This is a genomic window from Aliiglaciecola sp. CAU 1673 (assembly GCF_029223185.1).
Classification (GTDB): Bacteria; Pseudomonadota; Gammaproteobacteria; order Enterobacterales; family Alteromonadaceae; genus Bowmanella.
The window spans coordinates 56,963-172,305 of record NZ_JARHUG010000005.1 but is presented as its reverse complement, the minus strand read 5'-3'; the positions used below and the strand labels follow the sequence as shown (position 1 = coordinate 172,305).

The window sequence follows — 115,343 nt, the reverse complement described above, 5'->3', positions numbered from 1 at the left end:
CGAGCATATCCTGGATCCAGCGAAACAGGGTGCTGATATTGCCCATGGCCATCTCTGCTGCTTTGGGGCTGGCACTGGTCTCATACAGCCACTCTTCGTAACCCATAGACTTAATCATTTCGCGGATACTTTGCACTGTGTCGCCGCGCACGGCATTGTCAGACAGCTCAACCAACCAGCGTGAGAAACCCTGCACTGCTTCCAAGGCTTTCCCCGACAATACGTTGTGTAATTGGGCATGGCAGGCTGCGGCAAACAGGGACTCATGCAATTCATTGGCAAAGTTGCCCAGTTTTTCCAGGGTGGCACGGCCAATGCCCCGACTTGGGGTATTGATCACACGCAGTAGCGCGTTGTCATCATCCTGATTCACCAGCAAACGCAGGTAAGCCATGATGTCCTTGACTTCGGTGCGTCCGAAGAAGGACATGCCCCCGCTGATTTTGTAGGGAATACGGTTGCTGGTCAGCACTTTTTCAAACAATCTGGATTGATGGTTACCGCGATACAAAATGGCGTAATCGCGGTGCTGGGTGCCGTTCATAAACTTATGGGCCATTAGCTCGGCCACCACCCGCTCTGCCTCATGCTCTTCATTTTTGGCCATCAGGATCTTTAACGGCTCGCCGTAGCCCAACTCAGAGAAAAGCTTTTTCTCAAATACGTGAGGGTTATTTTGGATGAGGATGTTGGCGCTATGCAGTATACGACCTGACGAGCGGTAATTTTGCTCCAGTTTGACTACCCGAAGCCCCGGGAAGTCTTCTTTGAGTAGCACCAGGTTTTGCGGTCTGGCGCCACGCCAGGAGTAGATGGACTGATCGTCATCTCCAACCACGGTAAAACGTGCACGTTCGCCGACCAAGAGCTTGACCAGCTCATACTGACTGGTGTTGGTATCCTGGTATTCATCGACCAGTAGGTAACGGATTTTGTTTTGCCACTTCTGCCTGACTTCTTCTTTGTGGCGCAACAGCAGGGTGGGTAGCAGAATAAGATCGTCAAAATCCAGGGCGTTATAGGCGCGAAGATGTTCCTGGTATCGTTTGTAGTATTCGGCAAATTCTTTTTCGCCGGCGGATCCCGCCTGACGGGCCAGTTGTTCCGGCAGGATCAGATCATTCTTCCAGTTGGAGATGCAGCTTTGCAGTAAGGCCAACTGGTCCTTGTCGCCATCCAAACTGTGTGCAGTCAAATCTTTGAGCAACGCCATGCTGTCCTTGTCATCGAACAGGGAAAAGCCGGGTTTGAAGCCCAGGGTTTTGACCTCCGACTTGATGATATTCAGCCCCAGCGTGTGGAAAGTGGATACCTTGAGGCCGCGCGCCTCTTGCTTCCCAAGGGTCTGCGCCACTCGTTCTTTCATCTCTCGGGCGGCTTTATTGGTAAAGGTCACGGCAGCAATATAGCGTGCCGGCATATCGCATTCGCGCACCAAATAAGCAATTTTATTGGTGATGACGCGGGTTTTGCCACTTCCGGCACCGGCAAGCACCAGGCAGGGACCAGAGATATAGGTTACGGCTTCATTCTGTGCCTGATTCAGTTTCATGTTTAGGCGTTATCCACCGAAAAACTTAATACATCTTTAATCTGCTCGGCGTCCATGGCCAGCATCATCAGTCGATCAACGCCCACCGCCACGCCAGCACAAGGTGGAAGGCCAGCTTCAAGCGCTGCCAGCAAATAGGGATCAATAGGTCTGGGAGGGCGACCTGCGGCAATTCGCTTTTGGTTATCTCTCTCGAACCTGGCCTTTTGTTCAGTGGGATCATCCAACTCATGAAAACCGTTGGCCAGTTCCAGCTGTTTAAAGTACAGCTCAAAACGCTGTGCTACCCGGGGATCTTCAGGATTCAGCTTCGCCAGGGAAGCCTGACTGGCCGGAAAGTCATAGACGAAGCAGGGGGCCTCTGCACCGATATGTGGCTCCACCCCATCACAGAAAAGTAGCTGTAGCAGGGTGTCGCAGTCATTTTCATTGGCTGCCAGTTCGCCATGGCCAAGCTGGATTGCGGCGTTTCTTAGCATACTGAGATCGGCGATGAGCGGATCTAACCCCAGATGCTGAATAAAGGCCTGCTGATAAGTGATTTGGGTGGCAGGCCCGCAGTGCAGTAACTGTTGCACCAGTTCATCCAGTTCCTGCATCAGGGCAAAGTGGTCAAAGCCAGGACGGTACCATTCCAGCATAGTGAATTCTGGATTATGAAAACGTCCTGCTTCTTCGTTTCGATAGGCTTTGGCCAACTGATAGATAGCACCGCTGCCGGCGGCAAGCAGTCGCTTCATGGCGTATTCCGGAGAGGTTTGCAGATAAAGGATCTTGCCATTGGCCGCGCCTGGTCCGATAAATTCGGTGCTAAAGCAATGCAGATGCTCATCGGTTACCGTGGCTTGGGAGAGTGCCGGCGTTTCCACTTCCATCACATTGCGTTCAGCAAAAAAACGACGAATGTCGGCCAGAAGCTGTGCCCTTCGGCGCAGATTATCGATGGATGCTGTTGGTTGCCAATTGAGAGAGTTCATAAATTACCGGGATAAAAAAAGCCCACCGAGGTGGGCTTTTAGGATTAAAACGCCCTTACTTCTGCACGCGGGAAACGTATTCGCCGCTACGGGTATCGACTTTAATCACTTCACCTTGCTGAACGAACAAGGGTACACGTACTACTGCACCAGTGCTCAGGGTTGCTGGCTTACCACCAGTACCCGCGGTGTCACCTTTAACGCCTGGATCAGTTTCTACGATTTCCAGCTCAACAAAGTTAGGTGGGGTCACGGTGATCGGGGCACCGTTCCACAGTGTGAGAATAACCACATCATTCTCGGCCAGCCATTTGGCGTTGTCACCCACCGCAGCTTTATCAGCAGCAAGCTGTTCGAAGCTGGTATTGTTCATGAAATGCCAAAACTCACCATCGTTATAGAGGTAAGCCATTTCCAGATCCATTACATCGGCGCCTTCAACGGTGTCACCTGATTTGAAGGTTTTCTCCAGCACTTTGCCGGAAATCAGCTTGCGGATCTTAACGCGGTTAAAGGCCTGTCCCTTACCTGGCTTGACGTATTCGTTTTCCAATACGTTGCAGGGCTCGCCGTCCAGCATGATTTTTAGTCCAGCTTTAAATTCGTTTGTGCTGTAAAATGCCATCTTTTCCTCGTTCGAACTATGAGCACAGTATTGGCGCAGATGATACCTAAAATAATCGATCCTGTAGAGACTTCATGGCAAAAAGAATTGGCCGAAGTCTTCACCGATCCTGCGGTTTTTTTACAGTATCTGGGCTTTGACCCCGTTGAATTTGCTGCCGACATTCAGGCCCGGCGTCTGTTTCCTATGAGGGTACCTCGCCCCTTTGCCGCACGCATGGTCAAGGGGGACAGAAATGACCCTCTGTTCCGCCAGGTGTTTACTGCCACAGAGGAATTTCTAGCCGCACCGGGCTTTAGCACGGACCCTCTGGAAGAGCAGGAAAGCGCCGTACCAGGGGTACTGCACAAGTACCAGAGCCGCGTTTTAATGATTGTGCGTGGGGGGTGCGCAGTCAATTGCCGTTATTGCTTCCGCCGTCATTTTCCTTATGGCGACAATACCCCCTCCAGGGCCGGTTGGCAGCAGGCATTGGACTATATTGCCGCTGACGAGAGAATCGATGAAGTGATTTATTCTGGTGGAGATCCTCTGATGGCCAAGGATGAATTCTTGGCCTGGTTAACCCGCTCGATAGAAGCCATTCCTCATGTACGTCGTGTCCGGATTCATACCCGCTTGCCGGTAGTTATCCCAACCCGGATTACCGACGAATTGCTGGATTGGTTTACCACTAGTCGCTTGAAACCGGTGATGGTCGTACATATCAATCACGCCAAGGAGATAGACGAGCAAGTGAAGGCGGCCATGCACAAGCTTAGGCAAGCGGGAGTGACTTTGCTTAATCAGGCTGTGTTGCTAAGGGGTATCAACGATACTGCTGAAGATCAGGTAGCGTTGTCAGAAGCGCTGTTCAATGCCGGTGTTCTGCCCTATTACCTGCATCTTTTAGATAAGGTTCGGGGAGCGGCACATTTTGAAGTATTGGAATCGGAAGCCAGAGAAATCATGGCCGAGGTGATAAGACACTTGCCGGGTTATCTGGTGCCTAAGCTCGTCAGAGAGATTGGCAACCAACCCGGCAAAACACCGATTGACTTGCATCTTCCTTGATCGGAGTGTCTCTGGCTTCGGGTCTATCGAAGGCCGACATCCATCAAGCGTAGGTATCAATATTGGCACCCAGATTTAAACTTGCCGGCGCGGGTGCTGCTCCAGCCGCCGATTCCAACAATTGCATGGCTTGCTGAGCAACCATTTCTTGTTGGTTGTTTGCGAGTTTGGCTGCCAACACTTCTGTGGCAAAACTGGTGCTACTGGCGCTGTTGAGTTCCATAGCATTACCTCGTTGTGACAAGTAGGTTAAAAGGGCAAAATACCCCTCCTCATCAGGGTATCGACCCAAATTGAAAATACTTTAGAGATTTTTTTATTTTTTATGCAGAACAGTATTCTCGAGAAGCTCAAAGAAAACACCCAGGTTATCTATCGTAAAGCATTGGATGCCGATCAGACCTTGGGGCGCTTGCATCAGGCTGGGCAGGGCAAATTTGTGCAAATTTTTCCGCAGGACGCCGGGTTCAGTGTGACCAGTAAACGGTTCCAGCCTTACGTGGAAGAATTGGCCAAGGACATTGCTGAGTTAGAATCTTTGAATGAGCAGGGCCCTTTTGAAACCAAGCTGGCCGTTGTGGTTCAGAAAATGGAGCAGCTCTTTTCCACCCTGTCTCGATTTAAGGAAAGCTTGAGAGAATAAGGGCTTGGCCTGTCACCGCCGGTTTGTGTTTTAGAGACCTTGCACCATAATTATCTTGTTATGTAACGAGGTAAGCGTATGGCAGTGATATCCACCACCCAGGCGCTGAACAATGGGATCAGTCGCCAAATAGCAGGTGGTTCCACCGAGTCCACCAGTAATGCGTTTGGTATCGGGGCGGCGAATCAGGAGCCGGTCCAATTATCGCCCGAAGCGGTGGTATTGCAACGCGCCGAGCAGGGCCGCGTTGAAAACCGTCTGCAAGTGCCTTCGGAAAATCCGACGCGGGCAGAGGAAGAAGAAACTCAGGAGAATGAATCCGTAAGGGTCTCTACCAGTTTGGGTCAATCAGCCCAAAGTGGGGGATTGACGGCTGAAAAGGCAACGGCCTTATACAGAAGTATTGAACGCATGCTATAAAAAACCGCAGTTAAACTGCGGTTTTTTCGTTATGGAGTTACTTTTGCTCAAAGGTTTCCTGGAACCATTCCCTTAGCATGTTCTTTTCATATCGCAGGCTTTCAGAGTCAAACAGTGGATTGTGCTTGTCCTGAAATGACATATCTTTTAAATCCACGGTTTCTTCTTTGATGATGTTGCCACTGTTATCCAATAACTTGTAATCAAAGCGCATCCTCGGAATATCAATGCGCTTGATCAGGCGCACATCAGAAGCACTGTTTAAACCCACAAAGCTGCCAGGCCATACCTGACCTGCCAAATCCAGGTCGGTGACATTCATCAGTAACTTTTGACCTTCAGGCAGGGATCCCATCAGTTTTTCCATATACTTTTTAATGTCTTCAAAAGTACGCTCGCGAAAGCGCTGACGTGACTCATTGGAAGGACGCACGTCAGTAAACTTTTCCGGTTCAATCCAGTTGATTTCCACTCGGGACACCGTTTGCACTGCCCATGAGACAGCCACAAACAGTCCCGTTAATAAGAAGGCAAGCACTCGTTTCATCTGCTCTCTCCACCAAGCAATTGATTTACAACTTAAGTCTATCCGTCAGAGCTGAATTTATCCTGAATTTTATTAAGATACAAAAATGGTCAAAGCCGCCACAATCTGCGCCCATTTGTGAAGAATTGTAATCCTTGGATGAGTGTGTTGAGCGGCTCTGATACGCTATACGTAACTTCGTTATATGCCATAGGGTTATGAGTAAGATTTCGCGAGCCTTGCTGTTATCGCTGCTAGCGCTGTATGGCCAACTGTCATTGGCCTGTGAGCGCGACGGCACTTGCCTGGAGCCGCGCCAATGGCATATCGCCGTGGCTCTCGGTGCCGGTGTGCGCACAAATCCGCTGGTGGATGGTGATCTTATCCCTTTGGTGATCCTGCCGGATTTCGCCTGGTACGGTGATGCCTTCTACCTGGACAATGATGAAGTGGGCTATCAATGGCTCCCCTCTTCGTCTTTGGCGCTGGAAACCTTTGTCAGCCTCAATAAAGAAGCAACATTCTTCGAATTTGGACACCCGAGCAACTTCCTGTTTGGTGATAGCCTCGCCGGTGTCAGCATGATAGGGCCTCAGGAGGAAGGGGAAAGAACTGTTTCCATTGATGAAATCGCCAAACGGCGATGGGCAGTAGATGCAGGCCTGCGATTTCATGTTTACGCGCAAAACAGCGAATGGACTTTGGCGCTAAAGACCGATATCAGTGGTGTACATGAAGGGCATCAAGCGGAGCTTGGATATAGATACACCATGATGTTGGAGGAATGGACGCTGCGTTTGGCGCCATCGTTGGTATGGAAGAGTGAGTCCTTGGTCGATTATTATTACGGTTTGGACGACAGGGATGCAGTCGCTCCCTCACTCCGCTACGAGGCCAGTTCAGGTTGGCAGCCTGGTTTTTCAATCGCTGGCAGCAAACCTTTGTCAGAAGACTGGTTATTCCTGTTTAAAGCCGCTGTTACCAAGTTGCATAGTGGCATGACAAATAGTCCAATGGTTGAGTCTGATTGGGTGCATACTGCTTTTGTTGGTGCCGCCTATACCTTCTAGGGAGTTGTGTTTGAAGCGAAAGGATCTTTTTGCCTTGCTGATCCTGTGGATATCCGCTGGCGGGAGTCCTATTGCCGTTGCTCAGGAGAGGGCATGGGCGCTAAAGCCCACAGTCTGCGTGGTTGAACGTTTAGGTGAAGTCTGTGAGTTGCCTCTGAACATCGAGCTTTTTGGTGTTTTCCCGGCTCAGGCTTGCCTGTTTTTGCAGAGTACCGAATTGGCCTGTTGGTCTCCCATACCCTCCCAAATCAGCGTTGTGGTTGAATATAATGAGCCGGCTGAGATCAGCCTTCGGGATCCCCTGGATTTGCCGATACTGAGCAGCCACCTTGACATCAAAGCCCTCATTCCGGTGCGTCGCCGGGTTCGAGCCCCCTGGAGCCTATTCTGATGACAAAGGTTTTTCTGGTTGAAGATGATGAGCGTCTCAGTCAGTTGACAGCAGACTTTTTGCGTACACAGCAACTGGAAGTGAAAACGTTTGTCGATGGTTCCGGGCTGCTGGAACAAGTAAAACTGCATCAGCCGGATGTTATCCTGCTTGATGTAATGCTACCTGGCAGTGATGGATTCACCTTATGCCGGGCGCTCCGTCAAAGTTATCAGGGCCCAATCCTTTTCTTGACCGCCAGGGACACCAATTTTGATCAGGTACTAGGATTAGAACTTGGCGCCGATGATTATGTGATTAAGCCGGTAGAACCCAGAGTATTGCTGGCCCGCATTCATGCTTTGTTGCGCCGTGCCAAACCGACAAACACCAAGACACAACACAGATTGCATTTCGGCCGGTTGAGCATTGACAGCAACTCACGACAAGTGATGCTGGGGCAGGAACAGATCCCTCTGACCAGCCATGAATTCGACCTGCTATGGATGCTGGCAGAGAACGCTTCGCAGTTAGTCGACAGAGAACGTATCTACAAGGAACTGATTGGTCGCGAATATGATGGGCTGGACAGGTCTGCCGATGTACGGATTTCCAGGCTACGCAAGAAATTACAGGACAATCAGCAAAACCCACAGCGCATAAAAACTATCTGGGGTAAGGGATTTTTCTTTGTAGCTGATGCCTGGGAATAGTGCGTAAGGAGCGGCCCTAACTTGGCGCGATTATTTATCAGCTTCTATCTGTTTATCGTCCTGTCTTTGGTAGGGCTGGCTGCAATCTTGGATGAGCTGTTACTGGAGCCGGAGGCCCGCTCGGATCCCTGGATGCTGGCCAGTGCACATTTAATCCGCCCGCATCTGAATGACCAACAAGCATTAACAGAAAGGTTGAGGCAATCCGGGCTTAAAGCCCAGTGGTTGAAGAAGGGCAGTATTGCCTGGCCGGCATCTTTACAACGAGAGCTTGAGGCAGGTGAACCTGTCGCCTTGTTTGATCAAAGTGAGGGACAGCAACTCTTTCTGCGTGGGCAGGATGGCAGGCTGTTGCAGGTCTCTGTTCGGGATTACAGCCCAGGCATCAATCTGTGGCTATACAGCAGCCTGTTCTTCGCATCACTTGCTGTATTGCTGTCCCTTTGGATTTGGCCGATGTGGCGAGACCTTTCAAAACTCAGAAATGCTGCCAATTCCCTTCGAGATGACGGTACCTTGCCGCAGTTGCAAATAGGCCCTACCTCAACCCTTTATGGGATTGCACAGTCATTTAACCAATTGAGCACACAGATAAAGCAGCTGATTCATAGTCAACGAGAGCTAACCGGTGCAGTCGCCCACGAGTTACGCACGCCTTTATCCCGACTTAAATTTGCTCTGGCTGTACAACCTCAACCCGGCTCTGAACCTTGGCAGGGAATGGGTCGTGATGTGGGAGAGCTTGAGCGCTTGGTGCAGGAAATGCTGGATTACACCAGTATGGAAACTATCGCGCCTGAGATGGATTATTCTCAACTTCCACTGGCTGAGTTGATTGCGGACTTGTCTGAAAAAATGCGGGCCAATTGCCCGGAAGGGATCCATATTGAGCATCAGGTGCCAGAGATGGAGCTGTTGGCTGACGGACATTTTGTGCAGCGAGCCTTACAGAATATTGTGCAAAATGCGCTGCGCTATGCCAAGACCAGGGTTGAGGTCTCGACCCGTATTGAGAGCAGCAATCTGGACATCATGATTGATGATGACGGGCCTGGCGTCGCCGAAGCGGACAGACAAAAGATCTTTGAGCCCTTTTTCCGACCTGATCACAGTCGCGACAGAAAGCGCGGTGGTGCCGGGTTGGGATTAGCCATCGTTCGGCGCATCCAGCAGTGGCACGGCGGAAGCTGTTGGGTGGAAACCTCACCACTTGGTGGTGCGAGATTTGTATTGCGTTACCCGATGCAATAAAAAACGGCTCCCCCGGGAGCCGTTTTGCAAGGTTACTGCTTCTCTCTGGCAATTGCGCGCCAGCCGATATCATTACGATAGAAAAGATCCTCACACTGCACCCGCTTAGCCAGGGCATAAGCTCGCTGTTGTGCTTCGTCTACCGATTTGCCCAATGCGGTTGCACATAGCACGCGGCCACCGTTGGTCAGCACTTTCCCTGCTTCTTCGCGGGTACCTGCATGGAAGATCTTAGCCTCGTCTGTATCCAGGCCGGTTAAGCCTTCGATCTCAACACCTTTGGCATAGCTGCCGGGGTAGCCTTTAGCTGCCAGCACGACGCCCAGGGCGGCACGGGAATCAAAGGCGATATCCGTCTTGTCCAACGCACCATCCAGGGCGGCATTGCACAAGGTCACCAAATCCGATTGCAGACGCAACATAATGGGTTGGGTTTCGGGATCGCCAAAACGGCAATTGTATTCAATTACCTTGGGCGTACCATCTGCCATGATCATCAGGCCTGCATACAAAAAGCCAACATAGGGGTGCCCCTCTTTGGCCATACCTTCGACAGTCGGGTAGATAACCTCGTACATGACCCGCTGATGGATGTGGTCGGTTACTACTGGGGCAGGTGAGTAAGCACCCATACCGCCGGTGTTGGGACCGGTATCTTTGTCGCCTACGCGCTTGTGATCCTGACTGGTAGCAAAAGGCAGCACGTTTTTGCCATCCACCATGACGATAAAGCTGGCTTCTTCGCCATCCAGAAACTCTTCGATGACTACGCGGCTGCCAGCCTCGCCAAAAGCATTACCTGAGAGCATGTCGCGGATGGCTTCTTCGGCTTCGCTTAGTTGCATGGCCACAATCACGCCTTTACCAGCGGCCAGACCATCAGCCTTGATCACTATAGGTGCGCCTTTCTCACGCACATAGGCGAGGGCATCATCCACCTGGCTGAAGGTTTGATACTCGGCTGTGGGGATCTGGTGGCGGGCCAGAAAATCTTTGGTAAAGGCTTTGGAGCCTTCCAGTTGCGCAGCGGCTTGGCTTGGCCCGAAGATGCGCAGGCCAGCGGCCTGAAACTTATCCACTACGCCTAGTACCAGAGGCGCTTCTGGACCGACGATGGTCAGGTCAATTTGCTGGTCCTTGGCAAAGGCTAGCAGTGCGCTCACATCTTCAGCACCGATGGTGACATTTTCAAGCTTGGGCTCAAGCGCTGTGCCTGCATTACCTGGGGCCACATAGACTTTTTCTACTTGTTCAGACTGTGCCGCTTTCCAGGCCAGGGCATGCTCACGACCGCCGCCACCAATAATCAGTATTTTCATCTGCTTACCTTCTAATTCTTTTCACCACTGAGTCACAGAGGACACGGAGATTTTCTAAATAGAAATGCCTTTCTGTGCGCTCTGTGTCTCTGTGGTTCAATCAATTATCAATGACGGAAATGACGCATCCCGGTAAAGACCATGGTCATGCCATGTTCATCGGCGGCGGCGATCACTTCCTCATCGCGCATCGAGCCACCGGGCTGGATCACAGCTTTGATACCGGCCGCTGCAGCTGCATCGATACCGTCACGGAAGGGGAAGAAGGCATCAGATGCCATCACCGAACCCGCTACTTCCAGGTTTTCGTCGGCGGCTTTGATGCCGGCAATTTTTGCAGAGTACACACGGCTCATCTGGCCTGCGCCAACGCCGATGGTCATGCCGTCTTTACAATAGACGATGGCATTGGATTTGACATATTTTGCCACTTTCCAGGCGAATAACAGGTCATTCAGTTCCTGCTCACTGGGCTGACGCTTGGACACTACTTTCAGGTCGTCCATCTCGACCATGCCGAAATCGCGCTCTTGCACCAGCAGACCACCGTTGACGCGTTTCAGGTCAAACTCATCGGTGAGCTGGCCCTGCCAGTCGCCACATTCCAGCAATCTAATGTTTTGCTTGGCGCTAACGGCCTGAATGGCTTCCTCAGAAATACTGGGGGCGATAATCACTTCGACAAACTGGCGCTCCACAATGGCTTTGGCGGTGGCACCGTCCAGTTCACGGTTAAAGGCAATAATGCCACCAAAAGCCGAGGTAGGGTCAGTGGTATAGGCGCGGTTGTAGGCTTCCAGAATATTGTCGCCCAAGGCCACGCCGCAAGGGTTGGCGTGCTTAACAATCACGCAGGCCGGCTGATCGAATTCTTTGACACATTCCAGCGCCGCATCGGTATCGGCAATATTGTTGTAGGACAGGGCCTTGCCTTGCAGCTGACGGGCAGTGGCAACGGATGCCTCGGCAACATCGCTTTCAACATAGAAGGCGGCGGCCTGATGGCTGTTCTCACCGTAGCGCAGATCCTGCTGCTTGATAAATTGCATATTAATGGTGCGGGGGAATTGCGAGGCTTGTGCTTCTTCTTCGCCAGCAACGTCTTGTGTGTTGTAGGCGGGTAACATTTGGCCAAAATAGTTAGCAATCATGCCATCGTATTGAGCGGTATGTTCAAAAGCAGCAATAGCCAAATCGAAACGGGTCTGCTGGCTCAGACTGCCGCCATTGTCCTGCATCTCTTCCAGCACCCTGACATAGTCGTGGGCGTTAACGATAATAGTGACGTCGTTATGATTTTTGGCCGCTGCGCGCACCATGGTGGGACCGCCAATATCGATATTTTCAATGGCGTCTTCCAGAGTGCAGTCTTCTTTTTCAACTGTCTTGGCAAAGGGGTATAGATTCACCACTACCATGTCGATAGGGGCAATACCGTGCTTCTCCATCACATCTTGATCTTGATCCCGTCTGCCTAAAATACCGCCGTGGATCTTGGGATGCAGGGTCTTGACCCTACCATCCATAATTTCAGGGAAACCAGTATGCTCAGAGACTTCTTTTACCGGCAGCCCGGCACCAGCCAGCAACTTGGCCGTACCACCGGTAGAGAGCAGTTCGATGTCCATGGCGACCAAGGCCTGAGCGAATTCGACGATACCTGTCTTATCTGAAACGCTCAAAAGAGCGCGGCGAATAGGTTTTGGGTTTTCCATTTAAGGATCCTCGGAATCAGTTTTAACAGTCTGAGAAAGCGAAAAGAGCACCCATTGGTGCTCTTTTTTGCAGGCGTATCGCCTTAGTTCATGCCGTACTGCTTCAGCTTCTTGCGCAGCGTACCGCGGTTGATGCCCATCATGATGGCGGCGCGGGTCTGGTTGCCACGGGTGAAGGTCATGATTTCCTCCAGCAGTGGCGCTTCCACTTCGGCCAATACCAGATCATACAGATTATCGATGTTCGTGTTGTCCAGCTGCTTCAAGTACTTGTTAACAGCCTGTTTAACGGTGTCGCGCAAAGGCTTTTGCGCCTGAGTCTGAGAAGGAGTGGTCACCGTTGTGGTAAAAGGAGAAGTCACGTTTTGATCGAACATATACTATCTTGCTCTTTGGTTGATGATACTAGGCGACTGCGTCGGCATCGTTTGCCATCGCGGTCAACGTTTCAAAATACTGTTCCAAGGCCTCGATTTGCGCACTGGCGTCTTCGATACCGTTGAAATGTGCACGGAAAAGACGTTCCTGGTCATGTTCCGCCAAATACCAACCCACATGCTTGCGGGCGATACGACTACCCATAAAGTCACCATAAAACTGGTGAACATTGCTGACATGCTCGAGCAAAATTTGCCGAACTTCTGTCAACGCCGGCGCGGGTAGCAATTCGCCGGTTTTTAAAAAGTGCTCCACTTCCCTGAATATCCATGGCCGTCCTTGTGCCCCGCGGCCGATCATAATCGCGTCCGCACCGGTAAACTCCAGTACCTGTTTGGCTTTGTACACATCCGTGATGTCGCCATTGGCCACCACTGGAATGGAAATCGCCTCTTTGATCTGTCTGATGGTGTGGTATTCCGCCTCACCCTTGTACATGCAGGCGCGTGTCCTGCCATGCACTGCTAACGAACAGATCCCATTGGCTTCAGCAATCTTGGCGATATCGACACCGTTACGATTGTCTTGGTTCCATCCTGTCCTGATTTTTAAAGTGACGGGAACCTGCACTGCCTTAACTACCGCCTTAACGATAGCCTCCACCAAATCCGGGTATTGCAGCAGTGCTGAGCCAGCCAGCTTTTTATTTACCTTCTTTGCTGGGCAACCCATGTTGATATCGATGATTTGGGCACCGTTCTCCACATTGTGGATTGCGGCCCTGGCCATCATATCGGGGTCGGCCCCGGCGATTTGTACCGATATCAAACCGGATTCGCCGCTGTGATCCATGCGATGGCGAGATTTTTCCGACTCCCAGACTTCCGGGTTAGCCGACAGCATCTCTGACACCACCAGACCTGCGCCCATGCGTTTGCACAGTTTCCTGAAAGGCCTGTCTGTCACACCAGCCATAGGGGCTAGCATCAGATTGTTTTCAAGCCTGTAGGGACCGATTTGCATACTACCGCGTGCGCCATCTAACACAGTGCTGTTGCACAAAAAGTGTTCAGCCTGCTCAAAAGGGCGCTAAGTTTAAGGGTTTTTTGCTGGGTTGAAAAGGCTAGAAATTAAACAAAATATGTGTTTTTTCGTCGCTTGGCTATTGACAGGCCCAAGATGATGGCAGCCTTGTCAGTAAAGGCCGCCAACCATACGCAAGGTCTCGGTTATTGGCGACGGATACCACTTAACCTGGCCCAGTCACCTTCAATGGCGATAGCATCCATATCGAAGTCTTGTCCGTACAAGGCCTGAAGCTCCTGTGCTTGCTCCGCCAGAATGCCGGATAAGGCCAGGCGACCACCTGGCTTGCAGTAGTCGGTGATGACCTCTCGAAGCTCTCGTAAGGGACCGGCCAGGATATTGGCGACTACTACGTCGGCACGCAATGTCGGCTGCTCAGCCGGCAGATAGAGTTCGATTTGCTCACCTACGCCGTTTCGATCGGCATTGTCCTGACTGGCTTGAATCGCCTGCGGGTCAATATCAATACCTACCACCCGCTTGGCGCCAAGCTTGAGGGCGGCAATGCCAAGAATGCCGGAGCCACAGCCAAAATCCACTACCAGACTGTCGGTCAGATCCAGCCCATCCAACCAACGCAAACAAAGTGCGGTGGTGGGATGCGTGCCGGTACCAAAAGCCAGGCCTGGGTCAAGCATTACATTAACCGCTTTGGGATCGGGCACATCGCGCCAACTGGGACAGATCCAAAGACGCTTGCCAAATTGCATCGGATGGAAGTTATCCATCCACTCCCGCTCCCAGTCCTTGTCTTCGAGCTGATCCAACTTAATCAAACTGCCGGCCGGCAGATGAGGGCGGATATCAGCCATCATCGGCAGCATGTCTTCACTGGCGTCAAACAGGCCAATCACCAGCGTATCCGGCCACAACTGTACTTCGCCGGGTTTGGGCTCATACCAGGGGGTGTCCTTGGCATCCACAAAAGTCACTGCTTGGGCGCCTACATCTGATAACAGGTCACCGAGACGCTCCGCTTCGGCGGCGTTGGTATTAATTTTGAGTTGGATCCAAGCCATGTTTTGCTCCCCCGGTCTGAAAAGTGGCGAGAGTATAAAGCCTGCTGGATTGAAAAACCAAAAAAGGCCGTTTACCGGCCTTTTTTATGTTGATTGCACCTCAGGGGCGTAAAAAATCCCGGATATCCTTCACCAGTGCCTCAAAGGAGGGCTGGTGGATATACATCATATGGCCCGCCTCATAGTACTTCATGGTCACCCGCGACAGGTCGATGCCGTGATGATTCATAGAATGCTCGGTGGCAAAGAAAGGGGTGGCCAGGTCGTAGTAGCCATTGGCAACGAATACGCGCAGATCTTTGTTTTGGCGCATGCCTTTGGCCACAAAGGGGGTAACGTTTAAGAAGCCCTGGCTTCTGGCAGAGCTGCCATATAGCCAATTCCAATTGCTGAATACCTCGCCGCTGAGAATATGGTAAGACGCTTCACGCTTGACCCCCAGCTCGCTGGCGAAGTAGTGGTTGATGGCGGCGGTATAGGCACCGTCAATGGCATAGGAAGAGGGGTCAGCCTCAAAGCGTTCGGTAACGATACTGGCATCTTCGCCTAGGTAACGGCTGTCCAGACGGCCCACCACTTTGCCCTGATCACGCAACAACTCCTTCATAAAGCGGAATTCATTGATGCGCAGGTCAGTTTGCTCCAGGTATTTGGTTTTCAGACCGGTGAATTGATGGAGTTTTTCAATAACAGCCTGACGCTCCGCATCCGTTGCTAAGGCGCCTTTGAGCAGCACGGTGGCATATTCGCCAAGGGCGAAATCCCTGACATCGCGAATAAAGCTGGGTAGATCTGACCATTGGCCTTTGTTCGGCAGCGCATTATGGTACCAGGCCGTTGCGGCGTAGGTGGGCAGGAAGGTCACATAAGGCAGGTCGTTGCCATCGGTGAAATCACCGGTTTGAAAATCAAGAATAGAGGAGATCAGCATAATGCCGTTCAGGTCGATAGAGCCCCAGCCTTCCTGTAATTCCTTTACCAACACGCCGGCACGGGTGGTGCCATAGCTTTCACCGGCCAGATACTTTGGTGAATTCCAGCGGTTGTGGGTGGCGATATAGACACGGATAAACTCTGCAAGAGATTCGCCGTCTTCTTTTACTCCCCAGAATTCTTTGCCTTTATGTTCGCCCAGCGGCTTGGAAAAGCCGGTTCCAACGGGATCGATAAACACCAGGTCGGCCATATCTAAAATACTCAGGCCATTGGTTTCAAGTAAGTAGGGAGCGGCCCCCACCCTTTCGGCGTCACTTGGCAGCACCACGCGCTTGGGACCAAACAACCCCATATGCAGCCACACTGAAGATGAACCAGGGCCACCGTTAAATACAAAAATTAGCGGGCGCTCGCTATTCTTTTCATCCAAGCGGGTATAGGCGGTGCTGAATATGCTGGCAGTGGGATTGCCGTCCTTATCCTTTATATAAGTGTCCGCTGCTTCTACCTGGTAACGAATATTCTGGCCTTGGATACGGACCTTATGCTCGCTGATATGAACCTGAGGCTCGGCAATGGGCGCCGCTTCTTTGTCTTTTTCCGCCGCCTGTGCGGGTAAGGTCAGTAACAGCACTAAAAAGGGTGCTAAGTATTTGAGCTGCATAAAACTTTCCAATTTGCCAAAAGACTTAAGCCTAAAAGTTGATGGCAAAATTTCAAGCATCTGCCGACGAATTCACTGACTTTTTCGCCCTGATAAAGAGGTTGCGAGGGCTGACCTGGCGTTCGCAAAAGGTCATCAGCTCCACTTGGTAGCCTTCCTCCTCCAAATAGAGACAGCGATCTAACACCAGCCATAGCTCCAGGGCTCGACGAAACTGATGCTGTACCCATTCCATTCTTTGTATCTGCTTGGCTCGGACTTGGGCGTGCTCGAACAAAGAGGGCAGCTGCTCCTCCCGGGGAGCGGGCAATTCTTTTTGCTTGGCGGCCCATTGGCAAAATGCCAGCACATCCTCTTTTAATAGTGAGTGGGGGACGGGAGGGACGTTTAAATAGCTATTACTGTTATTTACCTGTCGTTGCCAATTATCGAAAACCAATCGGTATAGGCGCTCTGTTTGACGCCTTTTAGTGTCTCTGCTTGTTGCGGTGACCGTTTCCTGCACGGCCAGTCGAAGGTCGCTGCGAGAAAGGGTAAGTGTCGAAGTCTGGCCGGCTTTGCTGAGAGGGCAATACTGGGTATCTGGAATCAGTTGATAGCAACAAGGCGATAGACAAATCTGGCTGCTGCCATGGCGTGCAGCCTGTCTGAGCATCTCGATATGTAACTGACCGCAGGCATGCAATGCTGTTACTGTGTGTGTATTGGCAAAATGTGGACTGGTGTTTTGAGTCAGCACATTGGTACAGGCAAACTGTTGCTCAATTTTCACCTTATGAGCCAGCTGCTCGCCTTCCTGGCAGAGGGAAGACTGCCACTCCAGCGACAAAACCGGACGCCGATCACGCCAACCCAATACGCGGCCAAGATGCCCCTTTCCCGCACACCATTCCAGAAGTGGCTCCTGACTTTCGGGAACCAGTGAACTGAAACGACTGATTTGCTGCCATTTCCTGCCTTTTACCGCTGTTTTCAGCCAAAATGGTGCTTCTAAGGCTTCTCCGGCCATGGGTAGGGAGAGTAATCCGGGCAGGTCGGCTAAAGCCGCTATAAATGGCTGGCAACGTTGCAGTGCCTGTCCGGGATCTTCTGCCCACTGATACAGTGATTGGTCCGATTGCTGTTCAAGCCAGCTGCATAATGAAGGATGAATCTCTCGCCAGGGATAGTCATGCTGTTCAAAAGGCTGGAACTGCCAATACAGGCGGTGCTGTTGCAGCAAGTGATCAATTTGGACAAAACGCTGGGTGAACATGACACAGGCTGGCAGCTAAAAGCTGATATTCTGAGTGTTTGGCAAGCAAAAGAAAAGGCGCCGAAGCGCCTTTATCAGATAAGCAATTGGCTTACTTGTGAATGCCCAGTTTCTTTTCCAGATAATGGATATTGGTACCACCATTACGGAAGTTTTCATCAGACATAATCAGCTTTTGCAGCGGCACATTGGTTTTGATGCCGTCGATGACCAACTCATTTAGCGCATGACGCATGCGGGCGATAGCCACATCGCGACTTTCACCATAGGTGATCAACTTCCCGATCATGGAATCATAATTGGGTGGTACGGAATAACCCGCATAGATATGAGAGTCCCAACGCACACCCAGACCGCCGGGCGGATGAAACATTTCGATCTTGCCGGGTGACGGTACAAAACGCTCCGGATCCTCGGCGTTAATCCGGCATTCGATAGCATGGCCGCGAATTTGGATCTGCGACTGGTCGATAGCCAAAGGCTGGCCGGCGGCGATACGTAGCTGCTCTTTGATCAGATCCACACCGGTGATCATCTCTGATACAGGGTGCTCAACCTGAATACGGGTATTCATCTCAATAAAGTAGAACTCACCGTTTTCATACAGAAACTCGAAGGTACCGGCGCCGCGATAACCGATTTCGATACAGGCGCGGCGGCAACGATCGCCGATTTTCTCGCGCATTTCGGCGGTAATCCCTGGTGCAGGGGCCTCTTCCACCACTTTCTGGTGGCGACGCTGCATAGAGCAGTCACGCTCACCTAAATGAATGGCATTCCCCTGTCCGTCTGCCAATACCTGGATTTCCACGTGACGAGGGTTCTCCAGGAACTTCTCCATGTACACCATGCTGTTGCCAAAAGCGGCACCGGCTTCGCTGCGGGTCATGGCGATGGATTTCAGCAGTTCGGCTTCGCTGCGTACTACACGCATACCACGACCACCACCGCCGCCAGCGGCTTTGATGATAATGGGGTAGCCAATTCGCTTGGCAATGGCTTTGTTCTTGGTTTCATCGTCGCCCAAGGGGCCATCTGAGCCCGGTACACAAGGTACACCGGCCTTTTTCATGGCGCTGATGGCGGAGACTTTGTCACCCATCAAGCGAATAGTGTCGGCCTTAGGACCGATAAATACGAACCCACTGCGCTCTACTTGTTCGGCGAAGTCGGCGTTTTCTGCCAAAAAGCCGTAACCAGGGTGAATGGCGATGGCGTTGGTCACTTCGGCCGCTGCAATAATAGAGGGGATATTAAGGTAGCTCTGGGTCGCCGGGGGACCACCGATACAAATGGATTCATCCGCCAGCAATACATGCTTAAGGTTACGATCCACTGTCGAGTGCACCGCCACGGTTTTAATGCCCAGCTCTTTGCAGGCGCGCAATACCCGCAGTGCAATTTCACCACGGTTGGCAATCAGTACTTTATCCAACATATTGGTGGCCTATTTATTCAATTACGAACAGCGGCTGGTCAAACTCTACTGGCTCCTGGTTTTCTACCAGGATTTGCTTCACTACGCCGGCCTTGTCTGCTTCGATTTGGTTCATCATCTTCATCGCTTCGACAATACAAAGGGTGTCGCCAACGCTGACTTTGTCGCCCACTTCCACGAAGTTCTTCGAGCCTGGGGCCGATGCACGGTAGAAGGTGCCAACCATGGGGGAGCGCACAATGTGACCGCTTGGCTCTTCACTGGCTTTGGCCGGTGCAGCAGCTTGTGCTGCAGGAGCGGGGGCCGGTGCAGCAGCCGGGGCCGGTGCAGGTGCGGCATATTGCATGGGCATAGGCGCGTATTGTATTGGTGCGCTGCCGCCCCTGTGAATACGAACCGACTCTTCGCCTTCGGTAATTTCCAACTCAGCAATGCCCGACTCTTCCACCAACTCAATCAATTTTTTAATTTTGCGAATATCCATCTTTATTCTCTCTAGTTTCTATTTGTGATGTTCTTGGCAGTACTTCAGCGCTGCCTGTAAAGCGAATTCGTATCCTTGGGCGCCCAATCCACAGATCACGCCTTTGGCGATATCCGACAAATAGGAGTGTTTGCGAAAGGCTTCCCTGGCATGCACATTGGATAAATGCACTTCAATAAAGGGGATCGCCACGCCAGCGAGCGCATCACGAATGGCAATGCTGGTATGGGTAAAAGCACCTGGGTTGATAATAATAAAGTCCACCACTCCCATGGCTTGTTGAATAGCATCAATCAGCTCATGCTCTGCGTTGGATTGCTTGTGGCTTAAGTTAATACCCAAAGCCTGAGCCTGCTTCTCCAGCCCCTCAACAATATCCTGCAGGCTTTGGTACCCATAAATATGGGGTTCACGCCGGCCTAGCAAGTTTAAGTTGGGACCATTTAGTAATAAAAAGTTCACGAAAATGCGCCGAATTGTGGCTAAAAAGCCATGTTCATCTATTTATAGCAGGATTTCGAGTTTTATTTCTGGCCGCTGCTCGTAAATTAACCGCTCACTAGTCAGTTGGCTAGCTATTATAGATAGTGGCGATTAAATCTCAGCAAAATACTGGTCTTATCAGCGACGTTTGAGACAATTTTTCAAAAACGTTCATGCCAGGACGATAGGCTCTGACTTTGCTGATACTTTTTTACTCAGTAGTATGCTTGTTACGCAATGTAAGCATGCTAAACTCGAGGCCTTTGTATAGGCTTGAAAAGATTATGTCTATTGCCGACAAGCCAGGAATACCAAGACTAATCAGAGAAGCTGAGCACCTCAGATATTCATGAAGTACCTTACCGCTATCTATTGGCTACTCCTTACCTGTTGCTACATGTCGGCAGCTGTTGCTATGCCGGAGTTCGACGATCCCAAACTGCGCCGGGTGTCTTCAGAAGAAGGCCTGTCACAAAGCACTGTAAATGCTTTGTTGGAAGATGATCAGGGATTTCTGTGGATAGGCACTGAAGGTGGGCTGAACCGTTTCGATGGTTACAACATCAGGCAAATCAACAACACCGAAATCAATATCGCCGAAAGCATTATCCAAAGCCTGACTAAAGGGCCTTCTGGGACCATTTGGATTGGAACCATGAGCAAGGGGCTGCTCGAGTTCGATCCCAAAAGTGGGCAATTGCAGCAGCATTTGCTGCGTTACTCTCCAGAAGATGAAGAGGTACCTCAGGGCATTGTTGATGTAATAGCTGAATCCTCTCATAAGCTATGGGTGGCGACGGATTATGAGGTGCTACTGTACGACCCAAGGCAGGGTAGTTATGAGATCGTTTTCACTCTACCTCGTGATCTGCGACTAGGACGCAACATCATCCGTGCAATTCAACCTCTGAACGAGTATCTGTTGGTGGGGTCTTCAGAGGGCTTGTTTATTGTTGATACAAAGACCAACAGTTTTACCCAAATGGCCTTTCTGGAAAATCCGGAGCAGTGGGTTGACAGCCGTAATGTAAAAGCCTTTTATCTCGACAAGTCAGGTGGGCTTTGGATTGGCGCTGTTGGTGGTTTGTTTCATTTGACAGCAGAACAGCTTAAGCAGCACTTAGAGCTGGCAAAAGATGCGCCTTTTGCCGGTAAAAAAGTGATTCGCAATATCTGGCAAATCTTACCCGACGACAACAATTTACTGCTGGCAACGGATATTGGTCTTTTTCGTTACGATGTGGCTAAGGAAACCGCCACACACTTGTTGCAACTGAAGGACTCCCATTACCCAGTCTCAGATGACGATATAAAGAAGATGCTGTGGGATAGTCAGGGCAACCTCTGGCTGGCGAGTAAGGCCGATGGTGTCTTTATGTGGTCTCCTATTTCTGCAAATTTTGTCAATTTACATATTAATTCCCGCCCCAATCGGCGGCTCAGCCAAGACACCGTTTGGAAACTTCGATGTGATAAGGACGGCAAGCTGTGGATTGGTACTCAAAATGGCTTAAACCTTTACGATGTTGCGACAGACAACGTCACACAGTATCTGGTAAAGGGGCAGGAAGATGGCAACTATGAAGAGTATGGGGTCAACGGTTTGCTTCATGCTGGCGAGGGTTATCTTTGGTTAGTGGCGGATACAGGCCTTAAGCTTTTTAACAAGGCTACCGGCGAAGTGAGTGAGCCTTTAGCAGCTACCCCCGATGTACAAAATATCCTCAAAGGTTATTTGTATGGTGTCATTAAAGATGATGAAGGCAACCTCTGGTTTGCTCACGCAAGGGGCTTTTTCCGCTATGAAGTAAAAAGCGGCGAACTTGTCTCCATCGACGTTCTGAATAGCGCACTTTCAACTGCTTTATCTAATGGTTTTATTGGTTTTCTTCCTACTGACCCTGACAGCCTGCTGGTAGGTATGGCAGGGGAAATGTGGGCCTATAACACTAAGCAACAACAAGTCAAAAGAATACACCAGGTAGAAGGAGCGCAGGGGCAATACAATATGACTCCTGAGCCACCTTTACTGGATGATCACGGCATACTTTGGGTGGCCTACTCAACCCTGGGTTTATACGGTCTTGATGTGAAAACCCTGGAGACGAGGTTTTTCTTCGATCGCGGCAACCTGTTGCCGTCCAATTACATCTATGGCTTGCAGCTAGATGGTCTGGGCAACATGTGGATGAGTAGCCATGCAGGATTGTTGCGCATGGATTTGGAAACCCATCATTTTCAACGTTTTACCGACAAAGACGGTCTGGCGACCAATGAATTCAACTCCATGTCGTACGCGCGTCTGGCTGATGGTCGATTTGCTTACGGCTCAATGAAAGGTGTGACGATTTTTGATCCGGCTAGCCTGTTGGACAAAGAGCTGAGGAAACCCAAGGCGGTGATCACTGAGGTAGAGGTGTCCACCAAACCCAATGGTATGCCCTTTGGTAATATAGAAAATACCGAGATCCTGCTCGATCACGATGATGTGGGGCTGACCATTAAGTTCTCTACCCTGCAATACGGTATGTTGGCGCAAACTCAGTATCGTTACCAATTCATGGGTAAGAGCAATATCTCCTTTCCGCCCAGCACCCGTAACGAAGTCGCGGTGCCCAAACTTAATCCAGGCTTGTATCACTTTGAGGTGACGGCCACCGATCCTATCTCCGGTTTGCAGAGTGAACCCGCACGACTGGATATCCGGGTCAAGTATGCACCTTGGAACTCTCCGTTGGCTTACACCTTTTATGGTTTCATGGTTCTGTCCCTTGCGTGGTTATGGCGACATAAGAAGCGTCAGCAAGAAGAGGAACTGCTGGAAGCCCATATAGAATTAAAAACCAGTGAAAGAAGACTGCAATTAGCGCTTCGGGGTGGTAATAGCGGTATCTGGGACTGGCAGGCAGATAGCAACAATATGTACCAGCCCAGACTCAAGGACGAATTAGGCTATGGTGATCAGGAAAAGATTAATTTTGACGATTTTATTGCCAGGATTCATCCGTTGGACAGAACGGCGTTTGAGGCGGACTGGTCCAGGTTTATCAGCGGCCAGCAGGAGAGCCTGGATGTCAGCTATCGCTTGAAAGGACAAGACGATGCCTGGAACTGGTATCGCGATCTTGGAAGAGTGGTTGATCGCGATCAAGACGGACAGATTCTGGCCGTAAGCGGTACCTTCACTAACATTACGCAAAATCGGGTCAGCGAAGAAAAAGCCAGATTATTTGGCGAAGCCTTCCGCCACACCCGTGACTGGGTATTGATCTTTAACGCCGATGCTTTGCCGATTGCTGCCAATCAGGCTTGCTGTGAATCCCTGGGCTTAGATCCTGAACAGGAACTGCCTGCGCAGCTGCGCAGACGTTTTACTAAGGATGCCATTGAGGCTTATCAGGAAAAAATGATGGCCTTGAATCCCGGAGAGCATTGGCGCGGTGAAGAGGAGGTGCTGGGTAATGACAGCCGCCTGCACCATCTGATGATCAAGATTAATGCGGTTGCCAACGAGCAGAACGCCATCGATTATTTCATTGCCGTGATGACCGATATCAGCGAACAGAAAGCCGCGCAGCGGGTGCTGAAGCAGATGGCCAATTATGACAGCCTGACCGGCTTACCCAACCGCAACTTGCTGCTAGATCGGATCCAGCATGGTATTGAACATGCCACTCGCCGCCGCACCAAATTGGCTGTGTTCTTTATTGACTTGGATAAGTTTAAGCAGGTCAACGACACCTTGGGTCACGATGCCGGAGATCAATTGTTGCTGGATGTCGCCAGCCGTCTTAAATCCGCTCTGCGGGTAGATGATACGGTCGGGCGTCTCGGCGGGGATGAGTTTCTGGTTGTGATTGAAGATTTTGTGGATGAGCTGGATCTCAGTGCCCTGGCAGCCAAGATCATCAGCGAAGTAGATCAGCCTATCCAGATTGGCAATAACCAAGTGGGAGTGTCTGCCAGCGTGGGTATCGCGGTATATCCCGATGATGCCGATGAAGCCAGCGACTTACTTAAGTTCGCCGATATTGCCATGTATCACGCTAAAGGTGGTGGTCGTAACCGCTATCAATATTTCACCGAGGCCATGAACCAACAAGCACTGGCTAAAGTGGGTATGGAAAATCGCCTGAAACAGGCCCTTAAGCGCAATGAATTTGTAAACTACTACCAGCCGATTATTGATTTGGACAGTGGGCAAACCCTGGGATTCGAGTTGTTGTTGCGCTGGTTCCCGGATGGAAAATTTGTTTCGCCCGGGGAATTTATTCCCTTGGCGGAAGAGTTGGGATTAATAGTGCCGCTGACCTGGCAGGCCATGGAGCGTGCTGCCGAAGATTTGGCTGCCTGGCATACAGCGGGCTGGTCACCTTTCCTGTCGGTGAATATCAGCGCCAGACATTTTGAATTGGGGATCTCCGTAGAGGAGATCACCTCTATACTGCATCGTCACCGATTGCCGCCTTCAGCCTTAAAGCTGGAAATTACGGAAGGCGCGTTGATGCACGATCATGAATCGGCGCGTCAGTGCATGGAGAGCTTGTATGAAAGCGGCCTGCGCTTTGCGTTGGATGATTTCGGGACCGGTTATTCGTCGCTTAAGTACCTTAAGGCCTTTCCTATCGACATCATTAAAATCGATCAAAGCTTTGTGCATGATATCGGCATCGACAAGAACGATGAGGCCATCATTATCACCATGATGCTGATGGCCCGGAGCCTGGGTATGGAATGTGTGGCGGAGGGTATTGAGACAGCTGAGCAGGCCCGCTTCCTATTGGATCAAGGCTGCAGCAAGCAGCAGGGTTATCTTTACTCCCGCCCCGCCCCAGCAGGCGATGTTCGTTCGCTGCTGGAGTGTGATTGGAGAGAGATTATTAACAACCAGTTAGAGCGGCAAAGTGGCTAAGTGCTGGGCGAACTTGTCGGCCTTCATAAATCCAGTTACCCGTGCTGACGCCAGCTCATTGCCTGCGGCATCGAAGAACAGGATAGTGGGCAAGCCGAGTATGGCGAAGGTCTCCTGAAACTCCAGGCTTTGTGGTGTGTTGTCGGTAAGATCAATCTGCATCAGCACAGTATTAGACAGCTCCTGTTTCACAGCCGGATCAGGAAAAGTGTATTTTTCAAACTCCTTGCAGGCCACACACCAGTCCGCATAAAGATCTATCATTACCGATTTGCCCTGAGCATTGGCTTCCCCCAGCTTTTGCTCAAAATCAGCCAAATCCTTGACCCGCATAAATTTTACCTGATGCGCGCTATTACTCGCCTGGACAGGTGTGTCTGACTGGAACTCCGCTACCACTCTTCCGTAACCCCACATGGCAGACATCAGCATGCCCAGGAATATCAGCATGCTTCTTACGCCTTTCCAGAAGCTGGTTTGGCTTTCCTGGTTCATGATCTGGTAGTAGGTGAACAAGGCCAGTAGGGTTGCGGCCCAGGCGAGATTGGTATACAGGTTTTCGACCATACGTTCGACGATGAAAAGGGCCGCCGTGAGCAATAAGAAGCCAAAGGTCACCTTAATGATATTCATCCAAGCACCAGCCTTTGGCAGCAAGGCGCCGCCGGATGTGCCGTAGGCAATCAGCGGTGCACCCATACCCATGGCCAGCACATAGAGCGCCAGGAATCCCAGGGATAAATCACCAGATTGGGCAATAAACAGCAACACCCCGGTAAGAGGTGCAGTAGTGCAGGGCGATGCCACCAATCCCGACAAGGCGCCCATTACGAAGACGCCCCAATAGTTGCCCCGCTTTTGTTGGTTGGAGAGGCGATTAAGTTTCTCCTGCCATTTCGCGGGTAGCTGCAGTTCCCACAGGCCAAACATGACAAGCGCCAACAGCACAAATACCAGGATCACGACCAGCAACACATAGGGATGCTGCAACGCACTTTGCAATTGCATGCCAAACAGCGCCACCAGAACCCCTAACAAGGAGTAGGTCAGTGCCATTCCTTGCACGTATGCAAAGCTCAAATTAAAGCCGCGCAGTGGAGTGAGGTTTTGTCCCTTCCCAACGACTATTGCCGACAATATGGGATACATGGGATACACACAGGGCGTAAAGCCCAGGCCAATACCCAGTACAAAGAGTAACCCCAGTATCAACAGCAAACTGTGCTGGGGATCGCTGAGCATTTGATTGAGACGGAATTGCAGCGATGCTTCTTGTTCTGTATCTGAGTGCGCAATATCGCTGACGGAAGAAGCGTTGGCTTGCGCCGATTCGTTGCCCTTGGCACCCGCCACTTCATTCAGATAAACCACTTTGGTCGTGGCGGGATAACACAGGCCTGCCTCGGCGCAGCCCTGATAACGAACCTTAACGACGCCATCTTTTTCCGACCACTGAATAGGATATTGAATATCCACTGCGTCAAAAAATACATCAGAGACGCCGAAATATTCGTCCTCTATTTGCTTAGCTGGTGGAAATTCAGGTTCGCCTAATTCAACGCCTTGCAGTGCGGTCTTAAATTGTTTTTTGTAAAGGTAATAGCCCTCTGCAATCTTCCAACTGAGTACCAGTTGATTGCCATCTTGTTTAAAGTCAAACACAAAGGCTTGGTCCACTGGCAGGAATTCGGGCTCGTCACCGAACAGTTGATTCAGGTCCTGAGCGAAGCCAGGCAGGGCTGCAAAGAGAGAGACACACAAGGAAAACAATAGGGCTTTTATATATTTCATTTTGTACAACTTGTAATCCAATTCAAATAATCCTGACCACCGCCGGCAATATCCAGTACCAGCCACTCCGGCACATCATAAGGGTGCAGGCTTAACACCAACTTATATAATGCATCTGCCAGATTTTTTTGGGTTTTAAACAACATCTGCACTTCTGCATCTTGTTGCACCTGCCCTTGCCATACGTACCAGGATTCCAGCCCGGGGATCAGATTAATGCAGGCAGCCAACTTCTTCTCCAGTGCTTTGGCGGCAATGATACGGGCAATCTCCTGATTTGGACTAGTGCACAGAATCAGACAATGTTCGGGCATGAGCTAAGACCTCAACAGGCTAGATTTTCTTTCGTTGGCCCCGCACATCGCAGAGCTAAAAGTGGCTACTGGCGTTGCACTTTGTAACACTAATAGCCTTGGGATTGCTATATTGGCCCAAACTAATAGGTATATGAACTTCGCTATTGTGGGAGACCCTGTTAAATGGGGAAAATTTTGTTTTTATTGTTTGTGCTGATACCCATCGCGGAGATTGCCCTGCTGTTGGAAGTGGGAGAGCGCATCGGTGGCTGGGAAACGATCGGCCTTATCTTGTTGACTGCTTTTATCGGTGCTGCATTGGTCCGTCATCAGGGGATGAGCACATTGTTTGAAGCAAGGCGACGGATGGATATGGGCGAAGTGCCGGGTCAGCAAATGGCAGAAGGTATGTTGTTGTTGATAGCTGGGGTATTGCTGGTCACGCCAGGTTTTGTCACAGACGCTTTCGGCTTTTTGCTGGTATTGCCTGTTACCCGTCCTTTGTTGGCCAGAGCACTGTTGTCAAAAATGCAACTTCAGGTAGTGCAATCGGCCTCGGTACGTTATGGCGAGCATGTATATCAGTCTCGCGCCGGCGACAGCCACCGCACCTTTGAGGGGCAGTTTGAAGTAAAAAACGGCCGTGATGACAAGGATGATGAGCCTCCATCGCAGTTGCCCCCGCGCTAGCGATTGGCTTGTTCTTCGCGAATGACTTAGTTAACGTAGAAAAATACGCTCTGCTCGCCAAGGAAATCTATGTCCCGTCTGCTCGTCCTCTTTATCTCGATATGTTGGTCGTTTTCGGTTGTCGCCGGTCAAGCTGCTGTGGCCATGCCAGACAGCTATAGTGCTAAAGCGGCAGCCAAGGTATTGGAAGAGGGCGGAAACGCTGTGGATGCTTCTATTACCGCCGGTTTTGTACTGGCGGTGACTTTACCTGAAGCAGGCAACCTCGGCGGTGGTGGCTTTATGTTGTTTTATCAGAACAACAAAACCGATTTCCTCGATTATCGTGAAAAAGCCCCGCAAAAAGCCCATCGGGATATGTATTTGGATGACAAGGGCGAGGTGCAAACCGAAAAGCCACTCTACGGCATTCTTGCTTCCGGTGTGCCTGGCTCGGTGATGGGATTATGGCAAGCCCATCAAAAGTACGGCAGTTTACCCTGGGAACGCTTGGTGCAACCCGCTATCGAATTGGCGGAGAACGGCTTTATTCCGCACAAAAAATTGCAGGCTTATGTGCAGGAATATCTGGATGAAATTGAAGCGGCCCCCCATGGCCGCAACTTCGCCAAATATTTTGCAGCACTCACAGGCGGACAACGGTTTAAACAACCAGAACTGGCAGCCACATTGACACGCATTGCCAAACAAGGACCCAAGGATTTCTATGAGGGAGAGACAGCCGATAAGCTTGTCAGCTTTATGCAACACCACGGCGGATTGATAAGCAAAGAAGACTTAAAGCAATATCAGGCACAATGGCGTACGCCGCTGCAAAAGTCTTGGCGCAGCTATGAGGTGGTATCGGCACCGCCGCCAAGTTCAGGTGGCTTGGTACTGCTGCAAATGCTGGCGATGCTCAGTGACAAGATCGATTGCCTGGAAGATGTGGCGCATAACTCTACCCGCTATGTGCATTTACTGGCTGAATTGGCTAAACCTGCCTTTGCCGATCGCGCTGAATATATGGGCGATCCGGACTTTTATCCTGTGCCGGTGCAGAAATTACTGGATGATGCCTATCTGGCAGAGCGCGCCAAACTGATCAATCCCATCAAGATTTCTGAGACCGAGGCCATAAAGCCGGGGTTGCAAGAGAGCGAAAACACCACTCACTACTCGGTGGTGGACAAATGGGGCAATGCGGTGGCGACCACCACCACCCTGAACCTGTCTTTTGGCAGCGGCATGGTGGTGGAAGGTGCGGGTTTCCTGCTTAACGACGAAATGGATGACTTCAGTGCCAAACCCGGCGTACCCAACTATTTCGGCGCGGTGGGTAAAGATGCGAATGCCATTGCCCCCGGTAAACGTATGCTTTCCTCTATGACCCCTACCTTGTTGATTAAAAACGGTCAGGTACAGATGGTTACCGGTTCACCGGGAGGTACCACCATCATCAGCTCCGTTTATCAGTCCATCCTTAACCGTGTGTTATTCAATATGGATGCGCAATCGCTGGTGGATGCGCCCAGAGTGCATCATCAGTTGCTGCCCAAAAACACCATTCGCCATCATCCCAAGCTGGATAAAACCGTTCAGGATGGCCTGGTAAAAATGGGTTATACCTTGGACGCCCGTCGCTTCGGTGACTTACAGGTTATCGTGCGTGATGCCGACGGCGCGCTTGCTGCGGCATCGGAAAGCAGTGGTCGCGGCCTCTCTATGGTTGTTGAAACGAAATAACCGGGTAGGAACGCTTCGGTCCTGCCTGTCTGACCTCAACAGCCATCAGCAGATAAAAATTTTTTCGATTTTTTTGCTTGATGACCTTGAGTTCCTGAGCGCCACCCCCATCTAGGCAGTCAGCAAAGAATAGGGCGCTTCGGTAAATGCCGTGGCGCCACAACTTACCCGAGCGATCGGGGCCTATCATTCTATATTTGGCAATTTCAGGAGATCTGAGAATGAAAATCCGTCCTTTACACGACCGTGTGATCGTCAAGCGCAAAGAGCAGGAAAGCAAATCTGCTGGCGGTATTGTCCTGACTGGCTCTGCAGCCGAAAAGTCTACCCGTGGTGAAATCATTGCCGTGGGTAACGGTCGCATCCTGGACAATGGCGACGTAAAAGCGCTGGACGTTAAAGTTGGCGACATCGTGATCTTCAACGATGGCTATGGCGTGAAAACCGAGAAAGTAGACGGCCAAGAAGTGCTCATCATGAGCGAAGGCGACATTCTGGCGGTGGTTGAAGCCTAATCGGCTCTCCCTTTTCACTTAGCGAATTAACTGTATTTAGAGGAAGAAAAACATGGCAGCGAAAGAAGTTCGTTTTTCCGATGATGCCCGCAATAAAATGCTTAAGGGCGTTAATATCCTGGCCAACGCCGTTAAAGTAACCCTGGGTCCTAAGGGCCGTAACGTTGTGCTGGAGAAATCCTTCGGCGCCCCCACCATTACTAAAGACGGTGTCTCTGTAGCCAAAGAAATCGAGCTGGAAGACAAGTTCGAGAACATGGGCGCGCAGATGGTTAAAGAAGTCGCGTCCAAGGCTAACGACGAAGCCGGTGACGGTACCACTACCGCCACAGTGCTGGCTCAAGCCATTGTAACCGAAGGTCTGAAAGCGGTTGCCGCCGGTATGAACCCAATGGATCTGAAGCGCGGTATCGACAAAGCCGTTGTGGTTGCCGTTGAAGAGCTGAAGAAGCTGAGCGTTGATTGCGCCGACAGCAAAGCTATCGCTCAGGTGGGTACTATCTCTGCCAACTCTGACGAAGAAATCGGTAAGATCATTGCCGACGCTATGGACCGCGTAGGTAAAGAAGGTGTAATCACCGTTGAAGAAGGCCAGGCTCTGCAAAACGAGCTGGACGTGGTTGAAGGTATGCAGTTCGACCGCGGTTACCTGTCTCCCTATTTCATAAACAAAGGTGAGACCGGCACCGTTGAGCTGGACAACCCCTTCATCCTGTTGGTAGACAAGAAGATCTCCAACATCCGTGAAATGCTGCCCACTCTGGAAGCCGTTGCCAAGGCCTCCAAGCCGCTGCTGATCATTGCCGAAGATGTGGAAGGCGAAGCCCTGGCCACTTTGGTAGTGAACAACATGCGCGGTATCGTTAAGGTTGCTGCGGTTAAGGCTCCTGGTTTCGGTGACCGTCGTAAAGCCATGCTGCAGGACATCGCTGTTCTGACTGGTGGTACGGTGATTTCTGAAGAAATCGGTCTGGATCTGGAAAAAGCCACGCTGGAAGATTTGGGTACAGCCAAGCGCGTTGTCATCAACAAAGACAACACCACCATCGTTGACGGTGCCGGTGAGCAAGGTGCTATTGAAGCCCGTGTTGGTCAGATCCGTGCACAAATCGAAGAAACCACTTCTGACTACGATAAAGAGAAGCTGCAAGAGCGTCTGGCCAAGCTGGCCGGCGGTGTTGCCGTGATCAAAGTCGGTGCTGCTACCGAAGTGGAAATGAAAGAGAAGAAAGCTCGCGTTGAAGACGCCCTGCACGCTACCCGCGCCGCCGTTGAAGAAGGTGTGGTCCCTGGTGGTGGTGTAGCCCTGGTTCGCGCTGCCTCTAAGGTTGCCGAGCTGAAAGGCGACAACGAAGACCAGACTCACGGTGTGAAACTGGCCCTGCGCGCCATGGAAGCTCCTCTGCGTCAGATCGCGTCTAACGCCGGTGCAGAGTCTTCTGTTGTAGTGAACAAGGTTAAGGCCGGTCAGGGTAACTTCGGTTACAACGCCGGTAACGACACCTACGGTGACATGCTGGAAATGGGTATCCTGGATCCTACCAAGGTAACCCGTTCTGCCCTGCAGTTCGCGGCGTCTATCGCCAGCCTGATGATCACCACCGAGTGCATGGTAGCTGAGATGCCAAAAGATGACGCTCCTGCTATGCCTGATATGGGCGGCATGGGTGGCATGGGCGGTATGATGTAGTGCGACGAGAGTCGCTTAGGTTGCTAGCCTAACAGGACTACCTCAGGGAGGTTACTTTTCGTAACCTCCCATATTCCTGTAAAAATAGTATTGACAGCCATGGTTATATTCTGATTTTATAACTATACGCTTCTACCCTTTAGGTAGAGATCGTTGCTTTAACGAAGCGTCAACCTTAGCAGCCTTTTTGGCCTTTCTTATTACACTCAAATCTCCTTTTTGGAGGTTAAGTGTATGTCAAAAATATAATCTTCGTTTCTAGAAGATTTCAATCTGGTTCTTTGGTTAGTTATTAACGTTATGACTTCCCACATTGCGAACCGCATGACTACATTTAGTCTATCAATCTTGTTTAGCCTTAGATTCTGACTATCTCGGTTTGTGGGTTTTTTTCCACATAATTGGGCGTCAATTTCTACTGCTACTCTTCGCTTTTTGCGCTTTTTGCGCTTTTTAATTCATTGATAGTCGATACTATCTAGCAATTTTGCGGCATAAGCTGTTGTAGTTATTGTCTCACCGTTTTGTTTTGGCATTCCGATAGTGAGACCTGTTATACGGCTAACAGTAGCCTAGGGATAGTGCGATGCTGGTAACGGCATGGTGCGAAGCTTCCTGACAATGTACCTCTGCGCAAGCAGTGCCTTTACCTGTGAGGGTGGGGTATAGCACACGAACAATACGTGAGCTGGGGGCTAGGCTGGGTAATATGGTTAACGCAAGTGAACTGCTGTTAAACACCGTCAACTGCAATGAGCGAAAGATTGTTGTTACGCTCTGACCAAAAGGTACGTGGCCGGTTATTCCTTTTACATCTGGGAATACGCCGTCTTCAGGCCACCGGTGGATAGGCAGAATCTAAGTTGCTCGTGTAACTACAATGGAACTCGGTAAGCCCGATTGTTCGCCTTGCGCTGCAAGGCAGGTGTTCCATAAGGAAAGCTGTTGGACAAGCGGGTAAAGGATGTCTGACCAAGCGAAGGCTACGCTGTAATGGCGTGGATAGGGGTTCAAACTTTGCCCTGACCCGAAAGGGTGCCAAATTCAGACTGGTCTTTAATCGTGTGAAGGCTTGTAAAGCCATCTTAAAACCAACCCAAATGGGGATTAGCTATCCCCATCTGGGGCGGGCTTTTCTCCATTTTAGGTTAAGGAGAAAAGCAAGATGAGTACGACACTGTCAGTACCTGCGTTCTCCCACCCACCAACGGGCTGGCATACCATTCACTGGTATCTAGTGCAGCGGCAGGTGCGAGGGCTACAGGTGCGGATCGCGAAGGCGACTAAGCTACAACAGTGGCGCAAGGTGAAAGCTTTGCAACGCATGTTGGTGCGCTCGTTTGCAGCCAAGGCATTGGCTGTTAAACGGGTAACAGAGAACCGTGGCAAAGCAACGCCCGGTGTCGATGGGGAGTTGTGGAGCACCCCCGAAAGTAAATGGAATGCCATATCGAGGATGAAGCGGAAGGGCTATAGGCCCAAACCGCTTAGGCGGGTTTACATTCCCAAGTCCAACGGCAAACGCCGTCCTTTGGGGATACCGACCATGCTCGACAGAGCCATGCAGGCGTTATACCTGCTGGCGCTAGAGCCGGTGTCGGAAACCACTGCCGACCGCCACAGCTATGGGTTTCGCCCCATGCGTTCATCCGCTGATGCCATAGAGCAACTCTTTGTGAACCTCAGCCGGAAGAACTCTGCCAAATGGATTTTTGAAGGGGATATTTTGGGATGTTTCGACAACATTGGTCACGATTGGCTACTTGCCAACATTCCGTTGGATAAACAGGTACTCAGAAAGTGGCTCAAAGCTGGATTCATGGAATCCGGTGGGTTATACCCAACAGAAGCAGGAACGCCGCAAGGCGGGATCATTTCTCCGGTATTGGCCAATTTGGCGCTTGATAGTTTGGAAGCGGTGCTTGAGTCCCATTTTGGGCAGAAGAATACCAAAGCCAGCTACAAGACCAAGGTCAACTACGTGCGCTATGCGGACGACTTCATCATCACAGGTATCTCGAAAGAGTTACTGGAAGATAAAGTCAAACCCCTCGTTGAAGCCTTTATGGCCGAGCGGGGGTTAACGCTGTCGCAAGAGAAAACAGTGATCACCCATGTTTCGGAGGGATTTGACTTTCTCGGCCAGAATTTACGCAGTTATAACGGCAAGCTTTTAATTAAGCCAAGCCGCAAGAACATGCGCAACGTGCTGAGTAAGTTGAAAGGCATAGTGGCAGGTAACAAAACGGTCACTGCTGGCAATCTGATAATGATGCTTAATCCTGTTCTACAGGGTTGGGCAAATTATCATCGCCATGTGGTGGCTAAGGAAACCTTTAACTATGTGGACTACCGGATGTGGAAGATGCTTTGGAAGTGGTGCAGGCGGCGGCATAAAAACCGTGGCTACCGTTGGATTAAAGGCAAGTACTTTAAGTCGATGGGCAACCGCAACTGGGTGTTTTCCGGTGAGTTGGAAAAAGGCAATTTTGCCCGTCTGACTTACACCATGGATACGCCGATTAAGCGACACACTAAGATAAAGGCGGAGGCAAATCCGTACCTGCCGGTATATGAGGAATATTTTGAGCAGCGCCTTGAGCGAGCTTGGAAAGATTCTATGCACGGTAGGGACAAATTGCTGACGCTTTGGCTCAGACAGCAGAAACGCTGTGTTATGTGCCACCACCTTATCACCAAGGAGACAGGATGGAATATCCATCATGTTGTCGACCGGGTAATGGGTGGTAGCGATAAACTGAGCAATCTCGTGTTGTTGCACCCGAATTGTCATCGGCAGTTGCATGTTGGAGACCGGTAGTGCCTTAAATTTATACAAATGGATTGAAATACTGTTTATTCATCCATATGTAAAATGATGAGCGATTCTGCTCAGTATTAAGAGGCACCTGAAAATGAGTAAGAACCAATGGGTTGTCCAACGTAAGGATAGTTGGGCTGTGCGTGGTGAGGGTAACACTCGTGATACGTCACACCACGCAACTCAGCGGGAAGCAATTGATGCTGCTAGACAAACAGCTCGGAATCAGCAGAGTGAGTTGATTATCAAAGGTAGAGACGGAAAAATCCGAGCTCGAGACTCCTATGGTAATGATCCATTTCCTCCGCGCGACAAGAGCTAGTTTCTAGCTAATCCAAAAGCGACAGGTTGTTGTCGTCGCTTTTCACTTACTCTCCAGTCTATCCGTGGAATGTCTCCATTCGGTGGTTCAATAAACAACTGGTCGACCAGATGATTGGTCATACCAGTTGGTTTATTATACTGTTGTCATTCAACAGAGTACGTGCCGATGGCTTCTGGTAAAACTAACTTCGATAGTCATAAATGGGGATTAAGATGGGTTCATCATCTTCGAGAACTACGTTCAGTAATAGATGAGGTAATGTATCTTATCTGTTCAATACGTAAGTTACTATTAGTGATGGGCTCTATCATTATTATCCCTTGGATTACCGAGCTCTTAACCAGATTTTTTGGTTAGTGTCCAGTTGTAGTTTGTTTACATAGAAGGATGACGTGTTCATGGAACCACTCTTTGCCAGCCAGTTGATGATTTGACTCTGGTTGTTGGCTTTTATATCTTCTTTAAACGCTCCCCATTGGGCCGCCGTGAGAAGTAAGGTTAGCCATATAAGCAAGCAAGTCGCTGGTCAGTACTTAGGTGCTGACTTATAAAGGCTTGAGCCGTATGCGGGGAAACTCGCACGTACGGTTCTTAGGGGAGGGGCAGCCAGTAATGGCTGTTCCTTACCCGACATCAGCCCAGCGGCTTAAACGCCAGATAGAAAAAACCCGGCTTCTGCCGGGTTTTTTATTGGCTTATTAATCGGATTAGAGGTCGTAGTTCAGCCACATTATAACGCTGTTATCGGGGCTGGCATCTGATATGCCCCTCAGGTAACTGAGTTTATAGCTGAAGGGGGCAAACTTGCCGTTCAGGGCTGGACCAATTTGCTGGGTCTTGCGATGAAATTGCCCAAAGTCGCTGGTGTTGCCATGGTCAAAAAAGCCCTCAAGCGCCAGGCTATGTTTGTTGGGGAGTTTGTAAGTCAGGCTGTAACGGCTTCTAATCTGCACTCCCGAACCAGGATTTTCTCCAAACTGCACCGCACTCATCAGTATTGCCCTGGCAGACCAATCAGCAGAGAGTCGCCATTGGTTAGTCCAATTTACACCAAAGTCTTTTGGCTTATCATCCTCGCGCACAATGAGATCAAAGCGTATTGCGCTATCCCAATCGCTGTTGTCTTGAGTGCTATGCTGAAATTGCCACAGTAGTTCTGCCCGCGCCTGGTCAAACTCTAAATCGGCCTGATTATCCCGATATTGTAATGCCACCCGCCAGTGGTAATCGGCATTGATGGCCTGCTGGTAATGCAGTCTGTGGGCAAAGTTATCGTCCCGGCCATTTTCGCCAAAGGCATTGGCGTAGCGATACTGTAAGGACCGGTCCTGGGGATCGATCACAGGCCCAAATACACCCCCGGTATTGCCCGCCCAGGCCATCGAAACGCACAGACAAAGTGTGGTAGCCAAGGTACTTTTGATTGCCAATCGCATAGAGGGAGGGAGCATGGATATTTTCCTTGTAGCGGAGCGCGTCTGCATGCTTACCAGCATGTTTGCTGAAAAGAGAATGTGTTGAGAGTTTACCTGATCAGACTAAAAGACCATTTAACATTCTGGTATAGATAGCAATTTTTAAGCATATATTCGCTTTATAGAGTATTTTCATAAGCTACAAGGAAGAGGCTATCTTCTTAGCCACTGCGGTTTTATCTGGTCGGAGTGGCGGTGCTTTCATACAGCCATTACGCTGCGCGCGTTTCTTATGACTAACCAAAATTTGCTCTGACTTTTAGGAGAACCCCATGTCAGGTCTTGATGTTCTAATGCTGTTTTTCCTGCTGGGCGTTGCCGCAGGTTTGCTACGCTCAGACCTGACCTTGCCAAAAGGGTTATATGACACGCTGACCATTTATCTGCTCTTGGCCATAGGCTTAAAGGGCGGGGTTGAGATGGCACGTCAGCCGCTGGGGATGATGTTGCCGCAAATGGGGTTGGTGATGACCTTGGGTGTCATATTGCCACTGCTCGCATACCCGATATTGCGATTCCTGGGGCGTTTCGCCATTGCCGATGCCGCCTCTATTGCCGCCCATTATGGCTCAGTCAGCGTAGGAACCTTCGCGGTGGCGGTGGCGTTTTTGGAAAGTGCCGGTATTGCCTTTGAAAGCTATATGCCGGTGTTTGTGGTGGTGCTGGAAATGCCCGCCATTGCCGTTGGTATTATGATTGCCCGTAAAGGTATGGGCGGACCCATCCCGGTGGGACGATTGCTGCACGAGGTATTCTTAAGTAAAGGCATGGTGCTGCTTGGTGGCGGATTGCTGATCGGCTTTTTTGCCGGTCCCGATGGTGTGAAAAGTATCCAGCCCTTCTATGGCGATCTCTTTAAAGGCATGTTGGCGCTGTTTTTGGTAGATATGGGACTGGTGGCTTCCCGGCGGGTCAAAGCGCTCAGGCAGTGTGGTGTTTTCCTGATCAGCTTTGCAGTATTAATGCCGCTGGCATCCAGTCTGTTTGGTGTGGCGTTGGGGCAATTTATGGGGCTTTCGGTGGGCGGCATCGCTCTCTTAGCTACTTTAGCCGCAAGTGCCTCCTATATTGCCGTGCCCGCCGCCATGCGCTTGGCCGTGCCAGAGGCTAATCCAACCTACTCCATTACCGCGGCCTTAGGGGTGACCTTCCCCTTTAACGTGATATTTGGCATTCCCCTTTATCTGCAATTTGCCGAGCGTTTTGCCGGAATCTAACCCGCTATAGGTATGGCCAAGGACGGTCTAAAAAGCGCCAAGAGGAATCCCAAGTTCACTGGCCTTGGGTATTTTTAACAATCTGTTATCAGTACCGTATAAAGTTAGTAACATACTGTCTTTATTAAAGAAATTTTTTCAGGGGGACTGTGCAACCATAATCCAAGTGTGTAGAATTCGCGCGCCTGCAGGGTGTTCAAAAACCAAGCAGAGAGAGTTGTTCCACCACAAAGAAATTGCACACAATCTATTTGTCGCTTTTCGCTCTGCGTCAGTGAGCTAGAGACTAGCTTTATGTCGTTACCAGAATCATCATCAATCACCCAAAAGAAACGAGTTATCAGCCAAAGTGCAGACAAGCTTTATGCTCCGTTGCTTATCGCACTGGCCTTTGTTGTTGCAGTCATATTGTACCGGCAACTCAGTGGTCATAGTGCCTATCAAGGTGGCTCTGTAATTGGACAATGGCTGTGGAACGATGGCTTTTCCCTGTCATTGCTTGGCTTTGGTATGTTGTTATTACTGTGGCAGGTGAGTTTTGCCTTGCGCTACAAATCCTTTGTGCTGCCTGCAGGTGCTGAATTACCGACCCTAACGGTGGTGATCCCCGCATATAATGAAGGCGCGCAGATCCTGGATACCGTGCGCAGTGTGATGAAAAGCGATTATCCCAAAGAAAAACTTCAGGTTATCTGTATCGATGACGGCTCCAAGGATGATACTTGGCATTGGATCCAGGCCGCACATCAAGAGTTTAGCGATGCGGTTTCCATCATTAAACAACCAACTAATATGGGTAAGCGCTGTGCTCTGATGGCCGGTTTTGCCAAGGCCACAGGTGAAACCATTGTCACTCTGGATTCCGATTCAGAAGTGCTACCCAACACCTTATCCGAAATCGTTTATCCCTTTATGGCTGATAAGCGCATTGGCTCTGTTGCCGGACATGTGCGGGTATTAAACCTAAATGAAGGCATGATCCCAAAAATGCTGGAAGTGTCTTTCACCAGTGCCTTTGACTTTATTCGTGCCGGCCAGAGCGTCTATGGTGGCGTTTTCTGTACCCCGGGTGCCTTGTCCGCCTATCGCACCACAGCCTTAATGCCCGTTTTGGAAGAGTGGTCAGAACAACAGTTCCTGGGTAAGCCAGCCACCATCGGTGAAGATCGTGCCTTAACCAACCTGATGCTGGCCTCGGGTCATCGCGTGGTCTACCAGCGCAATGCCGTAGTGTTGACCAAAACACCTACCACCTACCATGCCTTGCGCCGTATGCTCACCCGTTGGGCCCGCAGCAATGTGCGTGAAAGTCTGGTCATGTTTAACTTTGTGTTTAAGCCTTTTAGAACGCCTGGCGAGGGCGCCAACTGGATCCGCTTATTCAGTGTCACGCAAATGCTGCGCATGACCCTGTTCGAAGCCCTCAAAATAGCGTTAGTGATGGCAGTGATTTTACATACCCATAGTGCGCTGCTGGGGATTGCATTGGCGTGTGTAAGCGCTGCGGTAATACCTGCCGTGGTTTACTACCTGCGCCACAGAAAAGCCTTTGGATTTACCTGGGCGCTGCCCTACACCTTCTTCTGGATGTTTACCCTGGCCTGGATCCCGTTGTGGGGCATGCTCAGCGCCGGCAAGTCCGGTTGGTTAACCCGCGTACTGCCCACCGAAAATAGTGCCAAGGAGCCTTCATTGGCCGAAACGGCTGAAAGCCTGCCAGTAACGCTGGGGTTAAACCAATTCCAAATCGAAGGCGCAAGAGAAAGCTGATGGTAGGGGCGAAGGCTTCCCCCTTCGTCCATTTCTTTCCCCTCTTGGTGCTTTGCTCACCAATCGCTCTTGGGTAGGATAGAACTTTCTATGCTACCCGGAGGCGAAATGCCTGTATCTCGCATCTTTTTACCCCTGGCAGGGGGCGTGCTATTTACCAGTGGTATGGCAACTGGCCTGATGGCGGCCTCCACCTCTGATTCACCGCAGCGTACAGAGCAGCATCGGGCCGAGCTATCCGGAGCTGAACATATGCAGGTGATTGTTTCCACTGCAGAATATCAGCCTGGTGAAACCATCCGCCGCCATACACATAGTGGCCTTGAGGCCGTCTATGTAGTGCAGGGGGCAAGCATAAGCCTCGCTGACAACACGACCAAAGAGTTGAAAACGGGAGTATCGCTATTAAACCTGCGCGATGTCAGTCATGGCGGATTTAAGGTCACCGGCGATAATCCGCTGCAACTTTTTACCGTACATATAGTGGATAAAGACGCGCCACTGTATCACTTTGAATAGTGCTTGATGACAAGGATGATGATATGCAAACCATAGACTGGAATGACTTTCAGAAAGTTGATATTCGCGTCGGCACTATTATCGAGGTCGAAGATTTCCCCGAAGCCAGACGTCCTTCCTTTAAGCTTAAAGTGGATTTTGGCGCGGAAGTCGGCATCAGAAAATCCAGCGCCCAGATCACCGACCTCTACAGCAAAGAGGATTTGTTAGGTAAGCAAGTGCTGGCAGTGGTGAACTTCCCGCCCAAGCAAATCGGCCCCTTTATGTCCGAATGTCTGGTCACCGGCTTGCATCGCCCTGATGGCTCAGTAGTACTGGCAAGCGTCGATATGTTATTGCCCAACGGCGCGCGCCTGGCCTGATGGGGCCTGCGATATAAGGTGTTTGAGTTGCAGTACCCCAAACACCCCAACCATGACTGCAACGACCAAGGTGGCGGCTATTCCTGCATCTGTGGTAATCCAAAGACCATTAATCAGTAAAGCCAGTGAGCCAATCACCCACAAAAGGTCCCCCAAAGAAAAATACAACACCAGCCACTTGCTTACCACCGCCCGGCTGGCTGCCCACCAGAGGTGCAAGCCATTAAAAAGCAATATGCTACCTACCAGCTGAAAAGCAAGAGCGGGCGCCGGTTCTTCAGCACCAAGGAACATACCAATATCGTTGGGTACAACCAGGAAAGCGAGTCCGAAGAGCAAGCAGCTGAGGCCATTCGCCTGCAATATCCGTTGTAGAGTGACCATCTCATGTACCTTATGTATACTTGGTTGACATAAGGTTAGGGGTGTAAAACCAATATGTCAACAAGGTTTACAAAAGGCGGCGTGCCAATGGTAGAGAGTCAGTCACTCCAGTTGGTGCAGGCAACCGCGCGTGTCAATGATCAGGTCGCCAAGTTGTTGGCCATGAAACTTCAGGAGAAGGGCTATTCGGGCATTACCCCTTCGCTGCTGGGTTTTCTCGGCGCTTTGGAATGTGGTGTCAACTATGGGTCTGAAATTGCCAGAAACTTAGGAGTCTCTCGTCAGATGGTGGCCAAAACCGCCAAGGAACTCTGCCATGCTGGTTATCTTCAGCAGGAAGACGATATCGGCAGGCAGAAGAGAATCCTGTTTACCGCAAAAGGTGAACAATTGATGTCGCAAGCCAGGGCGCTACTGTCAGAGCTCGACAGCTACCTGGCAGAGGGATTGGGTAAGAATAAGCTTAACAAGTTATTGAATAACCTGGCAAAGGTGAACCAAGCGCTGGAAGCGCATCACTAACATCTGCGCCTTTTTATGAAATGTCGACAATCCAGGCATTAGCCTTAAGTCTAATGCTATTTTAAGCCAATATTGTCTACAGTTTGCCCTATGCAGCCTTGTTTATTGCAAGTGCCAAGTTGAGCAACACAGGTGGGCAACGCCATGTCTTATCAAACCGAATATCAAGCATCCATCCAACGTCCTGAAGCTTTTTGGGCTGAGCAGGCCGCCGGTCTTCCCTGGTTCAATCCCCCCACCACTATATTGTCGACGGATGACAATGGTATTGACCGTTGGTTTGCCGATGGTCGCATGAATACCGCCTATATGGCTTTGGATCATCATGTTGAGATAGGGCGTGGCGAGCAGATTGCCCTGATTTATGATTCGCCGGTGACCGGTAGCAAAAGGCAATACAGCTATCGCGAGCTACGTGATGAAGTGGCTTTATTGGCGGGGGTACTCAAAGCCCAAGGGGTGGAAAAAGGCGATCGGGTGATCATCTATATGCCGATGATCCCCGAGGCGGTGATGGCAATGCTGGCGGTGGCAAGGCTGGGTGCCATCCACTCTGTGGTATTTGGTGGCTTTGCTGCCCATGAGCTGGCGGTGCGCATAGACGATGCCAAGCCGAAGATGGTGTTAAGTGCCTCTTGTGGTATCGAAGTGAATAAGATCATTGCTTACAAGCCCATATTGGATGAAGCCATTAATCAAGCAAAGCACAAGCCACAAAGCTGCCTGTTATTGCAGCGTGAACAGGCAAAAGCCGCCTTGGTGGCCGGTCGCGATCAGGACTGGCAGGAAACCGTGGCGCTTGCCAAACCCGCAGCCTGGCTGCCAGTGCTGGCCAGTGACCCTCTTTATATCCTCTACACGTCCGGCACTACGGGCAAACCCAAAGGCGTGGTGCGTGATAACGGTGGTCATGCGGTGGCACTGCATTACTCCATGCAGGCGATTTACGATATGCAGCCAGGCGACGTATTCTGGGCCGCATCCGATGTGGGCTGGGTTGTGGGCCATTCCTATATTGTTTACGGCCCACTACTGGCTGGATGCACCACCTTGTTGTACGAAGGTAAACCGGTGCGTACCCCAGATCCCGGTGCCTTTTGGCGGGTGGTGCAAGAGTATGGCGTAAAAGTGTTGTTTGCTGCGCCTACGGCCTTTCGTGCTATTCGCAAAGAAGACCCAGAAGCGAACTATTTGAAAAAACACGATATCAGCTGCCTGAAAACCATCTATATGGCCGGTGAGCGTCTGGATCCCCCCACCTATGAATGGACCACAGAGCATACCGGCAAACCAGTGGTGGATCATTGGTGGCAAACCGAGACCGGCTGGCCCATCTGCGCCAACCCTATGGGCTTGGAGCCCCATGCGCCTAAACCCGGCTCGGCCACTTTGCCGGTGCCTGGTTTTAATGTGCAGGTGTTGGATGAGCAAGGTCGGCTCGTACCTGCTGGTCAGCAAGGCGCGATTGCCATCAAGCTGCCGCTGCCGCCTGGCTGTTTGCCCACCATCTGGGGTGATGTTCAGCGTTTCAAAGAGGGGTATTTGTCTGATTATCCCGGCTATTACAATTCCGGCGACGGTGGTTGTCTGGATAAAGACGGTTATCTCTTTGTGATGGGCCGTACCGATGATGTGATCAATGTGGCCGGGCATCGACTGTCCACCGGTGAAATGGAAGAAGTGGTGGCTGCGCACCCGGCTGTTGCCGAATGTGCGGTGATTGGCGTGACCTGTCCCATCAAGGGACAAATTCCGGTGGGACTGGTGCTGCTGAAGGACGGTCAGGATATACAAGATGCCCAACTGGAGTCCGAATTGGTGGCCAAAGTACGCGCCGAAATCGGCCCGGTTGCTTGTTTCCAAAAAGCTTTAAAAGTGCAAAAGTTGCCTAAGACCCGTTCCGGTAAGATCCTGCGCAAGCTACTGCGGCAGATGGCCGCGGGACAGGAATACAGCCTGCCATCCACCATCGAAGATCCGGATAGCATCGTTCAAATCGAACGGGTGATGCGTGAGCAGGGACTTATCAACACACCCGATTTAGCCAGGGCCATCTGATAGCCCTAAACTTTACCTACTTCCTGGGGTAGAGTAGCCACTCTTTCCCCGGGATTTTTTATGTCACGCTTTTTACTTCCCCTTTTGAGCTTATTGATAGTGTTCGCTGCCAATGCCCAGTGGGTTCAGGACAGCGCCGCTATTATGGGCACCAATATCGAAGTGCAGCTGTGGGCAGAGCAGGAAGAGCAAGGCCGCAAAGGGATTGAAGCCGTGTTTGCCGAGATGCAGCGCATCAATCAGCTGATGAGCCCCTATATTGCCACCAGCGAGTTGTCCCGGGTTAATGCAAACGCCGCCCAGAGACCGGTTTCTGTCAGTCAGGAGCTTTTTGCGCTTATTGCCCTTTCTGTTGATATCTCGGAAAAAACCGCGGGGGCTTTTGATATCACCTTCGCCAGTATCGGCTTTTTGTACGATTACCGCGCTAAACAAAAACCCAGCGATACGCAGATAGCCGAGCAGTTACCGGCCATTAATTACCACCATTTGTTGCTGGATCCTGAACAGCAAAGCATCCAATTCGCGCACAACAATGTAAAAATCGATCTGGGCGGCATTGCTAAAGGTCATGCGGTGGATAAAGCCATCGAAAGGTTACAGAAAATGGGCTTTAAACACGCCCTGGTGACGGCCGGTGGCGATACCCGCTTGTTGGGGGACAGACGCGGCCGTCCCTGGATGGTGGGCATTCGCGACCCTAGAAACCCGGACAAGCAAGCGGTCGTGATGCCGTTGGAAGACTCCGCGCTTTCTACTTCTGGTGACTATGAACGTTTCTTTGAAGAAGGTGGCGAGCGTTATCACCATATATTGTCGCCGAAAACCGGAAAATCCACCCATGAGGTGCAATCGGTATCGATCATGGGGCCAAGCAGCACACTAAATGATGCCCTTTCCACCTCAGTGTTTGTACTTGGGGTGAAAGACGGTATCGATTTGATTAACCGCACGCCAGGCTATGAGGCCATTATTCTGGATAGCCAACGCAAGTTGCATTATTCCTCTGGATTGGGCATGGAATAGGTTTTAACCGCAGAGAAGAGAGGTGTTGTGCTTTGTGACCGTATTAACTGTAGATATTTTCATCAATATTTCTGATACTGGCTCTGGAATCAAATCTATAACCACAACAAGGATTTATGATGGGACAGATTCAACGCATCGGTTGTGTGTTGCTACTGGGTGGCACGCTGCTGGCCTGCAGTCAGGCACCCCAGGAACAAGCACAGATCACTGCTGAAGCACCAAAGACTGTCGAAAAACCCTTTAAACAATATTCTGCCGCAGAGTTCTTCGAGACCACCACCCTGTTTGGTAGCGCCATTAATCATGATGGCAGTGCGGCGTTGGTAACCAGTGATGCCAGCGGTGTTTTTAATGCTTATCGCTATCCCCTTGATGGCAGTGCGCCGACGCAGCTTACCCATTCAGACACCGATAGTATCAACGGCCTGAGTTGGTTTCCGGCCGATGACCGCATTTTGTATTCCTCCGATCAGGGCGGTAATGAACTCAACCATCTCTACGTGCTAAACGCAGATGGTGCAGCCACCGATATCACCCCGGGAGAAGGTCATCGTGCGCTGTTCTATGGCTGGCACAACAACGATAAACAGTTCTTTGTGGCCACCAACGAGCGTGACAACAAGGCCATGGATCTTTACCTCTACAATATCGAGGATTTTTCTCGCGCCTTAATATTTGAGAATACCGATGCGCTTGGACTGCAAAGCGTCAGCGATGATGGTCGCTGGGTTGTTATCTCTAAGGTCAATACCAATGCCGATGATGATCTCTTTATTGTCGATCTGAACGCAGAGGACAAATCGCCAAAACATATCACCCCGCATGAAGGCAATGTTACTCATGCTGCTTATACCTTCACGCCAGACAACCAGTACTTAATCTTTGGTAGTGACCAGGGCAGCGAATTCAGCCAGGCCTATCGTTACGAACTAAGCAGCGGTACGACCACACAAGAATATGCCGCTGATTGGGACGTGGCTTTTTACTATTTTTCTGAGAATGGTAAGTACCGGGTTGCCGGTATTAATGCCGATGCCCAGACCAAGCTGGATATAGTCGATACCACAACGGGTAAGGCATTGATCTTGCCGGCATTGCCAGAGGGGGATTTAAACGGAGTTAACTTTTCCAAGGATGAAAAGCACCTGGTGTTTTACATCAACTCAGACGTATCTCCGTCAAACCTGTATAGCCTTAGTATTGGTGCAGAGAATGCAAAGCGGCTGACCAACAGCCTGTCGCCAGCGATGGACGAAATCCATCTGGTCAGCAGCGAAGTGATTCGCTATAAGAGCTTTGATGAGCTGGAAATCCCTTCCTTGCTGTTTAAACCCAAGCAAGCCAGTGCAGATAACAAAGTGCCGGGTATTATCTTTATCCATGGCGGACCCGGCGGACAAACCCGCAAAGGTTACAACGCGCTGATGCAGCATCTGGTTAACCATGGTTATGCCGTGCTGGGGGTTAACAACCGTGGCTCCAATGGTTATGGCAAAACCTTTTTCCATTTGGATGACAAGCGTCATGGCGAAGATGACTTACAGGACATTGTTTTCGGCAAAAAGTACCTGCAATCACTGGATTGGATAGATAATGAAAAAATCGTGGTGATGGGCGGTAGCTACGGCGGCTATCTGACCATGGCGGCCATGACCTTTACCGATGAATTCCAACTGGGGATTAATATCTTCGGTGTTACCAACTGGGTCAGAACCTTGGAGAGTATTCCGCCTTGGTGGGAATCATTCAGACAGTATCTGTATGATGAGTTAGGCGACCCGGCTACCGATAAAGAGCGTCTGCATCGTATTTCTCCTTTGTTCCACGCAGACAAGGTGAAAAAGCCGGTGTTGGTGGTGCAAGGGGCCAACGATCCTAGGGTACTTCAAGTAGAAAGCGATGAAATGGTGGCGGCTATCCGGGCCAATAATGTGCCGGTGGAATACGTGTTGTTCGATGACGAAGGCCATGGTTTCCGCAAAAAAGCTAACCGCATCACCGCCCAGGAAGCTTATTTGTCGTTTTTGAAAACACATTTATAACTGATTGGCGGCCACCAGGCCGCCATTTTCAAGGTACCGGAGGTTGCTGTTGATAAGAATTGTTTTCCTGGCTCTGTTTTTGCTGCAAGGCAGCGCTGCCAATGCCAATGCCAATGCCAATGCCAATGACGAGAACTATGTGATTGGCGTTAACAGTGCCTACGCGGGTGAAAAAAGCCGGGAAATCATCGAGTCCCTTTTCAACACCATGTACGCGCCGCTGGGCATACAGCCTAAGTTGCGCTTTTTACCTTCCAAACGCGGCCTGCAATCGGCCAATAACTTGGAAATAGACGCCGAGGCAGGCAGAGCGCATTGGGTTGCCGAAGACTACCCCAACCTGTTCGCCGTCAGCACACCCATGCTCGATCATTATGCCTATTGGTTCTGTCTGGATCCGAACAAATGCAAGAAGGATAAAGCCTTATTTTATTCGGTGACGGGCGGTTTTCAGGCCGCCCGACCGTACTGCGAAAAATATCTGTTAAATTGCCTGTTTGAGCACAACATTTCCTTTATGGGAAAACTCCTGACCAATGGCGTGGTTGATGCGCTGATTGGCAATAAAAAACTGATTTCTACGCAACTTTGTGGCAGTGATTTGGCAAAAATTTATTACCGCAAAGAGCGTAACTTAAAGGTAGTAAGCTACCACCTTGTCAATAAAAAACACCAAGCTAAGCTGCCAGCCCTAGCCGATTCTATTAAGCAAATGCATCAACGCGGCGACTTCAATGCCTTCGATACCTTTATTAATGAGCTAGCCACTGACTGCACTACCGAATTTGTGGAGTTGCCTGAGTCGGCTTGATTTTTTCACCGCAGAGGCGCTGAGAGCACAGAAGAGGAAAGAGAGTCATCAGGGCTTAAAGGTTTGCCATTCCCGCTGTAGTTTGCGGGAATCCATGTCCCAGCTAACCGAGCTTTTAAGATTACTATCTAAACCCACACTTGTTCAGTTTACCAAGTTAAACGTCCGATCATACAGTAGTTAGTGATAGGCATTTGTTGAGCCTTTGCAATAGGGGCAGCCTATGCTCTGCCCCTATTACAATCTCCAACTACTAAACAGCGTTTGCTTGGCTTGTTGATCAGTGGATGAACTTATTAAAGATCGCTAATGGTTGACCTATCTCTACCATCAAAGCTTTTATGTCTTCAGGGGAAGCGGTTTCTGCCGGTATATAGTTACCTTCGTCAGTTCCATTCCATAAATCAGGCCATAGGGCCAGGCTTGTTTTCTCAATAATATTGAGTCTGGGTGCCACACGCAGACCCATCTCATCTGTTGAGTTCCAGGTCGCCCATTCCAGTAGTACATATCTTCCTTTCTCTTCCCTATCCAGAACATACCAGTGCCGGTCAATATGTAACATCCAATTCGGTTCGTATCTGGATAACGTCAGAAGGTTGCCCGTTAATTGCCAGTTCCATTGAAGAGATCTAAGTTCTATACCCGTTTCGTTAAACGGGTCCGTATAACCTGCGGCAACATTCTTTGCGCTGCCATCAGTATTGAACTGATAACCAAATACATTTGGCGTTGTCAGTAGTTCTCCATTCCAGCGAGAGGGTACAACTGAACCACTGTGTGCTAGGTAGAATTCAGGTAATTCGGTGATCATATCCTGAACAAAAGCGTCGTGGACCGCACTATCTACCTTTGTTACAAGACGGCTGAAGGAAGAGAGCAATTGATTGCCCTGGTATCTTTCGATAAGAGTCAGGTATTGATTTCCTCTTTTTTTGTAAGGTGTGTAGCGATAACTAATGCCATTTTCTTGAACATTGGACAGTGTTATTGCCCCATCGTTAGCAGACCAGGTTACGCCATTCAGATTGGTTGCCAGAGTAAATTCTACAGTACCGTCTTCTTTTAAGTTCAGCATGTCTGGCATGTAGTCCTGTGCTACTTTCCCGCCGAGTAAAGGAAACTCCATGGGTATTGGCAGTACCCACTTCCCTGATGCATCTCCATTGTCCATTTCGGACTCAAACTGTTTGCTCCAGGTGGTTGCACTATGAAAAACGCGATACTCGGCCAGCAGACTGGTACCGGCTGGTAACTCGTCTACTAACCACTGATCTAACTTGATCTGATAGGAATAGGTATGCTCGGCCGCCACTACTCCACCCGAGGACGTTTCAGTGAGCAAAGTAAAGTCTGAAGAAAGTCTGGCAATTGAAATGAACAACCAGTCAGGAATTTTGCCTTGCTGTTGCCATTCGCGTAGTTTAGAAACCAGGGCCTGGTCAAATATGCCTGTGGCCCAATCGAACCATTCCTCTGTAAGGCTTGTCGAGGTATCGAGTGGCACAACAACCTCATAATCCACATGCAGCTTTTTGCCCTCAATACGCCAGGTAACTGGTGACTCATTGTTGACCTGATCATCGCTTCTCTCGTCCCCATATGTCCCTGTTTTGTCTTCATTCAACAGCAAAGTATTGGAATACCAGGGAAGGAAATCGGGATGGTGGGCAATCATGAAAACGTTGCTATTGCCGCTCAATTGAGACTCTGTGAAGTCCTGAATAACAGCTTCCTGAGACAGCGTTTCGGTTTGCGCATCTTCAAGTGCTTTCAAATATTGCGCAGAGAGATTGCCCTGTGCATCCTTAATACCCTGGCTGATCAGGTAATTGTCCAGGGCTTGTTCGGGTTTTGCCGCTTGCTCGAACAAACTGAGGGTCGTAACACCTTCGGGAGGTGTAAAAGCAGAGTTATCGGCAAGCACTTTGATAGCCGATGCCAAATTCAGCAAGGAATCTGGCTGAACCTGAATTTTGGCGCTTTCCAGCTGATCATCTGAGCTGGGATATGCATCACCATTTTTTTCTTTCGCAAGCAAGTCCATCGCTGTGGTGACATGCGTGATATTGGTGGCTGCTTCGCTATTCTGTAAAACCCTATCTTCACCGGCCAATTGGACTAGCTTGTCAAAAGAGCCAACTCCAAAACTTAGCTCAATGTGCTCTTGCCCTCCCTGACCTGAAGCTGTCAACTGGAGCACGGTATCCTGAGGCAAGCTACCCTTTTCAAAGCTGATTTCCAGTCCATACACTCCCTGAGCATCAGCTGCAGTGCTGAAGTTTTGCTCGCCCAAACTGAGCGAAACGATTGCATTAGCTACTTCATCGTCTATGACCTGCCCCTCAATTCGCAGTGTTAGTATCTCTGGTGGCGTTGGCGTTGGCGTTATTGTTCCGTTGCTGCCGCCGCAGGACGACAATAAAGAAGTGCAGATTATGGCGGCTGCAAGGCGACTAAGAGCTAAGTTCCTCATTCTTTCATTCCTGAATGTGTCAATGGTCCACGCAGGAATTGGCAAGTAATGGGCCACGGTGTATTTTGTTATATATATCAGTGCTTTATATTTTTAAGGATGGCGGGGGTAAATCTATATGTAAGCTTTTCTACCTCACCTAATCAGGTGAGATTTTTTCAGGCGAGCATCAAATCACAATTGACTATTTCCTAATCAGGCATAAATTGAAAATATTGCCCGAAAGGGTTTTTATGCTGCAAATAAATGGACAAAAACAACAACATGGAACTGTCAGTCGGTGTGGTGTCAGAGCTGATTGGGCAGATTTATCAGGCGGGGCTGGATGGCAAGTGGTCTGGCGTCATTGACCAACTCAGGGATATCACCCAATCAAACAAAGCCCTTTTCTTCTTACAGAAACTCGATGAACCACAGCCGCTGGGTTTCGAATTCCGAACTAATTTTTCCCACTGTCCCCAAGCACTTGCAGAGTATCAGCGCCGGACTCTCGAGGATCCCTACCTTCAGGTATCGCAGCAAATCGTTGAAGGAGAGGCGATAAACATCAATGAGCATTTGGACGTGTCTTCGCTGGTAGATTCTGAGTACTACCAACGCATATTACTGCCGCTGAAATCCCACTATGTGATGGGGGGGTGTTTGGTAAGAGATGGTATCTACGAGTCCATCTATGCCATCAATCGTGGCCCCGATGATCCTGCTTATAGTGCTAGTGACTTTGAACTGATTAAGATAGTGACCCCACACCTAAGCCGCGCCGTGCAGATATACAAAGATTTAACCCTGTATAAGCGCTATTCCAGCATCAGCAAAAGCATTCTCGACCAGTCGGATAAAGGTGTATTGGTGTGTGATGCCCAAGGGCGTATTTTAATTGCCAATGCCTTTGCCAACCAGGAACTGGAAGGGCGCGAAGATATTCAGGTAACAAACGGCTCACTCAGGCTCTGGCCATCGGCCTATAACCTGCGACTGCATCAATGTTTAACCTTATGCGTTAACCAGCCCCATGCCACAGGCGTGCAGGAGCCGATTTTATTGGAGCGACCAGATGGCGAAACCCTGTTGGTATCCATTGCCCCGTTGGACCGAAGTGCCGGCCTGGTGGATATAGATCAGCCCTGCTGCTTGGTAACCCTGACCAAACAAAATGCCGTGCGCTGGCCAACCCTGATGAAAGAATACGGCCTCACCCCCAAAGAGTTGGCGCTGATCCAGGCCATCAACCGCAAGAAAAAGCTGCAACAACTTACCCTGGAAATGGGGGTGACCTACAACACCCTCGCCACCCACCTTAAAGCCATCTACAAAAAAATGGGTATTCATTCCCAGGCTGAGTTGATGGTGACCTTGGGGCTTTTCCGCTCCTAAAAAAATCTGACTCCCCTGAATAGGTGAGTCAGATGTCCTTCCATATGATTCAAATCGGTCTGATTTAAAACGTATAGGCTACTGAATATTAATGATATTTCTTATGTGGCATGAGCTTTGCCAACACAAATTCCGTTGTTTCACAAGGAGAGTTATCATGAAAAACATGAAGAGTTCTGCACTGGTTCTTGCCGCCTTTCTAGTGCCACCTATAGCAAGCGCAACGCATATTGAAGTTGAAACAAAGATATCAGTTAATGATCCAATATATTTAGGCTGGAATAGCGGTTTTACAGGACCGGCTTATGACCTAAAGCAAAATGACACGGGACTGTTAGAAAACTCACTACTTAGTTATTCAAGCCCTGGACTCCAAGTATCTGCTTTTTCCTCTGCAAAGACTGGTACCATTAAAGCCAAAGCGAGTGCGTTCGGTGGGAATTCTGTGGGTGGAAACAGTCAAGTAAGAGCATATTCTCAAGATAGCTTTACCGTTTCTAATGAATTTTATAAAGGTAAAAAAGGAGAAATTACAGTCGCATTTTATCTTGAATATGACATCTTGCAGATCAATCCAGAGATTTTAGGGCCAGGAGAGGGGAGTGGTGGAGTTATAGGCGGCGGGATCTGGTTTGATGCAAATTTGGGTGGTTCACGCGTGAATTATAGTCACTATGTGTATCGAGATTACTATGGGGAGAATCACGATAATAAGGGAATTATCTATGATGGTACTTTTAATGGCTCAGTATTCCTGTTAACTACAGAATTTATTTTTGGCCAATCAATATGGTACTCAAACCATATGGGACTCACTGCTTCAGCATCTGGGTTTTCTTCTAATTCATACGGTATCTCAATTGACGCCTCGAACTCCAGTTACTGGGCTGGTATTCAGTCCGTTATTATTGATGGTGAAGAGATAACTGACTATCAGCTTTCCTCAGAATCAGGCACAGATTACTCACGCTCTTTTGTGCCAACACCAAGTAATCCCAATCCAGTTCCTGAACCAGAATCTTTACTGTTGATGTCATTAGGATTTTTAGGGCTGTTCGTTAAAAGGTTTAGTTTTTTTAAGTCAAAGAAATCTTTTAAATAAAAATAGGGAATTTATGAAAGTCTTTAACTTCAAGATAATGGTAACAATGTTTCTTTTGGGTGTGGCCTTGCCGCTTCATGCTACGTTGATAACAAATACAATGTCTCAGACGGGAAATATTCGTATTTCCTCAGAAGAATATGCTGATGACCTAAAAAGGGTTGAGTCCGCTTCTTCCGCAAATACTTCGAAATCATCATCTGGTTCGTATGCAATAGCAGAATATGGAATGATAAAAATATGGACCTTCGGAAGTACTGCTCTGCAGACTTTTGAACACCACGATGGTGAGCTTGTTAATGGGTTCGCAAGTGCAGCGTACTCTGACTCGATTACTATTAGTGGCGATATGTATGAAAATAAAAAAGGGTACGTAACCTTTGATATTTATCAAGAAATGCTCATTGATACAAATGTAAGTGCGGGTTCGTTAAATGCCAGAGCTAGATACGGTTTGGACTTTAATATTAGTACTCCATATTTGGGGATAGATAGCAGCAGAGTAGTAATCTCCGCACAGTCCTATTCATCTTCGACCAGCAGTTGGATAAACGGCAGTTATTCTGTTTCTGGGCCTCTTGGCTACATATGGAGTGAAAATTTTGGCGTTAGTAAATTTACCGTATTTCAAGAGTTTGTAGTCGGAACACCGTTATATTTCAGTTTGAGTATGTGGGCGGACGGCCATATTCCTGGAGCACTATACCCTGAGCCTAACTCTGTTACGGCAAGATATTTGGTGGATGCTGGAAATTCGTCATACTGGGGAGGTATCCAATCGGTGACGATCGATGGAGTAGAAATAACTGACTATCAGCTTTCCTCAGAATCAGGCACAGATTACTCCCGCTCTTTTGTGCCAACAGCGAACAATCCCAATCCAGTTCCTGAACCTGAATCTTTGGCGCTGTTTTCTTTGGGTATCATTGGGCTGTTCTGGCAGAGACGCAGATTAAGAACATTTGGGTAAGGCGTTTAGTTTACAGGCTGGAAAATACTTCCAGCCTAATTTTAAAGATTATTAAAGATCACAGCCAATTTAAAATTCCTGCCGACAACACATTCTCTACAGATCTCAAATTCATATAATAATAGGGTGCTCAGACCAGATTGGTTTGATGAGGAATTTTGTTTTTTCTGAAAAATCACCTGGGTAGGTGAGTCAAAAAAACATACTGTCCGATCTGTTTTTCTTGGATTTTTAACCTAAATATATGTTTTTAATTTAATTTTTATCTTGGCTCTTTTCTTGCAAAGGTGCGAAAGTCAACCGACTTTTTATAGCGAGGAAATAATGAGTTATAACATGCTGCCACATAGGGGTTTTCATAAAGAATTCGTAAGAATTGCTATTTTTCTGTCTTTCTTGTTCTGTGTTTTTTCGTGTGGAGGGAGTAATAATGAAGAAAATAGTGGAGTAATTATTGATAATGACCCTGGAGTTATTGTTGATAGTGGTTCTAATGGGAAGCTCGCAGAGTTTAGAGAAGTTCCTATACCAGTTAATGTGCCGGTTATGATTGAATACGTGACTAATAGTGGGATCTACCTGAAAGGAACGAGTGAAAGCTCGGAAAAGACTTTTATTATAAAAGGTGTTGGTCAATTATCAGGTTCTGACTCTTGGGTCCAGGCGGTCATAGATGATTTTGTTTACGATTTTGCTCCTTCTAATGTCTATGGGGAGCGGGAGAGAGAGATTAATTTCTATTGGGTTTCAAGTGATAAGTGGGGACGATATTCTGCCAATGGTGGTAGCCCAAGCTTTGAAGTTGAAAATGATATGCATATCTCTAGAGTGGCTGCAGGTGGAATAGAAGGCATAGCAACGCCAAGGCCTTGGGTAATCGCCGGCGGTATTGGAAATTACAATCGAGGTATTCAATACGTATATCAAGATGACGGGGAATATACTTCTTCTCAGGTAGCTTCAGACTATTTTAGCAAGGCCGCTGACACCCAGGTTTATAGAAATTCAGACGGTATCCTAATTTCCGATCCAAAGTCTCCAACTTTATATATAGGAACTTGTAATAAAATTGATATTTATGAGCCGGATAGATTTGTTTCTAGTCATTCGATTCAGACAAAAGATGATCTTTCCTGTATCAGACAAATGATTTTTTATGAAGGGAAAGTTTGGTTTTCTCATGGGGGAAAGGTATATCTATATCATAATGTTGGAATAGGAATTTCAGAGGAAGTTGCTCAGGTTGATGTTTTGTTTTCATCTCCAGTGCACAATGCCCTACCTGGCAGATTTTGTATCTATGGTGGTGAAATATTTTTGCCTGATGGAACAGCTAAAAGAATAAGTGATGGAAGAGTTAGAAACTGGATTAGAAGCGGTGAGCTTACACCCATGCAAACAGTAGATGAGGCAATGATAAAGGGCTGGTTAGGGTCGGGTATGTATTGTTCCCCAGATGCATCGGGGCCAATTATTTACACACAACCAAACAATTTATCATCTGTGATTGTAGTGTTTCCGTTGGCCCCTGATCTTTAAAGAACTATCTAAAACCATTCGGGCCTTTCGTGGTTACATAGGTGGCCAATGGGGCTTTAAATCCGCCCTTGCACAATAGGCGCAAAAGCCGTCAGGCTATCCATCAAGGTGGCGTTGCCCAGTCCGTGCGTGGGGAAAAGTTGGCTGAAGCGGCCTTGTTCGCCGTGCAGGGCCAGGTAATTGAGGACTACGGTTTCTACCAGCAGATTGACGTTATTGGCCGCCGGGTTAGCGGCCGTTTCCACCGAGCCGTCGGGGCGCATAAAGCCCAGTTGCTGGTGGCGTGCCTGGGTATCGGCGGTGGCGCCTAAAAGCTGTGGTCTGCTACCGGGGTTATAGACCAGGAAAAACGAGGCGGCGGTGGCCGAGTTATCGCCAGTCCACACCCCTTTGCCCCGGCCATTGGCCGAGTCATCCAGCATACCGTTGCTAAACACCGAGCCGTCACTACAAACGTAGAGCATCAGCGGCACGCCCACGCGCGCGGCATATTCCAGGCAGGCGCCCATACAACGTCCGGCACGCAGGTCACGCAGTTCACCGGTGGCGCGGCTTCCGTCATGGTAGTCATAGCCGCCCATGGTTATGGTGCCGGCGCCGGCAAAGCCGTTGATCACCAGCTTGGCCACCGAGGCGGTCTTACGGAACTCGCCGTCACCGTCAAATTCGGCCCGGGTGAAAATACCGTTGTCGCCTACCAACAGCGGATCCAGTTCCGGATTTAAACTGGAGGGGTCACCAAACCTGTCGGCAATATCGGCGCTTTTTACATAGCCACAGCGCACCAAATCTTTAATCACTTCATCGCGCTGCACACCGGTGCTGGTGCGGCCCAGCTTCATATCGCTGATACGCTGGATAGACTCCATCACCGCCACTGAGTCTTGCTGGCTTAAAAGGCCAATTAAATCGCCGGTATCCACCAAACCGGTAACATCTCCAGGGCGGTCTACCTTGGTGGGGCGAAGCGCCGGGTCAATCATCTGCGCCGGGGCCATGGAGTTACCGCCCGAATCGCTGTTACGTGAACCAATCAGGGTTAACAGCGAGCCGTCGGCCCCGGCCTTGTTAATGCCATACATAGGGTTATGCGGGTTATTGCCGGTGTCGTTTTCCGAGCGCGCGGGAATCACTGCGCCATTGATCAGTGCCCTGTTACCCACGCCCACCTTTTCCAGAATGCCACGCAAAAAGGCGCTGTCACTGTGAAAGGCCAGGCCCAATTCGGTATTAATAAAATCCGATAGTCCGGTTTGGGGATTGGCGATGGAAGGCACCATATCGCCCGGCAGGCCCTGACGGCCGTAACCGGCGGTAGACAGGAAATCCAGCTGGCCACCGCGCCCGCCAATGAGCACATTGGAGCCGGCAATATTGGCGCCACCGGCCAAATCAAAGACGATGAAGGGAATTTTGCCCGCGCCTTGGGTGGCGATGCCGCAACTGGCCTTTAGTGCTTCCAAGTCCGCCGAGAGGGTGGCATGGGCGTTTCTGGGGTTGGCAAACAGGCTTAGTACCGAGCCTGCCATCACTGTAGCCGCGCCGGCGCGAAACCCTTGGGCCAGGAAATCGCGCCTTGTCATGGGGCGGCCATGTTGCTCCAGATAAAGCGGTGTATCCAGCGCTTGTCCGGGTTTAGCTTGTTTACGAATAAATCTGGCCATGATCTGTCCTATTGAATCAACATGGCGGCGCTACCTAAAAGCGCTGCGCAACTGGCTTTCACCACGGTTTGGGTATGCCCGGCCGGGCACTGGCCGCCACAGGCGCTGAGGCGATCCATCAGTGCGTTAAGTTCGGCTTCGGTGTTGCCGCTATCGGGCTGATCGGCAAGGTCATCGCCAAGCATTCTCGCCATCAGCGGGTTGATAATCTGATCGCGGCCCTGGGCATCAAAGGCGATGGCAGGCGAACGACTAAAGTCAAAGCCTGGGAAATAGGCGGATCGTAGCCCCGGGGTTTCCACCAACTGGTCACAATATTTAATCGCCAACTGCGTAACCGCCATCTGCTGGGAAGCCAAAAAGCCTTCAATGGCTACTTCTGCCGGTAATTGTTGCTTTAGCTGGTTAAAGGCGCTGCTGACCGCGGTGTTGGTCACCGGTACCGTGGTCATGGCCGCCATACTGGCATGGATTTCGGCAAAGTGACGCAGGCCCAAAAGCGGCTGCTCAGGTAAATCTTGTGGCGTGGCAGGTGGCGGCAGCGCGGCGGGTACCCGCACATGCTCGGCATCGCCAATGCGTTCAAAGGTCAGGAAAAACTCATCCTGGGCCGGACCTTTATCCAGCGCAACTATCGTGCCTTGGCGGGAAATGGGCTGGCCGGTCTGGGCGTCATAGCTTGTTGCAGATAATTGCGTATCCAGATTGGCGAAGACTTGTCCGGCGCTGGATTCACGACCATTGACGCCAATTCGGATGCCCTTGATGGGCACAGTGGGGATCTGTGCACTGCTATCCAGGCTGATAAAGAAGGGCTCGGCAAACAAATAGCTGTAGCTGTCAAACTGGCTGACCTCAAACACCAGGTAGGCCTGCGGCACATCAATCAGATGGGAGAGGCCGAACAGCAGGTAATATTGCTGGCCAACCCCGGCATCGAAGTTGCCCTGGATTTCTGCCTCGCTTAACGTTTTGTTATGAATGGCGACCATACGGATGGTACCGGCCCAAGGCCTGTCATTGGAGGCTTCATTGCCCAGAACCAGGGCAAAACTGCTATCCCAGTCGTTGAGGGTACCTGGCTCTGTCGGGTCCATATCATCGGTAAAGCGGCCGTTAACGTACAGTCGTCTGCCGTTAACAGGGTCATAATTAAACACCACATGCTGTAAGGCCGCTTGCAGATCTTCATCGGCATCGGCGGTGGACAGCGCCGGTGCACCGTTACCGTCGGTGTTGCTGTGCCTCAGCAGGGCATCGTAGTTATACAGGGTTTGCCCTAAGGTAAAGTTACGACGATCCCGCCCACCCGAGTAGCTGACAATACGCGCCGGCCCCTCCTGAGTGACATTGGCCGGGGCGACCCAGGCTTCAATGGCAAATTCGCCGGTGGCGCGAATTAAATCATGCAGTTTCTTACTGGCGCTGGTGGCGCCCTGGGCTTTGCCGGCGCCGAGTTGGATGCCATAGCCGCCCACCCATTCATACTGCCCGCTTAGGGTAAGATCCAAAGCCGGATCCACACCGCTGGTGTCATAGGCAATATTGCCGCTGCCGGTTTTAAACTCCCACTTGCCGATGACATTGGCATCGAAGCGGCCGCCGCCGCTGGCCAGGGTGCCTTCGAACAGGGTCAGGGCCTTGGAATTAACCAGTTCGGGATCTAGCTGGGTCAGGTCGATGCCATCGGCCATGCGTTGAATAGCATTTTGCAGGGCAGTGGCGTCGCTTGGGCAATTGCTCCAGCAGTTGTGGAACTCGTCCCGTAGCCTGCCCACCAGACGGGAATCGGCCGGATTATCCAGATTAATACGGGGTTTGGCCGCCTCATAGGCTTCGCTCACATTGCTTGAAGCAAAATAGGGCGAGATGGGAATGGCCGCCGAATTGGTATGGCAGGAGGCGCAAAATTGGGTCAGTAAGGGATAAAGATTGTCGGCAAAAAGCTGTGGGTCGGCAGGGAAATTTTTATTGGCGCCGGGCTCTTTCACCGGCGGCGCTAACAGCTGGATCTGGGTGGCTTGGCTATTGATATTGGCGCGTTCGGCCCATTGGCCAATCCAGGTGGTGAGGATATCGGCGCAGGCACTGTCACTGGCCAGCCAGCAGTTATGGCCACCTCCCACCTTGGTCACCAAGCGTGACTCCGATGGGTTGCCTAAATTTACCAAGGACGTGACGGCGGCATAGGCCAAATTAATGTCGTCGTTGCGGGCAAAGGTTGGCTCTTGCTCACCTTGCACATGACAAGCGCCGCAGCGATCTTTTGTGGCGATATTATCCCAAAGGGCAGTCTTAAAGTTCTGGATATCTTCGGTGCTGGCCGCTGGACCATTGTAATTGACCACCGGCTGTTCGGCAGGCGGCGGCAGGGGCGTTTCCACTACTTGGGAATCGCTGCCGCCACAGGCCGTCAGCAGTAAAATCAACAATAAGGGCAAGGGGTGTTTATGCAACCACAACATCTTAGTCTCCCTTGCAATAATCGGCAGCGTCGGCGAACAAATCTTTCACCTTATAGCCATTAGCCTGGAAGGTATTGGTCATCTGGCTGACCTGGGTTCTGTCCGCACTGTCCTGCGGCTTTCTTAAACACACATCTTCAAACACCTTGCTCGCCTGGCACTGGGCAAAGGCCTGGCTGTTCGCCAGTTCCTCGCCCATGGACTTGGCGCCATTGCCGCTGCCCGGCAAGCTGTCTGACCAGCCCAGAACCTGGTTAATGCCTTCACGCCAGTAGTTGTCCCAGCGGTCATCCTCAATCACAAAACCATGCACAAAGGTATTGGCGTTAATGCGGTGCTTTTTGGTCACCCGGCTGCCGGTATCGGGGTCGGTCATGCCCGGGCCGTTGTAAAGCAGCGCGCCGCGCTCACCGTCGGGATCGCCATTGGTGTCGTAGTCAAATTCGTAGTAGGCAAAGGCCTGGGCCAAAGGATCCATGCCCGAATGGCAGCCGGTGCAGGAATTCATAAAAATACGGCTGTCACCGCCTGGGCTTCTGCTTACATCCTGGCGGATGCGATCGGGTGGCAGCTCGGTATCTTTGAGGGCTTCCAGGTCGGTACAAAGGTGGTTAATCAGGGTAAAGCGAAACATGGCGCGATTGGTGCCGTCTTTAAAAAAGGCGCGGGCGCCGGCGCGGGTGGTCATCACGCCGGCGGTGGCGTCAGGGGCCAATCCGGTCACTGCCGATTGGCTGCTGGCGACTAACGCGTCTTTCAGGTTAATTTGCCCGTCTTCCATGGCCTGGTAATGGGCATTGCTGCTATTGCTATAGGCTGGTAAGCCCAGAGAAGATTGGCCCAGATAGAGAATATCGCCGGACAGTAACTGACGAAAATCCACATCATCACGCACCATGCCAATTACCGTGGCGCTGTAGTCATTAAGCGGGGCAAACTTATCGCCCTCTTCATTGGTCCAGGGGGTGACCCAGTGCTTCAGGGTAATGCTGTAAAAAGCCGGGTTATCCATGGCTAGATCCGCTGCCGCGCGGCTGTCGCCGTTTTCCAGCAGTTGGCTCATTTGCGTCAGCACCTGTGCACTTGGCGGAATGCCGGCCAGGCGATCATGCATACGTTTGGCCTGCTCCTTGGACCCGGCCTGCCCGCATGGCGAAGCCAGCAGCAACAGAACTGACAAGCAAGTGATGAGTTTTAGCTGCATGGAGTCCACTCTTCTTTTTTGATGCGCCTATTGGGAACTGTTTTTGCGCAAGATTAAATAGTCCGAATTGTGATTGGGTGTTGAATTTAATAACCAACGGCCTTTGTTGGCTTAAACCATTCTGGGCCTACACCAACCGATCGCCTTCTCATAAATCATGCCATAGTCTTATCTATTTGATTTTTACGATTTATTTATATATTTCTGCAAGCTTATCTGTCGCTAAGGAACGACAGTCCCTGAGATGGCATCATGCCGGGATTAATAGCATAAGCCTAGTTCAGATCAGGGGTGCAGAGAAATAGCAAGACCCAGTGAAGGCCGTCGTCAATCGGCGACAGAGACTGATAAAAACTTTAGATTTATGATTTTTATCCGTTACTTAGTGCGTTGCTGAGTGGCTAATAGGTATTTTCTGGCATGCCTGAATATAAGTCTGTAGTTTGCACTAATGCCTTTGCGGTGAAATGCTAGTACCCAGAGTCAGGGCTTTATGGCTTGTCTGTCTCGGGACCGCGACGCTGTGAACCCGTTGCCGTCCTTGTTAAGCTCGGCAAGTTTTAAAAATACAGAACGCATTCACGTCAGGAAGATTATGCATCCACATTACCATCACCTTAGCAACGCTTTGGCGGCCATCATACTGGCTGCGCTGCTGGCTGCCTGCGGTGGAGATGTGGTGACTTCGGCCTCCGAAGAGCCAGACCCGGTGGTGGTGGATATCCCCATTGCCTTCGTTAAACGGGATTTGCCGCTGGATGATAATGGCCAGGTTGTTGTCAGGGATTTGCGTGACCCCTTTGCCTTTGTGCCGGGGGCAGGCTTATATATGAAGGCCAGGGCCTCGGCCAGCGCCGAAGAAATCAATCTGACTGACCGTCTGTTCCAGGCAGAGAATGTCCCCGAAGGCAGCCCCCGGCCGCAGTACGATATCAAAGATCTGGAAGTCTCCTATGATGGCAGCAAGTTGCTGTTTGCCCTGCGCGCGCCAGCCATTGAAGATGCCGATGACGACGAGCAGCCCACCTGGAATATCTGGGAATACGATCGGCGTGATGACAGCCTGCGCCGCATTATTGTCTCCGACACTCTAGCCGAAGCGGGTGAAGATACCGGCCCGGTATATCTGCCCGATGGCCGGATTTTATTCAGCTCTACCCGTCAGCGCGCCAATCAGGCCATCTTGCTGGACGAAGGAAAGCCGCAATATCAGGCGCTGGAAGAGAGTCTGAATGTGCATGCCTCGGTGCTGCATGTGATGGATGCTGATGGCAATAATATCCGTCAGGTATCCTTTAACCAAAGCCATGACCTCGATCCTCTGGTACTGCCCAATGGCAAAGTGCTATTCAGCCGCTGGGATCAGGCCGCTGGTGATAAGGGCATCCACCTTTATCAGATGAATCCCGATGGCAGTGAACTGGAAATCCTTTATGGCCGTCACAGTCATAGTCAGAACCAGCAAAATTTACATTTTGTGCAGAGCCGCTTTACCCAGGACAACCGGGTACTGGTGGCCCTTCGTGAGTACCGCCAGAATCGGTTAGGCGGCGACTATGCGCTGGTGGATCTCGAGGCTTATATCGATCTGAATACCCCCACAGCCGACAACCCCAGTCTGAGCGGTCCCGCCCAACAGCCAGCCTTGTTTGATACTGTGGATACCCTGTCAACACTCTCGCCAGGTGGGTATTTTGCTTCGCTTTATCCGTTATGGGATGGTAGCAATCGTCAGCTTTTTGCCTGGAGCCAGTGTCGTGCTTATGATCCGGATCAGGTGGTAACCGCAGGGGAAACCCGGCGTATCCTGCCCTGTAGCGCCGAGCTGCTGGAGCGTGATGATGTAGAGCCTGCACCGCTGTTGTACGGACTTTGGATGTACGATCCGGCTTCCAATACCCAACTGGTGTTGGCGGTGCCGCAAGAAGGGCAGGCTTACACCGAAGTGGTGTCCATGGAAGCGCGCCCTTTCCCCGCCGATTATACCGGTCCTGAGCAATTTGACGCCGAGCTTGCCACCCAGGACTTGGGCCTTATCCATATTCGTAGCGTCTATGACTTTGCCGGCACCGATACCAGTCCTGGCGGGTTGACGACTGTATCCAACCCAAGCCTGACCACTCCCAATCAGCGTCCCGCACGCTTCTTACGGGTAGTGAAAAGCGTCTCCATACCCGATGAAGAGATACTGGAGATTGACGGCACTGCCTTTGGTCGCAGCCGTGGCCAGTTAATGCGTGAGATTATTGGCTATGTGCCTGTCGAGCCCGACGGTTCGGTGCGTTTCCTGGCCCCGGCCAAGGTGCCGCTGGCGATTTCGGTGGTGGATGCCAATGGCCGTCGACTTGGCGAGCGTCATCAAAACTGGTTGCAGGTGGCGCCAGGTGAAGCGCGCTCCTGTAATGGCTGTCATAGCAGTCAAAGCACTGCGCCCCATGGTCGCGCGGATGCAGAATTTGCTTCAATCAACCTGGGGGCGCCCAGCACCGGTAGCGGATTCCCGGGTGCGAATCCGGCGCTCTTTGCGGATTTGGGCGAAACCATGGCCGAAACTGCCACCCGCATTAACGGGGTGCCTTATCCCAGTCCGGATATCGTTTTCGAAGATATCTGGACCGATCCCGCCAACCGTCAGCCTGCGCCGGGTTTTGCCTATCGTTTTGCCGATCTGGCTACACCGCTACCAATAAATGCAAGCTGTGCGCAGAATTGGACGGCCCTTTGCCGTATTCAATTGAATTACCCCAGCCATATTCAACCGCTTTTTGAGTTGGACAGACGGGTGTTGGATGAGAACGGCGAGCTGGTGCAAGATCGCACCTGCATCAGCTGCCATACCAATGTGGATGCCCAAAGCGCCGCCCAAGTACCGGCCGCACAGCTGGACTTAAGTGCTACCCCTTCTCTGGAAAATGCCGACTGGACCAAAGGTTATCGGGAGCTGTTGTTCCCGGACAATGAGCAGGAACTGGTGAACGGCGCGCTGGTGGATCGCTTGGTGGTGGTCACCGACAGTAACGGTAACGTCATCTTCCTCACCGATGATGAAGGCAATTTAATTCTCGATGACGAGGGCAATCCGATCCCCTTAACTCGCACGGTACCGGTAGCTAATGCCGTCTCTGTGGGTGGCGCAAGGGCCAGTAATCGCTTTTTTGTGCCCTTTGATACGGGCAGTCATCAGGGCTGGCTGTCAGGGGCCGAGCTAAAAATGCTGGCCGAATGGATGGATATCGGTGCACAGTATTATAACAACCCGTTCGACGCGCCCAGGGATTGATGCCGTGCCATTTAAAGTCTTTGTTTTTTTCTTCTTTTATCTGCTTTTGCAAAGCCCGATTTGGGCCGCAGAACTAAGCGTAAAAGTAGTCGAGCCTTTCGCCGATATGCGCACCGGCCCGGCGTCGGAATACCCGGTGTTTCATGTGGTTGAGCGCGGTGAGCAAATCGAAGTGCTTAAACAGCGCACCAGTTGGTATAAAGTGCGCACCGCCACTGGCCAGGAGGGTTGGATCTCAGTGGATGCGCTGGCGCAGACTATCGGCCCCAATAATGAGCCGGTGGCCATTGCCCGCAGTGACTTTGCCCAGTATCAACAGCGTGATTTTGAGTTTGGTTTATTCTACGGGCAGTTAGAAAAGACCAATGCCTTCTCCGTCACGGCGGCCTGGGTGCTGACCGAAAATATCGTTACCGAACTGAGCTTTACCCAGGCCCTGGGTGATTTTTCCGAAAACCGCCTGTGGCTGGCGCGGGTGCAACATTTTATGTTTCCCGAGTGGAGACTAAGCCCTTACCTGAGTTTGGGTGCAGGGCAGGTGCGCACTAAACCTAACGCCACTTTGGTGCAAAGCGGCAGTGAAACCCGCACCAGTGATGTGATGGAAGTGGGTTTTGGGCTGCGTTACTACCTGCTGGAAAATTTTGTTGCCCGACTGGAATACAAAAATCTGTTAGCCCTGACCGACAGGGATGAACAAGAGGAGCTAAATGAGTGGAAACTCGGATTTTCAGTGTTTTTCTAATCCTGCTGGGGTGCCTGTTACCGGCCTTCGCCCAGCAAGTGCCGCCTTTGGTGGTCGAGCCTGAGGTGGACAGACGCCAGATCAACGATGCCGATATCGACACCGAGGATTTTGAGGTGGGCCTTTTCTATGGGCAAATCAGCATCGAAGATTTTTCCAATAGCAGTGTCACCGGCCTGACCCTGGCCTACCACATCACCGAAAATATCTTTATGGAGGCCAGCTATGGCCAGGCCGATGCCGGGCTGACCAGCTTTGAGCAACTCTCTGGTGGTGCGCCTTTTCTGACCGATGATGAACGAGAGTATCGCTACTACGATCTGGGTATTGGCTACAACTTCAATGGCGAAGTCTTTGTCAAAGAGGGCTGGGCTCTTAACTCGGATTTTTACCTGATGGTCGGCGGCGGCAGTACCGACTTTGGCGGCGATAACCACTTTACGCTCAGCCTTGGCGGCGGCTATCGCTTGTTTCTGACCGATTACCTGGCCCTGCGTTTGGACGTGCGTGATCATATTTTCAGCTCTGAAATCATCGGCGAGAAGAAAGACACCCACAACATCCATTACAGCCTGGGCGCCAGCTGGTTTTTCTAAATGAATCTTTCAGATGGAATCCTATTATGAAGTTTCGACCCCTGCATGATTTTTCTGCCCTGGCCATCGTGGTGGTGGTGCTTACCGGCCTGACGGCTTTTACCGCCAAAGCCGCCGACAGTAAGGCAACAACGGCGCCGGATTTCACATTAAAAAGCCGCGACGGCGGTAATCTGCGCCTGGCAGAGCAGCGTGGCAATATTGTGCTGGTGAACTTCTGGGCGTCCTGGTGTGGGCCTTGTCGTGAAGAGCTGCCCAAATTTGAAGAGATGTATCAGCGCTATCAGGACTTGGGCTTTGTCGTCCTGGGGGTGAATGTGGATGACGATCCGGCTAAGGCCGAGATCCTGCTCTCCGATATCAGCATCAGCTTTCCGGTATTGTTCGACCCTAAAGGCGAAGTAAGCCGCCTCTACGATATCAGCGCCATGCCCACCACCATCCTGATCGACCGTGATGGCAACACCCGCCTGGTACATAAGGGTTATAAGTCCGGCGATGAAGTGAAATATGAAAAAGCGCTGAAGTTGCTGCTGCGGGAATAATCATGAAACAGTCCATGCCAATTGCCGTTGTCACCCTGCTTGCCAGTACCTTTCTTAGTGGTTGTGCCAGCACCTTTAAGGAGTTGACCGAGATCGAGCCCTGGGTCAAACCCTATGAGCGCAGCCACTTGGCCGATCCCATTATGAGTATGAATCGCAACCCGGTGGCCAGCGCCTATACCAAGCACGTATTCGAAGCCCGTGAAGGGGCCCGTGGCGCCGATGGCGGAGCAGGAGGCGGCTGTGGTTGTAATTGATTTTTTGCGGGAAAAAACATCCTGTTTTTTGTCCTCTGTCGCTTCGCGAAAAGCGTGGTTTTCACTTGCTAGCGGCCAGGCCGAGGCCAGGCCGGAGGCACATCCGTGTGCCTCGTGGTGCCATGGCTTAACCTTAGGAGTATCTTTGGGAGCCGCCTGCCTCTTGGCGATGCCTTTTGCAGATGCAGCAGTGCTACCCCAGGATCGCGCCGATGCCATGTACCATTCCTATGAAGGCGATGGGGTGTCCATCGATGGTCCCTCCATTTTGTTGCGTAAGCAGGTGGGCGATAAGGTTTCACTCTCGGCCAATTACTATGTGGACAGCATATCGGGAGCATCCATCGATGTGCGCGCCAGTGCCAGTGAATACAAGGAAGAGCGCACTGAGACCACGGTCGGCATCGACTATCTGCACAACAAAAGCCTGCTTAATCTGAGTTTTACCAACAGCAGTGAAAACGATTTCGAAGCCCGCTCGCTGCATCTGGGTATCAGTCAAGACTTCTTTGGTGATCTCACTACCTTATCACTGGATTATTCCCGCGGCTGGGATGAGGTGGGCCGCACCGGCGATGAGGATTTTGCTGAGGAAGCCAATCGTCAAAAATACGGTTTGGGTGTCACCCAAATTCTCACCAAAAATCTGATTATGGGGCTCAAAGCCGAGAATATTTCCGATAGCGGCTATCTCAACAATCCCTATCGTTTTGTGCGCTTTTTAGACGAGAGCAGTGCCCGGGGGTATCGTTTTACCACTGAAATTTATCCCGAGGCACGCACCAGTAATGCCTTTTCCGTGAATGCCATTTATTATCTGCCTCACCGCGCGTCGGTCTATGGTGAAGCGCGCCTATACAGCGATACCTGGGGTATCGATGCCAGCAATGTGAAGCTGGGTTATATCCACACTTTTGGCGATGACTGGGTGCTGGATGTGTATGTGCGGCATTATCAGCAGGACAAAGCCGATTTCTATCAGGATCTCTTTGCCCGGGAAAACCAGTTTAACTATATGGCGCGGGACAAGGAGCTCAGCACCTTCAGCAATATCTCAGCTGGTGTGGCGGTGAGTTATGAGTGGCAGTTTTCGCAAACCACCACCATCAAAAAAAGCAGCCTGAATCTGGAATTCGATTACATGCGCTTTGACTATGACGATTTTCGTAACCTGCTGGATGACGCCCCGGTAGGTGAAGAAGCCTTATTTTCTTTCTCTGCCACGGTGCTGAGACTCTATGGCTCAATTTGGTATTGATATGATGAATCTGATTAAACGCTGCGGCCTGACTAACCTGTTGATGTGTGTGGCCTTGCTGGGAGCGGTGATATTGACCCTGTTGTCGTTCACTGCCAAGGCGCAAGAAGCGGGTGGGCAGGATGTGCCCCTGGCTGAGAAAATCGAGAGCCTGAAAAAAGATCTGATTGCCCTGAATCGCGATCTCTTTGTGTTGGAAGAAGACTTGCTGTTCCCCTCCAGTACCCAGGTGGCGGTCTATCTGGCGGTGGATGTGGGCCATTATTTTCGCCTGGATGCGGTAGAGCTGAAAATCGACGATAAGACGGTGGCCAACCATCTGTATACCGATCGTCAGGTAGAAGCGCTTAAACGCGGCGGTGTGCAGCGGCTGTATATCGGTAATTTGAATCAGGGTGAACATGAGTTGACCGCTTTTTATATCGGCATGGGCCCGGAGGAACGTCCTTACAAGCGCGCCGTGACCCTGCGTTTTAACAAAGACAGCGACGCCAAGGCGGTGCAACTGGATATCACAGACTCAGGCGCGGCGCAGCAACCGGAATTCCATGGGCAAGAGTTATAAATCCAGGGCCGCATTGATAAGCCTGGGATGGTTGCTAACGACCTCTGTCCTGGCGGCTGACACAAATGACGCTAACAAGCCAAGCCTGGCGTTTGGACAGGTCATCTATGCCCTGTATCAGGAAGATTCACTGGCAACCTTAGATGCCATCGCCCTGGCCGAGTCACAGATCACCAATGAAGAAGAGCGTCAGCAATTGGCGCTGCTAAAAGGTGGTGTGGGCTTGTCTTATGGTCTCAGTCGTCAATCCAAAGCCATCTTCGAACAATTACTGGATAGTCGTCCGTCCCTGCCCATGCGTGCACGGGCCTGGTATTGGCTGGCCAGGATCAGCTTTGTGCAGGGCAAATATCAGGCGGTGATGGATATCTACCAACGCCTGCAAAGCACCGAAAAGGCCAGTAGTCATTTAAGTCAGGCACAGCGGGATATGCTGGCCTACCAGGCCGCCTACATTGCCCAGAAGCAGGGCGATGGTCGCTGGCAGGAGTACGCCAAAGATTTATCGGCCTCTGCTTTGGAGCGCCAGTATCTGACCTACAATCAGGGCAGTGAAATCTATGCCAAAGGCGAGTTTCGTCAGGCCCTGGCGGTCTTCGATGAAGCCCTGTTGGCCCTGCAACAGGACAAGCAGCCAGAGGGTTTTTGGCTGTGGCATTGGCTGGGGTTAAGTGATTTTGAAGCGCCATCGGCAGACGAGCAGATGGAGCAGCAGGCCCTGACCAATCGACTGCTACTGGCCAAAGGCCAAAGTCAGCTGGCCATGGACAGGGTATGGCCGGCCCTGGAAAGTCTTGGGCAAATCCAGGGCGAAAGCCTGGCCGCCGATGAGGCGTTGCTGGCATTTGGCTGGACCCTGGCGAGGCAAAAAAACTGGCCCATGGCCATGGCGGTATGGCAGCAGTTATCCGCTAGTCGCAACAATATTTTTGCCTTGCAGGCCACCCATGCCCTGGCCTATGGCTATGAGCATGAAGGTGGTGAAGTACAAGCTTTTGAGACCCTTAAGGGGTTAACTGCAAGGCTGGAAAGTGCCCTGAATGAACTGGAGCAATTGGCACTGGAGCTTAATCAAGCCGATCTTATGCCACTGCTTGCCCGGCAAAGCCTGTCCAAACCCGGCGAAGACAACACCTCGGCACTAAAAGCTCGCTGGCCGCAGGCGCAGCAGGATCTGCTGGTGGAACTGTTAACCGGTGCCACCCACCTTGAGGGCGGCTTTGCCCAGTTACAAACCCTGTATGAGCTTAAGGCACGCCTGACCCGGCAAATGGAGAATCTGACCCACTACCGAAAGCTTCTCGATGAGCGAGAGCTAGAGCATCAGCGCCGCGCACAGCATCTCAATGCCGAGATCTTGGCGGCCCCGGTAGAGGCAATCGCCAAGCGCTATGAAACGCTTCAGGCCCAGCTTGAAGAAGCGCAAAGCCTGGATAAGCAAGGCCAGGTGGTCAGGCTATTTGCCAATGAAAAACAACTGGCTTCCCTTGAGCGCCTTGCCCGTGCCAAGGGCAGGTTGGCAGAGATGCAATCGGTTAAGCCGCAATCTCCCGAATACGCACAGCGTTTGGCCCGTTTGCAGGGGATCCTGGATTGGCAACTATCGGAAAGCTTTGTGGGCGATAGCTGGCATCAGCAAAAAGCCCTTAAAGAGGTGCAACTGGCGCTGACAGAAGCCCGGACTCAGCAACAGCGATTAACCGAACTGCTGGCACAACAGGATATCAGCGCCGCGCAGCGCCAACGGGTGGATGCCCTGGATAGTCAGGCCCACAAAAAGGCCGGACAATTAGCGACCTTGATAGGTGATCTGGAAAATGAGCTACGGCAGCGGGCTACGGATCTGGTTGGTGAACGTAAGGCCTATTTGTTTGCGCAACGCAATCTGACCCTGGCCGCCATGCTGAAACTTCAGGACCAATACCGGGGGCAAGATGAAACGCCATAGCCTTCGCCTGAGCCTTCGGCAAGGTCTTCACCATAGCCTTGCCGTATCCATCACCCTGGCCCTTGCTGGTTGCAGTCTGCTGCCAGAGACGGCGCCACCCCCGGAGCCGCCAAAGCCACTGCTGTCGAATCTGAAACTGACACCTGTGGTGGTCGAGAAAACCCGTTTGGCGCCCGGTGATTTGGCCACCCTCAGACAAGGCTACCAGGAACTGCTGGAAACCATTGAACCCGGTCAACGCAAGGTCGATTTGGCCCATCGTTTGGCCGATATTGAGATGCTGTTGTCCGAGCGCGATCAGGAGTTAGGGGTCAAACCTGCCAAGCCTGAAGGTTATTATCAGGAAGCCATTGACGACTATCTGGCCCTGCTGCCCAGCTTGCCGGACAACCATGCGCGCAATGAAGCCCTCTATCAGCTTGCCCGCGCCTATGAATTGCAAGGCGAGCCGGATAAAAGCCTGGCTGTGTTGTCCACCTTGCTTAGCACCGATGTGAAATTTGAGCGTGCCGGTGAAGCCTGGTTCCGTCAGGGGGAACTGTACTTTTCCCGGGAAGATTACGCCAATGCCGCGCGCTCTTATCAGACCGTGGTGGAAGAATACGACGACACCGACTTTCTGGTGATCTCTGCCTACATGCTCGGCTGGAGCCGCTTTAAGCTGGAAGATTATGACGGGTCACTGCGTGCCTTTAACTTGATGCTTGATAAAGCGGTCACACCGATTCTGCAAAAAGCCGATGCCTATAACCAAAACGAGATATTAGAGCGCCTCGCGCCCGGACAGCGCCGTCTGGTCAAGGATGGCTTGCGCCTGATGGCCACGCTGTTCTCATATCGCGGCGACGGTCCGGCCATTGCCGCCTTTTATGCGGGAGAAGAGCTGCCGCGGTACGGTTATCTGCTTTACAGCGAACTGGCGCAGCAGCATCTGGATAATGACAGATACCGCGACAGTGCCGAGGCTTATCTTGCCTTTGCCAAGCCCTATAGCGAACATCCCCATGCGGTCAGTTTTTTTGTAAAGCATATCGATGCCTATCTGCTTGGTAACTTCCCCTCCCTTGTATATCAGGCCAAGCAGGGCTTTGTAGAAACCTTCGGCCTTAACGGCAACCAATGGCGCTGGTGGTCAGGCTCGGAGCGTGAACGCGCCATTCCCTATTTACACCAGTATTTGCAGGAGCTGGCACAAACCGAACACAGCCTGGCCCAGCAACTGGATGGGCAAGCCCAGGGCGCACTGAAAACCCAGGCCTTTGCTAACGCTGCCCGTTGGTACCGGGAGTTTTTGGCCACCTTCCCGCGCGATCCGCTGGCGCCGCAAATGGCCTTTGATCTGGGCGAAAGTCTGTTTGAAGCTGGTCAATTCAATGAGGCCATAGAAGCTTATGAAGATTTTGCTTATCGCTACCCCGAGCATGAGAAAGCTGCCGATGGTGCCTACGGGGCGCTGGTGGCTTATGAGCGAATTATTAGCGATGTCTCTGATAAATCCACGCTGCGAGCCCGTCGCGACAGTCGCGCCCGTTTTGTAGAAACCTTTGCCAGCGACAGTCGTGCTCCAGGTGTGGCGCAGATTTTGATGCAGCAAGGGTTTAGCGCTGAGGATTACCTTGAAGCTATCCACTGGAGTAACTGGTTGCTGGCGCGCTCTGTTGAAGCGTCCGAGGGGCTTAACGCCGAGATGCAAGCCTCGGCCAGGCGGGTAAAGGCCCATAGCCAATTCGCCCTTAAGGATTTTGTCAGTGCAGAGCAGGGCTACAGAACGATACTGGCCAATGATCCGCTCAGCGATGCTGAACGCGGGGAGTTTGCCGAGAGTCTGGCGCTTTCTATTTACCGCCAGGCCCAACAGGCGGTAGAGGAGAAAAACCTGATCGCGGCCATCGATTTGTTCAGTAAGGTAATAAGCGATGCCCCGCAGTCCAAAGTGCGCCTTAATGCCCAGTACGATGCCGCCACTTATCTGCTGCAAACCGGCCAATGGCAACAGGCTGAGTCCTTGCTGACGGATTTTCGCAGCCGTTTTGCCGAGCATAAACTCAGCGCCGATTTACCCGATAAGCTGATTTACCTTTACGAGCAGACCCAGGATTGGGCAAAGGCCGCACAGATACTTTTGCAAACCTGGCAAGCACAACCTGCTTCCCATGCTGGCCAGGAGGCGTTATGGCTGGCGGCGGAATATTTTGAAAAGGCCGGTGATCGCAATAATGCGCTTCTTGCCTACCGTGACTATGCCAATAGTTACAGCCAGCCCTTCGCCCAAGTCACCGAAGCGCGTTTTATCCTCAGTGAATACTATCTGCAAAGCGGTGAAGAAGATAAACGCCGTTTTTGGCTGAATAAACTGATGGAAGGCCATAATCGTGCAGGGAGTGATGCAGGCGAGCGCTCACTAACCCTTGCCGCCATGGCTGCCTCGGTCTTTGCCGACGATGCGGCTCAGGCGTTTACGGATATCCGCTTGAAACTGCCCCTTAAGCAAAGCTTGCAGCGCAAACGAGCAGCCCTGGATAAGGCGCTGGTGGCTTACCAGCAGGTAATGGATTATGGCGTGCGCGAATATACCACCGCGGCCAATCACCATCTGGGTGAACTCTATCTGCAACTGGCTAAGGATTTGATGGCCTCCGAGCGCCCCAAAAATCTCTCGGAGTTCGAACTGGAGCAATACGATATTTTGCTCGAAGAGCAGGCCTATCCCTTTGAAGAGCAGGCCATTGCCTTGTATGAAACCAATGCCAAGCGCAGCTGGCAGGGCGTATATGACGATTGGGTCAAGCAAAGCTTCCAACAGCTAAGCACCTTGCTGCCGGGACGTTATGGCAAAGTGGAACAGCAGGAGGAGCTTAGCCGTGCGCAGTATTAAGTTCTCGTTTTTCGCCTTGATTATCGGCCTAAGCGGCTGTGCCACCTTTGAGCAGGCGGTTGAGGTGCCAGCTCCGGAAAGGCCAACCTCAGAGGCACCTAAGTCTGCCGAAGAGCAGGTTGTGTGGCTGATGGCACAGCCAGATCAGTATCTGCTTAGTCGCAAAGTGATGAGCGATAGCCAGGCCAGCACTTTTGACAAGGCGTTAATTGCCTTAAACAGAGGCGATTGGATAGATCTAGAAAATGGGCTTAAGCCCTGGTTGTCATCGCCAGATACGCCTTCGGCATTCTGGGTATTATTGGGCGATGGCCGCCTCGGGCAAGTGGCTGAAACTCAGGAAGAAGCTGAGAAGGCCCGTGTGCTTGGACAGGCACAACAATATTTTGAGCGGGCTTTGGTGGTCAATGGATCGAACTACCATGCCCACAATCGCCTGGGGATTTTGTTGCGCGAGCGCGGCCAGTTTTCTGGCGCCCTGAGTCACTACACTAAGGCCATTAATGCCTGGCCTGGCTTTGCACTGGCCTATCTTAACCGGGCCATTTTACGGGATCTGTACTTAGGCGAGAAAGCCGCAGCACTGGACGATTATCGTCTGTACCAACAACTCAAAGCCACCGAACCTGGCTTTACAGAATCGGCACAAGCCAGACAACTGACTGGCTGGATTGCGGATTTAGAGCGCCAGTTGGCGCAGGAGGGGTAAGATGACTGCCAAACAAAGCGGTTTACTGGCCTTGCTACTGGTGGTGCTACCGGTGATGGCGCAAGAGCCCGTTGATGAAGACGCTCAGGTATTAAAGCTGGAAACCACTATCCGTGGTGATAAAGAACAGCCGCGGGTGATGTCGCTGGTGCCCTGGCAATTGCCAAGACATCGCACCGTGCAGGGGCCGGGGGAGTGGACGCCGGCGCTGAATCCACCCAAGCCTTTGGAACGCAACGCTTTTATGGCGGAGCAGCGGCTATGGCAACGTCTTGGCGCAGAACATTTAGGTATGCAGGACGCCGCCGCACAAGGCATCAACCATACCGAAAAACAACAATAAATCAGGTTAAATAGCAGCATGCAGAAGTGAAAGCCGGATTTGTCCGGTTGCCTTCAGACTAGTAACAGAGGAATTTCCATGGATATCAGCACTGTTGTGGTTCGTTTTTTTCAAGAAGGCGGTCCCTTTATGTTTCCTATCGCCATTGTCCTGGCCCTGGGCCTGGCCATTGCGGTGGAGCGTTATCTTTTTCTGTCCTTTGCCAGACGCACCAACAAAAAGGCTTTTGCTGAGCTTGAGCCGCTGTTACTGAAAAGCCAGTACGAGCAGGTTATTCAGTTCGGCGAGCGCAGCGATGCGCCTATTGGCCGGGTGATTGCTGCCGGTATCAGCCGCCTGGGCATCAGTCCTCGCCGTGAGGATATCGAGTACGCCATGGAAGAAGGGTTGATGGAAACTATTCCCAGACTGGAAAAACGTACCGGCTATCTGGGCACTCTGGCCAATATTTCTACCTTGCTGGGCCTTTTGGGTACCATTATCGGTCTGATTGCCGCCTTCTCGGCGGTGGCCAATGCCGATCCGGCCGAAAAAGCCAGCTTGCTGTCGCAGAGTATTTCGGTGGCCATGAACACCACCGCTTTCGGTTTGATTGCGGCCATTCCGCTGCTGGGTTTGCACAGCATTTTACAGACCCGCACTACCGAGATTATTGACAGCATGGAGATGGCCGGGGTCAAGTGCCTCAACCTGCTGATCGCCAGAAACGGCATTCAACCTAAGACCCGCAGTTCGGATCAGTAAATGCTGGGTAAACGCAAGCGCCTGGCGCGCCCCGACGCCGAGCTCGACATCACGTCCTTTATGAACCTGATGATCGTGCTGGTGCCGGTGCTGTTGATGATGATGGTGTTTTCCCGCATCACCGTGGTGGAGCTGGCGCTGCCCGGTTTGGAAAGTCTGGGCGAAGGCGAGTCCATTGAGAATCAGCAGATCGAAGTGGTAGTCACCAATGCCGGTATGGCGGTGTATTTTCCGCAAGGGTACCTGGTCAAAGACATTCCGCTGACGGTGCCTGCCGATAGCGCAGACGCCACTCAGGACTATGACAGCTTGCAACTCACCTTGCGGCAGATAAAGCAAAGCCTGCTGGCGAAAAACGTCGATAAGAAAGATCTGACCCTGCTGGTGGATGACAGTGTGAATTATCAAAGCCTGATTTCGCTATTAGATACCACCCGCTCCTATCCCGATGTGGTGGTGGCCTCGGTGGTGGAGGCAGAGCTCTTCCCACAGGTGTCTTTTGCCGATATTCCCGGCGATGTGGACGCCATCAAAGCGCGCTTGCAGGAAGCGTCCGCAGTGGAGGCCCAATGAAACAGTCGGTCAGGGCCAAGCGCATGGAGCGCCACCACAAACGCCTATCTAACCAGGCTAAACTGAGCCTGGTGTCATTGATGGATATTTTTACCATCTTAGTGTTTTTCCTGATGCTGAATGCCTCAGATGTGCAGGTGCTGCAAACCCATAAATCGGTGCAGTTACCCACCTCCGGCGCCAATACCCCGGCCAAGGAAACCCTGCTGCTGATGGTCAATAACCAGCAACTGGTGTTGCAGGGGCAAAAACTGGTGGATGTGGATGCTGTTCTTGCCAGTGGCGAAGACCTGATTGCGCCTCTGATGGCAGAGCTAACTCGTCATGCACAAAAAACGCCTGTTGCTGAAGGGGAAGAACAAATCGGCAGACAAATCACCATCATGGGTGATCAGGCCGTGCCCTATGCCCTGTTGAAAAAGATTATGCAGACTTGTGCCGAAGCCGGTTACACGGAAATTGCCCTGGCCGTTGAGCATAAAGAAGCCCCGGGCGGAGTGGCGCCATGAGCAGCACCACATTGCAAGCTCAACTGCCTTGGAGCAGTGGCGCTCAGGAAAATAAGCGCTTTCGCCAGTTTACCCTGATTGCCCTGGCCTTGACCTTATTGCTGGCGGTTTGGGTCAAGCTGGTGGAGCTGCCTCCACAAACCCGTGAAGAGCAGGAAAGGTTACCACCGCAATTGGCCAAGTTAATCAAAGCCAAGGAATTACCACCGCCGGAAGTCAAACCCGAGCCCCAGAAAATCGAACCGCCCAAGGTAGAAGAGCCGCCCAAAGAGGTGCCGCCCCCACCTAAACCGGTGGAAAAGCCCAAGCCGGTAGAGAAACCCAAAACCGAACCCAAGCCGATAGCACAGCCTACCGAGGCAGAAAAATTGCAGCAGGCTAAAGAGAATGCCAAGCAAAGTGGTCTATTAGCTTTTACCGATGATTTGGCCAGTATGCGTCAGAGCCTGAATGTGGAAAACCTGGCCAATACCAAAACTATCGAGGGAGCCGGCAAGGCCGAGCAAACCCAGCGCAAGCATATTGGTAAAACCGTAGAGACTGCCAGTGGCGGACTGACGCAGGCCAATGTCAGCAGTAATATCGGTGCAAAAGGGGAAATGGCCGGACATAAGACCACTGAATATGTGGCGCCGAATGAAGGCTCTGTCTCACTTGCAGCCAAGCGTATCGAGCAGGAAAAAGATATCGTCGGTGATCGCAGCCTGGAGTCAATTCGTAAAGTTTTAGATGCCAATAAAGGCGCTGTGTATGCCTTGTATCGGCGTGCGCTGCGCCAGGATCCTGCACTGCAGGGCAAGATGCTGGTGAAACTGGTGATTGAGCCTGACGGCCGACTCTCTGAAGTTACCTTACTGGACAGCGAATTAAAGATGCCCGATTTGGAACAAAAGCTGCTGGCCCGCATTGGGATGATAGATTTTGGTCAACAGAATGTGACCAGAACCACTTTGGAGTACGCCTTTAACTTCCTGCCCTATTAACGGACTTGGGTTAAGACACTGGAATATCGCCAATTTTCTGCTGGAATGTGTATATCTGAGCAATGCTGTGGCTGACCTGATGGGTTTGGAAATCGACGCTAAGTACAATGCCGCACAAGAGTATGTGCACGCGGTCTTTAAAGGTCTCGCACGTCCTGAAGATATTGTTTCAGCCTATCACTCCTTGCAAGAACTGGCCGACCAGCACCATTGCAATAAGCTGCTGGTGGATGGTACCGGCCTGGAGTTGGACTATGACAGTGCAGCACTGATGGCCGTTATGCATAGTCTAAAGAGACTCTTCAGCAAATTTCGTATCGCAAGGGTGGTCAAACTGTCTCAGTACAAACAAGATTTGATCGAAGGGATCGCCACATCGGCCGGTCATCATCTAAAGAATTTTGCGCATGAGAAAGAGGCCATAGACTGGCTTTTAGAGAGAGAATAATGTCTGCAATACAGAACATTGTTAGTTTCAAAGAACATTTTTTGGGCAGATATCGAGTAGGATGCTGAGATGAAAGAGCATGGTACTTTCAGCCTGACGTTGATAGATAAGACTGTTCATAGCTACCCGATAGACAGCTTTAATCAATACGGTATCGAGCGATATAGGGACGCGGTGTTGGCTATGGCTGCTTGCCTCAATCAGTGGTTGTTATTTGAACATCCACGAAATCTGGCGGCCTTGACACCGGATGGCCTGAAGGCGCTGGGAGATGCGTACAGGGCCTTTGAGAAAGCCGGCTGTGAAGCCATAGCAGTAGAAGTGGCGGTGCTGTTTAAGACAGTGATAGAAAGAGAGTTGGCCGAGGTGGTCAAGATTCCGTTGATGTTGGACGATTCTGAGGCGAGGTTGAGCGACTTTCTATCTGCAATGGCGCCAAAATGAGTGGCAAGGCAAGCGGTCACCTGAAGGGAACGATGCGATGCAAAACGGTTTTCTCGGGGAGTTTGTTAATTGGATCACCCTGATTGGTTATTCAATCGAAGCTTTCGGTGTAATAGTCATCGTGGTTGGCGCTTTGGTATCCACTGTTCACTTCCTGCGCGGTTACAGATTGTTACCACAAGGGCAGGCCTATCAATGCTACCGACAGAATATCGGGCGTTCGATTATCCTCGGATTGGAGTTTCTGATAGCAGGGGACATTATCCGCACTGTGGTGGTCGCCGATTCCCTGGAAAATCTGATGATTCTGGGTTTGATAATTTTGATTCGGGCATTTCTGGGACTAATGCTGCATTTGGAAGTGGAAGGCAGTTGGCCCTGGAAACAGCAACAGAGAAAAGACTAGTCCCAAGGCCTCAAAATTACCTTGCCGTCGCTCTTATGCTCAGCATAGTGCTCAAGGGCAGGTAAGAAGGAATCAAAGCCATATTGACCACGAATATCGGTGTGAAAAATGCCCTCGGCAAAGAGTTGCTGGACCCTTCTATTCATTTGAATCACTCGCCAGATAGGCATGTTCTTTATGGTGCGTGCCAGCCAGAATCCCTCAATGCGAATATCCCGGAAAATCACATCGGCCACGCTAAAATGGCCTCCCAAGGGATCATGGGTTTCTTCCAGGCGTCCATAGAGAATGGCCGTACTGCCCTGAGGCATCTGTTTGAGCACTCTTGGTGTCTCTTTTTCCGCAACTGCATCTAACAGGACTGTGGCGCCCGTGGCCTCAACGGCGGCTTTTAGCTGCATGCTAAAGTCCTGGTCTGTGGTCAGCAAAGCATGGGTCGCCCCCAAGTTACGAACTACATTCAGATTCGTCTCACTACGCACGGTGGCGATGGTTTTGATATTCAGCCGCTGAGCATAGCGGATAAGACCTTTGCCCACCTGACTGGCTGCAGCATTGATAACAACGGCCTTGGCTCCCAGAGCCTTGGCTCTGTCAAGCAAGCAAACCACAGTGCAAGGATTGACAATCAGTGTTGCTGCTTGGGCATCATCAATGTCGTCTCTTACCGGTAAGCAGTAACTGGCTAATGTACAAGCATATTGTGCCCATACGCCATCGATGCCGGGCTGTGCGGCTACCGCTACTCTCTTGCCTTTTAACCATTTTCCGTAGAGCCCGGCATTGGCGTCCACCACCAGGCCACAGCCCTCAAAACCGGCAAAAGTATTGTCCTTTGGCGGCAAGCCGTATTGACCACGTAAATAGACCAGATCGGAGGGATTCACCGGTGAGGCCAGCATCTTAATCAGTACATGCCCGGGTTTAGGGCTGGGCATGGGTTTGGAGAGCCGTTGCAGGCGCTCCGCAAAGCCGGCTTCTGGATCGTCAATCAGCTTGAGGGCAAAACCGCTATTGGTAGTTGTCATCTATTCTGCCAGGCCTTGCTGTTGTGTCAGGGAAGCATTAATGGCCGCGGCAACCACATGGGCGACCATGTTAAGTACCTGCACATCCACATCATCGAAGGCTTTTTCTTTAGGTGAAAACACTTTCAGCACGCCAAAGCATTGTTGCTCGTGCTGCAAGGGCACAACAAGCATGGAGCGAAGGCCCACCCGCGCACAGGCCTGTTTGTCCACACGCGGATCACTGTCTGCGTCTTCACAATAAAGTACTTTGTTTTCTTTTAAGCATAAGCCGGACAAGCTGGTGCTTTTATTCAGGCGCATCCCCAATTGTTCGGTGGCTTTGCCGGTGGCGGCCCGATATACCATCTGATCGCCTTCTTCTAATTCCACTACCGCACCATCGGCGTAAGTTAGGTCCTGCGCCAATTCAGCCATCTTGTTCATCACCTGATCCAGTTTCAGGTTTTGCCCGATAATGCGCGATTGTGCCTGGATAATGGCAAGCAATTGCTGTTTATTCAGCAGCAATACAGTGTCTTCTGAGGCGGCGTTCATAAGGCCCATTGGAAATGGAATGTTAAATTAGCCTAACTTGAGGCTCTGCCTGCTGGCAAGCAGAACCTTCAGTGGACTTACTTGAGCAGATGGGGGTCGAATTCGTGGCCCAATTTCTGGGTTTTGGTGCGCAGGTAGCCTTTGTTTTCCTGAGTGATACCGTGGTCGATGGGGGTGCGCTCGACCACATCAATGCCCAGGTCACGAAGGGCCTGGATTTTTCTGGGGTTATTGGTCATCAGGCGTACCTTTTTGACCTTGAGACAATCCAGCATGTATTTGCAGATGCGGTAATCGCGCAGGTCGGCATCAAAGCCCAGGTGTTCATTGGCTTCCACCGTATCCATGCCGTTGTCTTGCAAATGGTAAGCACGGATCTTGTTGAGTAAGCCAATGCCGCGACCTTCCTGGCGCAAATACAAGAGTACGCCTTTACCTTGCTCAACGATATTCTGCAGCGCCTTTTCCAACTGAAAACCGCAGTCACAGCGGGTACTGAATAACGCGTCGCCGGTTAAACATTCTGAATGGATGCGGATGGGGATGACTTCACCCGGTTGCCATTGGCCATAAGACAAGGCGACATGCTCCTGGTCGGTAGCCAGTTCCACAAAGCCATGGATAGTGAACTGTCCCAAACGGGTGGGTAATTTGGCAGAACTGATATAGTCGTAAAGGGGATCCGCTTGTTTCATCATGTCGCTAATACTGTTACTCGCCTAAGTGTAGTCTCGCGCGCACAATATAGCGGCAAAGGGCTTGAATGAAAATTCAAATTCGCCCGTAAATCCCGGCTTTTGCCTTATTTGCTGCAATTTTTATCAACTACAGCGCCGATCAACCGCTGGTCAGTGGCTGGAATTCACTGAGTGCCGCAGGTTTGGCAACGCCATAGCCTTGGGCATAGTCCACCCCCATCTTGCCTAGCTCGACCATGATCTCTTTGCTTTCCACAAACTCGGCCACGGTTTTCATACCCATGGCTTTGGCCACTTCTTTGATAGAACTGACCATGGCCATGCTCACCGGGTCGTTGAGCAGGTCTTTTACAAACCCACCGTCAATTTTAACGTAATTGACCGGCAGTGATTTGAGATAGCCGTAGGAGGAGAAGCCGCTACCAAAATCATCCAGTGCAAAACGGCAGCCCAGTTGGTGGAAAGTCTTAATAAACTGCAAGGTCTCATCCATTTTGATGATGGCCATACTCTCGGTGATTTCAAAGCAGACTTTTTGGTAAGGGATACCGTATTTTTCAAAGGCATTGAGCACAAACAAGCGCAATTCTTTATCGCCGAGGGAGTGCCCGGACAAGTTAATATTGGCCCGAATCAGTTGTTCCTTGTGCTCAGGATTTTGAGAAAGCCACTGGAAATAGTGCTCAATCACCCAGCGGTCAATTTGTGCCGTGAGGTTGTAGCGCTCTGCGGCTGGCATAAACAAGCCGGGAGAGACCAGTTGCTCCCCTTCATCGCCTTGCATGCGTAACAGAATTTCGTAGTGGTAGCCTTGTGCCAGTTTGGCCAGGGGGTGGTAGTGCTGGTAATACAGCTCGAAGCGGTTTTCCGTCAGCGCCTTGTTGATTAAAGACACCCAATGCAACTCAGTTTCGTAGCGTTGGATCTTGTCGTCTTTTTTGGAGTAAGTGTGGATTTGATTACGCCCTTGCTCCTTGGCCATATAACAAGCTGAATCCGCCATGCTCAGCAGCTGTTCGGGACTATGCACTTGTTTTGTGTAGGGCACCAAACCAATGCTGATCCCCAGGGTGAAAATGCGATTCTCCCAAAAGAAACGAAATTGCTGCACCACATTGAGGATCTTGTTAGCCAGCAGATAGGCGTTTTGGTCGTTGGCTTGATCCGATTCCAGCAATACACCAAATTCGTCACCGCCCAAGCGCGCCAGCAAACCTTTTGTTTCCACCACCTGATTGAGTTGCTGAGAGAGCTGCTTAATCAGCACATCGCCTGCTTTGTGGCCGCAGGTATCGTTGACTACCTTAAATTGATCCAAGTCCATATACAGCAGGGTCAGCTCAGAATCCTGACTCTCGGCGTTGCGCAGTGCTTTGCGCAGGCGGCGTTCGAACTCCCGTCGGTTGTATACACCCGTCAGAGGGTCATGGGTCGCCATATATTCCAGGCTCATATTGGATTCTTTGCGCTCGGTGATATCGGCAATTGCCCCAAACATGAATTCTTCTTTGTTTTCACGGCGCATTTGCACGGAAATCGAGAACCAAAACTCGGAACCGTTGCGCTTTACCCCGCGTATTTCTTTACCCAGCACCACGCCGTTTTTCTTGATTTCTTCCAGCAAGGCTTGCCGATCGGCCTGATTGGCATACAACTGCGATGTGTTGCGGCATTCCGAAAGCATTTGCTGTTCGTTTTCATAACCAAACAAGGAACACATCGCGGGATTGGTAGTGATCAGCTTACCGTTAAGGGTCGAGGTATACAGACCTTCTGCAGAGTTTCGGAACAGGTCGTAAAAACGACGTAAATCACTGATGGTGCTGCGTTGCAACTCATAGTGGGAGAGCGCTTTACCCTGTTCGTGGATTTCAACCGCCAGGGCTATTAACAGCACACCAAACAAGGCCACAAAGGTCAGAATAAGCCCCTGTTTCTCTTCAAGCACCATGCCCAGCAAATACAAACCGCTGCTGAGCAGACAAGCCAGGGCAACGGTAGACCAACCAATGGCATACAAGCGGTTGGGGCGGCCATGGCCTTTGTCTCTGAACTGCCAGGCCAGCAGCAATTGCAAGCACAAGCTGGCACCGGCAAAACCGATGGCAGCGATGATTTGCCAGTATTGGTCCAACACAAAAGGGGTGGCCAGTAGTAACAGCGACAAAATATACGAACAATAGCGCCAGTATGCGGGTACCTTTACCAGCATCAAATGCGCCACTTTAGCCGAGGCCGTTAAGGCGAATGCGACCAACACCAGGGTCAGCTCAGAGATAAAGGCTGAGATCCGCAGCATTTGCGCCAATATGCCTTCCACATTCAGGAACAGCAGCAAAAAGCAAAGGTTTGAGAGGGAAAACCAGAAGCGCACAGGGCTGTGCAGCAGGGTGTAGGACACCAAATAATAAAGGGCCAGCATGATCAAGGCGCCGCCGACAACACCCAGCAGCGCCAGATTAAGTTGTTCCTGGCCGATCAATTCACTGTATCGCCACAATTTAATGGGCAATACCAATGGGCCTTTGTCGTTAATTCTGATGTAAACATCCATTTTATCGCCGGGCAGCAGTTCCAGCGGTACCAGAAAGTCCCGATGGTTTAGTTCCCGGGCAGAAAATGGCCGACTGGCACCCATCAACAGAGAACGGCGTATGCGGCCTTTGTCGTCCAGCAGATAGACATCCACTTCGTCCAAGGTTGGATTAGCCAGCAGCAGTCCATAGCGCATACTGCCGTTACTTTGTTGATGAAGACTGATTCTTGCCCACAGGCTTTGGTTTTGGGGTAAAGGACTGAAATCACCGGAGCGTGTCCAGCCGTCGAGCGTTTGCACTGTGGATAGCTGATTGGTGCTGTCAGTACGCAGAAATTGCAGATTGGGAAGCAGATCCAGCTGTAAGGTTTGTTCGTCCAGATTGACAGACGGGATCTCTTGTTGGGCGACAGCACTGTGCACAACCCAAAATGAGAAAAGTAAAAGTAGACGGCAAAATGCTTTCAAATGAATGGCTAACGGTATCCCTGATAGTCTGACCAGTATAATAACTTTGTGTGGCTATGAAAGCCCAAGCAGCGTGTTTCGCAGATTATTAAGGTCGGCAGCCCCTAGTGGTTCAATCCAAACCGCCTCACACAGCTGCTCGATACAAAGCACCCAGCGGCTGTTAGCGAAACTGAAATGGCACTGCTGACGATCGGCGCCTTGCTCCAGCTCCAATGGTCTTGTTGCCAATGTTTCACAAAGCAGATGAGAAAATGCGTTAAGGCCCATGGACTGAGTCAGTGGGTAGCAGTCCAACATCAATAGATCGCCATTGATCTGCACTTGGCTTTCGTGAAGCACTAACTGCTGCATAATATCTCCAGGGATTTGCTGCGACTTGGCCTGGTCGTGTGTTTGCTATTGGCATTGTTTAACATATCTTTGCTTTTTGGGCCGTCCTGCAAGATGGCGAATAAAAAAGGCCAGTGCCCTTTGCCTGCCATCAAATTGGGGTATTGTAATATCAACTTCCTCAATAAGATGAACATTGTAAGGAGATTTACCGATGAAGCAGTTTCTGGCTTTTTTGACGGTGGCAGCATTTTTGCCGGTGCAGGCGGCGGATATTGCAGCTGGTAAAGCAAAATCAGCCACTTGTGTGGTTTGTCATGGTAGTAACGGAATCTCCGTTATTCCCATGTACCCAAATTTGGCCGGACAGAAGGAACAGTACCTTGTATTGCAGCTGAAAGCTTATCGTGATGGCGAGCGTAAAAACATGGTGATGACGCCCATGGCAAAACCGCTTAGTGATGAAGATATTGCCAATCTGGCCGCCTACTATGCCAGCCTCGATCCCAAAGGCTGATTTACTGTTCAGCCATATGTTCCTGAATGGCGGCCAAAAAGGCCGGTCCATAGCGTTGCAGCTTGGACTGGCCAACGCCACTGACGTTCAGTAACTCTGCATCGTTGGTGGGCAATAGCTGCGCCATTTGTGACAAGGTCATATCGTTAAAGACCACAAAAGGTGGCACTTCTTCTTCCTCGGCAATGGCTTTGCGCAGGCGTTTGAGTTTGGCAAACAAGACTTTGTCATGATTGCGCCCCTCGCTGCTGCTCTTGCGTCCCAAATTCAGGGTAATACGGGGTACCGCCAGACTCACGCTTTGCTCGCCCTTTAATACCCATCTGGCCGCTTCGTTGAGTTTGAGCATCGCATTTTGGGTGATATCCACACGAATAAAGCCTTGGTGGATCAACTGGTTAATCAGGTTGTGCCAATAGGCATCGGATTCGTCACTACCAATGCCATAGGTGCTGAGTTGATCATGGCCATTCTCGATAATGCGCTTGAGTTTCTTGCCGCGCAGAACATCGATCAGGTACTGACTGGCTACTTGCTGCTCAAGACGATAGAGGCAGGAAAGCAGTTTCTGGGCGGCCAGAGTTCCGTCAAAACTTTTTGGGGGATCTAAGCAAATATCGCAGTTGCCGCAAGCCTTGGCCTGATACTCACCAAAATAATTCAGCAGTACCTGGCGTCGGCAGGTCTGGGTTTCGGCAAAGGCCTCCATGGCTGCAAAGCGCTGTAATTCCACCTGTTGACGCTGCAGGTTTTCGTTTAGGCCTATCCATTCCCGGTTTCTGGCCACATCTTTTTCATCAAACAGCAGCAGGGCTTCGGCGGGCATACCGTCCCTGCCGGCGCGACCGGTTTCCTGGTAGTAGGATTCAATGGTGCGCGGCAAGTCATAGTGCACCACAAAACGCACGTTGGGCTTGTTGATGCCCATACCAAAAGCCACGGTGGCAACGATGACATCGATATTGTCTTGGATAAAGGCGCGTTGTGCCCATTCTCGCTCGCTGGTTTCCATACCGGCATGGTATCCGGCACAGGAGATACCGCGCTGGGCCAGTTTGGCGCTGATGTCGTCGACCTTCTTACGGCTGTTACAGTAAACAATGCCGCTGCCTTCCTGACCGTCGATATAGCTGCTTAGTTGCTCCATGGGGCGGTACTTTTGCAGTTGGGTATAGCGGATATTGGGTCTGTCGAAGCTGCCTTGGTAAACGAAGGGGGCATCCAGGCAAAGCTGATGCAAAATATCCTGACGGGTGGCCGCATCGGCAGTGGCGGTGAGCCCCATGACGGGCACATCAGGGAAAAAGGACTTTAATTGCCCGAGTTGACAGTAGTCCTGGCGAAAATCATGCCCCCAATGGGAGACGCAGTGGGCTTCATCCACGGCAAACAGGCTGAGGTTTAAATCCTGTAAGCGTCGAATAAAGTCCGGTTGCATCAGACGCTCTGGCGCCACATACAGCAGCTTGTACTGATAATCCTGAACTCCCTTTAATACTTGCAGTTGCTCGGGACGGGAGAGAGCTGAGGTCAGATAGGCGGCGCTGACACCACTGGTCAGCAGCGCATCCACCTGATCTTTCATCAGCGAGATCAACGGAGACACCACTATCGTCAATCCGTCCATCAGCAACGCGGGAATTTGGTAACACAGCGATTTGCCACCACCGGTGGGCATCAGCACCAGACTGTCTTGTCCGTTAAGGCAGGCCTGGATTACGTCCTCCTGACCAGGCCTGAAACTGTTATAGCCAAACACTTGGCGCAATGTATCCAAGGGTGTGGTCTGTGTTTGGCTGGTGGAAGGAATCTGCAGGGACAAAGTTTTATAAGTACGGCATTTAACTGGGCGCCTAGTGTAAAGGAAGCTGCTGGACGGTGCCAGGCGCTTGCCAGCAGCGAATATACTGGCAAACTCAAGCCCTTGAATTATAAAAGGAGTCTTTGTATGGCTGAAGAAGCATTATTTACCAGCCAACAGCTTTGCGAATATGTAACCGACTTGTTTCGCGACAGGTTGCCCTTTAATCGCCTGCTGGGACTACAAATCAGCCAGTTCGACGGTGAGGGGGTGGAAGTGCGCTTGCCCTGGGACGATAAATTAATGGGCAATCCCATCCAGAAGATTCTGCATGGCGGCGTCACGGCCTCGGTACTGGATACTGTAGGTGGGCTGATGGCCATTTTGCATGTAGTTAGGGACCTTCGCGAAGTCAGTCTGGAAGACTTTCACCGAAAACTCTCCAAGATTGGCACCATCGATATGCGTATTGATTATCTAAGGCCCGGCAAAGGCTCGGAGTTTATCGCCACCGCCAGCGTGATCCGCAAAGGCAGCCGCGTCGCGGTTTGCCGCATGGAACTGCATAACCAGGACGGCGAACATATCGCCTTCGGCACCGGCACATATATGGTGGGGTGAAGAGCGGTTGTCGGAGACAATCGCGAGTGATTTAACATCACTCGCGAAGCGATGAACGACGCGCCGTGGATGGCGCGGCTGGGCGCAGTCCCACGGACGGGTGACAGCTCGGACCCAACACCGACCGGTATGCCTGTGGCATATCGCAGCGCGATTTACGGAACTATTTCGCCAGGAGCGAAATAGAACAGCGCAACTGGCCCGCAGGGCGTAAGCATGGATGCCGTAGCAGGGCTTTCGGTGGAGTAGAAAGCGCCGCCCAGAGGCTTACCTAGGTGAACGTCATCATGGATATGAACATTACCATTTCCTGCACTTCGCCACTGACAACGCCCTAATTCTTGGGAGAAAATTCCATTATCCAATTTGTTTCCCAGGTTTCACCATTATCTTTGGAAAACGCCTGTTCCCAAGTGGGCTTTTTGGGGTCACTCGAGTTCCAAAGAAACCTTATTTTTATTGGCGTGTCATTGTAGATTTCATCTGCATAGAAACGTCCTACTCCATCGGAGAACTTGCCAACCACGGGCGTATCCAGTGCGCTTGGGCATCGACCATCAAGCCACCAAATTGACCACTCACCTGTTTCAGAATTATATGAACGAACAGCTTTTGCTCTTACTGAGGAATCAGGGAAATGAAGTTTGACATCTTCGATATTTCCAAAACCACCAAGGGTATGAACCGTTGAAGATAATCCGCTAAATTCAATCCATTCTTCACCGCCATTTAGAATATCCTTTAAACGGCGATGCTTTACATTCCAATCACCAATTATGAAGTCAAAATCTTGCGGTGCATTCGGCTCTAAATCCAGCAACATATTATTACCTTAAGTATTGTTTTTCTTTCAGAGCACGATAACACAGACACTGTTCATGCATACAGTTAAATTTGATAGCTTGGCACTCTCTCAGGTGGCTAACAATTCAATGTTCTAGCCAATAGGTGCATACCAGAATCACTTAGGAGAGTGATTCTCATGAGGCAAATGACTATTCCTTGCGCATAGCTGTCTGTCAGACTGGGTAGAAGCATCAGGAAAGAAGCAAGGGTTAAGGATAAACCGCATCCTCTCCCCCATTTAGAAAATCCTGTCCCTGGTTATTTTGTAAAAATCAAAAAGCATAACAATGCCGAATGTCGTTAGCGGCTGACCTAAGACACCTAACGCACGGCATAACAGTAGATAAGTTTTGCTAATGGCAAGCCATAGCAGCTTTTGTTTGCACCATTGCCCCTGATGGCGGATATTGACGCCCTGTCCGCTTATGCTTCCAACACTATGACCGACCGTAAAGCCCAAACCGGCGTGCTCCTCGCTATCGCTGCATACAGCATGTGGGGCGTTGCGCCTATGTATTTTAAGATGCTGTTGGAAGTGCCAGCACCCGATATCCTGCTGCACCGTATTGTTTGGTCAGCGCTTATTCTGGTGGTGCTGGTGGTGTTGCTGGGACAGATCAGTAAAGTTCGCCAAGCTGTGGCCAATCCCAAGGTGATGAAAATATTGCTGATATCCGGCTTATTGCTGGCCGGAAACTGGTTGCTGTTTATCTGGGCGGTGAATAACGATCATCTGCTGGATGCCAGCCTGGGATACTATATTAATCCCCTGTTGAATGTGGCCTTGGGCCGACTATTCCTTGGCGAGCGGTTACGCCGTTTGCAAAAATACGCCGTAGGCCTGGCCGTTGCCGGAGTGTTGATTCTGGTGGTGTCTTTTGGCCAGGTACCCTGGATAGCGCTGGCGCTGGCCGGCAGTTTTGGTGTGTACGGGCTATTGCGTAAACAGGTGGCGGTGGACTCCTTGCCGGGGCTGATGCTGGAAACCCTGCTGATGATGCCTTTTGCTATCGTTTACTGGATATGGTTTGCCAGCCCCGCCAGCAATATGCTGGAAAATGACATGGCACTGAATATCACCCTTATCTGCGCCGGTATTGTCACCACTGCACCACTACTGTGCTTTACCGGCGCGGCGCGGCGCATTATGTACTCCACTCTTGGCTTCTTTCAGTATATCGGCCCGAGCATCATGTTTGTGCTGGCGGTATTGCTATACAACGAGCCTTTGCATCAGGAACGGCTGCTCACCTTTGCTTTGGTGTGGAGTGGCCTGGCGCTATTCAGTTTCGACTCTTTGCGCCATTTCCGGCAAAACCGTAAGGCACAGAAGGCCGCGCTGGCTCGCTCCTAACATGCACTCAGACGGGCGTAGGCCAGTACCAACCACTTGCTGCCTACGTCACTGAAATTCACCTGTACCCTGGCGTGTTCACCGCTGCCTTCGTAGTTAAGCACGGTGCCTTCGCCGAATTTAGGGTGCATCACCCGTTGTCCCAGGGTAAAGCCGGTGGATTCAAAAGCCGTATGCGAAGTGGCCGGCTGGAAACGGTTTTGCACCGGCCGGCTGACCTGGGTTTTCCGTAGGCGTATCTCTTCGATACAGTCTGATGGGATCTCACGGATAAAACGCGATGGCGTATGGTATTTGTCCTGCCCGTAAACCCGGCGACTTTCCGCATAGGTGATAATGAGTTTTTGCATAGCGCGGGTCATGCCTACGTAGCAGAGCCGACGTTCTTCTTCGAGACGTCCCGGCTCCTCGTTGGTCATCATGCTTGGGAACATTCCTTCTTCTACACCGGCGAGCACCACCAAGGGGAACTCCAAACCTTTAGCGCTATGCATGGTCATCATCTGCACGGCATCCTGATGGCTGTCGGCCTGGGTTTCACCGGCTTCCAGTGAAGCGTGGGCCAAGAAGGCGGCCAGGGGCGTCATGCCTTCGGCATCTTCCGGGACTTCGTATTCTTTACAGGCACTGACCAGTTCTTCCAGGTTCTCAATTCTGGCCTGCGCCTTCTCGCCTTTTTCGGCCTGGTACATGGCATACAAGCCGGATTGCCTGATCACCTGATCGGCTTGTTTGTCCAGCGTCAAGCCGGGCATCTCTTCCTGTAGCTTAAGGATCAGATCCACAAAGCTTTGCAGGGCATTGGCGGCTCTGCCGGACAGGCGCTTTTCGCGCAGCATCAGCATGGTGGCTTGCCACATGGATTGTTCGGTTGCCTTGGCCGCTTCGCGAACCTGCTCCAGGGTGCGTTCACCTATGCCACGGGCGGGGGTATTGACCACACGTTCGAACGCGGCGTCATCCAACGGCTGATTGATCATACGCAGGTAACCCAAGGCATCTTTGACTTCCTGGCGTTCGAAGAAGCGCAGGCCGCCGTAAATCCGATAGGCTAGGCCCTCATGCAGCATGCCTTCTTCCAGTACCCGCGACTGGGCGTTATTGCGATACAGCACGGCACAATCGCTGAGCGCGCCGCCTTGCTCGTGCCAGGCGCGAATTTGCGAGACCACAAATCGGGCTTCGTCGGTTTCATTAAAGGCTGCGTACAGAGAGATGGGTTCGCCTTCGCTACCCTCGGTCCAGAGCTTCTTGCCCAGGCGCTCATGGTTGTTTTCAATGACGGCATTAGCGGCTTTGAGGATTCGCCCGGTGGAGCGGTAATTTTGCTCAAGACGGATGGTCAGGGGATCTTTGGCATCACGCAAAAAGTGCTGAATGTTGTCTACATTGGCGCCGCGCCAGCCATAGATAGACTGATCGTCATCGCCCACAATCATCATATTGTTGCTGTCGCAGCTAAGCAGGCGCAGCCAGGCGTATTGAATGTTGTTGGTATCCTGGAATTCATCCACCAGAATGGCGCGAAAGCGCTGCTGATAATGCTGCAGGATGCGCGGATGATTGACCCAGAGTTCGTGGGCGCGCAGTAAAAGCTCGGCAAAATCCACTAAGCCAGAGCGATCGCAGGTGTCCTGATAAGCCTGGTAAATCTCGCGCATGCGAGTCTGGATGGCATCGCCATGGGTTTCGATATGCTGGGCGCGCAGGCCTTCGTCTTTGTTGCCGTTGATATACCATTGCACCTGCTTAGGCGACCAGTGCTTCTCATCCAGATTAAGGGCTTTTAACACGCGGCGGATCAAGCGGTGCTGATCGTCTGAGTCCAGAATCTGGAAATTCTCCGGCAACCCGGCTTCCTGGTAATGGGTACGTAGCAGACGGTGGGCAAGGCCATGAAAGGTGCCTATCCACATGCCCTGTAAAGAGGTGCGCATCAGCGCCTCTACCCGGCTGCGCATTTCCCGGGCAGCCTTGTTAGTAAAGGTGACCGCCAGTAAGCCATAAGGAGAGATCCCCTCTACATCCATCAACCAGGCCATGCGATGCACCAGCACCCGGGTTTTACCACTACCGGCACCGGCCAGCACCAGCATATCGGTGGGCGGAGCGGCTACGGCCTGGCGCTGTTTATCGTTGAGGGAATCGAGAAGAGCGGACACATCCATTGGCAAAATCGGTCTGGTGGACAATGGCCGCAGTATACCAGCTGACCTGTGTTTTTATACAGAGAATTGCCCATTGCAAAAAGCGAAGTGCCCGAGGTATTCACAGGAACATACTTAGCTGTGGATGATGTTGGCGAATAAAGTAATCCAGCTGGGATTGGGGCTGGATAAAATTAAAGTCAGCGAAATCAAATCCCGGTGCCACCGAACAGCCCACCAAACTGTACTCACCGGTGCTTCGCGCGGCCTGGTAAAGTCCCCCTTGCACTACCCAACAGTAATCTGGCTGACCCGGACCGAGCTTAATATCATTTACGCTGTGTCCGTCTGTTTCGTGCAATAACAATGGGGCGCCGGCGTAAAAGTTCCAAACTTCATCATGACTAACCCGGTGGAATCGGCTGACGTCACCCGCTTGCAGCAGATAATAAATATGGGTCAGCGCTTGTCGCGGTTTGCCATTTTTGGGTGACAAGACCTTCTCTTGACTGCGATAAACTTCCCGGTAGTAGCCGCCTTCAGGATGAGGCTTTAGTCCAAATGCTTGAATAAGGGATTCCATACCTCTCCCGCATAACACTGTTGATGTTCCAAGGTGTTAGCTTAGTCCAGCATGTTGCCAAGACCTTGGCAAAGAAATGGTGCGTTTTGGTTAATCTGTCGATATAAATTAAACAGAGTTCGGAGCGCCAGGCGCTCCGATTCGGGGATGTCAGTCTTGCTCGGTTTCCAATGCATCCACATCGATGCCCATGGATTCCATAATGGCGCGGGCCTGAGCGGGGATCTTTCTTGGATTGTCTTTTTGCAGATCAGCGTCATTGGGAAGCGGCTGGCCGGTAAAGGCATGCAGGAAGGCTTCGCATAACAGCTCCGAATTGGTGGCATGACGCAAATTGTTTATTTGTCGGCGGGTACGTTCATCGGTAAGCACCTTGAGTACTTTCAAGGGAATGGAGACGGTGATCTTTTTGACCTGCTCACTTTTCTTACCGTGTTCGGCGTACGGGTGAATATATTCGCCGTTCCACTGGGCCATACAATTGCCTTTTCGTTTTATGTTAGAAGGCGAAATTCTAACTGTTGCAAAGATTCAGTCAATCATGGATGCCTAAACATCTTGATGTCTGGACAGAAGATGGGTAGATTTGGACGTCTAAACGTCCATAGGTCTAATTTTAACAGGAGCACCATATGGTTTCCTACGCCCAGGGTATTGATGCGCTGAACCAATCCATGTCTGAACTGCGCAATATCTCTGTTTCCTTTGAGTTTTTTCCACCTAAGACCGAGCAGATGGAGAAAACCCTGTGGCATTCGGTGCAGCGATTGGCACCCTTAAAGCCATCCTACATGTCTGTGACCTATGGTGCTAACAGTGGGGAGCGTCATCGCACTCACGAAGTAGTCAAACGGATTCAGGCACAGACCGGGGTCGCCGCTGCACCGCATCTTACCTGTGTCGATGCCAGTCGTGATGAGCTAATTACCATTGCCAAAGACTATTGGCAGGCGGGTATTCGCCGTATTGTGGCGCTGCGCGGTGATCTTCCTCAGGGTGTGAACAAAACTGATTTTTATGCGGTGGATTTGGTGAAGTTATTAAAGGATGTGGCCGATTTCGATATCTCGGTGGCGGCTTATCCAGAAATTCACCCAGAGGCGCCCAATGGACAATTCGATCTGTTAAATCTTAAACGTAAAGCCGAGGCGGGAGCCAATCAGGCCATTACCCAGTTTTTCTTCGATGCCGAAGTGTTCTTGCGCTTTCGTGACCGCGCCGCAGCGGCCGGCATCGATTTGGAAATCGTGCCTGGTATTTTGCCGGTGACCAACTATCAGACCTTGGTCCGTTTTGCGCAGATGACCAACGTGCATGTGCCCAGCTGGTTACACAAGATGTTTCAGGGCCTCGAAGAAGGCGACCAGACCACCCGTAACCTGCTTGGTGCCAGTATTGCCATGGATATGGTCAAAGTGCTGGCCAAAGAGGGGGTCAGAAATTTTCATTTCTACACCCTAAACCGATGTGAGCTGAGTTACGCCATTTGCCATATGTTGGGATTGCGCGCGGATCCGGAGTAAACTGTATTTTAAACAGCGAGTTAGGAGTGCGGCGTGGCAAAAGTGGATAAGCAGGTTCAGGCGCGAATCAAGAGCCTCGGCAACAATGCCTGGTTGTTGATTCGGCGAACTCTTAAACGGTGTCAGGAAGACCAAATTGCCGTATCCGCCGGCCATCTAGCCTATGTGTCGTTGTTGTCATTAGTGCCCTTTATTATGGTGTTTTTCACCATTTTGTCAGCCTTTCCGGCCTTCGGCTCTGCCAGCAGCAAGCTGGAATCCTTCATCTTTGAAAACTTTGTGCCTCATGCCGGTGGGGTGGTACAGAAATATGTCAGTGAATTTGTCGGCAATGCTTCGCAAATGAGTGCGGTCAGCATACTGGCGCTGGTGGTAGTGGCATTACTGCTCATTTCTAATGTGGACAAGACCCTGAACCGGATCTGGCATACGCCCAGCGAAAGACGCCCGATTTTTACTTTTGCTATTTACTGGATGGTGCTGACACTGGGCCCGCTGCTGATTGGGACTGGCTTGGCTATCAGCTCTTATTTAGTGGGGCTGGCGGCCTTTGCCGAAGAATATACGCCGGGGATCACCACAGTGTTATTAAAGCTGGTGCCGTTTATGACCTCCTTAGGTGCGTTTTTCCTGCTCTATATGATTGTTCCCAATAAAACGATTCGCTCGCGTCATGGTGCCGCAGGGGCGCTACTGGCGACCTTGTTGTTTGAGTTATCAAAAAAAGGCTTTGCCGTGTATGTCAGTAGCTTCCCTTCTTATCAGGTTATCTACGGCGCACTGGCGGCGGTTCCCATTCTGTTTGTCTGGGTGTATTTATCCTGGATGGTGGTGTTGCTGGGTGCAGAGTTTACCGTGCAGGTGGAAGCATTATCCGAGGAGAAGCAGCCTGCCGACTATGACGGGCAAGAGCCCTAGCAAGGCTAGGGCATCATTTATTGTTGCATGCTGGCGATAAAGTCATTGGATTGCGCAATAGACTTATTCATTTCTTTAATTAGCTGCTCAATCTCACGCTTGATGCCGCTGAACTCGCCTTGCAAGGCTCCGATGGCGCTGGCATTGAGGTTGTGCTTTAGATAAAGCACATTGTCATTCAACGCAGTCAGCACCGGCGCCATTTTGCTTTCTGTCTTGCGTAAGGTGCTTAACAGCTTCTGATAGCGATTGCGTGTTTCTTTGAGCTTGCGACTACTGTCACGGCGCAACTTTTCATTGCTGTACTCTTCAAGCTCCTGCTGCCATTCATCGAAAAGGGCTTCTGCTACGGACTCTACCTTGTCGATACGCTCGGAGACTCGCTTTGCCGATTCTTCGCTGGCTTCATACTGGGCCTTCAGGTCGTCATAGACATCCTGTAACTGGCCGCCGTCAAATTGGATCAGCTGGCTGAACTGCTCCAAGGCAGAACTGAATTGTTGCTGGGCTTCTTGCTGAGCGTCTTTGGCTTCTTCAACTCTGTCCACAAGAATATCGCGCTTCTCAATGCCGACCTTCTCCATGGCGGCATAGTAGGCCGATTGACAGCCGCCGAGTGTCAGCGCAAAGATGAGGGCAATCAGGGCCCGCATCAGTCACCGCCTTTGAATTTGGCGGCATCCACAATCGACCACAAATGCAGGATGGCACCAGGGACCCACATGAAAATTAAGATCACTGTGGCCGCTAAGGCATAACAGCCTGAAACCAGAATAAAAAACAGCAATGCCGCCAGTATTCTGCCCTGTACCAGCTGGCCAAGACCTGGAATAAAAAAGCTACAAATCGCCGCCAGTACATTACCGCCTGAACCTTGACCCGACATGAATTTCTCCTTGATGCGTTAATTTTCTTGTATCAGTAATAGCTAAGTTAATTCAATTGGTTAGCATAGACAACATTTGCCATTAGCTGGAGAGCGCATGATCGGATTAATTCAACGTGTCACGGAAGCCAGGGTAACGGTGGCCGGCGAAACGGTAGGGCAAGTCGGAAAGGGTTTATTGTTACTGTTAGGAGTAGAGAAACAAGACAATCAAGCCACAGCCAAACGCCTTTGTGAAAAGGTGCTCAATTACAGGGTGTTTTCAGACGAACAAGGCAAAATGAACCTGAATCTGCAGCAAGTTGGTGGGCAATTGTTGGTTGTATCGCAGTTCACTTTAGTGGCCGATACGGGGAAAGGCACCCGACCGAGCTTTTCCAGCGCCGGTGAGCCTGGACAAAGTCGCTTGCTGTATGAGTATTTTGTGCAACAGGTCAAAGCCCAAGGTGTGGATTGTGCCACGGGGCGCTTTGGTGCAGATATGCAAGTGGCCCTGGTTAATGATGGACCGGTGACTTTTTCCCTCAAGGTCTAGATTCGGGGGTTAGTCTCGGGCAAGAACTAAACAGCTCAAGTCGACCCCAAGGCGTTCGGCGAAATCCAGCAGGTTCTTTCCGGGCTTTAGGCTGGGCAAGGGTTCTCTAGACGAAAATAACACCATATTGCGATAGCCGGGGACTCGGATCACCTTGGGTGGGTGTCCGCTTGCTTGTAAAAGGGCAGACGAGAGCCCAAGCAGACTGACATCCCTGCTGGGGAGCAGGTTGATCATTAACAAGCCATGTTGATTAAGGACATTGAAGCAGCTTTGGTAAAACGCAGTATCGGCTAAAAATACAGGCGGTTGGTTTTGATCAAATAAGTCCAGTAACAGGAGATCCTGAGACTGAAACTCACCGATGGCATCTCTGGCATCTGCGTGTCGATGGATGACCGGCAAGGCTGAAGGATTGAAATATTCTGTAAAGCAGTGAATGATGGTCTGGTCGTATTCGATGCTGTTCCACTTGGCTTGTTGAAAATGCTGCAATAAAAAGCGGCCAAAGGCCCCACCGCCAAGACCGCATTCCAGCACCTGCTGAGTTTGAGGTCGCAGATAAAGGCCCAGGGCTAAGGCATGCAGATGAGGAAGCACCAAACGAGAAGGATGGTGCAGGTCCATCACTGATTGCACGGTTTGCCCAAGACATAACCATCGATAATGCGCATTCTGGCAAACGGAGAGCTTTTTATCCTGATGCCAATAGAGCAACTGCGCTTGATGTAATTCTTGCTCCAGTTGAAACAGAAGAAGGTCCTTGATGTGGCCGTCTGAAACTAGATTTTGCCGCCTGCAAGCAAATTAGTGAAGCAGAGTTCGTCTTGGCGCTGGGAGACATGTATGTATAGGGTTGAAACCCCGGTCACAGAAGAAGATTTCGAGAAATACTTTCAGTTTCGCTGGGTGATGTTGCGCAAGCCCTGGAATTATCCTCCTGGCTCAGAAAAGGACGAATACGAGCAAGTTGGTCACCATCGTATGGTTACCGATGCGAGTGGTCAGGTTGTGGCCATCGGCAGATTACATTTCAACACCCCGGAGGAGGCTCAGCTTCGACATATTGCTGTTCATCCGGACTATCAGGGCAAGGGATTGGGCAAGCTGGTGGTGTCGGCACTGGAGTCTGTGGCCAGAAGCGAAGGGATCGAGCGGATTGTGACCAACAGCCGTGAGCTATCAACGCCTTTTTTCCAAAGTTGTGGCTTTGAGGTGGTTGGTGAGGGTACCACAGAGTTGGGCCATCTTAAGCGCGAACAAATGGTCAAAAAGCTGACCGAAATGAATGCCGTCATGCTGCACCCTAAGTGGTGTAAAGAACTTCAGGAAACCTGGCACCAAGCCATCCCCATCAGTGAACAGATGGGGATAAAGCTTTATCAGTACAGTGGCCGAACCCTTGAAGCCCGCGCATCGCTGAATAAAAACATCAACCTGCATGGCACTATGTTTGCGGGAAGCATTTTCTCGCTGGCTACCCTGACGGGCTGGGGGATGTTGTTTCTGTTGCTGAAGGAAAAAGGTCTCAAAGGTGAAATTGTATTGGGAGATGCCAATATTCATTACCATAAACCTGTGACGATGCAGCCCCGGGCTATCTGCCAGATTGAATCTTTAGATGGCAAGTTTGAACCGCTCAGTAAAGGCAAGAAGTGCCCCTTTCGGTTAATAGTGGAGCTCCACGATCAGCATCACCCGGTGGCCGAATTTAAAGGCGTGTATTGGGTGCTGCCGGTAGAAGATACTTCAGAGCAACCCAAGCACTAGCAACGAATACAAAAAAGGGCGCCGTTGGCGCCCTTTGCAAATTCGCTTTTAGCCTTAAGCCATAGCTGCCTGAAGTTTCTTCATGGCATTCTTCTCTATCTGTCGCACCCTTTCGGCAGACACCTGGTACTGATCTGCCAAGTCCTGCAATGTGGCCTTGTCGTCAGCCAACCAGCGGCATTGAATAATATGCTGGCTGCGTTCATCCAGGGTTTTGATGGCAGAATAAAGGCGCTGAGAAGCATTGTCTTCCCAATTAGCGTCAAGCACTTCAGACTCTACATCTGCGCTCTTGTCTTCAAGATATTGCACAGGAGCGAAGTTGCCTGTTTCGTCATCGTCGGCAGACAAATCAAAAGACTGATCCTGACTGCTCATACGCGCTTCCATCTGAAGCACTTCTTTGGTGCTGACACCTAATTCGTCAGCGACCTGTTGTACTTCTTCATGGGTAAACCAACCAAGGCGTTTCTTGGCCTTACGCAGATTAAAGAACAACTTGCGTTGTGCTTTGGTGGTGGCCACCTTCACAATTCGCCAGTTGCGAAGTACGAATTCATGAATTTCGGCTTTGATCCAATGCACCGCGAAAGACACCAATCTCACCCCGACATTAGGGTCAAATCGTTTCACTGCCTTCATCAGGCCGATGTTACCTTCCTGGATCAGGTCGGCTTGAGGTAGGCCGTAACCAGCGTAGGACTTGGCTACGTGCACAACAAAGCGCAGGTGGGACATAATCAGCCTGCGGGCCGCTTCCAAATCACCTTCATTATACAGGCGTTCAGCCAATTGACGTTCTTCTTCCGCGCTCAGCATATTAATGCTGTTAACGGCCTGGATATAAGTCTCCAGACTACCTGTTTGAGGAACGCTAAGTGCCATCGACTGCATATTTGTGCTCATCTATCACCTCTTAAAATCAACCGGCCCAATATAGCACTGCCTATTTTCCAGCGCCAGCGTATGATCGCCTTTCAGCTACGCAAAACAGACCATGAAAGATCTAAAAGGTTCCTAAGCGCCGATGCAAGATAATCGGGCTTAGGCCGCCCCTCACTGGCCTAATTACTTGACCAGCCTGATATTGGGCTGTGGTTCGGCTTTTTCAATAAGCTTAATGGAACGAGTGCGTCTTGTGCCGTTTTGAAATCTGTCGTAACGAAATTCTTTGGCATCCATCATCTGCGCAAAATCCAGAAAGGCGTCCATGTCTGAACGGTTCAAAGATTCATTGCCCTTGCTCAGTTGGCTGTCTACGTAGACTTCATCACCATTAAAAGTCATGTGTGCAACCGCATCATAGGGCGCACCAAACTCGTCAACTTTAATGGCTCTCACCATTTTCACTTCAAATATCCAGCCACCGACTTGAATGTAGCGCTTGCCGTCGTTGTTCATATATCCCCCGATGTGAGTGTGTTACAGGTACAACGTCGTTCGCCTTTTATGTCAACCATCAAAAAGCAGCAAAGCACCCCTGGTAAAAAAGGGACAACCCACTCTTGAGCTGCACTAAATTTTGCCGGCATCCGGCCGCGGGAGGTTTTTCCTGAACGATGAAACGCCATCTCTAATCCTGAGTGGCGTCAGGCTTAAGCTGCTCTGCCACCGGGCCTGATTCTTACCTAGTGCAGAGCATTCGGCAAGTCCTTTACCGAACAAATGCTTAATTCTATTATCGACAGCATGTGGCTAATGTTTAATCAATTCGAGACGTTGTTTCCAAATAAGCTTTAAGCGTTTTTTGTGCCAACGATGAAAAGCTAATAAATACAATGTATTAGCTGTGTTCTTTGAAAAATTTATTTTAAAACTGTCGCTAATTGGCAACAGTTTATCCAATGCTTTATGGATTCGAAAATATGAAACTAAGAAGAAGAGGAATTTATTCTCATAAAAACAAATACATAAAAATATATCAAAAGCATTTACTCATTGTCGCCAATCGGCGACATCAAACGCAAGACTAATTAATTATGCGCTTCACATAGTACTATGGCGCTCCTAAAGCAGGTTAAAACGCAACAGGATGTGATGAAACCTTTTTCCCCTTTCTCTTTTCGCGCTCTGACACTTTTGGGATTTGGCTTGGTTAGTTTGCCAATACTACTGGCATTATTGATGGCGCTGATTCGCGTAGACAGACTGACGATGCAGGTCACCAATGCCATTGAAGATGTCTCTGTGCAGGTAAACCAAAGTCGCCAAGCCCTGCAACTGTTGCAGAGTATGCAACGAAGTGTCAGTCAGTATTTAGTGTTGGATGACGAGGTTTTTTGGCACGGCTATCTAAATTTGCGGCAAGATTTTTTAGCTTTGATGGATGCAATGTTGGTCAATGCCGCTGAGCCAATCGCGCCGGCTGTGGAAAATCTGATGTCTTCTGAGGGTGAGATCCATGGCATGTTGAAAGCCAACGCCTTGCAGTCGGTAAGTGATATTCAACAGCATTACACTGGGTTGTTTAAGCAGACCGAAGGCTTATTGAGTCTGAGCAATCAACTTGTAGATGAACGTATCGCTCAGGTGGAGAATAGTGCCAGTTTACTCAAAGGCACAATGATGCAGTCGTTACTTGTTATCCCTATCAGCTTGTTCATTGCACTACTCTTTATCCGTTTGATAAACAGGCCACTCAATGAACTCAAACCTCAGATAAGGCGATTGGAGTCGGGGGATTGGCAGCGGCCTGTTGAGGTCACCGGGGCAAGCGATATCAGGGAAATCGCTTCAATACTTGACGCCATGCGCCAACAGCTGAATGTGCTCGAAAGCCAAAAGATCTCGGTGATCAGAAGTATTTCACATGAGCTTAAAACGCCCCTTGCGGCTATCAGGGAGGGGGCCGAACTTCTTTTTGACGGCACAACCGGGTCGTTAACAAACACGCAGCAAGAAGTAGTTGATATTGTGCGAACAAGTGCCGATCGTCTGCAGCGTTTAATCGATGATCTTTTGAATTTCAACAGGTTACTATTGGATAGTCGCCCCGATATGCTGCGGCCTTGCGCCCTGTTGGCGGTTTTACAAAGTTTACATGAAGAGAGAAAACTGGAATTTCAATCCAAACAAATCCAATTCCAGCTTCCATTAATGGATTATATTGTGCGCATTAAGCAGGACCATCTGCGTCTTATACTTGATAACTTATTGTCTAATGCCCTGAAATTTTCGCCTATTGGAGGCGTTATTAAAGTGGATTTGCAAAAAGGAACAGATAACTGGCGGCTATCAGTGGTCGATCAAGGACCAGGTGTCGCCCCTGCCCATCAGGAGCAAATTTTTGACCCCTTTTTTCGAGGCGCAGTGCAAGCCGAGGCGAAGATCAAAGGCAGTGGTCTGGGATTGACCTTGGCCAAAGAAATGGCCAACAAATACCAAGGCGATATCGCCGTTGGCAATACCCAGCAAGGCTGTTGCATGGTGGTGACGTTGCCGATTGGCTTATTGGAGAAGTGCTCTGATGCTTAATCCAATTAAGCCGTTTTTGCTCTTAAGTACATTGCTTTTGTTGTGTGGCTGCCAATCCATTGGCGTTGAAGGTCAGGATACAGCGCAGGGGACAGAAGAAAAAGTAAGTGCCTACTATTTATCTGCCCATTTATTTAATGATGTCGAGCTACGGGAAGAGGTAGCGTTACAGCAACGACTGCTGGTGCTCTCCGACGACGCCAGGTGGCGACTAGCCATTTTGCATAGCCGGCCAAACTCTCCGGTTTACGATGTTAAAACAGCGCTCAATCATCTTACTGTGGCTCTGGAGCGACCAGCGTTAGCAAAAGCAGGATTACTATGGTCGCTGCATGACCAGTTGACGTCGTTGGCTGACATGCAACAGCAGCTTGCCAACACCAAACAGCAGTTAAGCCGTGAACAAAAGAAGGCGCAGTCCGCCATATCCGCATATGGGAATCTTCTTAACGAGAAAAATGCGTTGGAACAGCAATTGCAACAGATCAAGGCAATTGAACAATCTATTTTGAACAGGACGATGACTGGCAATGAGCAGTGATAGCAGAGCAGGACGCATTCTGGTGGTGGACGATGATCCTGCCCTACTCAAGCTTATCTGTATGCGTTTAGAGGGCGCCGGCTATCAGGTGCAACCTGCGCAAAACGGCCGGCAGGCCATGGGAATGCTAGAGAGTTTTAAGCCCCATTTGCTGATCAGTGACTTATGTATGGAGGGTATGGATGGGATGGCGCTCTTTGAAGCGAGTCGCAAAAGAATCGCCAACTTACCGGTGATGATTATGACGGCCCACGGAACCATTCCTGATGCTATCGAAGCCACCAAAAAAGGGGTGGTGTCCTACCTCACCAAACCGTTCGACAGTCAACACTTGTTGTCACAAGTGGCTGAGGCTATTCAATTCAATCCCGTCGCCTTTAGTGACAAGGGGCAGCACGGGAATATATGGCGGGAAGGGATTATCAGTCGCAGCAGTATTATGGAGGAACTATTGGCACAGGCCTGGCAAGTGGCTGGTACGGATGTCAGCGTATTGATCAGCAGCCAAAGCGGTACGGGTAAGGAACTGCTTGCCAAAGCCATCCATCTCGCCAGTCATCGTAAGGACAAGCCTTTTGTGGCAGTTAACTGTGCCGCTATTCCCGAGTCCTTGCTGGAATCAGAGCTGTTCGGTCACATGAAGGGTGCCTTTACCGGAGCCGCTAAAGATCACAAAGGACTGATCCAATCTGCTGATGGCGGCACCTTGTTCCTCGATGAGATTGGCGATATGCCGCTTACCTTCCAGGTGAAATTGCTGCGGGTTTTGCAGGAGCGGGAGGTGCGTCCGGTGGGCAGCACAAAGTCATCTCCTGTGGATGTGCGACTGATCAGTGCCACCCACAGAGATTTAGAGCAAGCCATCAGTAGTGGCGAGTTCAGAGAAGATCTTTACTACCGCATCAATGTTGTGGAATTGCGCTTACCGAGGTTGGCACAACGACGTGAGGATATCCCCTTACTGGCCAGCCATTTTCTGGCACAGGCTACCAACCGCGGACGACAGACGGTGAAAGGTTTCAGTAATGAGGCGATGGAGCTTCTGATTTCGGCGCCCTGGCCAGGGAATGTGCGGCAGTTGCAAAATGTGGTGGAGCAAACGGTGGCATTGTGCACTCAAGCACAGATCCCTGTTGAGTTAGTGCAACGGGCTCTGCGCGAGAGAGATAGCGTCATGCCGACATTGGCGGAAGCAAAAGATGAGTTTGAGCGTCGCTACCTGGCAGATCTGCTGCGCACCACTGACGGTAATGTTACGCAGGCTGCACGTATCGCCGGGCGTAATCGCACAGAGTTCTATAAGCTACTGGAAAAGCATCATTTATCAGCGGCTTCGTTCCGCAATTAACTGGACAAAGCGACCATCGCGAAACACAATGTTTTGACTGCCAGCAAGACCGAAATTCAGTTTCTGGAGGTCAGCATTGATAGATTCCAGTTATGCCTTTGTCGCCCGTCAGGCTATTTTTGACGACAAGCTGCGTGTGCATGGCTATGAACTGTTGTTTCGGGATGGTGAGAAAAACTGCTTCCCCGATATTCCTCCTGACGAAGCCACCTCTAAAATATTGGCCAACAGCCATCTCAACCACGGCTTGGATGAATTAACCGGTGGTCGCAAGGCCTATATTAATTTCTACGAAGACACTCTCTTATACCGCTTCCCCACTTTTCTCGATCCTACCAAGGTCGTTATCGAAGTGTTGGAAACGGTGCCTATTAGTGATGAGCTATTACGGGCTTGCCGGCATATTCGGGGTTTGGGTTACCAAATGGCCCTGGATGATCATGACTTCGATCCAAAGTGGGATGTGTTTTTACCCCATGTGGACGTGATAAAGGTCGATGTGCTTGAAAACGACTATGAGACCACCGCTGCCAATATGGAAAAGCTGCTTAAGGCCAAGGTGAAACTAATAGCCGAAAAGATTGAGACCAGAGAAGAGTTTGAACGCTACCGCGACCTCGGCTTTCATTATTTTCAGGGATACTTCTTTGCGCGGCCGGAAGTGATCCGCAAACGGGCCTTGCCGGTGTCCAAAATGAATTTGGTCGAGCTTATTAGTGCCAGTTCCTCAGCCAATTTTGACTTTAATCGTATCAACAACATCATCGAACGTGATGTAACGCTCTCCTACAAGCTTTTGCGTTTTATCAACAACCCCATATTCAACAAGCGTCAGCAGATTTCGTCGCTTCGTCATGCCCTGAATTATATGGGCGAGGTGGAGCTGAAGAAGTTCATCGCTTTGATGACACTGGCCAACTTAAATGATGAAAAGCCTACTGAATTGCTGCAATTGTCATTAGTCAGGGCCAAGTTCTGTGAGTTGCTGGCCAGGGCGAAAGGCGAGGATGAAAACCCACCCAAAGGCTTCTTGCTGGGGATGTTTTCACTACTGGATGCGCTTTTGGATCAGAGCATGAGCGATGTGATGGCCAACTTGCCTATCCTGGAAGAGATAAAAACAGCGCTATGCTCCAATGAAGCTAAATTGTCTAACTACCTGCAACTGGTTAAAAGCATTGAGCAGGCTAACTGGCAAGAGACGGAGCGTCTGGTGAAAGCCCTGGCCTTGAGTGATGCCGAAGTCGCTGCGTTTTATCAGGAAGCCTTGGAATGGGCACAGTCTTTCCAAGGCATGCTCTGACAGGGCAATTGAACTGAGGCCTATTTGGGCTCAATGGCTCTGATATGTTTGTGTACTGACAGTAATGAACCGGCCAGGCCCAGAAAAATAGACAGTGCCAACATCAACAGCAATGCCTGCCCGTGCAAGCCCTGCACCTGGAATTCCACCTGATACAGCGATGCCACCCTGGTGATGCTATCGCTCAGCCACCACAGTAACAGCGCTACTGTGATCCAGGCCAATAAGCCACCGAGAAAGCCATACCAAAATCCGGTATAGAGGAAAGGGCGCTGGATAAAAGCGTCAGTGGCGCCCACCAGTTTCATCACCAGGATCTCATCTCGCCGACTGAGAATATTCAGCCTGATGGTATTGCCAATAATCAGGGCTACCGCAAGGAACAGTAGCAACGCCACTACTGACACCATCTCTTTGGCAATAGACACTATGCCGTGCAGCCGTTCTAGCCATTGGATGTCGATTTGGCCGACCTCCACTTCGCGTTCCTTACGCAGTTTGTCCAGCAGCATACCGGCGGCAGTCGGGGAGGTATGACGCTTATTGGGCTTTACCAGAATGACATGGGGCAGAGGATTGCTGTCCAGGTAGTTAAGGGCATCACCGAAGCCGGAAAGCTGTTTAAATTCCTGCAACGCCTGGGCCTTGTCGATATGGACCAGTTCATCCACTTCAGGCCACAGCTTTAAACGCGTCATCAACTGCTGAATGTCGCCCTCTGATGTGGACTGATGCAAAAACAGGGTGATTTCAGACGCTTGTTCCCAACCTGCGCTCACTCTTTCGGTGTTTTTAAGCAGGATGTAAAGGGCGCTGGGCAAGGTGATACTCAGCCCCAGCACGGCAATGGTCATCAGCGAGGAGCCAGGCGAGCGCCATAGCTCTCCAAGGCTGGCAAGGGCCTGGCGTACATGGCTGATAAAAAACATCAGCAATCGCTGCACTGGTGAAATCTGCGAGCGCACCGCACCTTGACTACGGCCTTTAAATAACAGGCTCATTTAATCTCTCCCACAATGTCAGACAGTTGGCGCATCATCACTCGGCCAATCCTCAGTCAGACCATCGGTAATCATCTGGCCTTTCTTTAAGGTCAGTGTGCGATAGCGCATTCTGGCAATCAGTCCCAGATCATGGGTCGCTATAAGTACGGCAACACCGGCCTGATTAAAGCTCTCAAACAGGCGCATAATTTCCATGGAAAGCTTCGGATCCAGGTTACCGGTAGGTTCATCAGCCAGTAGCAATGGCGGCTTGTTGACAATGGCACGGGCAATACCCACGCGTTGCTGCTCGCCACCCGATAAGGCCAACGGAGAGCTTTTGATTTTATCGGCCAGACCGACCATCTCCAGCGCCGCTTGTACCCGCTTACCTATTTCTTTGTGGGAATAGCCTTCAATCACCAGGGGCAGGGCCACATTGTCAAATACCGACCTGTCCATCAACAACTGGTGGCTTTGAAAAATCATGCCGATATCGCGGCGGATATAAGGGATTTGTCGACGCTGGATAAGATTCAGGTCATGACCGTTTATCAGCACCTTACCCACAGTGGGGCGTTCCATAATGCTGATTAACTTGAGCAGAGTACTTTTACCTGCACCCGAATGGCCGGTCAGAAAAGCCATCTCTCCGGGGGAGATATGGAAGCTGACCTGACGCAGCGCCTGTTGTCCACCCGGGTAGGTTTTGCTGACTTGCTCAAAGCGGATCATGCAGACGTTTTCTCGGTAAATAAGGCATCCACAAATTGGCTGCTGTCAAAAGGCCGCAGATCTTCGATACCTTCTCCCACCCCAATGTAACGGATGGGCAAGCCAAATTGGTCAGCCAGGGAGAAAATCACGCCGCCCTTGGCGGTGCCATCAAGCTTGGTCAGGCATAGCCCGGTCAAGCCCACGGCCTGATTGAAAATGCGAGCCTGGCTAATGGCATTTTGCCCGGTGCCGGCATCCAGCGTTAGCATGATTTCGTGGGGCGCATCGGCATCCAGTTTTTTCATTACCCTGACGATTTTTTTCAGCTCTTCCATCAAGTGTTCTTTATTCTGTAAACGCCCGGCGGTGTCGGCAATCAGCACATCCACTCCGCGGGCTTTGGCAGATTGTAAGGCATCGAAGATCACTGATGCACTATCGGCTCCGGTATGTTGCGCGACCACGGGAATATTGTTGCGTTCCCCCCAGGTCTGTAACTGTTCAACTGCTGCGGCCCGGAAGGTATCACCCGCTGCCAACATCACGTTTTTGCCCATTTGCTGAAACTGACGGGCAAGCTTGCCGATAGTGGTGGTTTTACCAACACCGTTAACACCTACCATCAGGATCACAAAGGGACCGTTTGCGCCTTCCAGCGCCAACGGCTTATTTACCGGCTCAAGCAGTGATGACATCTGTTGCTTCAGCAGTTCATAGAGTGCTTCGCCATCTTTAAGTTGCTGCCGGTCGGCGTGCTCGGTGAGTGACTCTATGATCTTGGCCGTGGTGCTGATGCCCACATCCGCGACCAGTAGCTGAGTCTCCAGTTCCTCAAACAACTCATCATCAATTTTCTTGCCTTTAAACAGGCTGACGATACCACTGCCAAGGTTGGCACTGGTGCGGGACAGACTTTGGCGCAATTTACTGAAGAAACTGGCCTTACTTTCTTCGGGGTCAGCAACGGAGGGTGCTGATTTTTCCTGAGGTTGGCTCGGCTCATCAGCCGTTAGCTCGGCCTTGTTAACTTCAGCATCATCGTTGACGACTTCTGCTTGGGGGGCTTGTGAATCAGATGATTCTTGTTCCTGAGGTGGTTTTTCTTTGTTAAACCAGCCGAAAAACTTAGACATGGGCGTTGGGAATCCTTGGAAAATCGTTGGGTTATCAGCGAGGGCCGATTAGACTGTGGCCATCATAGCATTTCTTGAATTGACAAATGAAGCAAGCAGTAACAAGGAAAGGCTCCGTTGGGGCTATTCGTATTATTGCCGGCCAATGGCGTGGCCGAAAACTACCGGTATTGGAGAAGGAAGGATTACGTCCTACCACTGATCGTACCAAAGAAACCCTTTTCAATTGGTTGGCCCCTTACATAGACAATCGAGTATGCCTGGATGCCTTTGCCGGTAGCGGCAGCCTGGGATTTGAAGCGTTATCCCGTCGCGCCGCTAAGGTGACTTTTGTGGAGCAGGATCGTCAGGTTGCCAATCAACTGCAAAAGAACCTTGCTACCTTGGGTCTTTCGGCTGATCAAGCCAGGGTCATTCAGGATAATCTTTTAAGCTTCTTACATGGTGCTAAAGAGACTTACGGTCTGGTTTTTCTTGATCCTCCTTTTGGTAAAGGATTATTGCAAAAGAGTATCGATGTGCTGGAACAACAAGGATTACTTTCAGAAGGGGCGCTGATTTACCTGGAGTGCGAAGTCTCACTACCCTTATCTGTCCCTGCAAATTGGCAACTGTTAAAACAAAAGCAAACCAAGCAGGTGAGCTATAGTCTGTATCTCAAAGAGACACTCTGATGGAAAAACCCAACGGCTCAGGGCTTACCCGAATAATGCGTGCCACATTGTGCTCAAGAGACGGCATAGTCTATGCCTATCGAAATGAGGCGGCATTCAGGCAGGAGTTACTTTTATGTTTGCTCCTGATCCCCTTGGCCTTGTGGCTCACCACTGAGCCAGTGGAATTGATATTGTTGATTTGTCCGCTGATTCTGCTGCTCGTTGTGGAATGTATCAATAGTGCCATTGAAGCGGCCATCGACAGAATCAGTTATGAGCGTCATCCACTCTCCAAACAGGCCAAAGACCTGGGTTCGGCCGCGGTTTTTTTTACCATGCTGATTATTCTGGTGTGCTGGCTGGCCATCGCTTTGCCGAAGGTTCTGTAGTGAGTTTCGAGTCGGGCTTTTGCTGTCACTAAGAGGATATCAGTCATGACTGCCAAGCTTTCGAGTATTCGTCAAATCACCCTGACCGTCAGCAACGTGGATGCTGCTCTGGGGTTTTATCGGGATCTCCTGGGGTTGGACTTTTTATTCAGCGCGGGAGCCAACCTGGCCTTTTTGGATGCAGACGGCATTCGCATTATGCTCAGCACCCCGCAAGGGGCAGGTGAAGTAGGCAAAAACTCGATTCTGTACTTTAGGGTGCAGGATATTGAGGGCACTTATAAGGATTTTGTTGCCCGTGGGTCAAAAGGGGAGCGGCCCCCCGCTTTGGCCGCCAAAATGGCCGACCATGACCTATGGACCGGCTTTTTAAGGGATCCCGACGGCAACCTGCTGGGACTGATGGAAGAGAAGTCCCCGGTCTGATTGTGGCTGTTTGATTTTCTACTGAATTTCCAAGCCAATATTGCTGATCCCTTCTTCCAGCGCCATTTGTTTCAGAGCCGCGGTGAGCTCAGGACCGCGCTTGGCCTCAGTCACTCTGTCCAATAATTCATTTTGAAAGGCCACTTCCCACTGCATCAGTGGATGGTCTTTGATGGCTTTGGCGTCAAGTTCTTCCTCGCTACTGGCATCAATGTAGGCTTCAACCGAACCTTGAGACAGTTTGCTTACTACCACGGCCCCTTGTGGATCGTCGCCCATCATCAACTGCAGTAATGCAGCCATGGACATGCACAGATCAACGGCAGGGTAGACGCCGTAATTGTCAAAATCGGCGGTGTCCGGGGTTGCCACTTCTATTTTTTCCAGATGCACGGACAGATTTAGCTTTTGCTTGGGGTCAGCAAGCCAGGCCCACACGGCATCCAGGGTTTTGCGATACTGTGCCGGGTCGCCAAACTCACATAGCTCACAAAAAAGCAGGTAATTGGGCAGGCTGCGTTCAATCAATGTGGCCGCAAATGCAACAGCCCGCCAGTCTTGTAATTCCCTTACTCGGGCAAAAGTGTTTAATTTCATGCGGTGTGCTCCAGATAGCTGGCGATGCCGTCCAGGAACATCTGGATGGAGATCATTACCAAAATCATCCCCATCAATCGTTCAACTGCTATAAGACCTCTTTCGCCCAATAACCGGTGGAACAATCCTGAGAACATCAAAATAGTGGCTGATGCCAGCCATGCGGCACAGGTAGCAATGGTCCAGTCTGTCATGCGGCTGGGATCCTGGCTGGCGATCAGAATAAGCGCCGCCAGCAGCGACGGACCGGCTACCAGAGGAATAGCCAACGGTACCAAGAAAGGTTCGCCGTCAGAGGCTTGTACCGAACTGCTGCCATGGGCTGGGAATATCATACGGATAGCGATAAGAAAGAGAATAATACCGCCTGCAATACTGACCGTTTCTTGTCGGACATTCAGAAAATCCAACACGGTCTGACCGCTGTACAGGAAAAGCAGCATAATACCCAAGGAAAACAGCAGTTCTCTGGCCAATATGATATTGCGTCGTTTGGGCTCAATGTGTTTTAACACGGACATAAAAATGGGCAGATTGCCGAGCGGATCCATGATAAAAAACAACATGATGGCGGCTGACCAGGTATCCATAATCTCTTTACGCTGGGATAGTTGAGTCTGGCCCTATTCTAGCCCAAAAACGGGTGCAAAAAGGACTAAATTTCATAGGCTTATTGGGGCATTGTTTTACACTTTCAGATTGAAATGATGTTTTTTGCCCTGCCTCAGGCTTGCAAGGTTGGCTCTGGCTGGTCCATGATAAGCCTGATAACAAGGATTACCTGTAGTGTTGACCTTGGTATAACCCCTGTGGCGATAATCATCCACAGCTAAAACCGAGAACAAGAGGAAGGTCTCATGAGTTTGATGTCGGTAGCGGAAGTAGCGCAGTTCCTGGGCGTCCAGGAAATCAGAGTTGAGCGTCTGGAGCGGGAAAGCCTGCTAGTCGCCAAAGACAAGGACGCCAACGGAAAACCCCTTTTTGATATGAATGATGTCAAAAGGTACAAAGAGTTCGCCGAGCGTATAGGCGGAATCTAAAAGAAAGGGAAGCCAGCGCTTCCCTTTCTTATTTTCAGGCTTGCAGCAGCGCCTTGGCGATGGTGCGGATGCCTTGGGCAGTTGCACCCGCAGGCATCAGCGGTGTTGCGGTGTTATTAAACGCCGCTGCCAAATCCATATGCACCCATCCCTGACCTTGATTAGGCACAAAACGGGACAAGAAGCCTGCCGCATTGGAGGCCCCGCCAGCGCCGCCACCTTTTACCGGTCGGCTATTGGCGGTATCTGCGTAAGGAGAAGGGCATTGTTCCTGGTGCCAGACTTCCAGCGGTAAGGGCCAGGCAGGCTCACGCTCTTCGCTTGCATAAGACAAAAACTGTTGTTGCAAGGCTTTATCCAAGCCAAACAGGGCGTTGTATTCACTGCCAACGGCCATGACTGCCGCACCGGTTAGTGTCGCGGCATCAATGATCAACGGTGCGCCGGTTTCCCCTGCCGCCATTAAACCATCGGCCAAAACCAGTCGCCCTTCAGCATCGGTGTTAACGATTTCTACTTTCAATCCGTTTTTATAAGTCAGGATGTCTCCTAACTTATAGGCATGGCCACTGATCAGGTTTTCCGCACAACACAGGAACAGCTTCACCCTTTTGTTCAGCCCTTGTGAAATGGCCAGTCCCAGGCCTCCGGTGACGGTTGCTGCACCGCCCATGTCACATTTCATGGTCAGCATACCTTCGCTGGTTTTGATGCTGTAGCCACCACTGTCAAAGGTGATCCCTTTGCCTACCAGTGCGGCGGCCACAGGGGCGTTAGCATCGCCGCTGGGGTTGTAATCCAGTTCCAGCATCACAGGCGGCCTGTCACTGCCGCGGCCAACCTGGTAAATACCCACCCAACCTTTTTCCTGCAGCTGCTCCCCGATGATTTGTGTGGCAGTAACAGCTTTACCGCCCAACGTCTGCAGCCATTGCTGGGCTTCATCTGCCAGCTTTTGCGGCGATAACTCTTCAGGCGTGCGGTTTATTAAAGCTCGGGTAAACAGCATGGCCTGGTACATTTTCTCAAGCTTGGCCTGGTTTTCATCCTCACACCAGGTGATGGCGTTGATGCGTTTGGGCGTGGTATAGCTGCTGGCAAAGGCCCACTGTTGCTCTAACTGCCATTGTCCTTGCAGTTGTACGCGCTCTACGGCCATGCCGTCGAGCAATCTGGCTGCTTTGCGAATTGCCCTGAGCTGCTCTTGTTCCTGACCGGCCACATGAATGACGGCGCCGTTGCCATCGAAGGAGAGGGGGGCTTTTGCGCTCCACTGGGAATTGGGTTTTTCTATGCTAAGACGCACCGAAAGGTGAGACATGCGTTGCTCCTGTTATGGGGATAATATGAGAGGTTCACCCCCACAGTCTAATTCAGCACTAGGAGCAGTCTCAAGCCATGCAGTTTTCCCCGCCATTACAATCCGGCACGCTAATTAAACGCTACAAGCGATTTCTGGCCGATATCCAACTCGACACCGGCGAGGTCATTACTGCCCATTGCGCCAATACCGGCGCCATGACCGGCTGTGCAGAGCCGGGCTTTCGGGCCTTTGTCTCTTATCACCCCGATCCTGGCCGTAAGCTGGCGTACAGCTGGCAACTGGCAAAGGACAACCAAGGCCATTGGATAGGTATCAACACGCATTTGGCCAATAAATTGGTGGAAGAAGCCTTAGCAACAAACAAAATCACAGCACTGAGCGGCTACGAAAGAGTGCGGCGCGAGGTGAAGCCCAAAGACAGCAATCACAGATTAGATTTTATGCTGTCAGGTCAGCAACAGGATTGCTATGTGGAGGTGAAGTCGGTCACCTTATTGCACGACGGACAGGGGTACTTCCCGGATACGGTCACCCTGCGCGGACAACAGCATTTACAGGAGTTGATGCGCTTAAAAAGGCTGGGGTATCGAGTAGTGCTGTTATTTTGTGTGCAACACAGCGGTATTCACTCGGTCAAAGCCGCGAGCCATTTAGATCCCCACTATGCGGCAACATTGAGCGAAGCCTTGGCTGTTGGTGTGGAAGTGATGGCTTGGGGATGCAGCATCAACCCGGAAAAAATCGAACTAAATCAACAATTGGCATTTAAAATATGAACAAATGGGTTGATTTTTCCGAATGAGTAATCATATTGAGCAGTCTGCTTTTTCGGGCATGGATTGCATTACCCAGCGTTGCCTGCACTGGGGCTTTCTGATATAGATAGCCGCTTGCACATCATTGCCCATGTGTAGCTGTTTAGGAGATTTGGCTGATGCCAACAGAAAATTCACATAAGTCACTCGGTTTACTGGCTCTGGCCGGTCTTACTCCGTACCAGGAAAAAGACGGCGAAGAGTATATGAATGACGGGCAACTGGAACATTTTCGCCGCTTACTGAAAGCCTGGCGGGATCAGTTGCGCGAGGAAGTGGATCGCACCGTGCACCACATGCAGGATGAAGCCGCTAACTTCCCCGATCCGGTAGACAGAGCCGCCCAGGAAGAAGAGTTCAGCCTCGAATTGCGCACCCGTGATCGTGAGCGCAAGCTTATTAAGAAAATTGAGAAAACCTTAAAGCGCATCGATGATGACGATTTCGGTTTTTGTGATTCTTGCGGTATCGAGATTGGTGTTCGTCGCTTAGAAGCCAGGCCCACAGCCGATCTTTGTATCGACTGCAAGACCATGGCTGAGATCAAAGAAAAACAAATGCAGGGGTAAATCCCGGTCGCCTTCGGCGACTCGGAGTGACTTAACGTCACTCCGAGAGGGATTTACGAGAGGCCGTGGACGGCCGACCTGGGCGATGTCCCATGGATGGGTGACAGCTCGGAAACCTTACGCATTGAAGTCATCTTTCGGCCCAGTGCAAGGTGACATGATTTGCACCGTTCTCCATTATGCCAAACCCCTACAAAACCCGTTTCGCCCCCTCACCCTCAGGCCCTTTGCACTTAGGCTCACTCGTTGCTGCCTTGGGTAGCTACCTGCAAGCGAAGAAACAAGGTGGCCAATGGCTGGTCAGAATCGAAGATATCGATCCCCCCAGAGAAATGCCGGGCGCCAGCGATATGATCCTGCAAAGCCTGGAAGACCATCACTTGTATTGGGATGGGATGGTTACATATCAGAGCCAGCATAGCGACTACTATGAGCAGGCCCTGGCCGGTCTCAGTGCTAAGGAGCTTTGCTATGCCTGTCGTTGTACCCGCGCACAGATTAAGGCTGCGGGTGGTTTCTACCCTGGCACTTGCCGGGATTTGGGTTTGTCCTTGTCAGATACCTCCTTACGCTTTCGCAACGTCAATCCGGTTCGTAGTTTTATTGATGAGCGCCTGGGCCTTATTGAAGTGAATCCGAAACAGGCAGATGAAGACTTTATTATTAAGCGCAAAGACGGACTCTATGCGTACCATCTGGCAGTGGTGGTGGATGATATCCGCCAAGGTATTACACAAGTGGTGCGCGGTGCTGACCTGCTGGAAGCCAGCGTAAGTCAAATCGCTTTGTATGAAGCCCTGGAAGCAACTCCCCCCTCCTGGCTGCATCTGCCTATTGCCATGGCGGCTCCTGGGCTGAAGCTAAGCAAACAAAACCGGGCACCAGCGCTGGAAGCGACGTTGGCGCTGAATAATCTTAAGAAAGCGGGTGAGATCCTGGGCTTACCCAATGATTTACAGGATGTAGATAACATAGAGCAGTTCCTTGCTTTAGCTATCCGGCGCTGGCGCCATGATTTAGTGTCCGAACGCCGCGAATATCAAATGAATCAGGTCTGACGGTGCGGATTCTCTTTTAACCTTGGCTGGTATATTATTAGCGCCCATTTTTTAGGCATATCCCTCTGGTATAGGAGAGCGCGTTATTATTTCCCGGGTTATTAACAGGGTAAAACAGGCCTTTTCAGGCACTGTTGAGGCCAAAAAGGGCCTGACTCCCACCATTATCCCCCGCGCAGATCACAGTATTTCCCGCAGTGATATCAGTGAGAATGCATTGAAGGTGCTTTACCGGCTGCACAATGCCGGCTTTCAGGCATTTCTGGTGGGTGGCTGTGTGCGCGATATGCTCATGGGGTTGCATCCCAAAGACTATGATGTGGCTACCGATGCTACACCTGAACAGGTCAAAGAGCTGTTCCGCAATTGCCGTCTGATCGGACGTCGTTTCCGCCTGGCCCACGTGGTTTTTGGTCGTGATGTGATCGAAGTGGCTACCTTCCGGGGCCATCATCAGGAAGAAGATGACGAGCAAACTGCCAAACTCAGTAAACGCAGTGACGAAGGCTTGTTATTACGCGATAACGTTTTTGGCAGCCTGGAAGAAGATGCCGAACGCCGCGATTTCACCATCAATGCCATGTATTACAACATCGCCGATTTTAGTGTGGCTGACTTTGCCGGTGGCATGCAGGCCATTAAAGCACGTGAAATTCGGCTGATCGGTGATCCGGAAACCCGTTACCGGGAAGATCCCGTACGTATGCTGCGAGCGGTGCGCTTTGCCGCCAAACTGGATATGAAAATCAGCGCGTCCTGCGGCGATCTTATTCCTAAGCTAGCCCCTTTACTGGCCAATATTCCGCCGGCCCGTTTGTTTGAAGAGGTGCTCAAGCTCTTTATGTCCGGCCATGGCCTCAGAACCTACGAGTTGCTTCAGCAATATGGTTTGTTCAACCAACTCTTCCCGCAGTTGCAACCCCTGTTGAAAAAGGCGGACAGTAAAGAAAGCCAGTTGATCCGGCAAGTCCTGATCAATACTGACGAACGGGTCAACCAGGATATGAAGGTGACCCCGGCTTTCCTGTATGCGGCATTCCTCTGGTACCCGGTCGATGCACGCTGTCAGGAACTGCAGGCAGAAGGCGGAATCAGTCCACTGGACGCCTTTAATATGGCGGTCAATGATGTGCTGCATCGCCAGTTACAACGGATCATGATCCCCAAGCGGTTCTCTTTGCCCATGCGCGATATCTGGGCACTACAACACCGCTTGTCACGTCGTTTTGGACGCCGCGCCTACCAGTTGCTGGAGCATCCTAAGTTCCGGGCGGCCTATGACTTTCTGTTGCTCCGTGCTGAGCAGGAAGGCGGTGAGTTGGAAGAGCTTGGCAAATGGTGGACAGATTTTCAGGACGCCGATGCCGAGGGACGCAAGGCCCTCTTAGACAGTTTGCGGGAAGGCGGTGTCAAAACCTCGCGGTCGCGCTCCAAACGCCGTCGTCCCAGGACCAAGAAACCGGTTCAATGATCAGCTGCTATATCGGCATGGGGGCCAATCTGGATGACCCCCAAAAGCAGTTACAGGAAGCACTAAGAGCCCTGCGCCGATTGCCAGACAGTCACCTGGCCGATTGCTCCTCTTTCTATGCCAGCAAGCCCATGGGACCCCAGGATCAGCCCGACTATGTCAATGCCGTTGCCCGGCTGGATACCCGCCTGGCTCCTCTGGCCTTGCTCGATGCGTTACAAGCCATAGAACAAGAACAGGGTCGGGTACGTAAGAGTGAACGTTGGGGGGCGAGAACCCTGGATTTGGATTTGCTGTTATACGGGGATTTGGTAGTGAATTCCGAAAGGCTGACCCTGCCGCACTATGGCATGAGGGAGCGGGAATTTGTATTGCATCCGTTGCTGGAAATCGCACCGGAATTGGTGTTGCCCGACGGCCAGTTACTAAACAATCTTGCCAGGCAGTGCCCCAAAAACGGATTAATGGTGATACGACAGAGGTCGGACATCTGGAATTCTTTGCCAGGATCCGTATAGTTGGCGGTCCAATAAGGCTAGGTACGCTTCCAGGCCAAACCCATCCGGGTCATGCCCATATGGGCAAAATCCATTATGGCAGTCTAAGGTACTGCCGCAGTTAGGACGGTAACTGATGAAAAAAGTAACCACTGCAACCTTGATGGCCATGAAGCAAAACGGTGAGAAGATCACTATGCTGACGGCTTATGACGCCAGTTTTGCCAAGCTCTTTGATGAGCAGGGCGTTGACACCATTCTGATCGGTGATTCGCTGGGTATGGTGCTGCAAGGCCACGACGATACGCTGCCAGTGACCGTTGAACATATCGCTTATCATACCGCGTCCGTCAGACGTGGCACTCAGCGAGCCATGGTGATTGCCGATATGCCCTTTATGTCTTATGCCACCCCGGAACAGGCCTATGCCAGCGCAGCCAAGCTGATGGCCTCGGGCGCCAGCATGGTTAAGCTGGAAGGTGGTCGCTGGTTGTTTGACACCATTGAAGGGTTAGTGGAAAGAGGGGTACCGGTCTGTGCACATCTTGGCTTGACGCCTCAGTCTGTGCACAAGTTGGGTGGTTTCAAGGTGCAAGGCCGTGACGCCGAGCAGGCGCGGGTACTGATGGAAGACGCCAAACTCCTCGATGAGGCTGGTGCACAGATGCTGGTGCTGGAATGTGTTCCCAGTGCCTTGGCCGAGAAAGTCAGCAAAGCCGTCAGTATGCCGGTGATTGGTATCGGTGCCGGTGCCGCGACCGATGGGCAAGTACTGGTTATGCATGACATGTTTGGCATAAGCGCCAACTACATGCCAAAGTTTTCCAAGAATTATCTGGCCGTGACCGGTGATATCCGCAAGGCGGTCAGCTTGTTTATTGAGGAAGTGCAAAATGGCAGCTTCCCCTCAGAACAACACAGCTTTAACTAACCTAAGTCTAAATAATG

General features: G+C 50.9%; 111 protein-coding genes (2 of these 111 running past the window's edge). 67 read left to right on the top strand and 44 right to left on the bottom strand.

Annotation, left to right across the window (positions count from 1 at the left end):
• The 3 genes in view from rep to efp are tightly spaced (at most 55 nt apart) and all read right to left on the bottom strand, a layout consistent with a single transcriptional unit that may run on beyond the window.
• Positions 1-1,552: the 5' portion of a DNA helicase Rep gene (gene rep, locus P2G88_RS06590; protein ID WP_275795003.1), read on the bottom strand. 461 nt of this gene lie to the left of the window's left edge; only the first 1,552 of its 2,013 coding nucleotides appear in the window; it begins with the start codon at positions 1,550-1,552; its stop codon lies beyond the left edge, outside the window.
• A 2-nt stretch (positions 1,553-1,554) separates the two neighbouring features.
• The gene (epmA, locus tag P2G88_RS06585) at positions 1,555-2,529 is read right to left on the bottom strand and encodes an elongation factor P--(R)-beta-lysine ligase (RefSeq protein ID WP_275795002.1); all 975 of its coding nucleotides are present in this window, start codon (positions 2,527-2,529) and stop codon (positions 1,555-1,557) included.
• A gap of 55 nt (positions 2,530-2,584) precedes the next feature.
• Positions 2,585-3,154, bottom strand: coding sequence for an elongation factor P (efp, locus tag P2G88_RS06580; RefSeq protein ID WP_275795001.1), 570 nt, complete (start codon positions 3,152-3,154; stop codon positions 2,585-2,587).
• A 30-nt stretch (positions 3,155-3,184) separates the two neighbouring features.
• Between efp and epmB the strand changes: the two genes are divergently transcribed.
• Positions 3,185-4,207 carry an EF-P beta-lysylation protein EpmB gene (epmB, locus tag P2G88_RS06575; protein WP_275795078.1) on the top strand — a complete coding sequence of 341 codons (1,023 nt, stop codon included), beginning with the start codon at positions 3,185-3,187 and terminating at the stop codon, positions 4,205-4,207.
• A 43-nt stretch (positions 4,208-4,250) separates the two neighbouring features.
• On the opposite strand, the gene P2G88_RS06570 is transcribed toward epmB, so the two are convergent.
• Complete coding sequence (locus P2G88_RS06570) at positions 4,251-4,430, bottom strand: hypothetical protein (RefSeq protein WP_275795000.1); 180 nt, start codon at positions 4,428-4,430, stop codon at positions 4,251-4,253.
• A 102-nt stretch (positions 4,431-4,532) separates the two neighbouring features.
• Here P2G88_RS06570 and P2G88_RS06565 point away from each other — a divergent pair, with 102 nt between their 5' ends.
• The gene (locus tag P2G88_RS06565) at positions 4,533-4,850 is read left to right on the top strand and encodes a hypothetical protein (protein ID WP_275794998.1); all 318 of its coding nucleotides are present in this window, start codon (positions 4,533-4,535) and stop codon (positions 4,848-4,850) included.
• Between the two features lie 78 nt (positions 4,851-4,928).
• A complete protein-coding gene (locus P2G88_RS06560; RefSeq protein WP_275794997.1) occupies positions 4,929-5,270 on the top strand; it encodes a hypothetical protein in 342 nt (113 codons plus the stop codon).
• Between the two features lie 37 nt (positions 5,271-5,307).
• Here the strand turns inward: P2G88_RS06560 and P2G88_RS06555 are convergent, their stop codons facing one another.
• A complete protein-coding gene (locus tag P2G88_RS06555) occupies positions 5,308-5,817 on the bottom strand; it encodes a DUF3016 domain-containing protein (protein ID WP_275794996.1) in 510 nt (169 codons plus the stop codon).
• A 197-nt stretch (positions 5,818-6,014) separates the two neighbouring features.
• Here P2G88_RS06555 and P2G88_RS06550 point away from each other — a divergent pair, with 197 nt between their 5' ends.
• From P2G88_RS06550 to P2G88_RS06535, 4 genes are read left to right on the top strand one after another with little or no spacing between them, the layout of a single operon-like run.
• Positions 6,015-6,866 (top strand): MipA/OmpV family protein, encoded by an 852-nt coding sequence (locus P2G88_RS06550; protein ID WP_275794995.1) that lies wholly within the window; start codon positions 6,015-6,017, stop codon positions 6,864-6,866.
• A 10-nt stretch (positions 6,867-6,876) separates the two neighbouring features.
• Entirely contained in the window at positions 6,877-7,257 is a 381-nt protein-coding gene (locus P2G88_RS06545) for a DUF3019 domain-containing protein (RefSeq protein WP_275794994.1), read from the top strand.
• Positions 7,257-7,949, top strand: a complete 693-nt coding sequence (locus P2G88_RS06540; RefSeq protein WP_275794993.1) for a response regulator — start codon at positions 7,257-7,259, stop codon at positions 7,947-7,949. Before P2G88_RS06545 ends, P2G88_RS06540 begins: the two co-directional genes overlap by 1 nt.
• A 21-nt stretch (positions 7,950-7,970) precedes the next feature.
• On the top strand, positions 7,971-9,200 hold the full coding sequence (locus tag P2G88_RS06535) for an ATP-binding protein (RefSeq protein ID WP_275794992.1): 1,230 nt from the start codon (positions 7,971-7,973) through the stop codon (positions 9,198-9,200).
• Positions 9,201-9,232: 32 nt separating this feature from the next.
• Here P2G88_RS06535 and purD read toward each other — a convergent pair whose 3' ends face one another.
• The 10 genes from purD to aroQ form a co-directional block, all read right to left on the bottom strand.
• Complete coding sequence (gene purD / locus P2G88_RS06530) at positions 9,233-10,519, bottom strand: phosphoribosylamine--glycine ligase (RefSeq protein WP_275794991.1); 1,287 nt, start codon at positions 10,517-10,519, stop codon at positions 9,233-9,235.
• A gap of 107 nt (positions 10,520-10,626) precedes the next feature.
• Positions 10,627-12,234: a bifunctional phosphoribosylaminoimidazolecarboxamide formyltransferase/IMP cyclohydrolase gene (purH, locus tag P2G88_RS06525; protein WP_275794990.1), complete on the bottom strand. Its 1,608-nt coding sequence runs from the start codon at positions 12,232-12,234 to the stop codon at positions 10,627-10,629.
• Positions 12,235-12,317: 83 nt separating this feature from the next.
• Positions 12,318-12,611 carry a DNA-binding transcriptional regulator Fis gene (fis, locus tag P2G88_RS06520; protein WP_275794989.1) on the bottom strand — a complete coding sequence of 98 codons (294 nt, stop codon included), beginning with the start codon at positions 12,609-12,611 and terminating at the stop codon, positions 12,318-12,320.
• A gap of 28 nt (positions 12,612-12,639) precedes the next feature.
• Positions 12,640-13,635: a tRNA dihydrouridine synthase DusB gene (dusB, locus tag P2G88_RS06515; RefSeq protein WP_275794987.1), complete on the bottom strand. Its 996-nt coding sequence runs from the start codon at positions 13,633-13,635 to the stop codon at positions 12,640-12,642.
• Positions 13,636-13,841: 206 nt separating this feature from the next.
• Positions 13,842-14,717, bottom strand: coding sequence for a 50S ribosomal protein L11 methyltransferase (gene prmA, locus P2G88_RS06510; protein ID WP_275794986.1), 876 nt, complete (start codon positions 14,715-14,717; stop codon positions 13,842-13,844).
• Positions 14,718-14,817: 100 nt separating this feature from the next.
• Positions 14,818-16,317 (bottom strand): peptidase S10, encoded by a 1,500-nt coding sequence (locus P2G88_RS06505; protein WP_275794985.1) that lies wholly within the window; start codon positions 16,315-16,317, stop codon positions 14,818-14,820.
• A 52-nt stretch (positions 16,318-16,369) separates the two neighbouring features.
• Positions 16,370-17,572: a methyltransferase gene (locus P2G88_RS06500; protein WP_275794984.1), complete on the bottom strand. Its 1,203-nt coding sequence runs from the start codon at positions 17,570-17,572 to the stop codon at positions 16,370-16,372.
• A gap of 91 nt (positions 17,573-17,663) precedes the next feature.
• Positions 17,664-19,010, bottom strand: coding sequence for an acetyl-CoA carboxylase biotin carboxylase subunit (gene accC / locus P2G88_RS06495; protein WP_275794982.1), 1,347 nt, complete (start codon positions 19,008-19,010; stop codon positions 17,664-17,666).
• 13 nt (positions 19,011-19,023) lie between these two features.
• Complete coding sequence (gene accB, locus P2G88_RS06490; RefSeq protein WP_275794980.1) at positions 19,024-19,494, bottom strand: acetyl-CoA carboxylase biotin carboxyl carrier protein; 471 nt, start codon at positions 19,492-19,494, stop codon at positions 19,024-19,026.
• Positions 19,495-19,512: 18 nt separating this feature from the next.
• A complete protein-coding gene (gene aroQ / locus P2G88_RS06485) occupies positions 19,513-19,956 on the bottom strand; it encodes a type II 3-dehydroquinate dehydratase (protein WP_275794979.1) in 444 nt (147 codons plus the stop codon).
• Between the two features lie 370 nt (positions 19,957-20,326).
• Between aroQ and P2G88_RS06480 the strand changes: the two genes are divergently transcribed.
• The gene (locus tag P2G88_RS06480) at positions 20,327-24,889 is read left to right on the top strand and encodes an EAL domain-containing protein (RefSeq protein WP_275794978.1); all 4,563 of its coding nucleotides are present in this window, start codon (positions 20,327-20,329) and stop codon (positions 24,887-24,889) included.
• Here P2G88_RS06480 and P2G88_RS06475 read toward each other — a convergent pair.
• Positions 24,869-26,680 carry a protein-disulfide reductase DsbD gene (locus P2G88_RS06475; RefSeq protein WP_275794977.1) on the bottom strand — a complete coding sequence of 604 codons (1,812 nt, stop codon included), beginning with the start codon at positions 26,678-26,680 and terminating at the stop codon, positions 24,869-24,871. The two genes, P2G88_RS06480 and P2G88_RS06475, sit on opposite strands and share 21 nt — an antisense overlap.
• Positions 26,677-26,994, bottom strand: a complete 318-nt coding sequence (cutA, locus tag P2G88_RS06470; protein ID WP_275794976.1) for a divalent-cation tolerance protein CutA — start codon at positions 26,992-26,994, stop codon at positions 26,677-26,679. Before cutA ends, P2G88_RS06475 begins: the two co-directional genes overlap by 4 nt.
• Before the next feature lie 165 nt (positions 26,995-27,159).
• On the opposite strand from cutA, the gene P2G88_RS06465 reads away from it, so the two are divergent.
• The 6 genes from P2G88_RS06465 (at position 27,160) to P2G88_RS06440 (ending at position 34,739) form a co-directional block, all read left to right on the top strand.
• Positions 27,160-27,666 (top strand): FxsA family protein, encoded by a 507-nt coding sequence (locus P2G88_RS06465; protein WP_275794975.1) that lies wholly within the window; start codon positions 27,160-27,162, stop codon positions 27,664-27,666.
• Between the two features lie 69 nt (positions 27,667-27,735).
• Positions 27,736-29,391 (top strand): gamma-glutamyltransferase, encoded by a 1,656-nt coding sequence (gene ggt / locus P2G88_RS06460; RefSeq protein WP_275794974.1) that lies wholly within the window; start codon positions 27,736-27,738, stop codon positions 29,389-29,391.
• A 221-nt stretch (positions 29,392-29,612) separates the two neighbouring features.
• On the top strand, positions 29,613-29,906 hold the full coding sequence (locus P2G88_RS06455) for a co-chaperone GroES (protein WP_275794973.1): 294 nt from the start codon (positions 29,613-29,615) through the stop codon (positions 29,904-29,906).
• Positions 29,907-29,958: 52 nt separating this feature from the next.
• The gene (groL, locus tag P2G88_RS06450) at positions 29,959-31,596 is read left to right on the top strand and encodes a chaperonin GroEL (protein WP_275794972.1); all 1,638 of its coding nucleotides are present in this window, start codon (positions 29,959-29,961) and stop codon (positions 31,594-31,596) included.
• 1,165 nt (positions 31,597-32,761) lie between these two features.
• Positions 32,762-34,417, top strand: a complete 1,656-nt coding sequence (ltrA, locus tag P2G88_RS06445; protein WP_275794971.1) for a group II intron reverse transcriptase/maturase — start codon at positions 32,762-32,764, stop codon at positions 34,415-34,417.
• 94 nt (positions 34,418-34,511) lie between these two features.
• The gene (locus P2G88_RS06440; protein ID WP_275794970.1) at positions 34,512-34,739 is read left to right on the top strand and encodes a DUF2188 domain-containing protein; all 228 of its coding nucleotides are present in this window, start codon (positions 34,512-34,514) and stop codon (positions 34,737-34,739) included.
• A 710-nt stretch (positions 34,740-35,449) separates the two neighbouring features.
• On the opposite strand, the gene P2G88_RS06435 is transcribed toward P2G88_RS06440, so the two are convergent.
• A complete protein-coding gene (locus tag P2G88_RS06435) occupies positions 35,450-36,193 on the bottom strand; it encodes a hypothetical protein (protein WP_275794969.1) in 744 nt (247 codons plus the stop codon).
• Positions 36,194-36,489: 296 nt separating this feature from the next.
• Here P2G88_RS06435 and P2G88_RS06430 point away from each other — a divergent pair, with 296 nt between their 5' ends.
• The 4 genes from P2G88_RS06430 (at position 36,490) to P2G88_RS06415 (ending at position 40,085) form a co-directional block, all read left to right on the top strand.
• Positions 36,490-37,434, top strand: coding sequence for a sodium-dependent bicarbonate transport family permease (locus P2G88_RS06430; RefSeq protein ID WP_275794968.1), 945 nt, complete (start codon positions 36,490-36,492; stop codon positions 37,432-37,434).
• A gap of 294 nt (positions 37,435-37,728) precedes the next feature.
• Positions 37,729-39,204: a glycosyltransferase family 2 protein gene (locus P2G88_RS06425; protein ID WP_275794967.1), complete on the top strand. Its 1,476-nt coding sequence runs from the start codon at positions 37,729-37,731 to the stop codon at positions 39,202-39,204.
• A gap of 108 nt (positions 39,205-39,312) precedes the next feature.
• The gene (locus tag P2G88_RS06420; protein ID WP_275794966.1) at positions 39,313-39,723 is read left to right on the top strand and encodes a cupin domain-containing protein; all 411 of its coding nucleotides are present in this window, start codon (positions 39,313-39,315) and stop codon (positions 39,721-39,723) included.
• A gap of 23 nt (positions 39,724-39,746) precedes the next feature.
• A complete protein-coding gene (locus P2G88_RS06415) occupies positions 39,747-40,085 on the top strand; it encodes a tRNA-binding protein (protein WP_275794965.1) in 339 nt (112 codons plus the stop codon).
• Here the strand turns inward: P2G88_RS06415 and P2G88_RS06410 are convergent.
• On the bottom strand, positions 40,056-40,469 hold the full coding sequence (locus P2G88_RS06410) for a hypothetical protein (RefSeq protein WP_275794964.1): 414 nt from the start codon (positions 40,467-40,469) through the stop codon (positions 40,056-40,058). The two genes, P2G88_RS06415 and P2G88_RS06410, sit on opposite strands and share 30 nt — an antisense overlap.
• Positions 40,470-40,523: 54 nt before the next feature.
• On the opposite strand from P2G88_RS06410, the gene P2G88_RS06405 reads away from it, so the two are divergent.
• The 5 genes from P2G88_RS06405 to P2G88_RS06385 all read left to right on the top strand — a co-directional run bounded on the left by P2G88_RS06405 (position 40,524) and on the right by P2G88_RS06385 (position 46,931).
• On the top strand, positions 40,524-40,991 hold the full coding sequence (locus P2G88_RS06405) for a MarR family winged helix-turn-helix transcriptional regulator (protein WP_275794963.1): 468 nt from the start codon (positions 40,524-40,526) through the stop codon (positions 40,989-40,991).
• Between the two features lie 144 nt (positions 40,992-41,135).
• Positions 41,136-43,049, top strand: a complete 1,914-nt coding sequence (locus P2G88_RS06400) for a propionyl-CoA synthetase (RefSeq protein WP_275794949.1) — start codon at positions 41,136-41,138, stop codon at positions 43,047-43,049.
• A 60-nt stretch (positions 43,050-43,109) separates the two neighbouring features.
• The gene (locus P2G88_RS06395) at positions 43,110-44,075 is read left to right on the top strand and encodes an FAD:protein FMN transferase (RefSeq protein ID WP_275794947.1); all 966 of its coding nucleotides are present in this window, start codon (positions 43,110-43,112) and stop codon (positions 44,073-44,075) included.
• 119 nt (positions 44,076-44,194) lie between these two features.
• Positions 44,195-46,120 (top strand): S9 family peptidase, encoded by a 1,926-nt coding sequence (locus P2G88_RS06390; protein ID WP_275794946.1) that lies wholly within the window; start codon positions 44,195-44,197, stop codon positions 46,118-46,120.
• A gap of 49 nt (positions 46,121-46,169) precedes the next feature.
• Positions 46,170-46,931: a hypothetical protein gene (locus P2G88_RS06385; RefSeq protein ID WP_275794945.1), complete on the top strand. Its 762-nt coding sequence runs from the start codon at positions 46,170-46,172 to the stop codon at positions 46,929-46,931.
• A 280-nt stretch (positions 46,932-47,211) separates the two neighbouring features.
• Here P2G88_RS06385 and P2G88_RS06380 read toward each other — a convergent pair whose 3' ends face one another.
• Positions 47,212-49,407 carry a hypothetical protein gene (locus P2G88_RS06380; RefSeq protein ID WP_275794944.1) on the bottom strand — a complete coding sequence of 732 codons (2,196 nt, stop codon included), beginning with the start codon at positions 49,405-49,407 and terminating at the stop codon, positions 47,212-47,214.
• A gap of 264 nt (positions 49,408-49,671) precedes the next feature.
• Here P2G88_RS06380 and P2G88_RS06375 point away from each other — a divergent pair, with 264 nt between their 5' ends.
• The 4 genes from P2G88_RS06375 to P2G88_RS06360 all read left to right on the top strand — a co-directional run bounded on the left by P2G88_RS06375 (position 49,672) and on the right by P2G88_RS06360 (position 54,392).
• On the top strand, positions 49,672-50,781 hold the full coding sequence (locus P2G88_RS06375; RefSeq protein WP_275794943.1) for a LuxR C-terminal-related transcriptional regulator: 1,110 nt from the start codon (positions 49,672-49,674) through the stop codon (positions 50,779-50,781).
• A 157-nt stretch (positions 50,782-50,938) separates the two neighbouring features.
• The gene (locus tag P2G88_RS06370) at positions 50,939-51,883 is read left to right on the top strand and encodes a PEP-CTERM sorting domain-containing protein (RefSeq protein WP_275794941.1); all 945 of its coding nucleotides are present in this window, start codon (positions 50,939-50,941) and stop codon (positions 51,881-51,883) included.
• A gap of 13 nt (positions 51,884-51,896) precedes the next feature.
• Entirely contained in the window at positions 51,897-52,853 is a 957-nt protein-coding gene (locus tag P2G88_RS06365) for a PEP-CTERM sorting domain-containing protein (protein WP_275794940.1), read from the top strand.
• Positions 52,854-53,177: 324 nt separating this feature from the next.
• Complete coding sequence (locus P2G88_RS06360) at positions 53,178-54,392, top strand: hypothetical protein (RefSeq protein ID WP_275794938.1); 1,215 nt, start codon at positions 53,178-53,180, stop codon at positions 54,390-54,392.
• 56 nt (positions 54,393-54,448) lie between these two features.
• Here P2G88_RS06360 and P2G88_RS06355 read toward each other — a convergent pair whose 3' ends face one another.
• From P2G88_RS06355 to P2G88_RS06345, 3 genes are read right to left on the bottom strand one after another with little or no spacing between them, the layout of a single operon-like run.
• Positions 54,449-56,056, bottom strand: coding sequence for a general secretion pathway protein GspF (locus tag P2G88_RS06355; RefSeq protein ID WP_275794937.1), 1,608 nt, complete (start codon positions 56,054-56,056; stop codon positions 54,449-54,451).
• 8 nt (positions 56,057-56,064) lie between these two features.
• A complete protein-coding gene (locus tag P2G88_RS06350) occupies positions 56,065-58,521 on the bottom strand; it encodes a LamG domain-containing protein (protein WP_275794936.1) in 2,457 nt (818 codons plus the stop codon).
• Position 58,522: 1 nt separating this feature from the next.
• Positions 58,523-59,725, bottom strand: coding sequence for a hypothetical protein (locus P2G88_RS06345; protein ID WP_275794935.1), 1,203 nt, complete (start codon positions 59,723-59,725; stop codon positions 58,523-58,525).
• Between the two features lie 595 nt (positions 59,726-60,320).
• On the opposite strand from P2G88_RS06345, the gene P2G88_RS06340 reads away from it, so the two are divergent.
• The 18 genes from P2G88_RS06340 to P2G88_RS06255 all read left to right on the top strand — a co-directional run bounded on the left by P2G88_RS06340 (position 60,321) and on the right by P2G88_RS06255 (position 76,953).
• The gene (locus P2G88_RS06340) at positions 60,321-63,005 is read left to right on the top strand and encodes a hypothetical protein (protein WP_275794934.1); all 2,685 of its coding nucleotides are present in this window, start codon (positions 60,321-60,323) and stop codon (positions 63,003-63,005) included.
• A gap of 4 nt (positions 63,006-63,009) precedes the next feature.
• Positions 63,010-63,750 carry an SH3 domain-containing protein gene (locus P2G88_RS06335; protein WP_275794932.1) on the top strand — a complete coding sequence of 247 codons (741 nt, stop codon included), beginning with the start codon at positions 63,010-63,012 and terminating at the stop codon, positions 63,748-63,750.
• Positions 63,720-64,346 (top strand): outer membrane beta-barrel domain-containing protein, encoded by a 627-nt coding sequence (locus P2G88_RS06330; RefSeq protein ID WP_275794931.1) that lies wholly within the window; start codon positions 63,720-63,722, stop codon positions 64,344-64,346. Before P2G88_RS06335 ends, P2G88_RS06330 begins: the two co-directional genes overlap by 31 nt.
• 26 nt (positions 64,347-64,372) lie before the next feature.
• On the top strand, positions 64,373-64,891 hold the full coding sequence (locus P2G88_RS06325; RefSeq protein ID WP_275794930.1) for a TlpA disulfide reductase family protein: 519 nt from the start codon (positions 64,373-64,375) through the stop codon (positions 64,889-64,891).
• 2 nt (positions 64,892-64,893) lie between these two features.
• Complete coding sequence (locus tag P2G88_RS06320) at positions 64,894-65,148, top strand: DUF4266 domain-containing protein (protein ID WP_275794929.1); 255 nt, start codon at positions 64,894-64,896, stop codon at positions 65,146-65,148.
• A gap of 145 nt (positions 65,149-65,293) precedes the next feature.
• Positions 65,294-66,406: a DUF3570 domain-containing protein gene (locus P2G88_RS06315; RefSeq protein WP_275794928.1), complete on the top strand. Its 1,113-nt coding sequence runs from the start codon at positions 65,294-65,296 to the stop codon at positions 66,404-66,406.
• Positions 66,387-66,971: a hypothetical protein gene (locus P2G88_RS06310; RefSeq protein ID WP_275794927.1), complete on the top strand. Its 585-nt coding sequence runs from the start codon at positions 66,387-66,389 to the stop codon at positions 66,969-66,971. Before P2G88_RS06315 ends, P2G88_RS06310 begins: the two co-directional genes overlap by 20 nt.
• Entirely contained in the window at positions 66,955-68,919 is a 1,965-nt protein-coding gene (locus P2G88_RS06305) for a hypothetical protein (RefSeq protein WP_275794926.1), read from the top strand. Before P2G88_RS06310 ends, P2G88_RS06305 begins: the two co-directional genes overlap by 17 nt.
• Positions 68,906-71,794: a tetratricopeptide repeat protein gene (locus tag P2G88_RS06300; protein ID WP_275794924.1), complete on the top strand. Its 2,889-nt coding sequence runs from the start codon at positions 68,906-68,908 to the stop codon at positions 71,792-71,794. Before P2G88_RS06305 ends, P2G88_RS06300 begins: the two co-directional genes overlap by 14 nt.
• The gene (locus tag P2G88_RS06295; protein ID WP_275794923.1) at positions 71,781-72,503 is read left to right on the top strand and encodes a hypothetical protein; all 723 of its coding nucleotides are present in this window, start codon (positions 71,781-71,783) and stop codon (positions 72,501-72,503) included. The genes P2G88_RS06300 and P2G88_RS06295 overlap by 14 nt, the downstream gene beginning before the upstream one ends.
• Before the next feature lies 1 nt (position 72,504).
• Positions 72,505-72,846 (top strand): hypothetical protein, encoded by a 342-nt coding sequence (locus P2G88_RS06290; RefSeq protein WP_275794922.1) that lies wholly within the window; start codon positions 72,505-72,507, stop codon positions 72,844-72,846.
• A gap of 78 nt (positions 72,847-72,924) precedes the next feature.
• The gene (locus P2G88_RS06285) at positions 72,925-73,590 is read left to right on the top strand and encodes a MotA/TolQ/ExbB proton channel family protein (protein ID WP_275794921.1); all 666 of its coding nucleotides are present in this window, start codon (positions 72,925-72,927) and stop codon (positions 73,588-73,590) included.
• The gene (locus P2G88_RS06280; RefSeq protein WP_275794920.1) at positions 73,591-74,163 is read left to right on the top strand and encodes a biopolymer transporter ExbD; all 573 of its coding nucleotides are present in this window, start codon (positions 73,591-73,593) and stop codon (positions 74,161-74,163) included. It abuts the gene before it with no gap.
• Positions 74,160-74,672: a biopolymer transporter ExbD gene (locus P2G88_RS06275; RefSeq protein ID WP_275794917.1), complete on the top strand. Its 513-nt coding sequence runs from the start codon at positions 74,160-74,162 to the stop codon at positions 74,670-74,672. Before P2G88_RS06280 ends, P2G88_RS06275 begins: the two co-directional genes overlap by 4 nt.
• Positions 74,669-75,655, top strand: coding sequence for an AgmX/PglI C-terminal domain-containing protein (locus tag P2G88_RS06270; RefSeq protein WP_275794916.1), 987 nt, complete (start codon positions 74,669-74,671; stop codon positions 75,653-75,655). Before P2G88_RS06275 ends, P2G88_RS06270 begins: the two co-directional genes overlap by 4 nt.
• A 67-nt stretch (positions 75,656-75,722) precedes the next feature.
• The gene (locus P2G88_RS06265) at positions 75,723-76,103 is read left to right on the top strand and encodes a hypothetical protein (protein WP_275794915.1); all 381 of its coding nucleotides are present in this window, start codon (positions 75,723-75,725) and stop codon (positions 76,101-76,103) included.
• Positions 76,104-76,172: 69 nt separating this feature from the next.
• Complete coding sequence (locus tag P2G88_RS06260; RefSeq protein ID WP_275794914.1) at positions 76,173-76,547, top strand: hypothetical protein; 375 nt, start codon at positions 76,173-76,175, stop codon at positions 76,545-76,547.
• Between the two features lie 37 nt (positions 76,548-76,584).
• The gene (locus tag P2G88_RS06255) at positions 76,585-76,953 is read left to right on the top strand and encodes a DUF1622 domain-containing protein (protein WP_275794913.1); all 369 of its coding nucleotides are present in this window, start codon (positions 76,585-76,587) and stop codon (positions 76,951-76,953) included.
• Here P2G88_RS06255 and P2G88_RS06250 read toward each other — a convergent pair.
• From P2G88_RS06250 to P2G88_RS06230, 5 genes are all read right to left on the bottom strand, one after another.
• On the bottom strand, positions 76,950-77,981 hold the full coding sequence (locus P2G88_RS06250; RefSeq protein ID WP_275794911.1) for a zinc-binding dehydrogenase: 1,032 nt from the start codon (positions 77,979-77,981) through the stop codon (positions 76,950-76,952). The genes P2G88_RS06255 and P2G88_RS06250 overlap by 4 nt on opposite strands.
• Positions 77,982-78,518, bottom strand: coding sequence for a GAF domain-containing protein (locus tag P2G88_RS06245; RefSeq protein WP_275794910.1), 537 nt, complete (start codon positions 78,516-78,518; stop codon positions 77,982-77,984). It lies immediately after the preceding gene.
• Between the two features lie 77 nt (positions 78,519-78,595).
• The gene (gene ribA, locus P2G88_RS06240; protein ID WP_275795077.1) at positions 78,596-79,213 is read right to left on the bottom strand and encodes a GTP cyclohydrolase II; all 618 of its coding nucleotides are present in this window, start codon (positions 79,211-79,213) and stop codon (positions 78,596-78,598) included.
• Positions 79,214-79,355: 142 nt separating this feature from the next.
• Positions 79,356-82,175, bottom strand: coding sequence for an EAL domain-containing protein (locus tag P2G88_RS06235; protein WP_275794909.1), 2,820 nt, complete (start codon positions 82,173-82,175; stop codon positions 79,356-79,358).
• Between the two features lie 99 nt (positions 82,176-82,274).
• The gene (locus P2G88_RS06230) at positions 82,275-82,574 is read right to left on the bottom strand and encodes a DUF3630 family protein (RefSeq protein ID WP_275794908.1); all 300 of its coding nucleotides are present in this window, start codon (positions 82,572-82,574) and stop codon (positions 82,275-82,277) included.
• A 193-nt stretch (positions 82,575-82,767) separates the two neighbouring features.
• Here P2G88_RS06230 and P2G88_RS06225 point away from each other — a divergent pair, with 193 nt between their 5' ends.
• A complete protein-coding gene (locus P2G88_RS06225; protein WP_275794906.1) occupies positions 82,768-83,070 on the top strand; it encodes a cytochrome c in 303 nt (100 codons plus the stop codon).
• A 1-nt stretch (position 83,071) separates the two neighbouring features.
• Here P2G88_RS06225 and recQ read toward each other — a convergent pair whose 3' ends face one another.
• A complete protein-coding gene (gene recQ / locus P2G88_RS06220; protein WP_275794904.1) occupies positions 83,072-84,847 on the bottom strand; it encodes a DNA helicase RecQ in 1,776 nt (591 codons plus the stop codon).
• A 171-nt stretch (positions 84,848-85,018) separates the two neighbouring features.
• Between recQ and P2G88_RS06215 the strand changes: the two genes are divergently transcribed.
• Positions 85,019-85,492, top strand: coding sequence for a thioesterase family protein (locus P2G88_RS06215; RefSeq protein ID WP_275794902.1), 474 nt, complete (start codon positions 85,019-85,021; stop codon positions 85,490-85,492).
• 334 nt (positions 85,493-85,826) lie between these two features.
• On the opposite strand, the gene P2G88_RS06210 is transcribed toward P2G88_RS06215, so the two are convergent.
• Complete coding sequence (locus P2G88_RS06210; protein WP_275794901.1) at positions 85,827-86,315, bottom strand: DUF1579 domain-containing protein; 489 nt, start codon at positions 86,313-86,315, stop codon at positions 85,827-85,829.
• A 462-nt stretch (positions 86,316-86,777) separates the two neighbouring features.
• On the opposite strand from P2G88_RS06210, the gene rarD reads away from it, so the two are divergent.
• Entirely contained in the window at positions 86,778-87,692 is a 915-nt protein-coding gene (rarD, locus tag P2G88_RS06205) for an EamA family transporter RarD (RefSeq protein WP_275795076.1), read from the top strand.
• Here the strand turns inward: rarD and uvrD are convergent.
• The 3 genes from uvrD to metJ form a co-directional block, all read right to left on the bottom strand.
• On the bottom strand, positions 87,689-89,860 hold the full coding sequence (gene uvrD / locus P2G88_RS06200; RefSeq protein WP_275795075.1) for a DNA helicase II: 2,172 nt from the start codon (positions 89,858-89,860) through the stop codon (positions 87,689-87,691). The genes rarD and uvrD overlap by 4 nt on opposite strands.
• 100 nt (positions 89,861-89,960) lie before the next feature.
• Positions 89,961-90,422 carry a cupin domain-containing protein gene (locus P2G88_RS06195; protein WP_275794900.1) on the bottom strand — a complete coding sequence of 154 codons (462 nt, stop codon included), beginning with the start codon at positions 90,420-90,422 and terminating at the stop codon, positions 89,961-89,963.
• 150 nt (positions 90,423-90,572) lie between these two features.
• Positions 90,573-90,899 carry a met regulon transcriptional regulator MetJ gene (gene metJ, locus P2G88_RS06190; RefSeq protein ID WP_275794899.1) on the bottom strand — a complete coding sequence of 109 codons (327 nt, stop codon included), beginning with the start codon at positions 90,897-90,899 and terminating at the stop codon, positions 90,573-90,575.
• A gap of 155 nt (positions 90,900-91,054) precedes the next feature.
• Between metJ and metF the strand changes: the two genes are divergently transcribed.
• Together metF and P2G88_RS06180 are read left to right on the top strand one after the other, a co-directional pair.
• Positions 91,055-91,945, top strand: a complete 891-nt coding sequence (gene metF / locus P2G88_RS06185; protein WP_275794898.1) for a methylenetetrahydrofolate reductase — start codon at positions 91,055-91,057, stop codon at positions 91,943-91,945.
• Between the two features lie 33 nt (positions 91,946-91,978).
• On the top strand, positions 91,979-92,863 hold the full coding sequence (locus tag P2G88_RS06180) for a virulence factor BrkB family protein (RefSeq protein ID WP_275794897.1): 885 nt from the start codon (positions 91,979-91,981) through the stop codon (positions 92,861-92,863).
• 17 nt (positions 92,864-92,880) lie between these two features.
• On the opposite strand, the gene P2G88_RS06175 is transcribed toward P2G88_RS06180, so the two are convergent.
• A complete protein-coding gene (locus P2G88_RS06175) occupies positions 92,881-93,516 on the bottom strand; it encodes a DUF2959 domain-containing protein (protein WP_275794895.1) in 636 nt (211 codons plus the stop codon).
• Positions 93,516-93,749: a hypothetical protein gene (locus tag P2G88_RS06170; protein WP_275794894.1), complete on the bottom strand. Its 234-nt coding sequence runs from the start codon at positions 93,747-93,749 to the stop codon at positions 93,516-93,518. The genes P2G88_RS06175 and P2G88_RS06170 overlap by 1 nt, the downstream gene beginning before the upstream one ends.
• Before the next feature lie 97 nt (positions 93,750-93,846).
• Here P2G88_RS06170 and dtd point away from each other — a divergent pair, with 97 nt between their 5' ends.
• Positions 93,847-94,284 carry a D-aminoacyl-tRNA deacylase gene (gene dtd / locus P2G88_RS06165; RefSeq protein WP_275794893.1) on the top strand — a complete coding sequence of 146 codons (438 nt, stop codon included), beginning with the start codon at positions 93,847-93,849 and terminating at the stop codon, positions 94,282-94,284.
• Positions 94,285-94,293: 9 nt separating this feature from the next.
• Here dtd and P2G88_RS06160 read toward each other — a convergent pair whose 3' ends face one another.
• Positions 94,294-94,923: a hypothetical protein gene (locus tag P2G88_RS06160; RefSeq protein ID WP_275794892.1), complete on the bottom strand. Its 630-nt coding sequence runs from the start codon at positions 94,921-94,923 to the stop codon at positions 94,294-94,296.
• A 207-nt stretch (positions 94,924-95,130) separates the two neighbouring features.
• On the opposite strand from P2G88_RS06160, the gene P2G88_RS06155 reads away from it, so the two are divergent.
• Positions 95,131-96,054, top strand: a complete 924-nt coding sequence (locus P2G88_RS06155) for a bifunctional GNAT family N-acetyltransferase/thioesterase (protein WP_275794891.1) — start codon at positions 95,131-95,133, stop codon at positions 96,052-96,054.
• A gap of 54 nt (positions 96,055-96,108) precedes the next feature.
• Here P2G88_RS06155 and rpoH read toward each other — a convergent pair whose 3' ends face one another.
• Positions 96,109-96,960 (bottom strand): RNA polymerase sigma factor RpoH, encoded by an 852-nt coding sequence (gene rpoH, locus P2G88_RS06150; protein ID WP_275794890.1) that lies wholly within the window; start codon positions 96,958-96,960, stop codon positions 96,109-96,111.
• Positions 96,961-97,122: 162 nt separating this feature from the next.
• Entirely contained in the window at positions 97,123-97,455 is a 333-nt protein-coding gene (locus tag P2G88_RS06145; protein ID WP_275794889.1) for a hypothetical protein, read from the bottom strand.
• A gap of 636 nt (positions 97,456-98,091) precedes the next feature.
• Here P2G88_RS06145 and P2G88_RS06140 point away from each other — a divergent pair.
• From P2G88_RS06140 to P2G88_RS06125, 4 genes are all read left to right on the top strand, one after another.
• Positions 98,092-99,528 (top strand): HAMP domain-containing sensor histidine kinase, encoded by a 1,437-nt coding sequence (locus P2G88_RS06140; RefSeq protein ID WP_275794888.1) that lies wholly within the window; start codon positions 98,092-98,094, stop codon positions 99,526-99,528.
• The gene (locus P2G88_RS06135) at positions 99,521-100,069 is read left to right on the top strand and encodes a hypothetical protein (RefSeq protein WP_275794887.1); all 549 of its coding nucleotides are present in this window, start codon (positions 99,521-99,523) and stop codon (positions 100,067-100,069) included. The genes P2G88_RS06140 and P2G88_RS06135 overlap by 8 nt, the downstream gene beginning before the upstream one ends.
• Entirely contained in the window at positions 100,059-101,417 is a 1,359-nt protein-coding gene (locus P2G88_RS06130; RefSeq protein ID WP_275794886.1) for a sigma 54-interacting transcriptional regulator, read from the top strand. The genes P2G88_RS06135 and P2G88_RS06130 overlap by 11 nt, the downstream gene beginning before the upstream one ends.
• A 76-nt stretch (positions 101,418-101,493) precedes the next feature.
• Positions 101,494-102,720, top strand: a complete 1,227-nt coding sequence (locus tag P2G88_RS06125) for an HDOD domain-containing protein (protein ID WP_275794885.1) — start codon at positions 101,494-101,496, stop codon at positions 102,718-102,720.
• A 20-nt stretch (positions 102,721-102,740) separates the two neighbouring features.
• On the opposite strand, the gene ftsX is transcribed toward P2G88_RS06125, so the two are convergent.
• The 3 genes from ftsX to ftsY are packed head-to-tail and all read right to left on the bottom strand — an operon-like array spanning position 102,741 to position 105,553.
• Positions 102,741-103,721, bottom strand: coding sequence for a permease-like cell division protein FtsX (gene ftsX, locus P2G88_RS06120; RefSeq protein WP_275794884.1), 981 nt, complete (start codon positions 103,719-103,721; stop codon positions 102,741-102,743).
• A gap of 18 nt (positions 103,722-103,739) precedes the next feature.
• A complete protein-coding gene (ftsE, locus tag P2G88_RS06115; protein WP_275794883.1) occupies positions 103,740-104,438 on the bottom strand; it encodes a cell division ATP-binding protein FtsE in 699 nt (232 codons plus the stop codon).
• Positions 104,435-105,553 (bottom strand): signal recognition particle-docking protein FtsY, encoded by a 1,119-nt coding sequence (ftsY, locus tag P2G88_RS06110; RefSeq protein ID WP_275794882.1) that lies wholly within the window; start codon positions 105,551-105,553, stop codon positions 104,435-104,437. The genes ftsE and ftsY overlap by 4 nt, the downstream gene beginning before the upstream one ends.
• A gap of 86 nt (positions 105,554-105,639) precedes the next feature.
• Here ftsY and rsmD point away from each other — a divergent pair, with 86 nt between their 5' ends.
• Genes rsmD through P2G88_RS06095 form a run of 3 tightly spaced genes read left to right on the top strand, consistent with a single transcriptional unit; the run spans position 105,640 to position 107,024 of the window.
• Positions 105,640-106,227, top strand: a complete 588-nt coding sequence (gene rsmD, locus P2G88_RS06105) for a 16S rRNA (guanine(966)-N(2))-methyltransferase RsmD (RefSeq protein ID WP_275794881.1) — start codon at positions 105,640-105,642, stop codon at positions 106,225-106,227.
• Positions 106,227-106,598: a diacylglycerol kinase gene (locus P2G88_RS06100; protein WP_275794880.1), complete on the top strand. Its 372-nt coding sequence runs from the start codon at positions 106,227-106,229 to the stop codon at positions 106,596-106,598. Before rsmD ends, P2G88_RS06100 begins: the two co-directional genes overlap by 1 nt.
• A 45-nt stretch (positions 106,599-106,643) precedes the next feature.
• Positions 106,644-107,024, top strand: a complete 381-nt coding sequence (locus P2G88_RS06095) for a VOC family protein (RefSeq protein WP_275794879.1) — start codon at positions 106,644-106,646, stop codon at positions 107,022-107,024.
• Between the two features lie 18 nt (positions 107,025-107,042).
• Here the strand turns inward: P2G88_RS06095 and P2G88_RS06090 are convergent, their stop codons facing one another.
• Together P2G88_RS06090 and P2G88_RS06085 are read right to left on the bottom strand one after the other, a co-directional pair.
• The gene (locus P2G88_RS06090; protein ID WP_275794878.1) at positions 107,043-107,621 is read right to left on the bottom strand and encodes a YjaG family protein; all 579 of its coding nucleotides are present in this window, start codon (positions 107,619-107,621) and stop codon (positions 107,043-107,045) included.
• The gene (locus tag P2G88_RS06085; RefSeq protein ID WP_275794877.1) at positions 107,618-108,211 is read right to left on the bottom strand and encodes a YhgN family NAAT transporter; all 594 of its coding nucleotides are present in this window, start codon (positions 108,209-108,211) and stop codon (positions 107,618-107,620) included. The genes P2G88_RS06090 and P2G88_RS06085 overlap by 4 nt, the downstream gene beginning before the upstream one ends.
• Before the next feature lie 267 nt (positions 108,212-108,478).
• Between P2G88_RS06085 and P2G88_RS06080 the strand changes: the two genes are divergently transcribed.
• Positions 108,479-108,661: a helix-turn-helix domain-containing protein gene (locus P2G88_RS06080; RefSeq protein WP_275794876.1), complete on the top strand. Its 183-nt coding sequence runs from the start codon at positions 108,479-108,481 to the stop codon at positions 108,659-108,661.
• A 34-nt stretch (positions 108,662-108,695) separates the two neighbouring features.
• Here P2G88_RS06080 and pepB read toward each other — a convergent pair whose 3' ends face one another.
• Complete coding sequence (gene pepB / locus P2G88_RS06075; RefSeq protein ID WP_275794875.1) at positions 108,696-109,982, bottom strand: aminopeptidase PepB; 1,287 nt, start codon at positions 109,980-109,982, stop codon at positions 108,696-108,698.
• Between the two features lie 77 nt (positions 109,983-110,059).
• Here pepB and sfsA point away from each other — a divergent pair, with 77 nt between their 5' ends.
• From sfsA to panC, 7 genes are all read left to right on the top strand, one after another.
• Complete coding sequence (sfsA, locus tag P2G88_RS06070; RefSeq protein ID WP_275794874.1) at positions 110,060-110,761, top strand: DNA/RNA nuclease SfsA; 702 nt, start codon at positions 110,060-110,062, stop codon at positions 110,759-110,761.
• Between the two features lie 158 nt (positions 110,762-110,919).
• Positions 110,920-111,369 carry an RNA polymerase-binding protein DksA gene (dksA, locus tag P2G88_RS06065; RefSeq protein ID WP_275794873.1) on the top strand — a complete coding sequence of 150 codons (450 nt, stop codon included), beginning with the start codon at positions 110,920-110,922 and terminating at the stop codon, positions 111,367-111,369.
• A gap of 179 nt (positions 111,370-111,548) precedes the next feature.
• The gene (gene gluQRS / locus P2G88_RS06060) at positions 111,549-112,427 is read left to right on the top strand and encodes a tRNA glutamyl-Q(34) synthetase GluQRS (RefSeq protein WP_275794872.1); all 879 of its coding nucleotides are present in this window, start codon (positions 111,549-111,551) and stop codon (positions 112,425-112,427) included.
• A 166-nt stretch (positions 112,428-112,593) separates the two neighbouring features.
• Positions 112,594-113,898 (top strand): polynucleotide adenylyltransferase PcnB, encoded by a 1,305-nt coding sequence (gene pcnB / locus P2G88_RS06055; protein ID WP_275795073.1) that lies wholly within the window; start codon positions 112,594-112,596, stop codon positions 113,896-113,898.
• A complete protein-coding gene (gene folK, locus P2G88_RS06050; protein ID WP_275794871.1) occupies positions 113,895-114,416 on the top strand; it encodes a 2-amino-4-hydroxy-6-hydroxymethyldihydropteridine diphosphokinase in 522 nt (173 codons plus the stop codon). Before pcnB ends, folK begins: the two co-directional genes overlap by 4 nt.
• A 115-nt stretch (positions 114,417-114,531) precedes the next feature.
• Positions 114,532-115,326 (top strand): 3-methyl-2-oxobutanoate hydroxymethyltransferase, encoded by a 795-nt coding sequence (gene panB / locus P2G88_RS06045; RefSeq protein ID WP_275794870.1) that lies wholly within the window; start codon positions 114,532-114,534, stop codon positions 115,324-115,326.
• A gap of 14 nt (positions 115,327-115,340) precedes the next feature.
• Positions 115,341-115,343: the start of a pantoate--beta-alanine ligase gene (panC, locus tag P2G88_RS06040; RefSeq protein ID WP_275794869.1), read on the top strand. 852 nt of this gene lie beyond the right edge of the window; 3 of the gene's 855 nt are visible here — the first part of the coding sequence; it begins with the start codon at positions 115,341-115,343; its stop codon lies off the right edge, out of view.

Bases quoted from the DNA above. Each gene is read 5' to 3' on its own strand.
- dtd (WP_275794893.1), top strand. From the start codon at position 93,847: ATGATCGGATTAATTCAACGTGTCACGGAAGCCAGGGTAACGGTGGCC.
- P2G88_RS06540 (WP_275794993.1), top strand. From the start codon at position 7,257: ATGACAAAGGTTTTTCTGGTTGAAGATGATGAGCGTCTCAGTCAGTTG.
- P2G88_RS06395 (WP_275794947.1), top strand. From the start codon at position 43,110: ATGTCACGCTTTTTACTTCCCCTTTTGAGCTTATTGATAGTGTTCGCT.
- panB (WP_275794870.1), top strand. From the start codon at position 114,532: ATGAAAAAAGTAACCACTGCAACCTTGATGGCCATGAAGCAAAACGGT.
- P2G88_RS06400 (WP_275794949.1), top strand. From the start codon at position 41,136: ATGTCTTATCAAACCGAATATCAAGCATCCATCCAACGTCCTGAAGCT.
- P2G88_RS06100 (WP_275794880.1), top strand. From the start codon at position 106,227: ATGGAAAAACCCAACGGCTCAGGGCTTACCCGAATAATGCGTGCCACA.
- P2G88_RS06370 (WP_275794941.1), top strand. From the start codon at position 50,939: ATGAAAAACATGAAGAGTTCTGCACTGGTTCTTGCCGCCTTTCTAGTG.
- P2G88_RS06170 (WP_275794894.1), bottom strand. From the start codon at position 93,749: ATGTCGGGTCAAGGTTCAGGCGGTAATGTACTGGCGGCGATTTGTAGC.
- P2G88_RS06405 (WP_275794963.1), top strand. From the start codon at position 40,524: ATGTCAACAAGGTTTACAAAAGGCGGCGTGCCAATGGTAGAGAGTCAG.
- P2G88_RS06375 (WP_275794943.1), top strand. From the start codon at position 49,672: ATGGAACTGTCAGTCGGTGTGGTGTCAGAGCTGATTGGGCAGATTTAT.
- metF (WP_275794898.1), top strand. From the start codon at position 91,055: ATGGTTTCCTACGCCCAGGGTATTGATGCGCTGAACCAATCCATGTCT.
- P2G88_RS06195 (WP_275794900.1), bottom strand. From the start codon at position 90,422: ATGGAATCCCTTATTCAAGCATTTGGACTAAAGCCTCATCCTGAAGGC.
- purD (WP_275794991.1), bottom strand. From the start codon at position 10,519: ATGAAAATACTGATTATTGGTGGCGGCGGTCGTGAGCATGCCCTGGCC.
- P2G88_RS06255 (WP_275794913.1), top strand. From the start codon at position 76,585: ATGCAAAACGGTTTTCTCGGGGAGTTTGTTAATTGGATCACCCTGATT.
- cutA (WP_275794976.1), bottom strand. From the start codon at position 26,994: ATGCCCGAACATTGTCTGATTCTGTGCACTAGTCCAAATCAGGAGATT.
- uvrD (WP_275795075.1), bottom strand. From the start codon at position 89,860: ATGGATGTGTCCGCTCTTCTCGATTCCCTCAACGATAAACAGCGCCAG.
- P2G88_RS06155 (WP_275794891.1), top strand. From the start codon at position 95,131: ATGTATAGGGTTGAAACCCCGGTCACAGAAGAAGATTTCGAGAAATAC.
- P2G88_RS06455 (WP_275794973.1), top strand. From the start codon at position 29,613: ATGAAAATCCGTCCTTTACACGACCGTGTGATCGTCAAGCGCAAAGAG.
- ftsE (WP_275794883.1), bottom strand. From the start codon at position 104,438: ATGATCCGCTTTGAGCAAGTCAGCAAAACCTACCCGGGTGGACAACAG.
- ribA (WP_275795077.1), bottom strand. From the start codon at position 79,213: ATGAAACAAGCGGATCCCCTTTACGACTATATCAGTTCTGCCAAATTA.
- P2G88_RS06500 (WP_275794984.1), bottom strand. From the start codon at position 17,572: ATGTTCACCCAGCGTTTTGTCCAAATTGATCACTTGCTGCAACAGCAC.
- P2G88_RS06430 (WP_275794968.1), top strand. From the start codon at position 36,490: ATGTCAGGTCTTGATGTTCTAATGCTGTTTTTCCTGCTGGGCGTTGCC.
- accB (WP_275794980.1), bottom strand. From the start codon at position 19,494: ATGGATATTCGCAAAATTAAAAAATTGATTGAGTTGGTGGAAGAGTCG.
- metJ (WP_275794899.1), bottom strand. From the start codon at position 90,899: ATGGCCCAGTGGAACGGCGAATATATTCACCCGTACGCCGAACACGGT.
- P2G88_RS06210 (WP_275794901.1), bottom strand. From the start codon at position 86,315: ATGTTGCTGGATTTAGAGCCGAATGCACCGCAAGATTTTGACTTCATA.
- rpoH (WP_275794890.1), bottom strand. From the start codon at position 96,960: ATGAGCACAAATATGCAGTCGATGGCACTTAGCGTTCCTCAAACAGGT.
- P2G88_RS06475 (WP_275794977.1), bottom strand. From the start codon at position 26,680: ATGAAATATATAAAAGCCCTATTGTTTTCCTTGTGTGTCTCTCTCTTT.
- groL (WP_275794972.1), top strand. From the start codon at position 29,959: ATGGCAGCGAAAGAAGTTCGTTTTTCCGATGATGCCCGCAATAAAATG.
- P2G88_RS06225 (WP_275794906.1), top strand. From the start codon at position 82,768: ATGAAGCAGTTTCTGGCTTTTTTGACGGTGGCAGCATTTTTGCCGGTG.
- P2G88_RS06480 (WP_275794978.1), top strand. From the start codon at position 20,327: ATGAAGTACCTTACCGCTATCTATTGGCTACTCCTTACCTGTTGCTAC.
- P2G88_RS06250 (WP_275794911.1), bottom strand. From the start codon at position 77,981: ATGACAACTACCAATAGCGGTTTTGCCCTCAAGCTGATTGACGATCCA.
- P2G88_RS06380 (WP_275794944.1), bottom strand. From the start codon at position 49,407: ATGAGGAACTTAGCTCTTAGTCGCCTTGCAGCCGCCATAATCTGCACT.
- ltrA (WP_275794971.1), top strand. From the start codon at position 32,762: ATGAGTACGACACTGTCAGTACCTGCGTTCTCCCACCCACCAACGGGC.
- P2G88_RS06215 (WP_275794902.1), top strand. From the start codon at position 85,019: ATGGCTGAAGAAGCATTATTTACCAGCCAACAGCTTTGCGAATATGTA.
- P2G88_RS06340 (WP_275794934.1), top strand. From the start codon at position 60,321: ATGCATCCACATTACCATCACCTTAGCAACGCTTTGGCGGCCATCATA.
- P2G88_RS06555 (WP_275794996.1), bottom strand. From the start codon at position 5,817: ATGAAACGAGTGCTTGCCTTCTTATTAACGGGACTGTTTGTGGCTGTC.
- rsmD (WP_275794881.1), top strand. From the start codon at position 105,640: ATGAAGCAAGCAGTAACAAGGAAAGGCTCCGTTGGGGCTATTCGTATT.
- P2G88_RS06345 (WP_275794935.1), bottom strand. From the start codon at position 59,725: ATGCAGCTAAAACTCATCACTTGCTTGTCAGTTCTGTTGCTGCTGGCT.
- P2G88_RS06420 (WP_275794966.1), top strand. From the start codon at position 39,313: ATGCCTGTATCTCGCATCTTTTTACCCCTGGCAGGGGGCGTGCTATTT.
- dusB (WP_275794987.1), bottom strand. From the start codon at position 13,635: ATGCAAATCGGTCCCTACAGGCTTGAAAACAATCTGATGCTAGCCCCT.
- gluQRS (WP_275794872.1), top strand. From the start codon at position 111,549: ATGCCAAACCCCTACAAAACCCGTTTCGCCCCCTCACCCTCAGGCCCT.
- P2G88_RS06230 (WP_275794908.1), bottom strand. From the start codon at position 82,574: ATGCAGCAGTTAGTGCTTCACGAAAGCCAAGTGCAGATCAATGGCGAT.
- ftsY (WP_275794882.1), bottom strand. From the start codon at position 105,553: ATGTCTAAGTTTTTCGGCTGGTTTAACAAAGAAAAACCACCTCAGGAA.
- P2G88_RS06140 (WP_275794888.1), top strand. From the start codon at position 98,092: ATGAAACCTTTTTCCCCTTTCTCTTTTCGCGCTCTGACACTTTTGGGA.
- purH (WP_275794990.1), bottom strand. From the start codon at position 12,234: ATGGAAAACCCAAAACCTATTCGCCGCGCTCTTTTGAGCGTTTCAGAT.
- P2G88_RS06305 (WP_275794926.1), top strand. From the start codon at position 66,955: ATGGGCAAGAGTTATAAATCCAGGGCCGCATTGATAAGCCTGGGATGG.
- P2G88_RS06130 (WP_275794886.1), top strand. From the start codon at position 100,059: ATGAGCAGTGATAGCAGAGCAGGACGCATTCTGGTGGTGGACGATGAT.
- P2G88_RS06550 (WP_275794995.1), top strand. From the start codon at position 6,015: ATGAGTAAGATTTCGCGAGCCTTGCTGTTATCGCTGCTAGCGCTGTAT.
- P2G88_RS06415 (WP_275794965.1), top strand. From the start codon at position 39,747: ATGCAAACCATAGACTGGAATGACTTTCAGAAAGTTGATATTCGCGTC.
- P2G88_RS06175 (WP_275794895.1), bottom strand. From the start codon at position 93,516: ATGCGGGCCCTGATTGCCCTCATCTTTGCGCTGACACTCGGCGGCTGT.
- pepB (WP_275794875.1), bottom strand. From the start codon at position 109,982: ATGTCTCACCTTTCGGTGCGTCTTAGCATAGAAAAACCCAATTCCCAG.
- P2G88_RS06325 (WP_275794930.1), top strand. From the start codon at position 64,373: ATGAAGTTTCGACCCCTGCATGATTTTTCTGCCCTGGCCATCGTGGTG.
- P2G88_RS06465 (WP_275794975.1), top strand. From the start codon at position 27,160: ATGGGGAAAATTTTGTTTTTATTGTTTGTGCTGATACCCATCGCGGAG.
- ftsX (WP_275794884.1), bottom strand. From the start codon at position 103,721: ATGAGCCTGTTATTTAAAGGCCGTAGTCAAGGTGCGGTGCGCTCGCAG.
- P2G88_RS06365 (WP_275794940.1), top strand. From the start codon at position 51,897: ATGAAAGTCTTTAACTTCAAGATAATGGTAACAATGTTTCTTTTGGGT.
- P2G88_RS06095 (WP_275794879.1), top strand. From the start codon at position 106,644: ATGACTGCCAAGCTTTCGAGTATTCGTCAAATCACCCTGACCGTCAGC.
- prmA (WP_275794986.1), bottom strand. From the start codon at position 14,717: ATGGCTTGGATCCAACTCAAAATTAATACCAACGCCGCCGAAGCGGAG.
- P2G88_RS06355 (WP_275794937.1), bottom strand. From the start codon at position 56,056: ATGGCCAGATTTATTCGTAAACAAGCTAAACCCGGACAAGCGCTGGAT.
- ggt (WP_275794974.1), top strand. From the start codon at position 27,736: ATGTCCCGTCTGCTCGTCCTCTTTATCTCGATATGTTGGTCGTTTTCG.
- P2G88_RS06245 (WP_275794910.1), bottom strand. From the start codon at position 78,518: ATGAACGCCGCCTCAGAAGACACTGTATTGCTGCTGAATAAACAGCAA.
- P2G88_RS06425 (WP_275794967.1), top strand. From the start codon at position 37,729: ATGTCGTTACCAGAATCATCATCAATCACCCAAAAGAAACGAGTTATC.
- P2G88_RS06285 (WP_275794921.1), top strand. From the start codon at position 72,925: ATGGATATCAGCACTGTTGTGGTTCGTTTTTTTCAAGAAGGCGGTCCC.
- P2G88_RS06275 (WP_275794917.1), top strand. From the start codon at position 74,160: ATGAAACAGTCGGTCAGGGCCAAGCGCATGGAGCGCCACCACAAACGC.
- P2G88_RS06320 (WP_275794929.1), top strand. From the start codon at position 64,894: ATGAAACAGTCCATGCCAATTGCCGTTGTCACCCTGCTTGCCAGTACC.
- P2G88_RS06135 (WP_275794887.1), top strand. From the start codon at position 99,521: ATGCTTAATCCAATTAAGCCGTTTTTGCTCTTAAGTACATTGCTTTTG.
- P2G88_RS06310 (WP_275794927.1), top strand. From the start codon at position 66,387: ATGGCTCAATTTGGTATTGATATGATGAATCTGATTAAACGCTGCGGC.
- fis (WP_275794989.1), bottom strand. From the start codon at position 12,611: ATGTTCGATCAAAACGTGACTTCTCCTTTTACCACAACGGTGACCACT.
- P2G88_RS06080 (WP_275794876.1), top strand. From the start codon at position 108,479: ATGAGTTTGATGTCGGTAGCGGAAGTAGCGCAGTTCCTGGGCGTCCAG.
- P2G88_RS06085 (WP_275794877.1), bottom strand. From the start codon at position 108,211: ATGGATACCTGGTCAGCCGCCATCATGTTGTTTTTTATCATGGATCCG.
- folK (WP_275794871.1), top strand. From the start codon at position 113,895: ATGATCAGCTGCTATATCGGCATGGGGGCCAATCTGGATGACCCCCAA.
- P2G88_RS06300 (WP_275794924.1), top strand. From the start codon at position 68,906: ATGAAACGCCATAGCCTTCGCCTGAGCCTTCGGCAAGGTCTTCACCAT.
- P2G88_RS06390 (WP_275794946.1), top strand. From the start codon at position 44,195: ATGGGACAGATTCAACGCATCGGTTGTGTGTTGCTACTGGGTGGCACG.
- epmA (WP_275795002.1), bottom strand. From the start codon at position 2,529: ATGAACTCTCTCAATTGGCAACCAACAGCATCCATCGATAATCTGCGC.
- P2G88_RS06290 (WP_275794922.1), top strand. From the start codon at position 72,505: ATGACTGCCAAACAAAGCGGTTTACTGGCCTTGCTACTGGTGGTGCTA.
- rarD (WP_275795076.1), top strand. From the start codon at position 86,778: ATGACCGACCGTAAAGCCCAAACCGGCGTGCTCCTCGCTATCGCTGCA.
- P2G88_RS06145 (WP_275794889.1), bottom strand. From the start codon at position 97,455: ATGAACAACGACGGCAAGCGCTACATTCAAGTCGGTGGCTGGATATTT.
- P2G88_RS06090 (WP_275794878.1), bottom strand. From the start codon at position 107,621: ATGAAATTAAACACTTTTGCCCGAGTAAGGGAATTACAAGACTGGCGG.
- P2G88_RS06270 (WP_275794916.1), top strand. From the start codon at position 74,669: ATGAGCAGCACCACATTGCAAGCTCAACTGCCTTGGAGCAGTGGCGCT.
- P2G88_RS06505 (WP_275794985.1), bottom strand. From the start codon at position 16,317: ATGCAGCTCAAATACTTAGCACCCTTTTTAGTGCTGTTACTGACCTTA.
- dksA (WP_275794873.1), top strand. From the start codon at position 110,920: ATGCCAACAGAAAATTCACATAAGTCACTCGGTTTACTGGCTCTGGCC.
- sfsA (WP_275794874.1), top strand. From the start codon at position 110,060: ATGCAGTTTTCCCCGCCATTACAATCCGGCACGCTAATTAAACGCTAC.
- P2G88_RS06260 (WP_275794914.1), top strand. From the start codon at position 76,173: ATGAAAGAGCATGGTACTTTCAGCCTGACGTTGATAGATAAGACTGTT.
- P2G88_RS06560 (WP_275794997.1), top strand. From the start codon at position 4,929: ATGGCAGTGATATCCACCACCCAGGCGCTGAACAATGGGATCAGTCGC.
- P2G88_RS06410 (WP_275794964.1), bottom strand. From the start codon at position 40,469: ATGGTCACTCTACAACGGATATTGCAGGCGAATGGCCTCAGCTGCTTG.
- P2G88_RS06570 (WP_275795000.1), bottom strand. From the start codon at position 4,430: ATGGAACTCAACAGCGCCAGTAGCACCAGTTTTGCCACAGAAGTGTTG.
- P2G88_RS06440 (WP_275794970.1), top strand. From the start codon at position 34,512: ATGAGTAAGAACCAATGGGTTGTCCAACGTAAGGATAGTTGGGCTGTG.
- P2G88_RS06280 (WP_275794920.1), top strand. From the start codon at position 73,591: ATGCTGGGTAAACGCAAGCGCCTGGCGCGCCCCGACGCCGAGCTCGAC.
- efp (WP_275795001.1), bottom strand. From the start codon at position 3,154: ATGGCATTTTACAGCACAAACGAATTTAAAGCTGGACTAAAAATCATG.
- P2G88_RS06350 (WP_275794936.1), bottom strand. From the start codon at position 58,521: ATGTTGTGGTTGCATAAACACCCCTTGCCCTTATTGTTGATTTTACTG.
- P2G88_RS06360 (WP_275794938.1), top strand. From the start codon at position 53,178: ATGAGTTATAACATGCTGCCACATAGGGGTTTTCATAAAGAATTCGTA.
- P2G88_RS06435 (WP_275794969.1), bottom strand. From the start codon at position 36,193: ATGCTCCCTCCCTCTATGCGATTGGCAATCAAAAGTACCTTGGCTACC.
- accC (WP_275794982.1), bottom strand. From the start codon at position 19,010: ATGTTGGATAAAGTACTGATTGCCAACCGTGGTGAAATTGCACTGCGG.
- P2G88_RS06565 (WP_275794998.1), top strand. From the start codon at position 4,533: ATGCAGAACAGTATTCTCGAGAAGCTCAAAGAAAACACCCAGGTTATC.